Origin of the sequence: Solidesulfovibrio aerotolerans (assembly GCF_009856865.1) — a bacterium.
In the GTDB taxonomy this organism is placed as follows: Bacteria; Desulfobacterota; Desulfovibrionia; order Desulfovibrionales; family Desulfovibrionaceae; genus Solidesulfovibrio; species Solidesulfovibrio aerotolerans.
Window position 1 is genome coordinate 1 of sequence record NZ_WVUD01000009.1, and the last position, 113,957, is coordinate 113,957.

Annotated in this window: 99 protein-coding genes, 1 tRNA gene and 1 pseudogene (1 of these 101 running past the window's edge); 62 read left to right on the top strand and 39 right to left on the bottom strand. The window is 63.7% G+C overall.

Annotation, left to right across the window (positions count from 1 at the left end; genetic code table 11):
* Positions 1-570 precede the first annotated feature (570 nt).
* The gene (locus tag GTA51_RS07090; RefSeq protein ID WP_160959860.1) at positions 571-2,127 is read left to right on the top strand and encodes a flagellar hook protein FlgE; all 1,557 of its coding nucleotides are present in this window, start codon (positions 571-573) and stop codon (positions 2,125-2,127) included.
* A gap of 10 nt (positions 2,128-2,137) precedes the next feature.
* Here GTA51_RS07090 and GTA51_RS07095 read toward each other — a convergent pair whose 3' ends face one another.
* Positions 2,138-3,412, bottom strand: coding sequence for a CgeB family protein (locus GTA51_RS07095; RefSeq protein ID WP_160959861.1), 1,275 nt, complete (start codon positions 3,410-3,412; stop codon positions 2,138-2,140).
* Between the two features lie 3 nt (positions 3,413-3,415).
* Positions 3,416-4,684, bottom strand: a complete 1,269-nt coding sequence (locus GTA51_RS07100) for a glycosyltransferase family 9 protein (protein ID WP_160959862.1) — start codon at positions 4,682-4,684, stop codon at positions 3,416-3,418.
* 91 nt (positions 4,685-4,775) lie between these two features.
* On the opposite strand from GTA51_RS07100, the gene GTA51_RS07105 reads away from it, so the two are divergent.
* The 7 genes and pseudogenes from GTA51_RS07105 (at position 4,776) to GTA51_RS07140 (ending at position 10,959) form a co-directional block, all read left to right on the top strand.
* Complete coding sequence (locus tag GTA51_RS07105; RefSeq protein ID WP_160959863.1) at positions 4,776-5,468, top strand: precorrin-2 dehydrogenase/sirohydrochlorin ferrochelatase family protein; 693 nt, start codon at positions 4,776-4,778, stop codon at positions 5,466-5,468.
* Positions 5,455-6,324: a cytochrome C assembly family protein gene (locus tag GTA51_RS07110; protein ID WP_160959864.1), complete on the top strand. Its 870-nt coding sequence runs from the start codon at positions 5,455-5,457 to the stop codon at positions 6,322-6,324. Before GTA51_RS07105 ends, GTA51_RS07110 begins: the two co-directional genes overlap by 14 nt.
* Entirely contained in the window at positions 6,287-7,648 is a 1,362-nt protein-coding gene (gene hemA, locus GTA51_RS07115; RefSeq protein ID WP_160959865.1) for a glutamyl-tRNA reductase, read from the top strand. Before GTA51_RS07110 ends, hemA begins: the two co-directional genes overlap by 38 nt.
* Before the next feature lie 3 nt (positions 7,649-7,651).
* Positions 7,652-7,987: a hypothetical protein gene (locus GTA51_RS07120; RefSeq protein ID WP_160959866.1), complete on the top strand. Its 336-nt coding sequence runs from the start codon at positions 7,652-7,654 to the stop codon at positions 7,985-7,987.
* Between the two features lie 103 nt (positions 7,988-8,090).
* Positions 8,091-8,786: pseudogene (gene tilS, locus GTA51_RS07125) on the top strand (tRNA lysidine(34) synthetase TilS); the annotation flags it as partial.
* A 570-nt stretch (positions 8,787-9,356) separates the two neighbouring features.
* Positions 9,357-10,028 carry an adenylate kinase gene (locus GTA51_RS07135; RefSeq protein WP_160960032.1) on the top strand — a complete coding sequence of 224 codons (672 nt, stop codon included), beginning with the start codon at positions 9,357-9,359 and terminating at the stop codon, positions 10,026-10,028.
* A 76-nt stretch (positions 10,029-10,104) separates the two neighbouring features.
* Positions 10,105-10,959, top strand: a complete 855-nt coding sequence (locus tag GTA51_RS07140) for a menaquinone biosynthetic enzyme MqnA/MqnD family protein (RefSeq protein ID WP_160959867.1) — start codon at positions 10,105-10,107, stop codon at positions 10,957-10,959.
* Positions 10,960-11,376: 417 nt separating this feature from the next.
* Here GTA51_RS07140 and GTA51_RS07145 read toward each other — a convergent pair whose 3' ends face one another.
* Both GTA51_RS07145 and GTA51_RS07150 read right to left on the bottom strand, forming a co-directional pair.
* Positions 11,377-11,814 (bottom strand): RrF2 family transcriptional regulator, encoded by a 438-nt coding sequence (locus GTA51_RS07145; protein WP_160959869.1) that lies wholly within the window; start codon positions 11,812-11,814, stop codon positions 11,377-11,379.
* A gap of 372 nt (positions 11,815-12,186) precedes the next feature.
* The gene (locus tag GTA51_RS07150; RefSeq protein WP_211922478.1) at positions 12,187-16,332 is read right to left on the bottom strand and encodes a hypothetical protein; all 4,146 of its coding nucleotides are present in this window, start codon (positions 16,330-16,332) and stop codon (positions 12,187-12,189) included.
* A 159-nt stretch (positions 16,333-16,491) separates the two neighbouring features.
* Here GTA51_RS07150 and mutY point away from each other — a divergent pair, with 159 nt between their 5' ends.
* The 5 genes from mutY (at position 16,492) to GTA51_RS07175 (ending at position 21,891) form a co-directional block, all read left to right on the top strand.
* Entirely contained in the window at positions 16,492-17,592 is a 1,101-nt protein-coding gene (mutY, locus tag GTA51_RS07155) for an A/G-specific adenine glycosylase (RefSeq protein ID WP_160959870.1), read from the top strand.
* A gap of 90 nt (positions 17,593-17,682) precedes the next feature.
* Positions 17,683-18,894 (top strand): efflux RND transporter periplasmic adaptor subunit, encoded by a 1,212-nt coding sequence (locus GTA51_RS07160; protein ID WP_160959872.1) that lies wholly within the window; start codon positions 17,683-17,685, stop codon positions 18,892-18,894.
* A 3-nt stretch (positions 18,895-18,897) separates the two neighbouring features.
* Positions 18,898-19,581 carry an ABC transporter ATP-binding protein gene (locus GTA51_RS07165; RefSeq protein ID WP_160959873.1) on the top strand — a complete coding sequence of 228 codons (684 nt, stop codon included), beginning with the start codon at positions 18,898-18,900 and terminating at the stop codon, positions 19,579-19,581.
* A complete protein-coding gene (locus tag GTA51_RS07170; RefSeq protein ID WP_160959875.1) occupies positions 19,568-20,725 on the top strand; it encodes an FtsX-like permease family protein in 1,158 nt (385 codons plus the stop codon). Before GTA51_RS07165 ends, GTA51_RS07170 begins: the two co-directional genes overlap by 14 nt.
* Positions 20,725-21,891 (top strand): ABC transporter permease, encoded by a 1,167-nt coding sequence (locus GTA51_RS07175; RefSeq protein ID WP_160959876.1) that lies wholly within the window; start codon positions 20,725-20,727, stop codon positions 21,889-21,891. Before GTA51_RS07170 ends, GTA51_RS07175 begins: the two co-directional genes overlap by 1 nt.
* A gap of 285 nt (positions 21,892-22,176) precedes the next feature.
* Here GTA51_RS07175 and GTA51_RS07180 read toward each other — a convergent pair whose 3' ends face one another.
* The 3 genes from GTA51_RS07180 to GTA51_RS07190 all read right to left on the bottom strand — a co-directional run bounded on the left by GTA51_RS07180 (position 22,177) and on the right by GTA51_RS07190 (position 25,812).
* Positions 22,177-23,400 carry an ammonium transporter gene (locus tag GTA51_RS07180; RefSeq protein WP_160959878.1) on the bottom strand — a complete coding sequence of 408 codons (1,224 nt, stop codon included), beginning with the start codon at positions 23,398-23,400 and terminating at the stop codon, positions 22,177-22,179.
* A gap of 700 nt (positions 23,401-24,100) precedes the next feature.
* Positions 24,101-25,021, bottom strand: a complete 921-nt coding sequence (locus GTA51_RS07185) for a dihydroorotate dehydrogenase (RefSeq protein ID WP_160959880.1) — start codon at positions 25,019-25,021, stop codon at positions 24,101-24,103.
* Positions 25,018-25,812, bottom strand: a complete 795-nt coding sequence (locus tag GTA51_RS07190) for an iron-sulfur cluster-binding protein (protein ID WP_160959881.1) — start codon at positions 25,810-25,812, stop codon at positions 25,018-25,020. The genes GTA51_RS07185 and GTA51_RS07190 overlap by 4 nt, the downstream gene beginning before the upstream one ends.
* A 168-nt stretch (positions 25,813-25,980) precedes the next feature.
* Here GTA51_RS07190 and GTA51_RS07195 point away from each other — a divergent pair, with 168 nt between their 5' ends.
* From GTA51_RS07195 to GTA51_RS07210, 4 genes are all read left to right on the top strand, one after another.
* On the top strand, positions 25,981-27,183 hold the full coding sequence (locus GTA51_RS07195) for a cyclic nucleotide-binding domain-containing protein (protein WP_160959883.1): 1,203 nt from the start codon (positions 25,981-25,983) through the stop codon (positions 27,181-27,183).
* Complete coding sequence (locus tag GTA51_RS07200; RefSeq protein WP_160959885.1) at positions 27,180-27,977, top strand: MotA/TolQ/ExbB proton channel family protein; 798 nt, start codon at positions 27,180-27,182, stop codon at positions 27,975-27,977. Before GTA51_RS07195 ends, GTA51_RS07200 begins: the two co-directional genes overlap by 4 nt.
* A gap of 198 nt (positions 27,978-28,175) precedes the next feature.
* Positions 28,176-28,697, top strand: coding sequence for a 4Fe-4S dicluster domain-containing protein (locus GTA51_RS07205; RefSeq protein ID WP_160959886.1), 522 nt, complete (start codon positions 28,176-28,178; stop codon positions 28,695-28,697).
* Positions 28,698-28,815: 118 nt separating this feature from the next.
* A complete protein-coding gene (locus GTA51_RS07210) occupies positions 28,816-29,430 on the top strand; it encodes a tetratricopeptide repeat protein (RefSeq protein WP_160959888.1) in 615 nt (204 codons plus the stop codon).
* A gap of 359 nt (positions 29,431-29,789) precedes the next feature.
* Here GTA51_RS07210 and GTA51_RS07215 read toward each other — a convergent pair whose 3' ends face one another.
* The 4 genes from GTA51_RS07215 to GTA51_RS07230 all read right to left on the bottom strand — a co-directional run bounded on the left by GTA51_RS07215 (position 29,790) and on the right by GTA51_RS07230 (position 33,411).
* Entirely contained in the window at positions 29,790-30,530 is a 741-nt protein-coding gene (locus tag GTA51_RS07215; protein WP_160959889.1) for an amino acid ABC transporter ATP-binding protein, read from the bottom strand.
* Positions 30,517-31,326, bottom strand: a complete 810-nt coding sequence (locus tag GTA51_RS07220) for an amino acid ABC transporter permease (protein WP_160959891.1) — start codon at positions 31,324-31,326, stop codon at positions 30,517-30,519. The genes GTA51_RS07215 and GTA51_RS07220 overlap by 14 nt, the downstream gene beginning before the upstream one ends.
* Before the next feature lie 77 nt (positions 31,327-31,403).
* The gene (locus GTA51_RS07225; protein WP_160959892.1) at positions 31,404-32,144 is read right to left on the bottom strand and encodes a basic amino acid ABC transporter substrate-binding protein; all 741 of its coding nucleotides are present in this window, start codon (positions 32,142-32,144) and stop codon (positions 31,404-31,406) included.
* A gap of 127 nt (positions 32,145-32,271) precedes the next feature.
* Entirely contained in the window at positions 32,272-33,411 is a 1,140-nt protein-coding gene (locus tag GTA51_RS07230) for an aminotransferase class I/II-fold pyridoxal phosphate-dependent enzyme (RefSeq protein WP_160959894.1), read from the bottom strand.
* Positions 33,412-33,598: 187 nt separating this feature from the next.
* Here GTA51_RS07230 and GTA51_RS07235 point away from each other — a divergent pair, with 187 nt between their 5' ends.
* A complete protein-coding gene (locus GTA51_RS07235) occupies positions 33,599-34,711 on the top strand; it encodes an AI-2E family transporter (RefSeq protein WP_160959896.1) in 1,113 nt (370 codons plus the stop codon).
* On the top strand, positions 34,704-35,366 hold the full coding sequence (locus GTA51_RS07240) for a tetratricopeptide repeat protein (protein WP_246198035.1): 663 nt from the start codon (positions 34,704-34,706) through the stop codon (positions 35,364-35,366). Before GTA51_RS07235 ends, GTA51_RS07240 begins: the two co-directional genes overlap by 8 nt.
* A 200-nt stretch (positions 35,367-35,566) precedes the next feature.
* Here GTA51_RS07240 and GTA51_RS07245 read toward each other — a convergent pair whose 3' ends face one another.
* Positions 35,567-36,301 (bottom strand): Smr/MutS family protein, encoded by a 735-nt coding sequence (locus GTA51_RS07245; protein ID WP_160959897.1) that lies wholly within the window; start codon positions 36,299-36,301, stop codon positions 35,567-35,569.
* Positions 36,302-36,472: 171 nt separating this feature from the next.
* Positions 36,473-37,426 carry a hypothetical protein gene (locus GTA51_RS07250; protein ID WP_160959899.1) on the bottom strand — a complete coding sequence of 318 codons (954 nt, stop codon included), beginning with the start codon at positions 37,424-37,426 and terminating at the stop codon, positions 36,473-36,475.
* Positions 37,427-37,939: 513 nt separating this feature from the next.
* On the opposite strand from GTA51_RS07250, the gene GTA51_RS07255 reads away from it, so the two are divergent.
* The 3 genes from GTA51_RS07255 (at position 37,940) to clpB (ending at position 42,041) form a co-directional block, all read left to right on the top strand.
* Entirely contained in the window at positions 37,940-38,965 is a 1,026-nt protein-coding gene (locus GTA51_RS07255; RefSeq protein ID WP_160959900.1) for a DnaJ C-terminal domain-containing protein, read from the top strand.
* 17 nt (positions 38,966-38,982) lie between these two features.
* A complete protein-coding gene (locus GTA51_RS07260) occupies positions 38,983-39,300 on the top strand; it encodes a chaperone modulator CbpM (RefSeq protein WP_160959902.1) in 318 nt (105 codons plus the stop codon).
* 140 nt (positions 39,301-39,440) lie between these two features.
* Positions 39,441-42,041 carry an ATP-dependent chaperone ClpB gene (gene clpB / locus GTA51_RS07265; protein ID WP_160959904.1) on the top strand — a complete coding sequence of 867 codons (2,601 nt, stop codon included), beginning with the start codon at positions 39,441-39,443 and terminating at the stop codon, positions 42,039-42,041.
* 97 nt (positions 42,042-42,138) lie between these two features.
* Here the strand turns inward: clpB and GTA51_RS07270 are convergent, their stop codons facing one another.
* Entirely contained in the window at positions 42,139-42,537 is a 399-nt protein-coding gene (locus GTA51_RS07270) for a response regulator (protein ID WP_160959905.1), read from the bottom strand.
* Between the two features lie 196 nt (positions 42,538-42,733).
* Here GTA51_RS07270 and GTA51_RS07275 point away from each other — a divergent pair, with 196 nt between their 5' ends.
* The 3 genes from GTA51_RS07275 to GTA51_RS07285 are packed head-to-tail and all read left to right on the top strand — an operon-like array spanning position 42,734 to position 44,912.
* The gene (locus GTA51_RS07275) at positions 42,734-43,036 is read left to right on the top strand and encodes a hypothetical protein (protein ID WP_160959906.1); all 303 of its coding nucleotides are present in this window, start codon (positions 42,734-42,736) and stop codon (positions 43,034-43,036) included.
* Entirely contained in the window at positions 43,020-43,814 is a 795-nt protein-coding gene (locus GTA51_RS07280) for an HD domain-containing protein (protein WP_160959908.1), read from the top strand. Before GTA51_RS07275 ends, GTA51_RS07280 begins: the two co-directional genes overlap by 17 nt.
* 21 nt (positions 43,815-43,835) lie before the next feature.
* Positions 43,836-44,912: a tetratricopeptide repeat protein gene (locus GTA51_RS07285; protein ID WP_160959909.1), complete on the top strand. Its 1,077-nt coding sequence runs from the start codon at positions 43,836-43,838 to the stop codon at positions 44,910-44,912.
* A gap of 360 nt (positions 44,913-45,272) precedes the next feature.
* On the opposite strand, the gene GTA51_RS07290 is transcribed toward GTA51_RS07285, so the two are convergent.
* Together GTA51_RS07290 and GTA51_RS07295 are read right to left on the bottom strand one after the other, a co-directional pair.
* On the bottom strand, positions 45,273-46,232 hold the full coding sequence (locus tag GTA51_RS07290) for an OmpA family protein (RefSeq protein ID WP_160959911.1): 960 nt from the start codon (positions 46,230-46,232) through the stop codon (positions 45,273-45,275).
* Positions 46,233-46,451: 219 nt separating this feature from the next.
* Complete coding sequence (locus tag GTA51_RS07295) at positions 46,452-47,555, bottom strand: FAD-dependent oxidoreductase (RefSeq protein WP_160959912.1); 1,104 nt, start codon at positions 47,553-47,555, stop codon at positions 46,452-46,454.
* A gap of 119 nt (positions 47,556-47,674) precedes the next feature.
* On the opposite strand from GTA51_RS07295, the gene GTA51_RS07300 reads away from it, so the two are divergent.
* The 11 genes from GTA51_RS07300 to GTA51_RS07350 all read left to right on the top strand — a co-directional run bounded on the left by GTA51_RS07300 (position 47,675) and on the right by GTA51_RS07350 (position 58,552).
* Complete coding sequence (locus GTA51_RS07300; RefSeq protein WP_160959914.1) at positions 47,675-48,583, top strand: DMT family transporter; 909 nt, start codon at positions 47,675-47,677, stop codon at positions 48,581-48,583.
* 69 nt (positions 48,584-48,652) lie between these two features.
* Positions 48,653-49,570 (top strand): diguanylate cyclase, encoded by a 918-nt coding sequence (locus tag GTA51_RS07305; protein WP_160959915.1) that lies wholly within the window; start codon positions 48,653-48,655, stop codon positions 49,568-49,570.
* Between the two features lie 318 nt (positions 49,571-49,888).
* Positions 49,889-50,641 carry an ABC transporter substrate-binding protein gene (locus GTA51_RS07310; protein ID WP_160959917.1) on the top strand — a complete coding sequence of 251 codons (753 nt, stop codon included), beginning with the start codon at positions 49,889-49,891 and terminating at the stop codon, positions 50,639-50,641.
* A gap of 72 nt (positions 50,642-50,713) precedes the next feature.
* A complete protein-coding gene (locus tag GTA51_RS07315; protein WP_160959919.1) occupies positions 50,714-51,427 on the top strand; it encodes an amino acid ABC transporter permease in 714 nt (237 codons plus the stop codon).
* Position 51,428: 1 nt separating this feature from the next.
* Entirely contained in the window at positions 51,429-52,217 is a 789-nt protein-coding gene (locus GTA51_RS07320) for an amino acid ABC transporter ATP-binding protein (protein ID WP_160959920.1), read from the top strand.
* Positions 52,218-52,231: 14 nt separating this feature from the next.
* Entirely contained in the window at positions 52,232-52,924 is a 693-nt protein-coding gene (locus GTA51_RS07325) for an amino acid ABC transporter permease (RefSeq protein WP_160959922.1), read from the top strand.
* Between the two features lie 5 nt (positions 52,925-52,929).
* Positions 52,930-54,297 carry an FAD-binding oxidoreductase gene (locus tag GTA51_RS07330; protein WP_160959923.1) on the top strand — a complete coding sequence of 456 codons (1,368 nt, stop codon included), beginning with the start codon at positions 52,930-52,932 and terminating at the stop codon, positions 54,295-54,297.
* Positions 54,298-54,474: 177 nt separating this feature from the next.
* Positions 54,475-55,704 carry a rhamnosyltransferase WsaF family glycosyltransferase gene (locus GTA51_RS07335; protein WP_160959925.1) on the top strand — a complete coding sequence of 410 codons (1,230 nt, stop codon included), beginning with the start codon at positions 54,475-54,477 and terminating at the stop codon, positions 55,702-55,704.
* Positions 55,705-56,162: 458 nt separating this feature from the next.
* Complete coding sequence (locus GTA51_RS07340; RefSeq protein WP_160959927.1) at positions 56,163-57,533, top strand: tetratricopeptide repeat protein; 1,371 nt, start codon at positions 56,163-56,165, stop codon at positions 57,531-57,533.
* 75 nt (positions 57,534-57,608) lie between these two features.
* Positions 57,609-57,953, top strand: a complete 345-nt coding sequence (locus GTA51_RS07345) for a hypothetical protein (protein ID WP_160959928.1) — start codon at positions 57,609-57,611, stop codon at positions 57,951-57,953.
* Positions 57,950-58,552, top strand: a complete 603-nt coding sequence (locus GTA51_RS07350) for a methyltransferase domain-containing protein (RefSeq protein ID WP_160959930.1) — start codon at positions 57,950-57,952, stop codon at positions 58,550-58,552. The genes GTA51_RS07345 and GTA51_RS07350 overlap by 4 nt, the downstream gene beginning before the upstream one ends.
* A 12-nt stretch (positions 58,553-58,564) precedes the next feature.
* Here the strand turns inward: GTA51_RS07350 and GTA51_RS07355 are convergent, their stop codons facing one another.
* The 5 genes from GTA51_RS07355 to GTA51_RS07375 form a co-directional block, all read right to left on the bottom strand.
* The gene (locus GTA51_RS07355; protein WP_160959931.1) at positions 58,565-60,634 is read right to left on the bottom strand and encodes a glycosyltransferase; all 2,070 of its coding nucleotides are present in this window, start codon (positions 60,632-60,634) and stop codon (positions 58,565-58,567) included.
* Positions 60,635-60,767: 133 nt separating this feature from the next.
* Entirely contained in the window at positions 60,768-61,166 is a 399-nt protein-coding gene (locus GTA51_RS07360) for a 6-pyruvoyl trahydropterin synthase family protein (protein ID WP_160959933.1), read from the bottom strand.
* Between the two features lie 300 nt (positions 61,167-61,466).
* Complete coding sequence (gene dnaE, locus GTA51_RS07365) at positions 61,467-64,922, bottom strand: DNA polymerase III subunit alpha (protein ID WP_160960034.1); 3,456 nt, start codon at positions 64,920-64,922, stop codon at positions 61,467-61,469.
* A gap of 293 nt (positions 64,923-65,215) precedes the next feature.
* Positions 65,216-65,665 (bottom strand): VOC family protein, encoded by a 450-nt coding sequence (locus GTA51_RS07370; protein WP_160959934.1) that lies wholly within the window; start codon positions 65,663-65,665, stop codon positions 65,216-65,218.
* Positions 65,666-65,680: 15 nt separating this feature from the next.
* Entirely contained in the window at positions 65,681-66,082 is a 402-nt protein-coding gene (locus tag GTA51_RS07375) for a DUF309 domain-containing protein (protein WP_160959945.1), read from the bottom strand.
* Between the two features lie 184 nt (positions 66,083-66,266).
* Between GTA51_RS07375 and GTA51_RS07380 the strand changes: the two genes are divergently transcribed.
* Positions 66,267-66,779 (top strand): DinB family protein, encoded by a 513-nt coding sequence (locus GTA51_RS07380; protein WP_160959947.1) that lies wholly within the window; start codon positions 66,267-66,269, stop codon positions 66,777-66,779.
* Between the two features lie 248 nt (positions 66,780-67,027).
* On the opposite strand, the gene GTA51_RS07385 is transcribed toward GTA51_RS07380, so the two are convergent.
* The 4 genes from GTA51_RS07385 to GTA51_RS07400 all read right to left on the bottom strand — a co-directional run bounded on the left by GTA51_RS07385 (position 67,028) and on the right by GTA51_RS07400 (position 72,289).
* Complete coding sequence (locus tag GTA51_RS07385) at positions 67,028-68,260, bottom strand: glycosyltransferase family protein (protein WP_160959949.1); 1,233 nt, start codon at positions 68,258-68,260, stop codon at positions 67,028-67,030.
* Positions 68,261-68,265: 5 nt separating this feature from the next.
* Positions 68,266-69,828 (bottom strand): sigma-54 dependent transcriptional regulator, encoded by a 1,563-nt coding sequence (locus tag GTA51_RS07390; protein ID WP_160959951.1) that lies wholly within the window; start codon positions 69,826-69,828, stop codon positions 68,266-68,268.
* A 93-nt stretch (positions 69,829-69,921) separates the two neighbouring features.
* On the bottom strand, positions 69,922-71,088 hold the full coding sequence (locus tag GTA51_RS07395) for a hypothetical protein (RefSeq protein WP_160959952.1): 1,167 nt from the start codon (positions 71,086-71,088) through the stop codon (positions 69,922-69,924).
* Positions 71,089-71,281: 193 nt separating this feature from the next.
* Positions 71,282-72,289, bottom strand: a complete 1,008-nt coding sequence (locus tag GTA51_RS07400) for a polysaccharide deacetylase family protein (RefSeq protein ID WP_160959954.1) — start codon at positions 72,287-72,289, stop codon at positions 71,282-71,284.
* 346 nt (positions 72,290-72,635) lie between these two features.
* On the opposite strand from GTA51_RS07400, the gene GTA51_RS07405 reads away from it, so the two are divergent.
* Positions 72,636-73,091: a hypothetical protein gene (locus GTA51_RS07405; RefSeq protein ID WP_160959955.1), complete on the top strand. Its 456-nt coding sequence runs from the start codon at positions 72,636-72,638 to the stop codon at positions 73,089-73,091.
* A gap of 140 nt (positions 73,092-73,231) precedes the next feature.
* On the opposite strand, the gene GTA51_RS07410 is transcribed toward GTA51_RS07405, so the two are convergent.
* The 4 genes from GTA51_RS07410 to GTA51_RS07425 are packed head-to-tail and all read right to left on the bottom strand — an operon-like array spanning position 73,232 to position 77,728.
* Positions 73,232-75,226 carry an O-antigen ligase family protein gene (locus GTA51_RS07410; protein WP_160959957.1) on the bottom strand — a complete coding sequence of 665 codons (1,995 nt, stop codon included), beginning with the start codon at positions 75,224-75,226 and terminating at the stop codon, positions 73,232-73,234.
* 20 nt (positions 75,227-75,246) lie between these two features.
* Positions 75,247-76,167 (bottom strand): hypothetical protein, encoded by a 921-nt coding sequence (locus GTA51_RS07415; RefSeq protein WP_160959958.1) that lies wholly within the window; start codon positions 76,165-76,167, stop codon positions 75,247-75,249.
* Positions 76,168-76,171: 4 nt separating this feature from the next.
* Positions 76,172-76,930, bottom strand: coding sequence for an acetolactate decarboxylase (locus tag GTA51_RS07420; protein WP_160959960.1), 759 nt, complete (start codon positions 76,928-76,930; stop codon positions 76,172-76,174).
* Between the two features lie 27 nt (positions 76,931-76,957).
* The gene (locus GTA51_RS07425) at positions 76,958-77,728 is read right to left on the bottom strand and encodes an ABC transporter ATP-binding protein (RefSeq protein WP_160959961.1); all 771 of its coding nucleotides are present in this window, start codon (positions 77,726-77,728) and stop codon (positions 76,958-76,960) included.
* Positions 77,729-77,951: 223 nt separating this feature from the next.
* Here GTA51_RS07425 and GTA51_RS07430 point away from each other — a divergent pair, with 223 nt between their 5' ends.
* The 3 genes from GTA51_RS07430 to GTA51_RS07440 are packed head-to-tail and all read left to right on the top strand — an operon-like array spanning position 77,952 to position 81,131.
* Positions 77,952-79,073: an N-acetylneuraminate synthase family protein gene (locus tag GTA51_RS07430; RefSeq protein WP_160959963.1), complete on the top strand. Its 1,122-nt coding sequence runs from the start codon at positions 77,952-77,954 to the stop codon at positions 79,071-79,073.
* Positions 79,074-79,077: 4 nt separating this feature from the next.
* Positions 79,078-79,890 carry a glycosyltransferase gene (locus tag GTA51_RS07435; RefSeq protein WP_160959964.1) on the top strand — a complete coding sequence of 271 codons (813 nt, stop codon included), beginning with the start codon at positions 79,078-79,080 and terminating at the stop codon, positions 79,888-79,890.
* Positions 79,887-81,131, top strand: a complete 1,245-nt coding sequence (locus GTA51_RS07440; RefSeq protein WP_160959966.1) for a hypothetical protein — start codon at positions 79,887-79,889, stop codon at positions 81,129-81,131. The genes GTA51_RS07435 and GTA51_RS07440 overlap by 4 nt, the downstream gene beginning before the upstream one ends.
* A gap of 85 nt (positions 81,132-81,216) precedes the next feature.
* Here the strand turns inward: GTA51_RS07440 and GTA51_RS07445 are convergent, their stop codons facing one another.
* Positions 81,217-83,586: a GGDEF domain-containing protein gene (locus GTA51_RS07445; protein WP_160959968.1), complete on the bottom strand. Its 2,370-nt coding sequence runs from the start codon at positions 83,584-83,586 to the stop codon at positions 81,217-81,219.
* Positions 83,587-83,902: 316 nt separating this feature from the next.
* On the opposite strand from GTA51_RS07445, the gene GTA51_RS07450 reads away from it, so the two are divergent.
* From GTA51_RS07450 to GTA51_RS07505, 12 genes are all read left to right on the top strand, one after another.
* Complete coding sequence (locus tag GTA51_RS07450; RefSeq protein ID WP_160959969.1) at positions 83,903-84,322, top strand: NADH-quinone oxidoreductase subunit A; 420 nt, start codon at positions 83,903-83,905, stop codon at positions 84,320-84,322.
* Positions 84,319-86,700 (top strand): NADH-quinone oxidoreductase subunit B/C/D, encoded by a 2,382-nt coding sequence (locus GTA51_RS07455; protein WP_160959971.1) that lies wholly within the window; start codon positions 84,319-84,321, stop codon positions 86,698-86,700. The genes GTA51_RS07450 and GTA51_RS07455 overlap by 4 nt, the downstream gene beginning before the upstream one ends.
* Before the next feature lie 112 nt (positions 86,701-86,812).
* Positions 86,813-87,313: an NADH-quinone oxidoreductase subunit NuoE gene (nuoE, locus tag GTA51_RS07460; RefSeq protein ID WP_160959972.1), complete on the top strand. Its 501-nt coding sequence runs from the start codon at positions 86,813-86,815 to the stop codon at positions 87,311-87,313.
* Positions 87,304-88,668, top strand: coding sequence for a complex I 51 kDa subunit family protein (locus tag GTA51_RS07465; RefSeq protein WP_160959974.1), 1,365 nt, complete (start codon positions 87,304-87,306; stop codon positions 88,666-88,668). The genes nuoE and GTA51_RS07465 overlap by 10 nt, the downstream gene beginning before the upstream one ends.
* Complete coding sequence (locus GTA51_RS07470) at positions 88,656-91,043, top strand: NADH-quinone oxidoreductase subunit G (protein ID WP_160959975.1); 2,388 nt, start codon at positions 88,656-88,658, stop codon at positions 91,041-91,043. Before GTA51_RS07465 ends, GTA51_RS07470 begins: the two co-directional genes overlap by 13 nt.
* A 3-nt stretch (positions 91,044-91,046) precedes the next feature.
* Positions 91,047-92,036 (top strand): NADH-quinone oxidoreductase subunit NuoH, encoded by a 990-nt coding sequence (gene nuoH / locus GTA51_RS07475; protein WP_160959977.1) that lies wholly within the window; start codon positions 91,047-91,049, stop codon positions 92,034-92,036.
* A gap of 9 nt (positions 92,037-92,045) precedes the next feature.
* A complete protein-coding gene (nuoI, locus tag GTA51_RS07480) occupies positions 92,046-92,603 on the top strand; it encodes an NADH-quinone oxidoreductase subunit NuoI (protein ID WP_160959978.1) in 558 nt (185 codons plus the stop codon).
* Between the two features lie 9 nt (positions 92,604-92,612).
* Positions 92,613-93,140 carry an NADH-quinone oxidoreductase subunit J family protein gene (locus GTA51_RS07485; protein ID WP_160959980.1) on the top strand — a complete coding sequence of 176 codons (528 nt, stop codon included), beginning with the start codon at positions 92,613-92,615 and terminating at the stop codon, positions 93,138-93,140.
* Positions 93,137-93,448 (top strand): NADH-quinone oxidoreductase subunit NuoK, encoded by a 312-nt coding sequence (locus GTA51_RS07490; protein ID WP_160959981.1) that lies wholly within the window; start codon positions 93,137-93,139, stop codon positions 93,446-93,448. The genes GTA51_RS07485 and GTA51_RS07490 overlap by 4 nt, the downstream gene beginning before the upstream one ends.
* Entirely contained in the window at positions 93,445-95,310 is a 1,866-nt protein-coding gene (locus GTA51_RS07495) for an NADH-quinone oxidoreductase subunit L (RefSeq protein WP_160959983.1), read from the top strand. Before GTA51_RS07490 ends, GTA51_RS07495 begins: the two co-directional genes overlap by 4 nt.
* Before the next feature lie 16 nt (positions 95,311-95,326).
* Entirely contained in the window at positions 95,327-96,820 is a 1,494-nt protein-coding gene (locus GTA51_RS07500; protein WP_160959984.1) for a complex I subunit 4 family protein, read from the top strand.
* Between the two features lie 13 nt (positions 96,821-96,833).
* Positions 96,834-98,222: an NADH-quinone oxidoreductase subunit N gene (locus GTA51_RS07505; RefSeq protein ID WP_160959986.1), complete on the top strand. Its 1,389-nt coding sequence runs from the start codon at positions 96,834-96,836 to the stop codon at positions 98,220-98,222.
* Positions 98,223-98,301: 79 nt separating this feature from the next.
* Here GTA51_RS07505 and GTA51_RS07510 read toward each other — a convergent pair.
* Positions 98,302-98,395: transfer RNA gene (locus GTA51_RS07510), tRNA-Ser, on the bottom strand.
* A 154-nt stretch (positions 98,396-98,549) separates the two neighbouring features.
* Here GTA51_RS07510 and GTA51_RS07515 point away from each other — a divergent pair.
* The 9 genes from GTA51_RS07515 to GTA51_RS07555 all read left to right on the top strand — a co-directional run bounded on the left by GTA51_RS07515 (position 98,550) and on the right by GTA51_RS07555 (position 107,281).
* The gene (locus tag GTA51_RS07515; RefSeq protein WP_160959987.1) at positions 98,550-99,722 is read left to right on the top strand and encodes an aminotransferase class I/II-fold pyridoxal phosphate-dependent enzyme; all 1,173 of its coding nucleotides are present in this window, start codon (positions 98,550-98,552) and stop codon (positions 99,720-99,722) included.
* Complete coding sequence (locus GTA51_RS07520; protein WP_160959989.1) at positions 99,719-101,020, top strand: homoserine dehydrogenase; 1,302 nt, start codon at positions 99,719-99,721, stop codon at positions 101,018-101,020. Before GTA51_RS07515 ends, GTA51_RS07520 begins: the two co-directional genes overlap by 4 nt.
* A 129-nt stretch (positions 101,021-101,149) precedes the next feature.
* Positions 101,150-102,364 carry a cofactor-independent phosphoglycerate mutase gene (locus tag GTA51_RS07525; protein WP_160959990.1) on the top strand — a complete coding sequence of 405 codons (1,215 nt, stop codon included), beginning with the start codon at positions 101,150-101,152 and terminating at the stop codon, positions 102,362-102,364.
* A gap of 6 nt (positions 102,365-102,370) precedes the next feature.
* Complete coding sequence (locus GTA51_RS07530) at positions 102,371-102,805, top strand: acyl-CoA thioesterase (protein WP_160959992.1); 435 nt, start codon at positions 102,371-102,373, stop codon at positions 102,803-102,805.
* 30 nt (positions 102,806-102,835) lie between these two features.
* The gene (locus tag GTA51_RS07535) at positions 102,836-103,621 is read left to right on the top strand and encodes an amidohydrolase family protein (RefSeq protein WP_160959993.1); all 786 of its coding nucleotides are present in this window, start codon (positions 102,836-102,838) and stop codon (positions 103,619-103,621) included.
* Positions 103,622-103,792: 171 nt separating this feature from the next.
* A complete protein-coding gene (locus tag GTA51_RS07540; RefSeq protein WP_246198036.1) occupies positions 103,793-104,773 on the top strand; it encodes an HAD family hydrolase in 981 nt (326 codons plus the stop codon).
* A gap of 387 nt (positions 104,774-105,160) precedes the next feature.
* Entirely contained in the window at positions 105,161-105,757 is a 597-nt protein-coding gene (locus GTA51_RS07545) for a DUF4412 domain-containing protein (RefSeq protein ID WP_160959996.1), read from the top strand.
* A gap of 41 nt (positions 105,758-105,798) precedes the next feature.
* The gene (locus GTA51_RS07550) at positions 105,799-106,515 is read left to right on the top strand and encodes a TerC family protein (RefSeq protein ID WP_160959998.1); all 717 of its coding nucleotides are present in this window, start codon (positions 105,799-105,801) and stop codon (positions 106,513-106,515) included.
* Complete coding sequence (locus tag GTA51_RS07555; protein WP_160960000.1) at positions 106,499-107,281, top strand: tRNA1(Val) (adenine(37)-N6)-methyltransferase; 783 nt, start codon at positions 106,499-106,501, stop codon at positions 107,279-107,281. Before GTA51_RS07550 ends, GTA51_RS07555 begins: the two co-directional genes overlap by 17 nt.
* A gap of 69 nt (positions 107,282-107,350) precedes the next feature.
* Here the strand turns inward: GTA51_RS07555 and GTA51_RS07560 are convergent, their stop codons facing one another.
* The 8 genes from GTA51_RS07560 to GTA51_RS07595 form a co-directional block, all read right to left on the bottom strand.
* Positions 107,351-107,593, bottom strand: a complete 243-nt coding sequence (locus tag GTA51_RS07560) for a hypothetical protein (RefSeq protein WP_160960001.1) — start codon at positions 107,591-107,593, stop codon at positions 107,351-107,353.
* Positions 107,594-107,879: 286 nt separating this feature from the next.
* A complete protein-coding gene (gene amrA, locus GTA51_RS07565) occupies positions 107,880-108,431 on the bottom strand; it encodes an AmmeMemoRadiSam system protein A (protein ID WP_160960003.1) in 552 nt (183 codons plus the stop codon).
* A 195-nt stretch (positions 108,432-108,626) separates the two neighbouring features.
* Positions 108,627-109,472 (bottom strand): alpha/beta fold hydrolase, encoded by an 846-nt coding sequence (locus GTA51_RS07570; RefSeq protein ID WP_343039497.1) that lies wholly within the window; start codon positions 109,470-109,472, stop codon positions 108,627-108,629.
* 328 nt (positions 109,473-109,800) lie between these two features.
* Positions 109,801-110,508: a cytochrome c biogenesis protein CcdA gene (locus tag GTA51_RS07575; RefSeq protein ID WP_160960006.1), complete on the bottom strand. Its 708-nt coding sequence runs from the start codon at positions 110,506-110,508 to the stop codon at positions 109,801-109,803.
* 12 nt (positions 110,509-110,520) lie between these two features.
* Positions 110,521-110,889, bottom strand: coding sequence for a thioredoxin family protein (locus tag GTA51_RS07580; protein WP_160960007.1), 369 nt, complete (start codon positions 110,887-110,889; stop codon positions 110,521-110,523).
* A gap of 58 nt (positions 110,890-110,947) precedes the next feature.
* Entirely contained in the window at positions 110,948-112,036 is a 1,089-nt protein-coding gene (locus tag GTA51_RS07585) for a permease (protein WP_160960009.1), read from the bottom strand.
* Positions 112,037-112,121: 85 nt separating this feature from the next.
* On the bottom strand, positions 112,122-112,505 hold the full coding sequence (locus GTA51_RS07590; RefSeq protein WP_160960010.1) for a putative zinc-binding protein: 384 nt from the start codon (positions 112,503-112,505) through the stop codon (positions 112,122-112,124).
* Between the two features lie 471 nt (positions 112,506-112,976).
* On the bottom strand, positions 112,977-113,957 hold the 3' portion of the coding sequence (locus tag GTA51_RS07595; protein WP_246198037.1) for a radical SAM/SPASM family putative metalloenzyme maturase. 420 nt of this gene lie beyond the right edge of the window; only the last 981 of its 1,401 coding nucleotides appear in the window; its start codon lies off the right edge, out of view; its stop codon occupies positions 112,977-112,979.

Here is a 113,957-nt window from a genome sequence, read left to right on the forward strand (position 1 = left end):
TTCGCTTGCGGAGGTGAGCTTCTACGCTTCCCCGCCAGCACCGTCAACACTTTTTTTCAACTTCGTTTCGCTTTCCAGCGACCCGTCCGTTTCCGGTTTCCCGAAGCGGAGGTGAGCTTCTACGCTCGCCCGCCCGGCCCGTCAACGTTTTTTTTCACTCAACTCGAAGTGCCGTTGCCCTTCGATCCGCGTTGCGGCTTTCCGCAGCGGGCTGAACTAAATAGCCGCACTTGCGTCGCCTGTCAACCGTTTTTTCAATGTCCCTTGCTGCCACTAATCTGTCACACAGATCTGCACAGCGCGGACTTTCAGAAATACCTATTCGGCCTGACCCTGTCAATACACTTTTTGCGTCTGCCCAGCCCCAGCCCTACGCCCTGCTTGGCCCAAGTCCTGCACACCCCTACGGCAAGCGGCAAAGTTTGCCCTGCCCCCACTTCTTCTGGCTTTTGCCCGAACGAGCCGGCGGGCCATCCTGCCGCTGCCGCTCACGACAGGCCGCCCTTTGGGGACAGGCCGAGACGGCTTGGCAGGCAATTCCTGCCGCCCAGGCGACAAGGAAGGTGGAGCATGAGCTCAATATGGACCGGGGTCTCAGGACTCCTCAGCTACAGTCAGGGCATCGCCACGACCGGAAACAACCTGGCCAACGTCAACACCGTTGGCTTCAAGTCGGCCCGAATGCTCTTTGCCGACACCATGAGTGCCATGGCCGGCGGCACATCAGACGGCAGCCAGATTGGCACCGGCGTGCAGGTCGGGTCAACGGCTATGCAGACATCGGTCGGCAGCCTGAATGAGTCCAGTAACGCTACCGATATGGCCATAGATGGTGAGCATGGCTATTTTGTCGTCAAGGACACAGCCAACGACAAGACATATTGTACACGGGCAGGTGATTTTAACTTTGACAAAGGTGGTGATCTTCTTACTTCTACCGGCTTAAACGTACAGGGATGGGCGGTAGATAATGATGCTATTTTAGCAGCCAAGCGCAGCAATACTATTCTTTCACAGGTGCCAACGACTGGCGATGTTACCGATATCAAAATTACAGATTTTACAATTGATCCTCAAGCTACGGGAACAATAGAAGTCGTTACCAACCTTGACAGCCAAGTAACTACGGGAACACTCGACTCCACTGATCCCTACTTTACTATGTTCAAGAGCTACGATGCCAACAGTGATACACCCGTGGCTGATTCTGATTATTCCGCCACAGTAAAGATCTACGACTCCGAAGGCACGGGCCACACTGCCACTGTCTATTATTCCAAGACCAACGACGAATCCGGCAAAGAGTATTGGGAATATATGGTAACCGTCCCCCCCTCCGAGGACGGCAGCGACGTCACCGGCGACACGACCAAGGCCGGCGTCCTCATGATCGGCACGATGACCTTTTCCGCTCAGGGCGTTATGGAAAATCAGACGGCCTTTACGCCCGGCGGCACTGACCCGACAAGCCTCTCCTCCTGGACCCAGGCCAGCCTGACCTCTTCGGGGGTGCCCGAGTTTTCAGCCACCTTCATGTCGGCCTCCAACGGTACTTCCCTAAGCGCCCAGAGCGTCGCCTTCAAGACGGGCCTGTCCACCACGGGAGGCAGCTGGTCCGCCACCAGCGCCGCCACTGCTGCGGATATCGGAACCAGCACCGCAGCCAATGCCGGTTATGACTCCTCTGCGACCAGCAATGCCGTCTCCTGCACCACCAACTACGCCACTTCATCCTATACGCAGGCGACTTCCCAGGACGGGTACGCTGCGGGCGAAATGACTGCCACCAACGTGGACGAAGACGGGGTGCTGTGGGGGACATTCACCAACGGCCAGAGCAAAGCCCTCTATGTCGTGGCCTTGGCCAGCTTCGTCAATCCCACGGACCTGCGCCGCGACGGCAACAACCTGCTCTCAGCCACCACAGAATCCGGCAAAGCCACCGTGGCCCGGGCCAATACCGGCGTTCTCGACGGCATTTCCGGCAGCACCCTGGAATCTTCCAACGTGGACATGGCCAGTGAAATGGTCAACCTTATCGTCAACCAGCGGGCCTTTCAGGCCAACTCCAAGGTGGTGACCACGGCCGAGGACATGATGGCCAAGGCGTTGGAGATCAAAAAGTAGGCTGGCGGCCTTAGCCGCCGTACTGCCGCTGCCATTCATCTAAAAAGAGCAGCGACGTTTCCAGAGGTGTCAGCCGGCCCTGCCGGCCCCGCACGGCCGCGATCAGATCGGGAAAGGTCACATCGGCCGGCAGCGAGAGGTCGCGCAAAAGCTGCGCCGTCTCATCGCGCAGGGGCTGGGGAAGGCCGGCCAGGGCCGCCTGCTCCTCCTCGCGCCCCCCCGGCCACTCCGGGAAACGCTCGGCCACAAAGGCCAACAGCCGCTCCATGCGATGGGCGTAGGTGTGCTCGGCCAAGGCCCGCGCCCGCGCCCGCGCCGCATAGTCGGCCCGCTCCTCGGGATGGGCCAGGAAATAGGCCAGTTTTTCCCGCAACGCCTCCATGCTCCCAAACCGGGCCAGCTCGTCGTCGGCAAAAAGCTCCGGCAGATACGTCCTGTCGCTCACAAGCTGGAACGCCCCGCACATGGCCAGTTCAAAGGTGCGCGGGTTGACGAAATCCCCGGCTGGTACGCACTCCCGGGCCGATATGCTGGAATGCAGATTGAGATTGATGGTGGCGGCATTAAAGATCCTGACCGCTTCTTCGGTGGTGATCCGTCGCCCGCTGAAACGCACCCGGCCGGCCAGGGCCGCGTCGCCGTCCCAGTCGCTGCCGAAAATCCCCAAACCAAAATCCAGCAGTTGGGCAAAGGCCGCCCGCCGGTTGGGATAGCCCGCGCCCATAAACGAGACCTCGGCCCCGTAGGTGCGCCGTTCCACGGCCGACAGTTCCAGGGGCCGGTGGACGGCCGGATCGGCGGCCATGGGCAGATACAGGGCGTTTGGCTGCCCGACGGCCGCCAGCCGGTCCGGGAATGGGTCTTTCTGGATGACGGCAAAGACATCATAATAAGGCGCGAAGGCTTGCCAGTAGGTGAAGAGCCTAAAATCCTCCACAAACCACATGGCCGTTTTCACCCCGTCCCGGCGCAGGCGCTTTAAGGCCTGGCGCGACAACGGGGCCTGGGCCAGGGCCAGAACCAGATCCGGGCCAAAGGTCTCGACCTTGGCGCAAATGGCCTGGGAAATGACTTGCAGGAAGCTGTTCTCCAGATATTCCAGCCGATCCGACGTCACCCGCAGGGTTTTTAAGGCCTCAAAGGCCCCGTAAAACTCCGGCGCTTCAAAGATTTCGACCACATGGCCAAGCTGGGCCAAGGCCGAAGCGCAGTACCGGCCCACCGGCAGCGAGCCGCCGTACATGGGCAACACCACCAACACCCGCAAGGTTGTCTTTCCCGCCATCGTCTAGCCCTCCCCGCGTAGCGGCCGCCCCGGTGGCGGCAAGATCCAGTCGGTTTCCAGATACAGGCGCTCGGCCAGCTCCCGCTCCCGGGCCAGGTCCGTCCCGTCCCCATCCGCGCCGACCAGCCTTCGGGCCGCAAAGGCCCGAAACGCCTGCCGGTCCGGCGCAGAGGCGTCTTCGCCGCCAACCAGTCGGCACGCGGCCCCAAGGGCGTCGCAGTCCGTGGCGAAACGGGCCAGCCCCGGCGGCAGGATCGCCTTGGCCGAGCCGGCCAGAGCGCGCAGAAAGCCGGGATCGGCAAAGGGCAGGCGGCAGACGTGCCCTCGCTCGCAGGGGGCCGATTCCAGGCAGGGAGAGCATGGGAGCGTTGCCTGCCAGACCTCGTGGCCAAGGCCGTAGGGGCCGGTTTCGTGGCACCAGGCCGACGACAGAAAAAACGCCGTGACCGGCACACCATAATAAGCCGCCAGATGCATGGCCCCGGTGTCCGGGGTGAGCAGCCGGTCCAGGCCGGCGACTGCCTCACACAGCCCAAACAGATCGGTCTTGCCGGTGGCATCCACGCAGGAAGCGGCCACGGCCGGGTCGAGCTTTCGTACCAGCGCCCGGGCCTCGCCGGCCTGCCCGGCCGTGCCGAGCAGCACCAGCCGGGTTACTCCGCTGCGGCGAAAGACCGTGCGCACGATGGGGGCCAGGATTTCCGGCGGCAGCGAACGCCGGGCCGCCCGGCCGGCCAGGGCCACGCCCAGGCCCCCGCCGCGCGGTGCGGCCTCGGGATTGACCTGGGCGGGCGCAAGCGGCTCATCGTCGAGATGGGCCCAGATGTCGGCCAGATTGAGCCCGCTGCCGCGACGGTCCCGGGCGATGCGGAACACAAGCCGCAACAGCGTGTCCTTGTCGGTCTGGCCGGCGAACTGGCGGTAGCCGCGCTGGACCTCGGGCGGGAACATGGCCGCAATGGCCATGCCAAGGGGCGAAAAATTGAGCGTATAGACCCGGTCAAAGGCCAGGGCCGCCAGCTCGCCCAAAACGGCCCGGGCCTGGGACGCGGCCGCACCGGCATCAAGCCCGGCCGCGCCGTGGGCCGGCAGGCCGTGGATCTGGGCAAAGGGGTAGAGCCGGGCGGCCAGACCGGCAAGCGAGCAGTCCACGGCCAGATGCACCTCGCCGCCGCCGGCGGCTGCCGCCTTGGCATTAAGGCCGGCGAGCAACCGACGGGTCTGGACCAGATCGCCCAGCCGGGCCAGTTGCAAAACCAGAAATCGAGCCATTGCCGTACCGTCCCGCGGTCAGGAAACCGAATGATTCATGTGAAAAAAAGCCCTTTCCGGCCCAAGCGTTCTTCTGCTATAGGAGGCTTCCATGCGGTATTATCCAATTTACGTCAATCTGCACGGCAAGCGTTGCCTGGTCGTCGGCGCAGGTCAGGTCGGACGTCGCAAGATCGCCACCCTGGCCGATTGCGGCGCCGCCGAGATCCTGGTCATCGACCTGGCCCCGGCCGACGATTCCTGTACCGAGCTGCTCTCGCATCCGGCGGTGGTCTTTGCCTGTCGGCCCTATGAGACCGCCGATCTCGACGGCCGGTTCCTGGTCATCGCCTCCACCGACGACGAGGCGCTTAACTGGCGCATCAGCCGGGAATGCGCCGAGCGCGGCATCCCCTGCAACATCGTGGACCAGCCGGAAAAGTGCAGCTTCATCGTGCCGGCCCTTTTCACCCAGGGCGATTTGACCGTGGCCATCTCCACCGGCGGCGGCTCGCCGGCCCTGGCCCGAAAGATCCGCCAGGGGCTGGGGGAATTTCTCGGTTCGGAATATGGGGCGCTGTTGCTCCTCATGAGCCAGTTGCGGCCCCTGGTGATGGGGCTCGACCTCGGCACGCCGGCCAATTCCGCCCTCTTTCGCGATCTGGTCAATTCGCCCCTGCTCGAAGCCCTGGAGCAAGGCGATGCGGCCCGGGCCGAAGCCATCCTCCGGGACATTTTGCCCGCTTCCCTGCATGGCGAGGCGGCCGGGCTCGTGTCGGGAGCGCTCACCCATGCCGGCGCTTAACATTCTCTTTTTGCTCGTGCTCGCCGGGTATTTCCTGGGAGCGGTCAGCCATTTGCTGGGCGTGGTCACGGGCAAGGCCGGGCTTCGCCGGGCCGGCTGGCTGCTGACCGTTGGCGGCTTTGTCTGCCACACCCTGGATCTGGCCGCCCTGCTGGTCCTGGAAGGCGGCATGGCCTTTTTGTCGGGCGAATTCTATTTCAGCCTGCTGGCCTGGAGCCTGCTGCTGATCTGCCTCTTTTTGTGGTGGCGGCTGCGCCTGGGCATGCTGGGGCTGCTCGCCTCGCCACTGGCCTTGTTCCTGTTTTTGTCTTCTCAGGCCGTGACCGCAGCCCGGATGCCCTTGCCCAAAGCGCTGGGCGGCTTATTTTTCGGTTTGCACATCGGGGCGCTGTTTCTGGCCATCAGCCTCCTGGCCATGGCCTGCGGGGCCGGGGTGGCCTATCTGTACCTGGAACGCAAGATCAAGACCAAGGAGAAGCTCGGCGGTTTCGCCAAGGCCCTGCCCGCCCTGTCCACCTGCGATACGGTCAACCGGTGGGCCGTGGCAGCCGGATTTCCGCTCTATACCCTGGGACTGCTCTCGGGCTTTATCTGGGCCAAGCTCACCTGGAACCGCATCTTTTCCTATGATCCCAAGGAAATTACAGCCATCTGCATCTGGATGCTGTTCGCCTTCCTGTTCCATCAGCGTCTGGTGCTGGGCTGGCAGGGACGCAAACCCGCCCGTATGGCCATCTGGCTGTTCGGGCTGACCCTTGTGTCCATGCTGGTCATCAATTTCTACATGCCCACACACCATAGTTTCGCACGATATATCGATGGAGCATCAGATTTACCTGTTTGGCCTCAACCATAAGACCGCCGGAGTGGAAATTCGGGAAGCGTTCGCCCTGGGCGAGCGTCCGAAACTCGGTGAGCTTTTGGTGCATGGCGACGCCCGTCTGCGTGAAGTCCTGGTCCTTTCCACCTGTAACCGGGTGGAAGTGCTGGTGGCCGATGCCGTGGGGCGCGATCCCAAATCCGCCGTCCTGGCCGCCTGGGCCGAGCAGTGTGGCCAAAATCCAGCCACCCTGGCCCCCCATCTCTATGCCCACCAAGGCCTGGCCGCCGTGGACCACCTTTTTTGCGTGGCCTCGGGACTGGATTCGCTGGTCTTAGGCGAACCGCAGATTCTCGGGCAGCTCAAAGCCGCCTATCGCCATGCCGTGGCCAGCCGTACCGCCGGAGTCATCACCAACCGGCTGTGCCACAAGGCTTTTTCCGTGGCCAAAAAGGTGCGTACGGCGACTGGCATCGGGGCCAGCGCCGTGTCTATCAGCTACGCCGCCGTGGAACTGGCCAAGCGCATCTTCGGCGAGATGGCCGGGAAAAAAGCCATGCTGGTCGGGGCCGGCGAAATGGCCGAGCTGGCCGCCATCCATCTGCTCAATGCCGGCGTGTCGGAAATACTCGTGGCCAACCGCACCTATGCCCGGGCCGAAGAACTGGCCGGACGCTTCAAGGGCCGGGCCGTGGCCTTTGAGGAGTTCCTCACGCGGCTGCACGAGGTGGACATCGTCATCAGCTCCACCGGCGCGCCCCATGTGGTCATAAAAGCCCGGGACGTGCGCGCCGTGCTCAAGGCCAGACGGCACAAACCCATGTTTTTTATCGATATCGCCGTTCCCCGCGACATCGACCCGGATATCAACAGTTTGGACAACGTCTACCTCTACGACATCGACGACCTGCAAGAGGTCGTGGAGGAGAATCTGGCCCAGCGTCGCGAAGAAGCGGCCCGGGCCAAGGACATCATCGGCTTGCAGGTGGAACGCTTTGGCGAGTGGCTCAAATCGCTGGCCGTCAAGCCCACCATCGTGGACATGCTGGAAGCCAGCGAAGCGCTCGCCCGCCGGGAGCTGCAAAAGACCCTGCGCCGCCTTGGTCCCGACATTTCCGAGGAGATCCGCCAGGCTGTCGAGACCCTGTCCCTGTCCATCAGCCGCAAAGCGCTCCACGAACCCATCGCCTTTCTCAAGCGGCGGGCCAAGGAAGACCACGGCGACAGGTTTATCGACCTCACCCGCCGCATGTACAATCTGGACCGCGAAAAAGTCCCCCAGGACGCCCACGCGGACCGTAAACCGCCGAAGGACGAGGCCGAGACAACGGACTTCGACGCGACGGATCCAAGCGAGTAAACCATGCGATCCTATTTGATCGATGAAGTATCCGCCGATAACATGGAGCAGATCGAACGAAACCTGACCGAAAAAGGCTTCAAAGGTCCGCTTGACCATATCTTTTATATTCCGTTCCCCCAGGAAATGCTCAACGACGAGCAACAGCAGCACTACGCCGAGTGCGGCCCGTACATGCTGGTCCTGGAGACCGGGCGCAACTGGCTCAAACTCGAACTGCTGGTGCGCGGCCGCGGCAAACTGCGCTGCTCCTGCATCAGCTACTGTTCACCCGAACAGCGCCAGCAGATGATGGATTTCCTGGACAACTTCATCCGGGAACTGGACATCGCGGTCTAGTGTCGTGGCCCTGGGCACGCCAATGGTGTGCCCAGGGCGTGGCCTTGCCCGAGTCCACACGTTCCGCTCCCGGGCCACACGCCGACCGCCACGGGCAGCGCCTATGCAAACCATCCCGCCCCCCGGTTCCGACCAGCCGCCAGACCGTCGGCTGACCCTGGCTGCGTTGCCGCGCCGGCAGGCCCGACTGTGCCTGGGCGTGGCCGAGTTCCTGACCGACGAATGCGGCCATGACCCGGTCGGCGCAACCTGGATTGTGGGGCTTTCGGGCGGACCGGATTCCGTAACCTTGCTCGCCCTGGCCACCGTCCTGGCACCCCGCCTGGGGGTTGCCCGCCTGGAAGCCGCCCATCTCGACCACGCCCTGCGGCCCGAATCCGGCACCGAAGCCGAGGCTGTGCTTGCCCTGTGCCGCCGGTTGGCCGTGCCCTGCCACACCCGCCGCGTCGATGTGGCCGCCCTGGCCCGGGACGGGAAAACCGGCTGGGAAGACGCCGGACGCCAGGCCCGCTACGCCTTTTTTGCCGAACTGGCCGCCGGACGCCCCGACGCCTGGACCCTGACCGGCCATCAGCTCAATGATTTGGCCGAGGATCAGTTCATGCGCCTGACGCGCGGCGCGGGCTGGCCGGCCCTTGGCGGCATGGCGGCCCTTGATCCCGCCCGCCGCATCCTGCGCCCGCTGCTGCTCACCCCGCGCCATGCCATCGAGGCCTTTATCGCCGCCCTCGATCTGCCGGTCGTTTGCGACCCGTCCAATGCGCAGCCGGTCTGTGTGCGCAACCGTATCCGCCAGACCATGCTGCCGGCGGCCCTGGCCGAAAACCCCCGCTACCTCGACGCGGCCGCCCGGTTGTGGCGGCAAGCCCGGCTGGACACGGACTATTTTGCCGCAGTGGTGCCCGATCTGCCCACCGCCCCCGGCCGCCCCGCTTCGCTCGCCCGGCCGGCACCATCCGGCAACCCCACCGGTCCAGCCCCGGCCACACCGTCGCAACCATCCGCTCTGTGCGGCCAATCCGCTCCAGACAGCCTGCCCGGCGCGCCCGCCGTAGTCCGGCTGTCCCGGGCCGCCCTGGCCGGGACGCATCCAGCCCTGCGCCTGCGCCTCTATCGCCGCGCCCTGGCCGCCCTGGGACCGGGGCAAGCCCTGGCCGACGCCCTTTTTGCCCTGGACCAGGCCGTAACCCGCCGCAACACCGGCCGGGTCTTTCAGTTCCCGGGCGGCAAATCGGCCCGTATCGCGTCCCGGGAAATCGTCTTTGCCCACACACCGGACGGTCGGACAAAACAGGAAACGCCATTGACAGCGCTTGCGGGCGGGGGTAATGAGGCCGATTGTGAAAAATCAAACATGGAGGCAGTCCCGGTGAATATCCTCACTTTTGGTCCCAATGGCAGCGGCAAGGGCACCCAGGGTTCCCTGGTGAAAAAGAAGTACAATCTGGCCCACATCGAGTCCGGGGCTATCTTCCGCGAGCACATCGGCGGCGGCACCGAACTCGGCATGAAGGCCAAGGCCTTTATCGACAAGGGCGAGCTGGTTCCCGACGACATCACCATCCCCATGATCCTTGCGACCCTGAAGGCCAAGGGCGCGAACGGCTGGCTGCTCGACGGCTTCCCCCGCAACATGGTTCAGGCCGAAAAGCTGTGGGAAGCCCTGCAGAAAGAAGGCATGAAGCTCGATTACGTCATCGAGATCCTCCTGCCCCGCGAAATCGCCAAGAACCGCATCATGGGACGTCGTCTGTGCGCCAACGACCCCAACCATCCCAACAACATCTTTATTGACGCCATCAAGCCCAACGGCGATGTCTGCCGGGTGTGCGGCGGCGCGCTGACGGCCCGCTCCGACGACCAGGACGAGGGCGCCATCGGCAAGCGTCACGACATCTACTACGATACCACCACCGGCACCCTGGCCGCCGCCTACTTCTACAAGGATCTGGCTGCCAAAGGCCAGACCAAGTACATTGAACTCAACGGCGAAGGCTCCATCGACTCCATCAAGGAAACCTTGCTGGCCCAGCTCGATTAGTCACCGGGATTTGCCTTGCACCACGGCCCCGGGGGGAATACCCTCGGGGCCGCGTTTTTTCGCCCAAGGAGCCTTCATGGCACACGCCCCCCTGACACTTGGCCGCATCGCCTACTTAAACGTCTGGCCGCTCTACGAGGCCCTGACCCCGGCCTTTCCCCAAGGCCCGGATATCGCCTACGTGCCCGGGCATCCGGCCGAACTCAACGCCGCCCTGATTGCCGGCACCATCGACGCCGCCCCGGCCTCGGCCTTTGCCTATCTGGCCAATCCGGCTGCTTTTTCCCTGCTGCCCGACCTGTGCATCCGGGCGACCGCCGGTCCGATCCAAAGCGTGCTGCTGCTTACGCCCGTGCCCCTGCCCGAACTGCCCGATTATCTGGCCCGCACCGGGGCAGCCGTCCAACTGTCCGGGGCCTCGGCCAGTTCCAATGCCCTCTTGCAAGTGCTGTGGCGCTTTGCCTGGGGTTTTCCCGAGCCGCTGTACGCGACAGTGGCCCCGGGGACCGGTTTTGACCGGGGCATGCCCTTTGTCGAAATCGGCGATCTGGCCCTGCGCCGCCGGCTCGCCCCGCCGCCGGGCTGGCACATAACGGACCTCGGCCAGGCCTGGCAGGATTTCGCCGGCACGCCCTTCGTCTTTGCCCTGTGGCTCGTGCGCGAAGGCCTGGCCGGCCAGCGGTTGGTCACCCTGGACCGGGTGCGCCGCTTTCTGGTGGACGTCAACCGCGCCCTGCCCCAGCGACTGCCCGCCCTGCTGCGTGCGCCGTCCCGGCCGGACTGGCTGTCCGACGCGGCGCTGCTCGATTACTTCTCGGTGGTCAACTACGATTTCGACGCAGCTGCAGCAGCATCGCTGGTGCTGTTTGCCCACCACTGCCGCGAACTGGGACTCATCCCGGCCGTGCCCGGCCTGCGCTATGCCCTGTAAGGGAGAAGAAGAAGAAAAGGCAGAAGATGAAGATGCCTCCGGCGGCCAAAGGGCTGAGCCCTTTGGAATCCCACCTCAAGGCAAGGGGTTAAGGGGGAACGGTGTTGCGCGATGGTGGCAGGGGCAAAGGGACGGAGAAGAAGAGAAGGCAGAAGAGGCCTCCGGCGGCCGGGGGGATGATCCCCCCGGACCCCTGCAACTGGAGAAGTTTATAAGGGGGGTGTGGCACTGGTTGCTACGGTGAGCGGCTCAAGAACGGGACAGCCGCAGGAGGCGCTTGGCGGGAACCACCGTTGCTCCAGGATCGTCAAAGACTGCGACCAGCGGGAACTGCGGTTCTCGTTGTCAGATACGCCTTAAGACCAGAAACAGCGCCGCATCCCCAAAAGAATGGCCCTACCTGGGAGCGGGAAACCGTCAGCAGCAGGGCAGGCCGAGAATCTCTGAACGCCGGGACTGAACCATCAGATCGGCCAGCCGGATGGCGTCGAGTTCGCGAAAAATGCTCTCCGTGGCCCTGGCCCAGATCTGGCGGGTGACGCAGTCCGCGGAAATCAGGCAGACGTCGGGGTTGCCCACGCATTCCGTCAGCTCAGGACGGCTCTCCAGCGCCCGCACCACATCGCCCACCTTGATCTCGTCGGCTCCCACGGCCAGCACATGCCCGCCCTTGGGGCCGCGCTTGCTCGTGATAAACCCGGCCTTCTTGAGCGCCCGGATCAGTTGTTCCAAATATTTTACAGAGATATTGCGCCGCTTGGCGATATCCTGGATGCGGACCGGCCCGTCTTCGCCGTGCAGGGCGATATCCAAAAGCATGCGCAAGCCGTAACGGCTACGCGTGGTGAGCTGCATGGGTCGCTTTCCCCTTGTCCCGATTTTGTGCAAAAACGAACAAGACGGACTCTAGCAAATTCATTTGCGAATGGCAAAACCGGTTTTCCAAAGCGACAAATCAGCCCGCAACCAGCGTAAACCGTGGCCGGACAGGCAGTTCCCGGCAATTGCCACGATGCAGCGTCTCCCGGGAAATCCGCCCGGATACCGGAATTCCCCGGGACAGCACGCACCGGCTGCAGATTTTGCCCTGCGCCCGAACAATATACACATCCAAAACTTCCAGCTCCTGGCTGCAGATGGCGCAATGCCTGCTGTCCATATTCCTGCTCCCCGCGACAATTCTGCCGACGGGGAGCACACTTCAAGAACCATGCCACCATATTGAAACTACTTTCCCCCCTCCTTGCCCGCCGCAGCGGGACCAGCCGCCGGGCGGCTACGACTCGGCAACCGCAGCGCCACCGTCGTCTTGCGCCAGCCGCCGCCAACCGTCAGACTGTCAAAACCCCAGCGCAACCAACGCAACAGCGACCAGGCCAGCCACAAGGCCCACAGCAGCATCAGCCCCCGAAAGACCAGCATCGGCGCAGTGTGCGCCCCGCAAAGAGGCACAGCCCCGGCCACCCGGTCAAAGGTCCAGCGCAGCATGGTCACTGTGGAGCCGTTCCCGGCCACCTGCATGCGCGGCAAGCCGAGAAGCCCCGCCCCCAGGGTCTCGTAGAGGGCCTCGAAACCGGCCAGGGCCAGCAGCACCAGCAGCACCTGGACGATGTTAAAGACCACCGCCCCCTGTTCGATGGGATGGCGTCTGCGCCAGGCCAGGGCGGCAATCCAGGCCACGGCCAGGACGCAATTTGCCGGCGTGGCCTGGCTTAAGCCCAGGGCATAGGCCAGCCAGCCCAGGCGGGTCAGCGGCGTGTCCTTTTGACAGGAGAGTCCAAGCCCCAAGGCCACGACAGCCGCCAGCCAGCCCCAGTAAAGGACCGCCGGCCCAAGGGGCGTGGCTCCGTGGACGGCCAGGAGCCAGCGGTCGGCCGGCAGTTCCAAGGCCACGTCCACATTGGTCCCGGCCAGCCCCAGATCAACGGCCGGGGTCTGGACGCCAAAGCCCAGGGGGATGCGTTCCCGGAAGTTGAGCACCACTTCGGTCACCCCGGGCGGCAGGGCGAAGCCGACCTCGTTTGGTCCGCCGGTGGGCAGGGTTTCGCGCCCGGACACGGCGAGCCGGGTGATTTCCGCCCCGGCCGGGAGGGTGACGACATGGCGGCCGCCCTTGGCCGCCCGAAAGGACATGGTCAGGGTGGTATCGCGGGATTGAAGCCCCTGGCGCACCACCAGCCCGGCCCGCTCCAGGGTGAGGTATTCGCCAGGGGCGATCTCGGGCCGGCTGATGCCGACGATCAGGCGTTCCCCGGGCCAGGGAACGAACCGGGGGGCATAGCGGCCCTGGGCAGACAGCCAGGCCACCGGCGGCGGCCCGTCAAAGGTGATGTCGTAAAGGGCTGCGGCCGAGACGGTCCAGGTTTCGGCCAGGGCCGGATCGTTTGGCGCGGTAAGCGTCAGCTGCGGCGCAGCCGGCAGTTTGGAACGCCAGGACACGCGCTCCTGGCCCGGGGCGAAACTGACCACGGCCTGGCCGCCTGCAACCGAAACCCCGGCCGCGTCGGGCAATTCCCCGGCCAGCAGCGGCACCGTGGCCACCGCCGCAGTCGCAACCGGCGAGCGGCGCACCACTTCGGTTGCCACCTCAAAAGTCAGGCCGAAATCCAGACTGCGCCGGACCGCGAAAAAGGGCGGCACGTCCGCGCCGATGTTCCCCACTTTGGCCGGTCCGGCAGCGGCCGTCTCGGCCCGGGTCAGTTCCAGGGGACCGGTCATCACACCCCGCGCATCCAGCCCCTGTACGCGGTAGCCCGGTGCCGCCACCCGCACCCGACCCGGGGCCAGGGGCGCGGCAATAGTAAAGGAGACACCCTGGGGGGCCGCACCGGACACCACCACGCTGTGGCTGCCGGGTTCGAGCAAAACGGCCAGTTCGCCGCCCTGGCGGACCAGCCCCGCCGCAGGCTTGCCGTCAACCGTGGCCGTTAACGGCCGCCAGCCGTCGGAAACCACCGGCAGCGGCGCAACGGTGCGGGCAGCGGCGTCAAGGGAATAGGCCAGTGTCAGGACATCGCCCTTAAGGCTCACGTCCAGACCCGGGCTGCCCAGGCACTGGGGCAGGCAGCGCGGCGGTTCCACAAGCCGTTCGCGCAGGGCATCGAGCAGTTCCCGAGGCGGGAAATCAGCGGCAACGGCCAGGGCCGGACCGCCGGCCAGGACCAGCAGCAGCGCGCCCACCCCGACCATCGTCGGTCCTGCCCCAGGGCCAGACGAGGCCGTCGGGGGTGCCGGGACCACCGGGGCCGCCAGCCGGCGCACCCGCTCGCGATCAAATAACAGCAACAAGGCCATCCCCAACAGAAGCACCCGGGCAAAGCCCAGGCCCCTCGTGACCAGCGGCGGGACCAGGGTCAGGCGAAAGGTTTCGCCAACAGCCACCGGTCCGCGCCAGGACAACCCCACCGAGGCAAAATTCCAGGTCGGCATGGCCGGTCCGGTCTGCATCAGCGCGTTGGGATCGAATTCCAGGCGCTCGGCATCGGCTGCCGGAGCGGCTGCCAGCATGGGCATGGCGCGCCCGGCGGCCGCGTCCTTGCCCCGGGCCACCGACACTTCCGGGACCGGCATGGCTTCCTTGGCGGCCATGGGCTGCACGAAACCGGCCGACGGGGCCGGTGCCGGCATCCCGATCTGCGGGGCCACGGCCAATCGCAGTTCCCGGGCCACAAAGGGCACGGCCAGCACAGCCAGCGTCGCCAGGGATAGGAAATAGAGCGTCAAAGCCAACCGCCGAAAGGCCGGATGGCCGGCCAGCCGTCCCACATCCCCGGCCGCCCGCAGCAGGCCCAAACCGGCCAGAACAAAAATCCAAATTGTTGTCGGCGCGTCCGGCGCATGCCAGGACAGGAGCAAAAAAAGCCCCAGCCCCGCCCCGGCCAGCGGGCCACGCAAGGAAAAAGCCGCTACGGCCAAAAGAAAAACCAGAAATAAATCCAGCAACGTCCACCGGGACAGCAGACCGCCGGTCACCGTGTCCGGCCCGCTGGCGGAAAAAAGCGACCAGCCCGGCGGCAGATGCAGCGTGGCGTGCACGCGCTCGAATTCCCGGTCAAACCCGCCGGCCGGCAGCGCCGCAGACACCTCGGGATAGCGCGAGCGGGCCACGACATTAAGGTGGGACTGGCGCAGTTCGATGCCGGCCGGCCCATCCTGGCCCAAAAGCACCACCGGCTGGTCCTGGCCCGAAGCCGTCACCCGGCCCAATATCCCCGGGGCCAGCAGGGCCAGCCGCCAACTGCGGCGGTTTTCCCCGGCCAGCGTATCGCGCACGGACAGGCCCTGGCCGGAAAAATCGAGCCAGATTTCCCGGGAAAGGGTCAGGGCGTCACGGCCAGGGGGCGCGCCCCGGCCCAGTTCGGCCAGGGTAAGCGTATTGCCGGCCGTGACCGCAAAGGCCGGCCAACCCTGCCAGGGGGCCGGCACCTCGGAGGTCTTGGGATCGATGCCGGGCACGCCCTCGGGCCGCACCTCGCGCCCCTCCCCGGCCGCAAAGGACCAGATTTCCCGGCCATACGGGCAGGCCGCCGGCCCCACCGAGGCCACCTTGCCCGGATAGCGGGCCACCACCTCGATTTCGTAGCGCCCCGGTCCGGCATCCAAAACCAGGGAACCGTCCGGCCCAAGCCCGGCCGGCACCGGCGCGCGCACGGCCAAGGGCACGCTGCCCGCCGGCACGGCCCCGGCGAGAGTCACCGACCGGGCCAGCCCGGACACCTCCAGACGATACAGCGTGGTCACGGTCAGGGGCACGCCGTCGGTGAGCAATCGAAACACCCGCACCGTCTCGCGGTTTTGCACGGGTTTGGGGGCAACAGGCGGGGCCAGACGCAGTTCGCCGGCCGGGGAGACCTCCACCGGGGCCGCAACGCCCTGCCGGGTCAGGCCCACCAGACCGATATCGGGCGGCAGGGTCAGGCTGGCCGGCGCGGCATTCCAGCCGAGGCGACCGGTCAACACATGCTCCCCGGCCTCCAGCCAGACATGGGGGCCGCCCGGACCGGCCAGCACCGGCACGGCTGTCCCGCCTTGGCGCACCTCCTCAATCCAGACCCCGTTGCCCGACGGCAGGGGCACCGGACCTTCGGTGTAACGGCGGGCTTCCAGGGTAAAACGCGCCCCGGTGTCGGCGATGTCCAGGCCAAGCCGGCTGGGAAACAGGCAAACGCGCACATCGGGCTGGTTGCCCTGGGGCGGGCACAGCTTTTCCCCGGCCCCGTGCAGGACAAAGTCCGTCCAGGGAACCAGGGCGGGCGGCAGGCCCGACGTATCCGGCATCTGGGGCGTTTGCGACACGGCCAGGGCCAAAGGAGCCTGTCCGCAGACAAGGCAGAAAAGGATCAACCGCAGCAGGCGGCGCGACAGACTGGACATCGATTTCCTCCCGGGCGGCAATCCCCGCCAGTCTTTCTGCTATGGGCCAAAACCGGCCCGATGGCAACGCGTCCGCCCTTCCCTCCCGGTGCAATCGGCATTATCTGACGAGTCGCGACAAAGCGCCGGCAGCCAAGGCACCGGCGCAACGAGGTGTGCATGTCCGACAGTTTTGCTTTCGTCCCCCTGCTGCTCGACTGGTTTGCCACGAGCCGCCGCGATCTGCCCTGGCGGCGCGATTACGATCCCTACGCTGTCTGGGTGTCGGAAATCATGGCCCAGCAAACGCAAATGGACCGGGTGGTTCCCTATTTCACCCGTTTCATGGCCCGCTTCCCCACTCTGGCCGCCTTGGCCGCCGCCGAGGAGGACGCCGTCCTCAAGGCCTGGGAGGGGCTGGGCTACTACAGCCGGGCCAGAAATCTCCTGGCCGCCGCCCGCAAAATCGCCGCGCAACATGGCGGCCACCTGCCGGCCGATTACGAGGCCATTCGCGCCCTGCCCGGCATCGGCGACTACACGGCCGGGGCCGTGGCCAGCATCGCGTTTCGCCAGGATACCGTGGCCGTGGACGCCAACGTCATGCGGGTGCTTGCCCGGGTGTGCGACATCGACGCGCCGGTCAAGGAACCGGCCGGCAAGGCCCGGGTGGTGGCGCTTGCCCGGGAGCTTTTGCCACCCGGCCGAGCCAGGGACTACAATCAGGCCCTTATGGAACTGGGGGCGCTTTTGTGCCGCCCGAAAAATCCCGATTGTCCCGGCTGTCCCGTGGCGGCTGTCTGTCAGGCCAGGCATCTCGACATTGTGGCCGACCGGCCGGTTCTCAGCAAAACCCCGGACATAACGCCCCTGCTGGTGGCCACCGGAGTGCTGGTCCATGCCGGCAAGGTGTTTATTCAAAAGCGTCTGCCCAAGGGGGCCTGGGCCAATATGTGGGAGTTTCCGGGCGGGCGCATCGAAGACGGCGAAACCGCCCAAGCGGCCATTGTGCGGGAATTTGCCGAGGAGACCGCCTTTACCGTGGACGTTGCGGCCAAGCTGGCCGTCATCCGCCACGGCTACACCACCTACCGGGTGACGCTGCACTGCCATTTGCTGCGTCTGGCCGGCAGCTACGATCCTTCCATTCTCCCGGCTCCAGAGCTGACCGCTGCCCAGGAAAGCCTGTGGGTCGCGCCCGGGGAACTGGCAAACTATGCATTTCCGGCCGGCCACCGCAAACTCATCGACCAGCTCGCCGGCAGTTTGTGGTCTCTTTAAGGCAAGGGAGTTGCATTTTCCCTTTGTTGCGTCTTGACGCCGGGGCAAAGCCTTGCCATGACCCCAAAACACCTGTCACCCGGGAGCTTCATGAGCGATTCATTACATACTTTGCGGATAGCCAACGACGACAAGGCCGCCTCCGGCGGCCCGCGCCGCCGGAGGCGCCGCTGGCCCTGGATTCTGGCCGTCCTGATCCTTTTGGCCGGGGCCGGCTGGTTTTTTGCGCCGCGCAGCTTTGTGGTCCAAGCGGCCACCGTCTCGCTGGCCTATCCCTCGCGCACCATTACGACCCTGACCGCCAGCGGCTACATCGTGGCCCAGCGCAAGGCGGCCCTGGCCACCAAGGCCACGGCCCAGCTCGTCTGGCTGGGCGTCGAGGAAGGCAGCCGGGTTAAAAAAGGCGACATTCTGGCACGCCTGGAAAGCGCTGATGTGGAAGCGAGCCGCAAGCTGGCCGTCAACGAGCAAACCGCCGCCCGGTTCCAGATCGCAGCGGCCGAGGCCGAACTGGCCGATGCCAAGCTGCTCCATGCCCGCATGAAAAAACTGACCGCCGGCAACTACGTGGCCCGCTCCGACTTCGACACGGCCCAGGCCCGTCTGGATAAGGCCGAAGCCGCCCTGTCCCAGGCCAAGGCCACCCTGGCCGCCCGCAACGAAAGCCTGCACAGAGCCGAGGCCGAGCGCGGCTACACCAACCTCGAAGCCCCCTTCGATGCCGTGGTCCTGACCAAAAACGCCGACATCGGCGACATTATTTCGCCCTTTGGCGCCTCCTCCACCTCCAAGGCCGCCGTGGTCACCATCGCCGACATGGGCTCGCTGGCCGCCGAAGTGGACGTATCCGAATCGAGCATCGAAAAAGTCGCCGTGGGCCAGCCCTGCGAGATCATCCTCGACGCCATCCCCGGCGAACGCTTCCCGGGCGCGGTCCATATGATCGTGCCCACGGCGGATCGCACCAAGGCAACCGTGCTGGTCAAGGTGCGCTTTACGACGCTGGACCCCCGGGTGCTGCCGGAAATGAGCGCAAAAGTGGCCTTCCTGTCCCGCCCCCTGGCCGCTTCCGAGACCACGCCCCGGGTGGCGGTGCCGGCCTCGGCCGTGACCAACCGCGACGGTGGCGACGCGGTCTTTGTCCTAAAAGACGGCAAGGCCGTGCTCGTGCCCGTAACCCTGGGGGAAACCCTTGGCGACATGCGGGCCGCTTCGGCCGGCCTGGACGTGGGCCAAAAGGTCATCGTCTCGCCCCCGGCTACGCTGCAAAACGGCGACGCCGTGGCCCTGGCCGAAGGCTAGCGGATGGAGACGCCGCTTATTGCCATTTCCCACCTGTCCAAAGCCTACCGGCGCGGCGATCAGGTGATCCCGGTTTTAACCGACATCACCTTTGATATCGCTGCCGGGGAATTTCTGGCCCTTATCGGCCCGTCCGGGTCCGGCAAATCCACCCTGCTCAACTGCCTCGCCGGCATCGATAACGTGGACTCGGGCAGCATCGTCGTTGCCGGCACAGACATCGCCACAATGACCGAAAGCGAACTGGCCACCTGGCGCAGCCGGCATGTGGGCTTTATTTTCCAGTTTTACAATTTGATCCCGGTGCTCTCCGCCTTGGAAAACGTGGAGCTGCCGCTGCTTTTGACCACGCTTTCGGCCGGGCAGCGGCGCGAGCACGCCCTGGCCGCCCTTTCCGCCGTGGGCCTGTCCGATCGCACCGACCACAAGCCCTCCCAGCTCTCCGGCGGCCAGCAGCAGCGCGTGGCCATTGCCCGGGCCATCGTCACCGACCCGGATATTATTGTGGCCGATGAACCCACCGGCGACCTGGACCGGCAGTCTGCCGCCGACATCATGGCCCTTTTGGGCCGGCTCAATGGCGAACTTGGCAAGACCATCGTCATGGTCACCCACGACCAGCGGGCCGCCGAGGCCGCCCACCTCGTGCGCGAACTCAACAAGGGCGAACTGCGTGCTGCTCCTTAGGCTTATCCTTAAAAACGCCTTTCGCCACCGCCTGCGTTCGGTCTTAACCATCGTCGGCATCACCGTGGCCCTGCTCGCGTTCGGTCTATTGCGCACGGTCCTCGACGCCTGGCACGCCGGGGTGGAGGCCTCCTCGGCCAACCGGCTGGTCACCCGCAACGCGGTTTCGCTCACCCAACCCCTGCCCTACGCCTACAAAGGCCGCATCCGGCAAGTGACCGGCGTGGACATTGTGGCCGCCGGCAGTTGGTTTGGCGGCGTCTATCTGGATGAAAAAAACTTCTTCGCCAACTTTGCCATCGAGGCCGACGATTTTTTCCGGCTCTACCCGGAACTGCTCGTCAGCCCCGAGGAGCAAAAGGCCTTTATAAGCGATCGCAAAGGGGCGGTCATCGGGCGCAAGCTGGCGGATCGGTTTCATTGGCGCACGGGCGACACCGTCACCCTTCGCGGCACCATTTACCCCGGCCAATGGCCAATGACCATCCGGGCCATCTATAATGGTGCCCGCCCGGACACCGACGAGACCGTCCTGTACCTCCACTGGAGCTATCTCGACGAAACCATGAAAAAACGCGCCCCGGACCGGGCCGGACAAGCCGGATTTTTCATGGTCGGCATCCACGACGCCACCCGGGCAGCGGAAATTTCCAAGGACATCGACGCGCCGTTCGTCAATTCCCAGGCCGAGACGCTGACCGAAACCGAACGCGCCTTCCAGCTCGGCTTCGTGTCCATGAGCGAGGCCATCCTTTTGGCCATTACAGCCGTCTCCTACGTGGTCATCCTGATCATTCTGGCCGTTGCCGCCAACACCATGGCCATGTCGGCCCGGGAGCGGCTGGGGGAATTCGCCGTCTTAAAAACCCTGGGCTTTCGGGGGCCAACCCTGGCCGGCATGCTCCTGGCCGAGTCGCTCATCCTGTCGCTGACCGGCGCGGCCGTGGCCATGGCCCTGCTGCCGCCCCTGGCCAACGGCTTTGCCACCGGGCTGGCCCAGTATTTCCCCATCTTTATTGTCTCGCGCCAGACCGTGGCTATTGGGTTCGGCTTCGGCGTCATGGTTGGCGTCCTGGCCGCCGTCATCCCGGCCCAGCGCATTGCTGCGGTGCGCATCGCCGACGCCTTTCGGAGGATCGGCTGATGGCCGTCCCCCTGTCCTATTCCTGGCGCAATCTCAAAACCCGGCGGCTGACCACAGCACTCACCGCCGGCGGCATGGGGCTGGTCGTCTTTGTCTTTACGGCAACACTCATGTTGGCCGAGGGCCTGCGCCAAACGCTGGTTTCCACCGGCTCGCCCGGCAACGCCATCGTGCTGCGCAAAGGCTCGGAAACCGAGGTGCAAAGCGGCATCGAACGCGTGGCTGCCTCAGCCATGACCACACGGCCCGAAATCGCCGTCGGAGGCGACGGCCAGAGCCTGGCCACCCGGGAATCGGTGGTGCTGATCGGCCTGACCAAAAAATCCACCGGCAAGGCCTCCAACGTGGTCATCCGGGGAACCCAGCCGGCATCCCTGGCCCTGCGGCCGCAAGTGCGTCTGCTGTCCGGCCGCCTGCCCCAGCCGGGAACGCCGGAAATCATGGTGGGCAAAGCCGTGGCCAAGGGTTTTGTGGGAGCGCAAATCGGACAGCACCTGCGCTTTGGCAAGCGGGAATGGCCCATCGTCGGTATTTTCGACGCCGGTGCCACCGGCTTTACCTCGGAGATCTGGGGCGACGCCAACCAGCTCATGCCGGCATTCGGGCGCAACGCCTATTCCATTGTGCTGGTCGGTTTGCGCGAACCCGGCCTTTTTGAGGCCTACAAGGAAGCCATCGAAGCCGACCCCAGGCTGCAGGCCGAAGTCTGGCGGGAAACACGCTACTACGAAAAACAATCGGATATGATGCGCAAGTTTTTAACCGTCCTCGGCGTGTCCCTGACCTTGATCTTTTCCCTTGGGGCCATGATCGGGGCTATGATCACCATGTATTCCTCGGTGGCCGGACGGGTGGCCGAGATCGGAACGCTGCGCGCCATCGGCTTTACGCGCGGGGCCATCCTGACCGCCTTCCTCCTGGAATCGACCCTGCTGGGGCTTCTCGGCGGCCTGGCCGGGGTAGGGCTGGCGGCGGGACTGTCGTTTGTGACCTTTTCCACCACCAATTTTCAGACCTTTTCCGAGCTGTCGTTTCAGTTCGCGCTGACCTCCTGGATCATCGGCCTGTCACTGGGCTTTTCCGTCTTTATGGGCGTGGTCGGCGGCTTCCTGCCCGCCGTGCGGGCAGCGCGCATGAACATCGTCGAGGCCTTGCGCGAAGCGTAGAAAGAGAGGGAGAGAAAAAGAAGAAGATGAAGAGTGCCTCCGGCGGCCGGGGGCCTGAGGCCCCCGGACCCCCCACCGGGAAAAGTTTATCAAGGGGTTTTGGACGTTGGCTGACACACTGGCCGGCTACCGGCCTGGACAGGCAGCGTGTGTGCTTGACGGGAACCACCGTTGCTCCGGCGGCCATAACCCCTTAAAAAACTTCTTCCTTTCAGGGTGTCCGGGGGGGATGATCCCCCCCGGCCGCCGGAGGCTCTTCTGCCTTCTCTTCTCTCTCGCCCCCAGTTATTCGCCGTAGGCGGCTTCGGTGTGTTCGGACAGATCCAGGCCGATGGTTTCGGCTTGCGGCGTCATACGCAGGCCCATGGCCGCTTTGACCGCCGCCAGGAGAAGCCAGCTGCCGGCGAAAGCGAAGACGCCGACCACGGCGATGGCCAAGAGCTGGATGCCGAGTTGGCCCGGATTGCCGGCCATAAGTCCGTCGGCCCCGGCCGGGTTTATGACCTTGCTGGCGAAAACGCCGACCAGGATCGAGCCTAACACGCCGCCCACGCCATGGATGCCGACGACGTCCAGGCTGTCGTCAAAACGCAGCCGCGCTTTGAGCAGCACCGCCCCGTAGCAGATCAATCCTGCCAGAAGGCCGATGGTCACGGCCGAAGCCGGCGAGACAAAGCCCGCCCCCGGGGTGATGGTGGCAAGGCCCGCCACCGCGCCCGAGGCCGCGCCGAGAGTCGTTGGCTTGCCGCGATGCCACCATTCGACCCCGCACCACATGGCCATGCCGGCCATGCCGCCGATATGGGTGGCGGCAAAGGCTCCGGCGGCCACGCCGTCGGCGGCCAGGGCGCTGCCGGCATTAAAGCCGAACCAGCCAAACCACAAAAGGCCCGTGCCAAGCAAGGTCATGGGCAGATTATGCGGCACGATCTGGTGCTTGCCGTGGTCCTTGCGCGGGCCGGTGAGCATGACCGCCGCCAGAGCCGCCGCGCCGCAGGTCAGATGGACCACGATGCCGCCGGCGAAATCCAGCACGCCCATGGCCTTGAGCCAGCCGCCGTTGCCCCAGACCCAGTGGCAGACCGGATTATAAATTAGGATGGTCCAGGCCAGGGAGAAAATCAGAAACGGCCCGAAGCGCATGCGCTCGGCCACGGCTCCGGTAATGAGCGCCGGGGTGATGGCCGCGAACATGCACTGGTACATGGCAAAGGCGATGTGCGGCACCGTCGGAGCGTAGTCGGCATTGGGCGCGGTCCCGACGCCGGCCAGGCCGGCCCAGGCGAGCGAACCTATCCAACCGCCCAGATCCGGGCCAAAGGACATGGAATAGCCGAGATAAATCCACTCGAAGGTGACCAGGGAAATGAGGATAAAGCTTTGCATGATGGTGCCGAGCACGTTTTTCTTGCGCACCATGCCGCCGTAAAAAAGGGCCAGTCCCGGAATCATGAGCAGCACCAGGGCCGCACTTATAAGGACAAAGGCCGTGTCGCCGCTCTGCAGCATATCGCCCCTCCAAAAAAGTTTGGCGGGCACTAACACGGGAATGGGGCCTGGGCAAATGAACGGTATTGTAAATTTGACCGCTCTTTGTACCGCCTGTCGTCCGACACCGGCCGTCCTGCCGGGGTGAGCATCCCCACTGCCCTCGATGGGCCGCCCTACCGGAGGTGCCGCGTAAGCCCGGACGGATGCGGGCTACAATCCCCCCGCCGGGGTGCCTGACAGTTTCGTGGACAGCGGCCCAGGCTGACCACGAGCGGCAGAGAGAACGGTCCTTGCGTGGCATTCGCCGGGTTGGCTGCGGCCAAAAACCTTTCAAGTTTGTAATTTTTCTCAGCCGAATCCGGCCCGACAACCGTAGACAGCGGGTGCCGGACAGGCTCGGGGTGAAAAACCGGCCGCATAGCATCGGGCTGCCCGGCCCGCCCCAAGCCTGTAGGGGGTAGGTCAGGGCAATTTGCCCAAAAATGGAAAATATGCGCTGTATGCCGCAACCGCCCAAAGCCGCTGTGCATCGGAAAACGCCATAGCCACTTGAAATTCTGCAAAAAAGAGGTGGTGGACCCAACTCCGGCCCCCAACTCCGGAATATCGGCTGGCCAAGCTGCAACGCACTCCCCGCCGCCCCAGGCTTAAAATCGAAAGGGCGGCGGGGCTAACCAGCCCCGCCGCCCTGAAAAGCGGTCCCAAAAGCGCCGCCCGGCTAGCCGGCCAGCAGCGTGCCCCGGTACTCGTCCAGATCCTTGATTCCCAACTCGTCCATAAGCTGCGGCAACCGCTCGGCGATGCGAAAGGCCATGTCCGGGCGCATGAAATTGGCTGTGCCGATCTGCACCGCGTGCGCCCCGACCAGAATAAATTCCAGCACGTCCTCGGCCGAACTCACGCCGCCAACTCCTATGACCGGGGCCGAGACCGCCTGACAGACCTGCCAGACGCAGCGCAGGGCCACGGGCTTTATGGCCGGGCCGGACAGGCCGCCGATGACGTTGGCCAGACGCGGCTTTCGCGAGCGGATATCCACCGCCATGCCTGTCAGCGTATTGATGCAGGTCAGGACATCCGCCCCGCCCAGGACCGCCGCCCGGGCAATGCCCACGATGTCCGTGACGTTGGGCGAGAGCTTGACCCACACGGGTTTGTTTCCGGCGCGCTTTTTAACCGCCTCGGTGAGCTTCCCGGCCATGGCCGGGTCTTGTCCAAAGGCGATGCCGCCGGCCTTGACGTTGGGACAGGAAATATTGACCTCAAGGGCGGCCACGCCCTCTTCGGCTGCAAGGACGCCAGCCAGTTCGGCGAATTCATCGGCGTCGCAGGCATAGAGGTTGGCGATAATGGGCGTGTCCTTAAACGGCAGGCGCGGCAGTTTGTCGCGTAAAAACGCCTCCACGCCGCAGTTTTGCAGCCCGATGGCGTTTAACATGCCGCACGGCGTCTCGGCGATGCGCGGCATGGCGTTGCCGGTGCGGGGCTTTAGCGACAGGCCCTTGACCACGATGCCGCCAAGCCTGCGCAAATCGCCGTAGGGGGCGAATTCCATGCCGTAGCCAAAGGTGCCCGAGGCGGTCATGACCGGATTTTTGGCGCGCATGCCCGGCAGGCGCACTGCGGTATCGGCGCTCATGCGTCCTCCGAAAGCGACAGTTCATCAACCCAAAATACCGGCCCCTCGGTGCAGGTCTGGACATACTGGCCCAGGGCGTTTTTTTCCACGCAGCCCAGACACCCGCCCACGCCGCAGGCCATGCGGTTTTCCAGCGACACCTGCGCCCGTGCGCCGTACCGCCGGGCCAGCCGGGCCACGGTGAGCAGCAACGGCCGGGGGCCGCAGGCCAGAATCAACCCGCCGGCAAACTCGGCCACGGTCTTTTCCAGCCGCGAAATAAAGCGCGGCAGATCGTCCGGCGTCTTTTCCTCGAAGGCTTCGGCCCGCACCAGCTGGGACAGCTCGGCAAAAGGATAGCAGGACAGCGGCTGGCGATGCCCAAAGACCAGGGACAAATTGCCCGGCGCGGGATGGGTGGCGGCGTATTCCATAAAGGGCGCGATGCCGACACCCCCGGCCAGCATGACCGTGGGCACAGCCGGTTCCAGGGCAAAGCCCTGGCCCAGCGGCCCCCAGACCGTCACCGGGTCGCCGGGTGCAAGCCGGCACAGGATATCCGTCCCCCGGCCGCAGGCCTGGATAAAAAGTGTCAGCCGATCCGGGGTCAGCCGGCAGATGGAAAACGGACGCGGCCAGACCGGGTCCGAGCCGAAAGCGGCCGGCCGCACCATGACGAACTGTCCGGCCACGGCCGGGTCCAGGCCCGGGTTGTCCATCTCCAGATAATAGCAACCAAACTGTGCGCCCACCGGCCCGGCCGGAGTCACGGACAGGATGGTCAGGTCGCGGCATGCGCCGGAAATACCCACGATCCACCTCGTTTAAGCAGGATGCGGCCGTATACCGCCTTTGCCGTTTCTTGTAAAACGGCCCCACGCGCCCAAAGATGGCTCCAAACGGCCACAGTCCTTGAATTCGGCCGGTCTTGGCCGTAGTGTGGACGCAACCGGCGCAGCGCCGCCACCACGAGGATGTGCATGGCCCAGGATATCGACCGCTTCGACGATGCCGACGACTCCGCCATTCGGACCTTCCCCAAGGGAACCACCATCTTCCGGGAAGGCCAGGTCAGCGATGTGGCCTACATCATTAAGATTGGCCGGGTGTCGATTTATCGCATCCTCAACAACAAACGGGTGCGCCTGGGCGAACGCGGGCCGGGCGAGATGGTCGGGGAAATGGGCGTTATGACCGCCGATCCCCGGGGCAGCAACGCCGAAGCCCTGGAATACACCGAAGCCCTGGTGTGCGATAAGCGCCTGCTTCAGACCATGCTGCTCAAAAGCCCGCGTCCGGTGCAACTGCTCACCGGCTATCTCGTGGACCGCGTCCGGGCTCTGGCAGGCCAGATCACCGACCGCCCTTCGGGCGATCCGTTCCTGTCGGTGTGCCGGGTCACCCTGCTCGCCTGGCAGGGCGTGGCCCGCAGCGAAAATCCGCATCTCGTCTACGCCGACTTGTCGCGCACCATCAAAGACATTTTGCTGTTAAGCCAGATCGAGATCGACGCCATTTTCGAGCGGCTCAAAAACATGCATCTGCTGGCTGTCACCGACATCAAGGGCAGCTTTCCCCGGACCAATATCCTTGGCTCGACCAAACCCGGGCCGGCCTTTGTCAAAGACCGCATCGTGCGCCTGCCCGACCCCGACAAGTTCATGGCCGTGGCCAAGAATCTGGCCCGCGACGACCGGGGCCGCCAGGAGTTCGGCGTGGACCTGGAATTCTGCGATCTTGGCGACTTTGCCCGGGAGGCCGGCTCCACGCCGGAAATCATCACCAAAAAAATCGGCTACGGCGAAATCCCCGAGAAGATCTTTTTCTTCCACAAATCCGCCAGCCGGGAATACATCGACGCCATGGGGCCGGATTTTTTCAAGCAGGCCCGCCGGCCGCGCCTGACCGCCGCCGACCTCGAACACATCGACGACATCACCGCTGTCGATAACGCCACCCTCCAGGAAGTCTTTTCCAACCTGGGCTTTCACAAGGTGGCCGTGCTGGCCGCCATGGCCGGCGACGCCGCCCGCGACAAGATTTATAAAAACCTCTCCAAAAAGATCGCCGGAATCGTGCGCGACGAAGCCACAGCCCTGGCCAACCTTGACGACGACGAGGCCGCCGCCGTGGAACAGGAACTGCTCGAGCGCGTCAAAACCATCAAGGGACTCGTCTCGTGAATATCGCCACCGTCATCGGCATCGTCTTCGGCATCGTCATCCTTGGCCTTGCCACCTACTTCTCCACCGACAGCGCCGGGGTGTTCGTCAACTTCCCGGGATTGGCCATTGTCCTTGGCGGCACGCTGGCTTCCACCTTTATCTGCTTTCCGCTTAAGGAAGTCATGCGGGTGTTTAACACCTTCCTCTTAGCGCTCAAACGCGAAGAGCTTCCCACCGACCACTATATCGAGGAAATCGTCGATATCGCCCGCGAAGCCTCCAGCCGGGGCAAAATCCATCTGGAAAAATCCCTGCCCGGCATCGAAAACGAATTTCTGCAAAGCGCCATCCAGATGCTGGTGGACGGCTATTCGCGCGAAGAAATCAAGGAAATCCTCGAAACCCGCATCGAACAGACCTACCAACAGGAACTCTCCTCGGCCGGCATCTACCGCACCATGGCCAAACTCGCCCCGGCCTACGGCATCATCGGCACGCTGATCGGCCTCATCGGCATGATGCAGTCCATGAGCGTGGGCCTGGGCAACCTCGGGGCGCACATGGCCGTGGCACTGACCACCACCCTCTACGGCATCTTGCTGTCCAACCTCATCTTCCTGCCCATCGCCATCAAAGTCGAAAAACGCATCGAGGAACGCGTCATCCTCATGTGCGTCATCCGCGACGGCACGTTGTTTATCAAAGACAAAACCCCGGCCGCCATCGTGCTCGACAAGCTAAAGGCCTACCTGCCGCCGCGCCGCTGGGCCTCCATCGACCGCCGCGAAGCCCAGGACGCCGACGAGGTTTAGGCGGGAATAAAAACGAGGAAGCCTCCGGCGGCCGGGGGGATGATCCCCCCTGACCCCCCAACGCGAGAAAGTTTAAGGGGAATGAGGTGCAGCGGCCGACGTTGCCCCTATAAACCCCTTGCCTTTCAGGTGGGATTCCAAAGGGGCCACCCCTTTGGCCGCCGGAGGCATTCCTCCATGCGAAGGGAGTACGCGGACATGGATGACGGGAAGACGCTTTATATTGATTATTCCAAGTGCATTGGCTGCGAGACGTGCGAATACGTCTGCCGGTTCGTCAGCGACACGCCGCGCATCCATATGATCCGGGCCGCGTCCGGGTTTATGGCCCCGCTGTATTGCCGCCACTGCGCCGAACCCAACTGCGCCAAGGTTTGCAAGCGCGGGGCCATTGGGCGCGACCGGGACGGGGCCATGGTCCTTGATCCCATGCTATGCCGGGGGTGCGAGTCGCGCCAATGCATGCTGGCCTGCCCGTACATGGCCATTTTCGAGACGGACAAGGGCGTGACGGTCGTGAAGTGCGATTTGTGCGCTTCGCGCCGCCAACGTGGCAAACGGCCGGCCTGCGCCGAGATGTGCCCTTGCGGGGCCATCCACTATGTTTCCCGCGACGAGGCCCAGGCCCTGGTCGATGCCCCGGCCGAAGAGGCCGAGAAGCGCGTGCTCGACTTTCTGCGTCCGCCCAAGGCCAAACCGGAACCGGGCGGGGGCGCGTAAAAAGGCTTGACCGGACAGGGCGCTACGGGTCACCAGAGCGGTCAGCCAAGACAGCAATAAAAAACCCGGCCGGCCGCCCGGCGCGTCAAAGCCGCACCTGACCGGCAAGGAGGATACCTTGAACAGCACCAACGAGAGCCCCGCAATCGACGCAGCCCAGGCCGAGGCCGTGCACCAAAACGCTCTGGAAGCCCTGGAGCGCAAGGAACTGGAGCCGGCCCGTGAAGGATTTATGCAAGCACTTGAGGCTTTTACCGCCCTTGGCGACGATGTCGGCGTGGCCATGGCCTGCCACAACCTGGGGCTGACCAACCAGGAAACCGGCGATCTGACCATGGCCCGGCAGTGGCTGGAACAATCCCTGGCGATCAGCGAGCGGGAAGGCCTGGACGGCGGCATGACCGTGACCAGCCACCAGCTCGGCGTGGTGGCCCAGATGGCCGAGCAATACGAAGTCGCCCGGGACTGGTTTCTGCGGGCGCTGGCCTTGGAAGAAAAAAGCAGCAACAAGATTGGCGAAGCCAAGACCTGCCATCAGCTTGGCATCGTGTGTCATGTGCTGGGCGACCTGGAAGCGGCCAAGGACTGGTACGACCGGGCCATTGCCGGCTTCGAGGAAATCGGCGACGAGCAAAACGCCGGCACCACCAAGAAATTACTGGATTTCTTGACGGATTATGAACGCCAGGGCAGCCACGAAGGGCACGAAGGGCCGTGCAACCGGCAGCAATAAGGCGAGAGCGGCAGGAGGCAAGAAGGCAGAAGAGGCCTCCGGCGGCCAAAGGGGTGGCCCCTTTGGAATCCCTCCTGGAAGGCAAAGGGTTAAGGGGGGGACGGCGTTGCAGTGACGGTGGGTGGGAGCGGGAAAGGCATTTCCGTCGGGCGAGCAATGCCGCAGGGCAAGCTTGACGGGAACCACCGTTGCTCCGGCGGTTGGGAAAGGCGACGGTGACGTCGCCCCCATTGAACCCGCGCCCCACGGCGCGACCCGCCCTGCTTCTCCCCCGAGGCGCAAGCCTCGCTTTCGGAAAATAAAAAAAGCCGCCCGGTTTCTCCCAGGGCGGCTTTTTCACGTCTGGCGCGGGCTGCGGCCTAGAGAATCTGTTCCAGAAACTTTTGCGTGCGCGGGTGCTGGGGGTTGGTATAAAACTGCGCCGGGGTGGCGATTTCGAGAATCTGCCCCTCGTCCATAAAGACGATGCGGTCGGCCACTTCCCGGGCGAAACCCATTTCATGGGTGACGCAAACCATGGTCATGCCTTCCCGAGCCAGCTTGACCATGACATCGAGGACTTCACCGATCATTTCCGGGTCCAGGGCCGAGGTCGGCTCGTCAAAGAGCATGATCTTGGGGCTCATGGCCAAGGCGCGGGCAATGGCCACGCGCTGCTGCTGTCCGCCTGAGAGCTTGGCCGGAAATACGTCGGCCTTTTCCAGAATCCCCACCTTGTCGAGCAGTTGCCGGGCCATGACGTCGGCCTCTTTCTCGGACATGCCCTTAAGCTTAATGGGGGCAAGCGTCAGGTTTTGCAGCACGGTCTTGTGCGGGAAGAGGTTAAAGCTCTGAAAGACCATGCCCACTTCCATGCGCACTTTGTTGATGTCCACGGTCTTGTCGTCGAGGTCGAAACCGTCCACCACAATGCGTCCGGTGCTGATGTCTTCCAGCCGGTTGATGGTGCGCAGCAGCGTCGATTTCCCCGAGCCACTCGGCCCGATGATGACGACTTTTTCTCCCTGCCCAATGTCCAGGCTGACGTGGGTCAGGGCGGCCACAGTATCGAAATACTTGCTGACGTCCGTTATGCGGATGATCGGATTATCGTTTGACATGGTGCGACAACCGTTCCTCCATGATGCTCACAAGCTTGGACAGGACCAGGGTGATGATCAGGTAGACCACAGCCACCATGGTAAACGTCTCGAAATACAGAAACGACTCGGAAGCGAATTCGCGGCCCCGCCGCAGCAGATCGGCCACGCCAAGGATCGAAACCAGGGAGGTGTCTTTGAGCAAGGCAATAAATTCATTGCCGACCGGCGGCAGGATGGTGCGCCAGGCCTGGGGCAGGACGACGTAGTACATGGTCTGGGTGCGGCTAAAGCCCAGGGATCGGGCGGCCTCGGTCTGGCCCGTGGGGATGGCCAGGATGCCGGCCCGAAACACCTCGCCCATATACGCCCCGTAGCACACGCTCATGGACAGGACGGCGGCCAGCAGATCGGGCACGTGCACAATGCGGCCAAGGGCATAGTAGATGTAAAAGAGTTGGACGAGAAGCGGCACGCCGCGCACGATCTCGACATAGGTCGAGGCCACGAGGTTGACGTATTTATTGCGCGAGATGCGGCCAAGGCCGGTAATAAGCCCAAACACCAGGGCCAAAGCGATGGAGCAGACAGTGACCTGAAAGGTGATCAGGATGCCGTCGGGGATGAATTTAAAGATCCGCAGATACGGATCGGGATGGAAAACGAGCAGATAGCCCAGTACCAGGAGCGCGCCGGCAAACGACAACCGCCAGGCCGAGACGAGCCCTTTGTCAGAAGGTTTGGGGATGGCGGCCCCGTCGCCGACATCGATGATGATTTGCGGTTCTTCCACAGCGCACTTGCCTTGGTGTTTCATGAGCCTTGTCCACTCCAGCGCGTGCGCTGGACCGGGATACCCCGGTCCGGCGCACGGTGTTCGGCTTCGCCGGTTTGCTACTCAGCCGTGCCGAGCCACTTGGTGAGGATTTCCTTCTCGATGCCCTTTTTCTTCACGGCTTCGAGGCCCTTGTTGATCAGGGCCAGGGTTTCCTTGTCGCCCTTTTTCACAGCCACGCCGTACATCTCGTCGTCAGCCGGGATGATGCAGGCAATCTTCATGGCGTCTTTGTAGTTATCTTTCTTGAGCGCATAGAGCTTGGCGACCGGATCGTCGCAGACAACGCCGTCAATGCGGCCGTTGAAGAGGTCTTCAAAGGCCAGACCGACTTCGTCATAGGACTTGTCTTTGACACCTTCGGACTTTTTGACGGCAAAGTGACCGGTGGTGCTGATCTGGGCACCCAGCGTCTTGCCCTTCATGTTCTCAATGCACTTGGCGTCGGACTTTTTGGGGATGACCAGCGCCTGCTTGACCTGCATGTAGGGCGTGGAGAAATCCATGGCCGCTTTGCGCTCGTCGGTGATGGTGACCGAGGAGCAGATGGCGTCGTACTTGCCAGAGGCCAGACCGGCGAAGATGCCGTCCCAGGCAACAGCCTTGAATTCCGGGGTAAATCCCGCTTCCTTGCCGGCGGCTTCCATCAGATCAACGGCCAGGCCGGTGATCTTTTTGTCGGGGCCAACGAACTCCATGGGCGGCCAGGTGGCGTCGGTGGCGAAGACGATGGTTTTGGCCAGGGTCGGAGAGGCGGTCATGGCAACAAGCATGAGGGCCAGGACAAAGTTTTTGACCATGGAAGGCTCCTGTGGTTGGAGGTGACAACAAAGAAGGGAACGTCCCCTTTACGCGCAAAAGGTGTCACGCCCTTGTGGCCGAATTGTCAGCAAAATTCAAGATGGAACGCGCTGCAATCCTCGTGTCTCAGGCAGATTGGTTGCCGGGTCCGGGCAGCCAATTTTGGCAAAACACCGCCAGTCGTTCGAGGTTTTCGGCGAAATCGGCTCGGCCAAAGCCGATGCGAAAATGTTTCGCCCAGGTTTCGCCATAAAGGCTTCCCGGCAGGAGCAGCACGCCGGCGGCGGCAAGCAGGGCTTGGCAGAAGTCGTCAGCCGTGCCGTGGCGCAGCCCCGGAAAAGCAGTCAATCCCCCGCGCGGAGCCGCGAAATGGAACAGATCCGAGCGCGCCAGGAAAAAATCAGACAGCAGCCGGCGGTTCTGGGCCAACAGCCGGTTCAAGCGGTCCAAGATGGCCTCCCGGGCGGTAAGCGCGCAGACAGCCAGATATTCCGAGGGAGCCGAACCGCAGATGGACAGATAGTCTTTGACCGAGGCCATGCGCGCCAAGAACTCCCGGTCCCGGCAGCACACCCAGCCCACCCGCAAGCCGGGCAGGCCAAACGATTTGGACAGGACGCCAAGGGATACGGCCCGGGGATCGAGGTCGCAGGCCGCCGGCAGGGTGGCCACACCCTCGGCCTCCGAAAAACGGTAGACCTCGTCGGAAAAAACCCGCACCCCCTGTTCGGCGGCCAGCCCCACCATGGCGGCAAAGGTCTCGGGCGTTGGCAGATAACCGGTCGGATTATGGGGAAAATTGACCGTCAAGGCCTTGGCCGGGCCGGACAGCAGGGCCGGTAGTTCGGCCATGTCCGGGGCAAAGCCCCAGGCCGGATCGCAGCCCCACGGCGACACCCGGCAACCCACGGACCGGGCCACATCGGACAGGGACTGGTAGCACGGCGTGGTGACGACCAGGGTATCGCCCGGGGCCAGGGCGGCGGTCATGAAAGTGAAAATGGCCTCTTCAGCCCCCACATGGACCAGCACGTCCTCGGGTTCGATGGTTGTATAGAGCGAAGCGATGGCTTGGCGCAGGGCCGACGCGCCCTTGGAGTCGGTGTAGCCCAGGTGGACGTGCCCCAGCCCCTCGGCGGCCCCGGGCACGAGGGCGAGCAGTTCGCCCACGGACAGCGATTGGCCGTCGGAGGCGCACAACAAATGCGGGGCGGTGAACTCGTGGCGGGCGAAATAGCGCTCCAGGCGAAACGGAGGGAGTTGCACGATGTTTGCGATCCTTTCTCGTAAGGGATAGCGTCCCGGAAAAAAGGGACAAGGGGACATACCCATGATCGGGACGAGCGGCAAGATGCTTTTGTAGGGATGGTCCGGCCGGCGTCGCCGACTTGGCGCATCCCTGGCAAGAGGCTGCGATTGTCCCTTGATCCGGGTTGTGCTATTGCCTGACGCTATGCCATTCGACATCGCCCAGCTTTTGCGCACCAACAAGACCATGGCCATTTGGGCAGCCTTTTTCGGGTTGGTGTGGCTGACCAGTTATTACGGCCTGTTCGGGCTGGTCTTTATCACCTATATCCTGTGCTTTTTGTTTAACAGCCCCATCGAGCGGCTGGCCGCCAAGACCCGATGGCCCCGGGTGCTCTGGGCCGTGGTCGTCTATGTGGTTTTTCTGGCAGTGGTGCTCACCATCATCTCCTCGGTGGTGCCCCGGATCGGGGCCGAATCCTCGGCGTTTCTCAAAAAACTGCCCGACACCCTGGAAACCCTGCGCAAGCATCTCGACAACTGGGCCTGGCTGGCCCCGGACATGGCCGCGCCCATTGCCAAGGTCAAAGACTATTTGACCCTTGAGGCGTTGGTCGGGGTCAAGACCGAGACGCTTTTCTCCCTGGCTGTCAATTCGCTCAATCAGATCTCCATTTACGTCTCGACCTTTCTGCTCGGCACGCTGTTTAGCTTCCTCATCATGCTTGATTTCCCCAATCTGCGCGCCAAAACCATTGCACTGCGCGACTCCCGGCTGCGCGACATTTACGATGTCACGGCCCGCAGCGTGGTGCGGTTTGCCGTCGTGGTCGGCATGGGGTTTCGGGCGCAGATGCTCATTGCGGCCCTGAACACCCTGCTCACGGCGCTTGGCCTGTATATCCTCGGCATCCAGCCTGTCGGGCTGTTGTCCACGGTGGTCTTTTTTTGCGGTCTTATCCCGGTGCTGGGCACGTTCATTTCTTCCGCGCCCATCGTGTTGGTGGCCGTCAACACCGCCGGCCCCAATCACGCCCTGTGGGCCATCGTCATGATCATCATTGTGCACACCATTGAGACCTATATTTTAAACCCGCGCATCGTGGCCGCCATGTTCAAGATCAGCCCGCTGATCACCTTGATGATCCTCTATGTCGGGCACAAGCTGTTCGGATTGTGGGGCATGGTGCTCGGCGTGCCGGTGACGGTGTTTATTCTGCGCCACGTCATCCTTGGCGTGGATATGGATAGCCCGAAGAGCGAAGCCGCCTCCCCGTATCTTCCCCAAAACGGGGGAAAAGGCGGCGGCAATGGCTAAGGGCTGGCGACGACTGACGGGGTTTTTCGCAATGGCTTTGACGGTTGCGGCGCTGCCGGTCATCACAAGCCGGCCGGCCCGGGCCGGGCTGGAGGAAGGCCGCACCGCCTGGCGCGATGGCGATTTCGCCAAGGCCTTTGAGGAATTCCTGCCCCTGGCTGCAGCCGGGGACATCACGCTGCAAAACCAGATTGCAGCCATGTACTACACCGGCCAGGGCGTGCCCCAGGATTTCGTCAAGGCGGCCGAATGGTTTAAAAAGGCCGCTACCGCCGGCAGTCCCGAGGCCCAGTACTGTCTGGGCAAGTTATATTACTACGGCCAGGGCGTGCCCCAGAACTTCGAGGAAGCCGTCAAATGGCTCACCGATGCAGCCCTTGGCGGCAAAGGCGGGGCGCAATTTCTGCTGGCCACGTTGCAACTGTACGGCAAGGGCACCCAAGCCAACCCGGTCAAAGCCTATTTCTGGACGCTGCTGGCGGTTGCCGCCCCGGATCTGCCGGCCGAAGACAAGACCGGGGCTGTGGCCCTGCGTGATCAGATTGCAGCCAGCCTGTCCAAACGCCAGATGGAATCCATGCAAACCATGGTGCGCAACTGGTCGCCACGAAAGACCACCCCGGCCCCGGCCGCCCCCCGCCGAGGACTCCCGTAAGAGTGCCTCCGGCGGCCGGGGGGGATAATCCCCCCCGGACCCCCTTGCCAGAAGAAATTTTATAAGGGGGACTATGTTGCAGCGGCGGACGTTGCCCCCCTAAACCCCTTGCCTTTCAGGTGGGATTCCAAAGGGCTCAGCCCTTTGGCCGCCGGAGGCCTCTTCCGCCTTCTGCCTTCTGCCTTCCTCTCGCTCCTCACCTACCCGAAATCCGGCCAATCCTTTTCAAAGCGCACTTTCCCTTTGGTTTTCTTGAATTTGCGCAACAGCACGTAGAGCGCACCAGCGCCGCCGTGGCGCGGTTGCGCGGTGCTAAAGGCCAGGACGGCGCGTTTGAGGGGATCGTGGGTGAGCCAGGATTTGAGTTCTTCCTTGAGCACCGGCAGCCCGCCCGGCGAGTTCGACCCCCGGCCGGGTATGACGAGCAGGCAGCGTTTGCCGGCCATATAGTGTTCGCGCACGAAATGAAGCAGGGTCAGCTTGGCTTGGTCGACAGTAAACCCGTGCAGATCGAGGTGGGCTTCGGGTGAGAACTGGCCGGCCCGCAGTTGGCGATAGATTTTGGGATCGAGGTCGGTGATGAACCCCTGCACGTATTCATCGCTGTATTCCAGGGTGAATTCCACCCGCCCTTCCACCAGTTCGCGCAGGGCCTCCAGGGCTTTTTGCTCCTCGTCGGCGGCCGACGGAGCTGTTGGCGGGGGTGGTGTCGGGCGCACGTCGCGGCCGCCGGTTTTGTCCCGGTCAAAGCGGGAGACGCCGTTCATGGCCCGCAGGAAGTCCGATTCGGCGGTTTCGCCGGGCGTATCCGGTTTGGAGGCGGCGCTGAGCGCCTTGGCCACAGCCGGCGGCACGTCTTTTTTCCTGGCCACCTTGACGCCTTTGAGGACGCCGGAAAAGGGCCGAAACGCGGTTGGATCTTCTTTTTTCGCCATGGCCCGGGAAGCTACCGGCAACCACCGGCCTTGGCAAGCCGGGATCAGCCGGGCCGGGCCGGCCTGACAGTTGGTGGAGCCGGCACAGTTTTTGGCCAGCGGCCACCTTCTGTCGGTATGGGCCGTTCCAGGACCGCCTGCGGCGGCCCGGGGCAATGGATCGCTGGCTGCCTACGATTTGAAAAGTTTATCGATCAAACTACTTTTTGAAACTTGGAAAATGGCATGGCTTGCGCCCATGAGAATGAGAAAGGACCCACCGATGTCGGGAAGGCTTGGAAAAAATGCCTGTTTATTAATGGCAACGCTGAACGCAGTTGCATCGATAATGCAGACACGTTGCGAAAGAAACGCCAAATAGCAGGTTGCCAGAACGATGGTCATAAGAACGCACTGCATCCTTGAAATGGTGAGTGACGGCGTACTCCCTGCGGCATCGTCCGAGAACAACTGTGCAAAGCGGGTAAAAAAGCCTTGAATTCCAACCACCTTGGGACAGTTGATCCCGGGCGTGGATTTGGAAATGAAGGTGGCGGCCACGGGACTGGCGGCGACGATGCCAAGCAGGACCAGCAAGTCGGTGTCCAGCCCCGGGTAGAGGTCAATGGGCTTGGCTGCTGCAGCGGCATAATTGACCCCGAAGAACAGATTGAACAGGGTCATGACGGTGTAGCCGCCCATGACAATGGCCGTCCACAAAAAGGCCTGGGCCCGGGACAGGCTGGCGCAGCCGGAGTTCAGATCGAGGACCATGCCAAAGGCGTCGTCGTGCAGGATCAGGCCGACGCCGACACCTAAAAGGAGCAGCGCCGCAACGACGCACAGCAATGGGATGCGAAGGGAAATATGGCTGTCCTGCGTCACGACCAGCCCAAGGGCCGACGTGGCAACCGGCATGGCAAGCGACGGGATGCTGTTGGGGACCGCTGGGTTGGTCTTGGCGCGGGTTGTTGCAATGGCGGTTGCGAAACACGGGTTTGCAGGTTTATCGCTGCACATGCCGGTGGCGTTCAAGGCCAGTTCTGCGGCCGCATTGGTCAGGACCGCACCCGCAGTAAAGAGGATAAAGGTTGCAACAATCAGGATCGAGCCGAAAAACTTTGGGTTTTTAAGCTGTTCGAACACGATTGCCCTCCACGGTTTGCCTTTCCGGTCGGGGGTGACAATGCTCTTTACGATGTGTAGTCCTTTTTTATTATTTTATGATAAATATGCAAGTGCAAGTTGGTCTTTTCTGCCCTGCGAGTGCCTCGCTCGGTCCTTTTCAGAAGGGCTTGCCACATAACAGCATAATGCCCTTATGGTTTTATGTGCAAAAACACAGGGAACGCTTTTGGAAATCCGACACACGGCACTTCCTGTCGGGCGTTAGGAGCCAAATCGTTCCAGCCGTTTGCCGCTGGTGGGTGGCTGGGACTGCGTGGTTTGGGATCGCCTGAATGCGGCGGGCTGGCTGGGAGGAGGAGCATATCCAGCGCCGGGCTCCGGCCGGCTCTGGCCTTTGGGACCGCCCTGTTGTAATGCTGGCAGGGCCGGGGTTTACGCGGAGGATTCACCGGGTGGTTGACGCAATCCGAAGCTGCCTTATTATGTAAACTTGCCGGACAACCAGCCGGAAAACCGGGAGATAAAGCCCATATGAGCGTTGAATACAAGGATTATTACAAAGTCCTGGGGGTGACCAAGGCCGCCAGCCAGGAGGAAATATCCAAGGCGTTTAAGAAAAAGGCCCGTAAGCACCATCCCGACCTCAATCAAAACGATCCCGAGGCCGAGAAAAAGTTCAAGGAATGCAACGAGGCCTATGAAGTCTTAAAAGACCCGGAAAAGCGCAAGCTTTTTGATTCGTTGGGTGCCAACTGGCAGCATGGCCAGAATTTCCAGCGTCCGCCGGGTTTTGAAAACGCACAGTACAATTTCGGCGGCCAGGGCGGCCAGCAGTTTGATGCCGGGGCGTTTTCCGACTTCTTTGAGACCGTCTTTGGCGGCGTCGGCGGCAGTGGCGGCGGCCGGGGGCGGCCGGGGGGCGCTTCGTTTGGCGACTTCGGCGGTTTCGGCGGGGCTGGCGGCTTTGGCGGTGCCGCCGGCTATTCCCGTGGCCCCACGCGCGGTTCCGACGCCAACGCCACCCTGGAACTCACCCTGGAGGAAGCCTACCGGGGCGGAGCCAAGGAAGTGGCCTTCCAGGAGCAGACCATCGGCCCCGACGGCGCGCCGCGCCTGGGGTCCAAGCGCCTCAATGTCTCCATCCCGGCCGGGGTGCGCGACGGGGCGAAAATCCGCCTGTCCGGCCAGGGCAATGCCGGTCGGGCCGGGGGCAAGGCCGGGGATTTGTATTTGAAGGTCAGGATCATGCCCCATGCCCTTTTCAAGCTGGAAGAGAGCAACGTCATCCTCGATTTGCCGCTGGCCCCCTGGGAGGCCGCACTCGGGGCCAAGGTCCGGGTGCCTACCTTGGACGGGGCCGTGGAAATGTCGATTCCGGCCGGCTCGTCGTCGGGGCGCAAGCTGCGTCTGACCGGCAAGGGCCTGGGCGGCCAAGGCAAACGCGGCGACCAGTTGGTGCGGCTTATGGTGCAGGTTCCGGGCAGCCTCACGGATGCGGACCGGGAGTTGTGGGAAAAGTTGGCCGCGTCGTCGGATTTTAACCCCCGGCCGTTTTAGGTCCAAGCGAGGTCGCCATGGAGATCAAGCATATTGTCATTGCCGGCAGCGTCCCGGCCCGGTCCGAACGCTTAAGCTTTTCCCAGGTGCAGGAGCTGACCGGGTTGCACCCTACTGTTGTGGGGGAGCTGATCGAGCTTGGCTGGATCAGCCCGGAACATACGACGGCCGACGCCTACCTGTTTCGCACCCGGGATGTCTACCGGCTGCGTAAACTTGACCGCATCCAGCGGGATTTTGAGCTGCCGCTCTTGGGCGCAAGCATTGTGGTCGATCTGCTGGAACGCATCGAGTACCTGGAAGGCAAGGTTTCCGAGCTGAATCGGCTTTTGTAGCGCACATATTGAGCTTTGAAGCAGCCAGTGCTGCATCAATATTTTTTACACGACATGTTGTTTGCATGATTTCTGATGGGTGGTATTGCCAAATTCGCATACGTTCTTATCTCTGATGCAGCCACGGAGGAGGACATTGTATGGATCTCAATAAATTCACGCAGAAATCCCAGCAGGCCATCGGCGAAGCCCAGACTGTTGCTGTGCGCATGGGCCAGCAGCAAGTGGAAGCCGAACATCTGCTCTATGCGCTTTTGGCCCAGGAGCAAGGGCTGGTGCCGCGCATCCTGGACAAGGCCGGCTACAATACCCAGACCTATCTGGCCGAACTCGAACGCGGCCTTGGCCGGCTCCCCCGGGTCAGCGGACCTGGGGCTGCCCCGGGCAATATCTACGTCACGCCGCGGCTTAACGAAATCCTGGTCAAGGCCCAGGATCTGGCCCGGCATTTAAAGGACGAATACGTCAGCGTCGAACATCTGTTCCTGGCCTTTTGCGACGAGCCGCCTTCGACCCTGGCCGGACAGGTCAATGCCTCCCTTGGCGTCACCAAGGACCGCATCCTGGCCGCCTTGAACGAAATACGGGGCGGCCAGCGCGTCACCTCGGCCGATCCCGAGGCCACCTACGAGGCCCTGTCCAAGTACGGCCGCGATCTGGTCGAGGACGCCAAGAAGGGCCGGCTTGATCCGGTCATCGGGCGCGATGAGGAGATTCGGCGCGTCATCCGTATTCTGTCGCGGCGCACCAAGAACAATCCCGTGGTCATCGGCGAGGCCGGCGTTGGCAAGACAGCCATCGTCGAAGGCCTGGCCATGCGAATCGTCAATAAGGACGTGCCCGAGGGCCTCAAAGACAAGACCATCTTTGCTCTGGACATGGGCGCGCTTATTGCCGGCGCAAAATACCGGGGTGAGTTCGAGGAACGGCTCAAGGCCGTGCTCAAAGATGTCCAGACGTCGGAAGGCCGCATCCTGTTATTTATCGATGAGCTGCACACCATCGTCGGCGCGGGCAAGACCGAAGGCTCCATGGACGCGGGCAATCTGCTCAAGCCCATGCTGGCCCGGGGCGAACTCCACTGCATCGGGGCCACGACTCTGGACGAGTACCGCAAGTACATCGAAAAAGATCCGGCCCTGGAGCGGCGGTTCCAGCCGGTCATGGTGGACGAGCCGACGGTCGAGGACACCATTTCCATCCTGCGCGGGCTGCGCGAGCGTTTCGAGGTGCACCACGGCGTGCGCATCAGCGACTCCTCGCTGGTGGAGGCGGCCGTCCTGTCCCAGCGCTACATCGCCGACCGCCAGTTGCCGGACAAGGCCATCGACCTCATCGACGAGGCCGCGGCCATGATCCGCACCGAAATCGATTCCCTGCCGGCCGAGCTGGATCTGATAAACCGCAAGGTCATGCAGTTGGAAATTGAGCGCGAGGCGCTTCGCCGGGAAACCGACAAGGCCTCGCGGGAACGGCTGGAAAAGCTTGAAGAGGAGTTGGCCAATCTCAAGGAAGACCAGGGCGTGTTTGTGGCCCAGTGGGAGCGCGAGAAGGCCGTGGTGGACGTCCTGCGCCGGCTCAAGGAAGATATCGAAAAGACGCGCCAAGCCATCGAAGTGGCCGAGCGCGACTACGACCTCAACCGGGCGGCCGAATTGCGCTACGGGCGCCTGGCCACCCTGGAGCGCGATCTGGCCGGCCAGGAAGAGGCCATTGCCAAGTCCTCGGGCGGCACGCGCATGATTCGCGAGGAAGTGACCCCGGACGACATCGCCATGGTCATTTCCCGCTGGACCGGCATTCCGGTCACGCGCCTGCTTGAAAGCGAGCGCGAGAAGCTCTTGCGTCTGGGCGATGTGCTCCACGACCGGGTCGTGGGACAGGACGAGGCCGTGACGGCCGTGGCCGATGCCGTGCTGCGCGCCCGGGCCGGGCTCAAAGATCCCGGCCGGCCCATCGGCTCCTTTATTTTCCTGGGACCAACGGGTGTTGGCAAGACCGAACTGTGCAAGACCCTGGCTGCGGCGCTGTTTGACACCGAAGACAACATGGTGCGCCTGGACATGTCGGAATACATGGAACGCCACACCGTGGCCCGGCTCATCGGCGCGCCTCCGGGCTACATCGGCTACGACGAGGGCGGCCAGTTGACCGAAGCCGTGCGCCGCAAGCCCTACAGCGTGGTGCTCTTTGACGAGATCGAAAAGGCGCACAGCGATGTGTTCAATACGCTGTTGCAAATCCTCGACGACGGCCGGCTCACCGACAGCCACGGCCGGACCGTGGATTTTAAAAACACCATCATCATCATGACCTCCAACATCGGTGCCCAGTATCTGCTCGACGGCATCCTGCCCTCCGGGGAATTCAAGGAAGGCGTGTCCGAGGCGGTCATGAACACGTTGCGCGGGCATTTCAGGCCGGAGTTTTTAAACCGCGTGGACGAAACAGTGCTGTTTAAGCCGCTGTTGCGCGCACAAATCGCGTCCATTGTGGAATTGATGCTGGGCGGGCTGCGGGCCAGGCTTGCCGACCGCAAGATCGGGCTGACTCTTAGCGACGCGGCCAAGGCCTTTATCGCCGAGACGGCCTACGATCCGGTCTACGGCGCGCGGCCGCTGCGGCGTTACCTGCAAGCCCATGTGGAGACGCCGCTGGCCAAGGCGCTCATTGGTGGTCAGGTGGTCGATGGCCAGACCGTCACTGTGGACGTGACCGACGGTTCACTGGTTTTCGTCTAAGGAATGACTGCACCGGCAACGCACAACGGGCCGCCTCCCCTCGGGGAAGCGGCCCGTTTGCTGTGGCGCGCGGACTGTTCGGGAAACAACGGCGGCGCTACTCGATAAGTCCGAGGGTCTTTATCAGATGCAGCAGCATGTGCTTGTCAATGGGCTTTGGCACATAGGAGGTGGCACCGCCCTTGTAATAGGCTTCCACCACGTTTTTCGGATCATCCAGGGCTGTGGTCATGATGATCTTGACTTCGTTTGACGGAGCGATGCCCCGGTCCTTTTCCAAAGCCCGAATGCGTTTGAGCGCAGTCTGGCCGTCCATCTCCGGCATCATGATGTCCATGCAGATCAGGTCGTAACAGTGCTCATCGTCCAGGGATTGGGTTACTGCCTCCACTGCTTCAAGACCGTTGACCGCAATATGGACTTCGCCATAGGGGGCGAGAATCTTCTGCAGAATTTTGCGACTGGTAAAGTCGTCTTCCACGACGAGAACACGCATAGGAGCCTCCCGGGCGCAGGGTTGCCGGCGGGTCGGGATTCCCGCTTGGCGGCGGCTGTGAAAACACACCTTTCCCCTATTTCTAAGAGATCGTGTAAAAAAAGGCAATCGCTCCAGGCCCGGCGGTGTCTTGCCTGCGGTTGCAATCCCGAGTAAGCCTTCAAAGGATGCGCGCACCGCGCACATGGAGCAAATGATGGGTTTTTGGAATACGTTGACGTTTTTTGTCGCAACCGCCGTGGAACCGAGCTGGCATAAGACCTGGCCGTTTGGTCCGGGTCTGGATGAAGGTTTTTTGTCCGTTTTTTTAAAGGGCGTTTTCATCGCCGCCATCCTTGGCGGCATGGCCTGGCTGTTGCGCTGGCTCTTTGGGCCGAGCGGGCCGCTGCGGGAGAAGGAGTTTGACGAACCTGATCCGGAAGCTCCGGTTGAGACCGCCCACAAACCCTTGTCCCGTAATGGAGACGCCGACGGCGATGGCCATGACCGAAACCATTGAGACCGCCCAGCACTGGTTCGCAGCCTTTGTCGCGGCCCATCCCGGAGCAACGCCCCTGGACGCCTCCCGGGTGGAACTCAAACGCCGCCACTGCGAACTGGTCAGGGACGAAGCCCTGGCCCTGGCCCAAAGCCTCGACCTGACCCCGCGCCAGATCACCCTGGCCGCCGTGGCCGGGCTGTGCCACGATGTCGGCCGGTTTCCGCAATACCAGCGTTACAAGACCTTTAGCGACCCGCAAAGTGCCAACCACGGCCTGCTTGGGTCGCGCGCCCTGGTCCGTCGCGGCGGTTTCCTGCCTGGTCTCACGGACCGCGAGCGCGCCCTGGTGCGGCTGGCCGTGGTCGTCCATAACCGCCGCAGCCTGCCGCCTGTGCTGGCTGCCGGCCGCGATCTCCAGGCCCTTGTCCTGGCGCAGATCATTCGCGACGCCGACAAGCTCGATATCCTGCGGATCATGATCGAGCACTTTAACGATCCGGCCGACAAGGACGACGTGGTGTTTCTGGGCCTGCCCGATCTGCCCGGGCAGTTCAATCCGGCCATTCTGGACGACATCGAAGCCGGGCGCAGCAGCCGCTACGACTATATGCATTCGGCCACCGATTTCGCCCTGCTCCTTTTGAGCTGGATCAACGATCTGGCCTTTCCCCTAACCCGGGAGTTGTTTTTTTCGCGCGGCCACGTCCAGCAACTTTTTGCCCAGTTGCCTGATGTGCCACGTCTTGCCGCCTTCAAGATCCGCTATTATGAGCGTTTCGCGCCCACGGGGGCGTGACGCGACCGAGGGGCGTCCAACATGGACTTTTCGCCGATCTTATTTGACACCGTTGTCATCGTTGCCAAAAACGAAGACAACGCCCGCCGCGACCGGCGTTCCCTGGCTTCGTTTCGACCACAGCGGGTGGAACACTTCGTTTCCGGGGCCAAAGCCCTGGCCTTTTTGCTGGCCAACCGGGTGGACATGGTGCTGCTCGACAGCCAGCTTGAGGACATGGACGCCACGCAGTTTTTGCGGGCCACCCGGCGGGACATGCGCCTCAAAGATGTGCCCATCGTCATGGTCACGGCCGCAAGCAGCCGCGAGAAAGTCCTGGACGCCATCGCCCAGGGCTGCGCCGGCTATATTCTGCGGCCGTATTCGGAAGATACCTTCGCCAAACACGTCCTGCGCGGCTGTCAGGTGGAACGGGTCACGGAAATCGAACGGCAGCAGATCGAAGACGCCCGGGAAATGATCGCCGCCGGCAATTTCGACGACGCCATCGAAGCCTTTGAAGAGATCATCTCCGAACAGAACATGGCCCAGAAATACTACGACATGGGCTGCCGGTGTCTGGTGCGGCAAAAATTCGGCCAGGCCATCATCGCCTTTAAAAAGGCCATCAAGTTCAACGATCTGTTCGCCGAGGCCTATAAGGGGCTGGCCGACGCCTACAAGGCCAAGGGCGAGATCGACGAATTCAAGCGCTATCTGCAAAAAGCCGCCGAGGTCCATGCCCAGTTCAACCGGCTGGAAGAGACCAAGGAACTGTTTATCGAGATCCTCAAATACGATGCGCTCTCACCCAACCCCTTTAACTCCCTGGGGGTCAAGCTGCGCAAGAGCGGCGATCTGGCCGGGGCGCTGCACGCCTACAGTCAGGCGCTCACGCTGACCCCGGATGACGAAAATATCCACTTCAACATGTCCAAGGCCTACTATTTCATGGGCAATGTCGAAGCGGCCAAAGGCAGCGTGGAAAAAGCCCTGGAAATAACACCCTCCTTTGAGGAAGGGCGCAAACTCTATCGCAAGCTCGCCAACCGCGAGTATCCCCGCCCGGCCACAGCCGGCGAGCATCGCCCGGCCAAAGACATGGCGCGCGACGAATAGGGGAAGCGCAAGAGGCCGGGGAAGGCAGAAGAGGCCTCCGGCGGCCAAAGGGGTGGCCCCTTTGGAATCCCTCCTGGAAGGCAAAGGGTTAAGGGGGATGGCGTTGCCGCGATGGGTGGGTGGGATCAAAATGCACTTGCGTCGGGCGGGCAATGCCGCAAGGCAAGCATGACGGGAACCACCGTTGCTCCCGTCACGCGCTTCTTTCGGCTTTCCTGGCCCCCAGCCGGCCCGTTCGCCAGGAAACGCCCATATCCCCTTGAAAAAACTTCTCCCATTCAGGGGGTCCGGGGGGGATGATCCCCCCCGGCCGCCGGAGGCCTCTTCTGTCTTCTCCTCTCTTGCACTCCCCCACTCCCGCTACGGGCTGACCAAAATCACGACGCGTCGATTTTTCGCCTGGTTTTCCGGGATGCTGCGTCCTGCCGGGTCGGTGTTGGGCGCGACCGGCAGGGTGTCGGCCAGTCCTTCGACGCGCATGTGGTCGCGGGGCACGCCGTTGTCGATGAGAAAGCGGGCCACCCGGCTGGCCCGGGCCGAGGACAGTTCCCAGTTGGAGGGATAGAGCCAGGATTCCATGGGCAGATTGTCGGTGTGGCCTTCCACGGTGATTTTATACGGCGTGCCGGCCAGGGTGGCGGCGATGTCGCGCAACAGCGGCACACCGCCGGGTTTGACCTCGGCGCTGGCCAGATCAAAAAAGGCCGCGCCGCGCAGATTGAGCTCCACGCCGTTTTCCCGAGGCTTCACTTCCACGTTGCCTGACGCAATATCGAGCTTGGCCGAAAGCTCTTTGCGAATGTCGTCGAGGCTCTTTTTGGTCGGCCCGGTGCGTTCATTGGCGGCTTTATCCGCCGGCGTTTCGGGTTTGGCCGGCTGTTGGGCCTCGGCTGGCTGGCCTTCTCCCGGCGTTTTGGCCAACTCGGGCGTTTTGGCCGGCTCGGGCTGGACCGGTTTGGGCGCAGGCGGTTCCAGCGGCGGGGTAGGTTCGCTGGCCAGGGTGGTGTGGGTGACTTTGGAGCGCACCATGGGTTTTTCGACCGGCGGTTGGGCGGGGGCTGGAGCCGGAGCCGGAGCCGGGGCGGTCCTGCCGACAACGGGCGGGGATACCCCGGGGTTTTTGCGGGGCGCGGGCTTGTCCTGGACCATGGCCTGCTGCATGGAATCGGCCACGCGCTCGTAGCGGTTGAGATCCACATGGGACACGGCCACGAGCAGCAGGAAAAAGCACAGCAACAGCGTCATCATGTCGGCCAGGGAAATAGGCCAGAGGTCTTCGTCGTCGTGGTGGCGTTTGCGCAGATCCGACAATTTGAGCACGGCAGTATGGTCCTTTTATTTCTTGCGCGGGGGCACGGAATGCCTCCGGCGGCCAAAGGGGTGACCCCTTTGGAATCCCACCGGGAAGGCAAGGGGTTTATAGGGACAACGTCTGCCGCTGCAACCCAATCCCCCCTTGAAAAACTTCTCCCATTCAGGGGGGCCGGGGGGGATGATCCCCCCCGGCCGCCGGAGGCCTCTTCGCTTTATCTTCTTCGCCTACCTGCTGCGCAGGCGGGGCGCGTCGCGGAACTCGCCGCCGGGGAAGCGGTCGGCTTCGCGGCTGATCAGTTCATCGCCGGCAAATTCCGTCTGGCGGTTCTGGGCTTTGAGATCCAGCCACTGGGCCAGGGATCGGGCAGCGCGCAGCCCGGAATAGATGGCCTTGCCGATCTTGCTTGGGCCGGTGAGTGCATCGCCGGCCACGAACACGTTTTCGATGGCCGTCATATTGAGCCAGCGCACTTCGCCCTTGCGCACGGATTCAAGCCCGAGTTCCTTGGCAAAGGGTGGCGTGGCCACTTCGCCGATGGCGGCCACGATGACCTCGGCGGCCAAGGTTTTTTCGCTGCCGTCCTGGCGGTAGGAAAAGCCGGTGACCGCCTGCTCGCCGCTAACGGCCACGGGCAGACAGCGCTCGTGCCACACGACCCCGGCCGCCTCCAGCCGTTCGATCTCCAGGGCACCGCACGGGGCCTCGGCCCGGGTGCGGCGATAGAGCATGGCCACCGAGGCCGCGCCCAGGGCCACGGCTCCATGGGCCACGTCCACGGCCGCATGGCCGGCGCCGATGACCACGACCCGTTTGCCGGCCACATCCGGCGCTTTGACCCCCGGGGCGCAGTAGTGGGCGGCCCGGATGGGAAAGAGAAATTGCAGCCCGGAGAGCACGCCGGGCAATTCCTCGCCCGGGATGCCCAGCCGGCGGGATTTCCAGGAGCCGGTGGCGATCATGATGGCCTCGTGCTTGGTGATCATGTCGCCAAGGCCCTTGACCTCGTTGCAGAAATGGTCGCCCTCTTCCTCGAAAAGCGGCGCGCTGCAACAGATTTTGGTGTGGGTGTGAAAGTTGACGCCGTAGCGCCGGGCCATGCGCAACGTGCCGGCCTCGATGCGCTCGCGTGGAATGCGGTGGCCGGGGATGCCAAAGAGCATAAGCCCCCCCGGGCGCGGCATCTTGTCGTAGACTTCCACGGCATGGCCCAGGCACGACAGGTAGCCGGCGGCAGCCAGCCCCGACGGCCCGGCACCGATGATGCCGACCGAGACGCCGCTGGCCGGCGGGGGATCGCCGCACAGAAAATTGAAATTCATGGGGTCCATGGCTGCTCCGGGTTTAGGACAGCCTACGCCAAAGCGCCGGCCGGTTCAACGCCGGAAGGTGTGACTTTTACTCGTGAATATGCGAACAAACCCGCCCTGCCGGAAGAGGGAAAGGGGCCATGACACACATCTATTGCAAACTCATCGGCTCTGCCGTGCTCTGGGGCGGCACCTGGGTGGCCGGGCGGCTGCTGGCTGCGTCCATGGGGCCTTTTTCAGCGGCCTTTCTGCGTTTTGCCCTGGCCTCGGTGTTTCTTTTCTTTCTCACCGCCCGCGTCGAGGGGCGCTTTCCCCGGCTGTCCCGCCGGGAGCTGCCCTGGCTGCTCACCCTCGCCGCAACCGGCATCTTCGCTTATAATGCCTTGTTTTTCGCCGGTCTGCGCACGGTCCCGGCCGGGCGGGCGGCGCTGATTGTGGCCTGCATCCCGTCGGTGGTGGCTCTTTTTTCCGGCCTGCTCTTCCGGGAAGCCTTCCCACCGCGCAAACTCGCCGGCATCGCCCTGTCGTTTGGCGGCGTGGGCGTTATCGTCTCGGGCGGCGACGTTGCGGCGCTTTTTGCAAAGGGTCTGTCCACCGGCGATCTGTGCATCTTCGGCTGCGTGGCCGCCTGGGCCGCCTATACCCTGGCCGGCAAAAAGGCCATGGAGCGCATCGCTCCCTACAGCGCCGTGACCTGGTCGTGCATTCTGGGGGCGCTCATGCTGTTGCCGCCGGCCCTGGCCATGGGACTAACCCGCGACGTGGCCGCTGCCCCCCCCACGGCCTGGGGGCTGGTCGCCTTTTTCGGCATCCTGGCCACGGGCTTCGGTTTCTCCTGGTATTACGAAGGAGTCAAAGCCCTTGGGCCGACCAAGGCCGGCGTTTTCATCAACCTCGTGCCGGTGGTGGCCGTATTTCTCGGCTGGCTGCTCCTGGGCGAACCCTTGTCACCGACCCTGGCCCTGGGCGGCGGACTCGTCCTTGCCGGGGTGTGGCTCACCAACCGGCAGGGGCAAAAAGGGCAGCGCGCGGCTTTGAAAACGCGATAACGGCCTTGTGTTCAGACCGGCGAGGCGCTAGTGGAGCCAAATCATACGCTCGCACGGAGTGCCCCTCGAATGGAAATGCAAACCGCCCCGGCCAGGGTTCTCATCGTTGACGACGCCCCGTCCAACCTGGCCATCCTCACCGAGACGCTGCGGGCGCACTACGATATCCGCATTGCCAGCGGTGGCTATGAGGCCTTGCGGCTGGTGGACGAGAGCCCGCCGGACCTGATTCTGCTCGATATCGTCATGCCGGACCTGGACGGTTACGAAGTCTGCCGTCGGCTCAAAGAGCGGGCCGCCACCCGCAACATCCCCATTATCTTTCTCACGTCCAAGGGTGAAGTCGCCGATGAAACCCTCGGGCTGGCTCTTGGAGCCGTGGACTACATCATAAAGCCCATCAGCGTCCCCATCGTTCAGGCCAGGGTGCGCACCCATGTGGAACTCAAGCGCCGGGGCGATCTGCTGGAAACACTCTCCATGCGCGACGGCTTGACCGGCATCCCCAACCGCCGCTTCTTTGACGACTGCCTGGACCGGGCGTGGCGGCAGGGCCTGCGCACCGCCAAACCGCTCAGTCTGCTTATGGCCGACATCGACTATTTCAAGGACTACAACGATACCTACGGCCACATGGCCGGGGACGAGTGCTTAAAGCTGGTGGCCTGCGCCCTGACCGGCGTGCTCAATCGGCCGTGCGATCTGGCGGCGCGCTTTGGCGGGGAAGAATTCACCGTCGTGCTCGAAGACACCGATATTGCCGGCGCGCTGCATGTGGCCGAAACCATGCGTGCCGCCGTACAGGATATGGGCCTGCCCCACACCGGCTCCCATATCGCCCCGATAGTGACCATCTCCCTTGGCGCGGCCTGCACCGTCCCGACCAACGCGTCCACACCCGAGGAACTGCTGTGCCTGGCCGACCGCAAGCTCTATGAAGCCAAACAGGCTGGTCGCAACCGGGCCTTTGGCGTCCAGACCTTGTAGAAGGCCCCGGCGTCTGGCTCCCGGCGCTCGCCGCACGCCAAGCTTTCCCTGGCCGGATAGGCACGCGCGCCCGCACGACCGGCGTCAGGCCGGGGCGCGCGGCGCACCCCGATCTTCGGCGTAAAAGACCGCTTGCGTGCCGTCTGTCCGCGGCCTGGGGGGCAGCCGGCACCGTGCCGCCGCTCTTGATCGTTAAAGCCTTGTCTGTTAGTTCTTTTCGGTTACAAATCGATGCTGCGGTTCTTCGCGCCGGTCCATCCGGCGTCGTCGGATACGGCTTTTGCCCAAACCTGCCACCTTCAACCCCGGGAGCGACCCATGCGCAAACGTTTTGGCCTTCTGCTGGCTGCTCTGGCCGCCTTTGTCCTGTGTTTCGGCGGCTTGGCCCAGGCTGAGGAAAAAGTGTACGTCAATGGCATCGATTTCGGCTTTCCGCCGTTCGGTTTCGTGGACAAGGCCGGCAATCCCACCGGCTTTGACGTCGAATCCCTGGACTGGATCGCCAAGAAGATGGGCTTTAAAGTCAAGCATCAGCCCATGGACTGGGACGGCATCATCCCGGCCCTGCTCGCCAAAAAAATCGACATCATCGCCTCGGGCATGAGCGCCACGGCCGAGCGTGCCCAGAAGGTCGATTTCTCCATCCCCTACTACGAAGTCACCCAGGTGCTCGTGGTCGGCGACAAGGAAAAGGGCACCCTGCCCGAGCTGCTCAAGTCCGGCAAAAAGATCGGCATCCAGCGCGGCACCGTCACGGCCAAGCTGCTGGAAGGTCTGGTCACCCAGCCCGGCTACAAGTTTGAACTGGTGCCCTACGACTCCACCGACCTGTCCATGGAAGACGTGAAGATCGGCCGCATCGCCGGTTCCGGCATGGACAGCACCATTGCCCAGGAGACCATGAAGAACCCGGGCTTCAAAGTCGCCGGCACCTTCGATGCCGCGCCCGAGAAGTACGGCTATGCCATGCGCAAGGAAGACAAGGAATTCCAGGACAAGGTCAATAAGGGCTTGAAGCTGCTGATGGCCGACCCCTACTGGAAAGAGCTTAAGGCCAAGTACGGCCTGTAAACCACTGCCTGATGTTGCCGGGTCCGCAGTGCTGCGCACTGCGGACCCGGGCGACTCCCCCGGACGTTTTTCATGGAAGGATTTCTCAAAGCCGCCCAAGCCAGTTGGGACGCCCTGCCCTATATCCTCGGCGGCCTGTGGTGGACGGCGGGGCTTATCATCGGGGCCATGCTCGTGGGTTTTCTCCTCGGCGTGCCCCTGGCTGTGGCCCATGTCTACGGCCGCCCGCTTTCCCGAAAGCTCGTCGCCGGCTATGTCTGGCTCTTTCGCGGCGTGCCCATCCTGGTCCAGCTCTACCTCTTTTATTTCGGCATCATGGCCTATCTAAGCGAAATCCCGGCCCTGTCCTTTCTGCCCCTGTCTTCCGGGTTCGTCTCGGCCGTCATCGTCCTGGGGCTGACCAGCGCCGCCTATCAGTCGCAAATTTTTCGCGGGGCCATGAACAGCCTGCCCGCCGGCCAGCTCAAGGCTGCCCGGGCGTTGGGCATGAGCGACGCCGTGGCCATCCGCACCATCGTCCTGCCGCAAGCCCTGCGGCTGGCCATACCGGCCTGGTCCAACGAATATTCCATTTTGCTCAAGGACTCGGCCCTGGCCTTTACCATCGGCGTCCTGGAAGTCATGGCCCGCACCCGGGCCGTGGCCGCCACCACCCACCAGCCGCTGCCCCTGTCGCTGCTCGCCGGCGGACTGTTTTTTTTCCTGACCTGGGCCGGCATCAAGGCCCTCAAACGGCTTGAAGCCACGGTGCGCATCCCCGGATACGCGCACCAGGGAAGTCTGTAGCATGGATGATCCGGTCATTTTGCGCGTGGAAAACGTCGTTAAGACCATCGGCGGGCAGCGTATCCTCGACGACGTGTCCCTGTCTGTCAAAAAGGGACGCCTGAAGGTGCTCATTGGCCCCTCCGGCGCAGGCAAGTCCACGCTATTGGCCTGCATCAACTTCCTGTCGCCCCCGGATTCGGGCACGATTTCCCTGGACGGCGTCCCGGTCAACGGCAAGTCGAAAAAAGAGCTGCTGGCCCTTCGCCAGCAGGTCGGCATGATCTTTCAGGATTTTAACCTGTTCGACCACTTGAGCACGCTTGATAACGTCCGGGTGGCGCTTGTCAAAGTCAAGGGCCTGGACAAGCGCGCCGCCACCAACCGGGCCATGGAAGAGCTTGCCCGGGTCGGTCTGGCCGACAAGGCCGCGCTCTATCCGGCCCAGCTTTCCGGCGGCCAGAAACAGCGCGTCTCCGTGGCCCGGGCCTTGGCCATGGACCCCAAGGTGCTGCTCCTGGACGAGCCCACCTCGGCCCTGGACCCGGAACTGATCGGCGAAGTGCTCACCGTCATCCGCGATCTGGCCGATGAAGGCATGACCATGGTCATGGCCACCCACCAGATCAGTTTTTCGGCCTCGCTGGCCGATGAATTCCTGTTTATGGAAAAGGGCCGCATCGTGGAGCGCGGCACGCCGACCACGCTGCTCGCCCGGGATTCCGGCAGCCGCACCCAGTCGTTTTGCGCCAAACTCAGCGAACTGGCCGGAGACGGCCACTGCGAGCTCGCCCCACCTAGCGGGGCGTAAGGACGCGCCGCCCCATGGATGGTTTTTTCTCTTTCGCCCTGGACCGCATCATCCCGGCCCTGGATGCCGGGTTGTGGACGAGCATCCTGCTCATTGTTCCGGCTGCGCTGCTGGGGGTTTTTATCGGTGTCAGCGTCGGTGCCGTGCGGGTCTACGGCCCGCGCCCCCTAGCCCGGTTCTGCGACGGCTATGTTTCGCTGTTTCGCGGCACGCCGCTCGTGGTGCAGCTCTATTTCTGGTATTTCGCCCTGCCAAACATCCAGATCGGTGACGTGGCCCTGGTGCTCTCGCCCATGTGGGCCTCCATCGTGGGCTTTGGCCTGTGCAGCGGGGCGTATCAGTCCGAGTACATCCGGGGCGGGCTGCTCTCGATCAAGCGCGGCCAGTTGCGCGCCGCCCAGGCCCTTGGCCTCACACCACTGCAAACCATCAGTTCCATCGTCATGCCCCAGGCCTTTCGCCGGGCGCTCCCGGGCTGTGGCAACGAAATCATCTATCTCGTCAAATATTCCTCCCTGGCCTCCATCATCACGGTCAACGACCTGACCGGCATGGGCCGCAGCCTGGCCAAATCGTCGTTTCGCAACACCGAAGTCTTTGTGGTGGTCGGGCTGTATTATCTGGCGCTGGTGACCGTTGCCGCCTTTGTCCTGCGCATAGTGGAAAAAAAGCTCGAAATCCCGGGCTTTGAAAGCAAGCGGGACTAGCCGCCATGCCCCTTGATGCCTCCCTGGCTGCCCTGCTTGGGCGCGAACTCGGCCCCGGGTTTACGACCGCGCCCGCAGCCTTAACAGCTGCGGCAACCGACGATTCCGGCCTTGTCCTGCCGCCCGAGGCGGTCTTTTTTCCCAAGAGTGCCGACGAAATCAGCCGGCTGATGGTCCTGGCCGGCCGGCACGGCTTTCCCGTGACCCCGCGCGGGGCCGGTACGGGTCTGGCGGGCGGCGCTCTGGCTGTTTCGGGCGGCGTGGTGCTCGATACCACCGCCATGAACCGTATTGTGGCCGTGGACGCGGCCAACCTGTGCGCCGTGGTCGAACCCGGGGTGGTGACCAAAACCCTGCGCGACGCCGCTGCCGCTGCCGGCCTTTTTTATCCGCCCGATCCGGCCAGCCTTGCCACCTGCACGCTTGGCGGCAACGCCGCCACCAATGCCGGCGGTCCGGCCTGCGTCAAATACGGCGTCACCCGGGATTACGTGCTGGGCCTGACCGTGGTGCTGCCCGACGGCGAAGTGGTCAAAACCGGCACCGCCACCCGCAAGGGCGTGGTCGGCTACGACCTGACCGGGTTGCTCGTGGGCTCGGAAGGCACCCTTGGCGTCATCACCGAACTGACACTCAAGCTCATCCCCCATCCCCGGGAGGTGCGGGCCGTAGCCGCCCTTTTCCCCGATGCGCGCTCCGCCGTGGCCACGGTGGCGGCCATCATGGCCGGCGGCGTATCTCCCTGCGCCCTGGAACTCATGGACCGGGCCTGCCTGGGGATTGTGGAAGAACTGTTGCCCTTTGCCCTGCCCGGCGGCGAGGTGGCGCTTCTGCTCCTTGAAGCCGACGGCGACCCGGATCAGGCCGCCCGGGACATCGGGCGCATGGAAGCCCTGTGCCGCGACCGGGGTGCCCTGGCCGTGCTGCCGGCGGCCGACGCCGCCCGGCGCGAGGCCCTGTGGGACATCCGCCGCCAGATTTCGACGCGCATCCATGAAAGCGCGCCAGTCTATCTTTCCGAAGACGTGGCCGTGCCCATCGCCCGCATCCCGGACCTCATCGCCGCCCTGCCGGCCCTTGGCCGGCGCCACAATCTCTCGCTCTACGCCTTCGGCCACGCCGGCGACGGCAACATCCACGTCAACATCACCGGCGACACCGAGTGCCGCCCGCGCACCCTGGCCCTGGCCCGGGAACTGATTGCCCTGGTCCTGGACCTTGGCGGCACCATGTCCGGCGAACACGGCATCGGCCTGGCCAAACGCTCCTTTATCGACATGGAATTGTCGCCGCGCTCCATCAGTGTGCAACGCAGCCTCAAAGCGGTTTTCGATCCGGCCGGCCTGATGAATCCGGGCAAAGTCCTGCCCTGACCCGCTTGCAGGGAGTGGGGCAATGCGCCGTGTACGCTTGAAACAGCCTCACCCTCCCGCACCCCTTTGGCCGCCCCAGGCCGCAGGCGCGTCAGGCAGCGGACACACCATGACACGTGGCACCGGCGGCCTTGAAGTTCCCGACCGCACCGGCCGCTGCCGGGCACAGGATTCCCCATGACACAGGGCACTGCCTCCTACACCACCGCGAAAGATGATTATCTCCAAGAAAATTATACTCTTGAAATAGACGAAACACAGGTAGGGAAAAGCCGGCTCAACGTTTTCGTACCGCACGTGTTTCGCGAATACGAATTCGGCGGCCTTTCTTCCGTCTTGGAATTGGCGAAATATCTCTCGGCCTTTTACGATGCAGTGCGCTTTGTCTCGCTCTTCCCGATCCCGGCACCCGAAGACTCCGTAGCCATCGCGGACTACACCCGCGGCCCGGCCAAAGAAACCGTCTCGCTGACGTCTTTGGCAGGGAACACACCACTGCCTTGCCACGACGGCGATATTTTTCTGTGCTCCTATTGGCCGAGCGTCTTCGCCTGGGATATTTTTGCGGCCAAACTTCGCGACAAGGGAAGAAAACCAAATCCCTTCTACTATTTTATTCAAGATTGGGAGCCTGGATTTTATCCCATGGGCTACAAGCACATGCTCGCTGAAGCCACGTACACATTCAGGGAAGAATGCGTACCCATATTTAATTCCATTGAACTGGCAAAGTTTTTTAAAATTAAGAATTATAAATTTAACACGGGGTATGCGATACGTCCGGCGCTGAACAATGCCCTTTACAACATCCTCAAGACGATGCACTGGGAATTACCGGCCAAGCCAAGCAATATGACGACTGTTTTAATATACGGACGCCCAAACCAGCCTCGAAACTGCTTTGATTTTATCATAGAAAGCCTTGAACGATACTTTGCATCGCCTGACGCAATTGATCCTGCACATTTGGCTTTGTTAAGTGTCGGCCTGCCCCATGCCAACATACCGTTTGGCAACGGCGCAACGCTCAAATCTCTTGGCAAACTCTCCATCCATGACTATGCCATGCTCTTGCTCAACAGTCATGTCGGCATATCGCTGATGGCTTCCCCGCACCCTTCGTATCCACCACTAGAGATGGCAACCTTTGGCCTGCAGGTTATCACCAACAATTACCTTGGCAAAGATTTAAACGGGACGCATCCGCATATCGTAGCGCTGCCAACCCTGAGCACGTCTCGTATGGCCGAGGCATTGCAAGAGGCTCTGGCCAAAGCGCACCAGATTACAAAATCACCAACAAAAGCAACGCTTCCGACTTCTTTATCCAAAGACCCCTGGCTTAGAAATTTTGAACTGTCGCAAATTCCAATACTGCACGCAAAGATCAACACGCCGATGATCTGAATGAAAACGAATACAACGCGGCCATCTCTCATTTTCGATTTATAGCCATACAGCACCCTGGCAGAGGCTTTCCAGGAAGGCGGCTTTTGCAAGACAACCCACAGGCCTTGTCGAGCTGGCCCAACGTTCGGCTGGGGGAGGCCGTGTTGCGCCCGCGCTTCGCTGCGGTGCCCCCCCGGCGCGTCATCCCGCTTGTATTGTAAGACCGGGTTGCCCGCGCTTCGCTGCGGCCTGCGGTCTGGCATCGCGTCCGGTTCGCACTGGCCGGGCCTGGCGCACAGGGAGCGCTGCCCCTTGCCGTGCCTGCGGCGCGGGGCGCTTTGACGGGGGCAAACCAAAGGATGTACGATACCGGTTCAAGCGCGTTGCGGCCGGAACCTGCCCCCGACCGGGCGGCCCGAAACATGCTCCCCCCCTGGCCGTGCGCCTCCACATCTAACCGCCCAAGGCAAAAACGCATGCCGCAAGATCAAGACGTCCTGAACAGAGAACACGCCCGACCGGGTTTTCCGGTGCTGGCGGATATCCAGCGCGTTGCGAGCGCCACGCAGAATATCCCTTTCACCGCCTTTGGGAGCGATTTCGACGAACCCGTAACGCGCATAACAGCCCAGGGCCGCCTGGAGCCCATGCTGCGCCACCTGCGCCAAGGCGACCAGGAAGGGGCGCTGCGGGCGGTGGAAAGCCTGTGTCGCAAGTTTCCCGGGTACCATTTCTATCTGGTGGAGAAAGGCGTGCAGTTGGCGGCCCTCAACCGGCTTGACGAGGCAACGGAGGCCTTCGACACGGTCTTGCAGCGAAATCCCACACACTTCCAGGCACTCAAGTACAAGGCGCTCGTCGCCTTTCTCCAGGGCGACGCCGGCGGGGCGCTGGAACTTTTCAGCCAAAGCCTGCGCCAACAGCCCGGGGATCTTTTTGCCAACCTCAATTACAGCATGATCAAGCGCGCGATTTTGCCAAGATCCCGCGATCCGCGGCCGGTTATGCCGCGAACCGTGCTCTGCACGAGCCTGCCGCCCCGCAATTTCGAACGCTCGCGCCTGGCTGTCTCCTCCTGGCTCGAGCGCGGCTTCACGGTTTTTTCCGTCAACACCCAGGCGGAAGCGGACATCCTTGCGCCGCATTTTCCCGAGGTTGCCTTTCACCTGTGCGAGACCACGGCGCGCGAGAAATTCGGCAAAGACTTCCAATATTTGTCTACGGCCATGGAGTGTCTGGCGGCAAGCGGCGGCGAGGTGGTGGGCATCGTCAACGCCGACATCGTCATGCGTGGTACACGCGAGGACTGGGCCGCCATTGCCGCGTCCGGGCGTACGGCCTTCACCTACGGCCCGCGCGTCAACATGCACAACCTTTCCGACAACCACGGCTGGGTGCACGAACCCGGGGCCGATATCTTCTTCTTTCCACCGGAATTCGCCCGCCAGGTTCCAGCCTCGGAGTACGCCCTGGGGCTGCCGTGGTGGGACATCTTCCTGCCCAACTGGGCCATGGCGTCCGGCTTCCCCATCGCCTACATCTATTCCCCCGTGGCCATGCACGAGTACCATCCCATCAACTGGGATTTCAATTTGTATTACGACTTTGGACTCTACACCATCCGGCGCTTTTTCGCGCCCATGCTGGGTGAGCTCGTGGCGGCCAATCCGGGCCGCAACCTGTATTTGCGAAAACTTGTGGCCGCCGTCGCCTTTACGGCCAAGCGCACGCCGCGGGGCGTGGCCACGCCGCTGGTATGCACAAGCGACGTCATGCGCCGGGCCAAGGCACCCATCGACCCCATGCAGTGGATACATTTGGAGTACGACACACTGGTCGTGTTTTGACATCGCGGGCAGAGCAGGCGGTAGCAACGAGGCGTATTTTTAAACACTGTAAGCTGTTAAACAAATGATGACACTATGAACCATAAGAAATGCCCCCTGTGCCACAGCGAATCAGGCACACTGAGCGAGCTTATCCCGAGCGATCTTCTTATTCGCCTGTATCAGGACCATTTCAGTATCGACACTGCGAGCCTGTTTGAGGGCAATGCCACCATTCGTTACATGGCCTGCCGGGCATGCAGCTTGCGCTATCTGTCACCCCCCATCACCGGAGACGACGCCTTCTATCAGGCGCTCCAAAAATTTGACTGGTACTACATGCCGGATAAGTGGGAATTTCGCGAAACGTCTCCCCATATCCAGCCCCAGGACCGGGTTCTCGAGGTGGCTGCGGCAAAGGACATTTTTTTGAAGCGTTGACGTGCGCTGCCTATGTCGGCCTGGAGACGAGTGCTACGGCAATCGCCGCCAACGAGCAGACCCAAAAGCGGCTCTCCCATGAAACCGTCGAGGCGCACGCAGAGACACATGCTGCGGGCTACGACATCGTATGCAGTTTTCAAGTCCTTGAACACGTGGCCGATCCTGCCAGCTTCATCACGGCATGCCTGAAAGCGCTGCGTCCGGGCGGGCTGCTTTTTTTCTCCACGCCAAACGCCGACAGCTTTGTCAGCATGGTGGTCAACTACACCCTTGATCTTGCGCCGCACCATGTCACGCATTGGCATGAGTCGACTTGGGAAAATATGCCGCAGTTTTTCCCCATGACGCTTGAATGGATCAAAAATGAGCCTTTCCAGGAATACCACCGCGCCCATTACGCCAACACCATGGCCCTTGCCTTAGCCAGACGCGCCGTGGGCCTGCCGGAAAAACGCGTCGATGCTTCTCCCGGGCACGAGGAGGCGTTGCGCCTCGCCAAGCAGCTCAATGACGCGGCCCTGGCCATCCTGGCCGATCCCCGCGTGCTGCCGGCGCGCGGCCATACGACACTGGCCTGCTTTCGCAAAAACAGCTGACGCCCGCCGCTGTCAGACCTGCAGGCCGCGCGCCCGCAACACGTCCTCATACAGCGTCTTATAAGCCCGGCCCTGGTGCAGCAGGGTAAAGCGCGCCAGGGCGGTCTGGCGGCAGCGCAGGCGCATCTGCTGCATCTCCGGGGCAGGCAGACCGTGCAGTTCGGCCACGGCCGCAGCCAGCGCCGCCGTGTCGCCGGTCGGGGCCAGCCGCCCGACAGCCGCGTCCACCATGTCCACAATGCCCCCGGTGGCAAAAGCAGCCAAAGGCAGGCCGCAGGCCAGCGCTTCCAGGGCGACGTTGGGCAGATTATCCTCAAGAGACGGCAGCACCAGGCAGCTTGCGGCATTATAGGCCAGGGCCACCTCCCCGGGGGTGCGCAGCGGCCCCAGGTGCAGGCAGCGAAACGGCAGGCTGGCCGGCGCGAGCTGGCCGCCGCCGCCAAAGGTCAACAGCAGGATCTCGCCGGAATTGCCGGCGGCCCGCAGCAGCTCCAAGGCCGCAAGCAATTCGTGAAAGCCCTTGCGCCGCGTCTCCAGGGAGTCTGACCCGAACAGCACGACAAAGTCCTTTTCGCCGATGCCAAGGGCCTTGCGGATGGCAGACCGGTTGAGCGGACGGAATACGTCCGTGGGCACGGCATTGGGAATGACGTGGACCGCCGCCTTGCCAAGGAGGGAACTGCGGCGGACCTCGCCAGCCAGCCAGCGGCTCGGACAGACCACCGTGATGTCGAGGGTGCGGTAAGCGGCCTTTTTAAGCGCCCACTGCTCCCGGGAATAGTCCTTTTCCTCGCTGGAGCCCAACTGGGGGCAGCGGCCGCAGTAGCGTTCAAAGCCCCGGCACCCCTCGGCGTAATGACACCCGCCGGTTATGGGATTCATGTCGTGCAGGGTCCAGACGATGGGCCGGCCCTGCAGGAACGCAAGCTCCCGGGTGATATCCACCGTGCCGGGAATCCAATGCAGTTGCAGAATGTGCGCCGCCGCGACACCCGGTATGGCGGCAATGTCCGTGCGCGTCCGGCAGTCGCTGAAAATTTCATAGTGCTGCGGCCGCCCGGGGTAGGCGGCAAGCCGTGTCCGGGTCTCGGCCCAGTAGTCGGGCCAGGCGTTGTGCACCAGTTCCCCGGTTTGCTCGTTGTGCGACAGCCGGGCCGCGCCAGTGGCGGGGATGACGGCCACGCCCGGCGGGACCGGGGCACTGCTTGAGACCACGTACAAAAAGCTAGCGGCGTCCACGGCCTGCAAGCCCTGGTGCAGGCGCAGGGCAGCGGAACCGGCCCCGCCCCCGTGCTGCATGCAAAAACTGACCACCCGGGGCGATTTGGTGAAAGGCGTGTCCGGCCGGCGCGCCTCGATAAACAGCGAATCCGGTTTGCGCACCCCGCCGCCCGGCTCCACGTCCAGGCCATAGCCGGCGAAATCCGGGATGTCCGATTCCCAGGCCGTGACCGGGCGGACCGCTTCAAAGCCCGCCTCCAGAAGCAGCCTCCCAAGCGAATACCGGTCATACATCCACAGATGGCACTCCCCGGACAGCCGGAAGGCCCCGACCGCCTCGGCCGTTGGCTCGGCGGCAGGAGCCTGGGGAGGCACAGCCGGGGCGTCCAGCACGGGACGCGCCTCGCCCCCCACCCGGGAAAGCACGAATTCCCGCGCCGGGACCGGCCGCCTTTGCCAAAACTCCAGCATCTCCCCGCCGCTGCCATGGCGGGTCAACTGGTCGAGCAATTCGACAGTCATCCACTCGTGGCGCTCCCCGGCCCCGGGTGCATCGTGACACGCCTCGTCCAAGGCCTTGAGATAGGCCCGGGCGGCACCCTCCAGGTCTGGAACCGCCACCCGCAGGACGCCGCCAGGGACAAGGGCGCGCAGACATTCCCGTAAAAAAAACGCTGCGCCTTTACGGGAGAAATGCTCCAGCACATGGGAATGGTAGACCGCGTCGAACAGCGCATCGGCAAAGGGCACGCCGCGACGCAGGTTGTATCCAAAAACATGCGGCGGCCGGGGCACCACGTCCACGTTCACCCAATCGGGATGAAAGGCGTTTCCGCAGCCGAGATTGAGCAAACGGGGCATGGACTCCTCCTCGGAGAGCTACAACACCTGGGCGGGCATGCCGATTGGAGCGGCTCCAGGCAGACCCGCCACAGGACCGGAATCGGGTGCGTGTCCTTTTTTCCAAACGCAGGACCAGACGCCGCCCCCCGCCCTAATATTCCAGATACGTCGCCTTGCTGGCGTCTTTTTCCGACACCGACACGCTGACCAACTGCACCGGCTCGTCGGCAATGGCGGCCTCAAGGCGACGGTAAATATGCCGGGCCAGATTCTCCGAGGACGGATTTTCCAACGAAAACGCCGGAAGATCGTTTAAATGGCGATGATCCAGTTCGCCCAGAATCTGGCGCAGCCGGCCGCGCAGCACCTTGAAATCGACCAGATATTCCACTTTTGGATCAAGCCGCTCGCCCTCGACCACCGCCTCAACGCCAAAATTGTGGCCGTGCAGATTCTCACACGGCCCCTCATAACCCCGCAAACAATGCGAGGCGCAAAAGGCCTCCGTCACCGTCAGCCGCCACCGGCCCTTGCGCGTGTCTGTCGTCATTGCGATGTGCCTCCGGCGGCCAGGAGGGACGCTGTCCCTCCTGGACCTCCCTGCCGGGGGGGATCATCCCCCCCGGACCCCCTGGGGGGGGTGGTTAATGATTGCGGCCCATAACCTCATAAATTCGCCCCCTTGGGGCGATGGCCTTGTCGGGGCGGCGATTCTGGGGCGGCGGGCTTTGACGCCGCCCCAGAATCGCCGCCCCACAGATGGGGGGTCCGGGGGCTTCAAGCCCCCGGCGGGGCCTGGGGCAGCGCCCCAGTCTTCGCCTTTGCCTTTGCCTTCAGCCTTGCCGCCCGGCTATCGCCCAGTAGCCCCCTGCTCGAACGCGTCCAATTCGCGGCGCAGTTCGGGGCAGCGTTGCACCTCGTAGTCTGGTCCCAGGCGCAGCCGGCATACGGCTTTGGGGAGACTCAGCACCAGATGCACGGTGCATTGTCCGGGGTAGCGTTTGAGGATTTGGGCCAGCGGATCGAGGGGCACAGGCTGGTCTTCGCGGCAGGCGACAAGCACTTCCACGGGTTCGTCGCTGCCGCCGATGATTTTGGACAAGGGATCGATGCGTACGGCTTGCAGCTTGATGATTTTTTTGCCTTCGCCCTCGGCCTGATCGGAATTGCCGATCTTGGACGTGATGAAAAGCGGCGTGTCGGCGTCGAGCTGCTCGCGGGACAGGGCGTAGACATCGGAAAAAACCACTGCTTCCGCCTCGCCGCCAAGATGATCTTCGAGCTTGCAAAAGGCCATCTTCTGGCCTTTTTTGGTAATGATTTCCTTGGTGGACACACAGATGCAGGCGATTTTTACCTCGACCCCGGGCTCCATGCCGGCGCATTGGGCCAGGGTGGTTAAGCGCATGGCCCGCAGATCGCGCTCAAAGGCCAGGAGCGGATGGCTGGTGAGGTAAAAGCCGAGCGCTTCTTTTTCAAAAGCCATCATCTCTTCGTGGTGCCATTCGGGCAGGGTGGCTTCGGTGCAGGACAAGCCCAGCCCCACGGTCGGTTTGGGCTTTTCGGGCATAAGCGTCATGAGCGAAAGGCGGCCGTCGTTTTTATCCGCCGCCCGCTTCTGGCCCAGGGAGGCGGCCTGATCCAGCCCCGCGACCAGGGCGGCCCGCGAGCAGCCGAAGCTGTCGCAGGCCCCGCATTTGATCAAATACTCGATGACGCGCTTGGTGATCTTTCGCATGTTGACGCGGCTGGTGAAATCAAGCAGCGACGTAAACGGGCCGCCTTCCTCGCGCGCGGCAACGATTTCGGCCACGGCGTCGCGGCCGACGTTTTTAACGGCCGCCAGTCCGTAGAGGATTTTGTTGTCTTTGACGGAAAAGTGCGGATGCCCGGCGTTGACGTCCGGGGGCAGCAGTTCCAGTTCGTTGTCGCGGCAGGCGGCGATGTATTGCAGGAGCTTGTCCTGATTTTCCATATCCGAGGTCATAAGCGCTGCCATGAACGCCACCGGAAAATGGGCCTTTAGATAGGCCGTATGGTAGGAAATAAGGGCGTAGGCGGCGCTGTGGGACTTGTTGAAGCCGTATTCCGCGAACTTTTCCATCAAATCGAAAATTTCATTGGCCTTTTTGGCCTCGATACCGTTTCCGGCGCAGCCATCCACGAAAAAGCTGCGCTGCTTGGCCATCTCCTCGGCGTTTTTCTTGCCCATGGCCCGGCGCAGCAAGTCGCCGGCACCAAGCGAAAAGCTGGCCAGCACCTGGGCGATCTTCATGACCTGTTCCTGATAGACAATGACGCCGTAGGTGGGCCTCAGCGTCTCTTCCAGGAGCGGATGGGGATATTCGACCAGATCTTCGCCGTGTTTGCGCCGGATAAACAGTTCGACCATGCCCGAACCCAGCGGTCCCGGCCGATAGAGGGCCAGCATGGCGATGATGTCTTCAAAGCAGTTGGGTTTGAGCATGCGCAGGTATTTGCGCATACCCTGACTTTCCACCTGGAAGATGCCGTCGGTATCGCCCCGGGCAAACAGTTCGTAGGTGGCCTCGTCGGTAAAGGGCAGCGTGTCCAGGTCAGGTGGCTCGGCCCCCATCTCTTTGATGATTTTCAGGGCATCGTCGATGACCGTCATGGTTTTAAGGCCCAGGAAGTCGAACTTGACCAACCCAGCCTTCTCCACCCGCTTCATGTCCCACTGGGTCACGGTTTCGTTGTTTTTGCCCTTATACAGCGGCACATACTCGGTCATGGCCGTGTCGGACACGACCACGCCGGCGGCGTGGGTGGAGGCATGGCGGGCCAGCCCTTCCAGGCGGCGGGAGACGTCGATGAGCCGGGCCACGCGGGGGTCCTGGGCCATCATGGTCTTTAATTCCGGCTCCTGGGCCAGGGCCTTGTCGATGGTCATCTTCAAATCTTCGGGGATGAGCTTGGCGATGCGGTCCGTTTCGCCAAAGGTCATGCCGAGAGCGCGCCCGACGTCGCGCACCACGCCCTTGGCCTTCATGGTGCCAAAGGTGGTGATCTGGGCCACGGCGTGTTCGCCGTAGTGTTCGGTGACGTAGCGGATGACCTCGTGGCGACGGCGTTCGCAGAAATCCACGTCGATATCGGGCATGCTCACCCGTTCGATATTTAAAAACCGCTCAAAGAGAAGATCATACGGCAAGGGATCGAGGTTGGTGATGCGCAGGGCATAGGCCACCAGCGATCCGGCGGCCGAACCGCGCCCCGGTCCCACCGGGATGCCGTTATTTTTGGCCCAGTTGATAAAGTCCTGGACGATGAGGAAATAGCCCGGAAAGCCCATCTGCTTGATAACGCCCAGTTCCAGTTCCAGGCGGTCCCAGTAGGTTTTCACTTCCACGCCCGGCATCTTGGCCAGCCGTTCGGTCAGGCCCTTGCGGGCCATCTCGGCCATGACGTCGTCGAGGGATTGTTCGGGCGGCGTCTTGTAGACGGGAAAATGGTAGTCGCCAAACTTGAGCTGCAAATTAACGCGCTCGGCGATTTCGCAGGTATTGGCCAGGGCCTGGGGCAGATCCGGGAAGGCGGCGGCCATCTCGTCGGGGGAGCGGTAATAGAGATCCTGGGTGCTAAAGCGCATGCGTTTGACATCGTCCACGCAGGCGGCGGTCTGGATGCACAGGAGGATATCGTGGGCCTCAGCGTCGTCGGCGCGCAGATAATGGCAGTCGTTGGTGGCCACCAGCGGCAGCTTGAGATGATCGGACAGTTCAATCAAAAAATTGTTGCAGGTCGTCTGCTCGGGAATGCCGTTGGCCTGGATCTCCAGATAAAAGCGGTCCGGGAACAGGGCCGCGTATTCCCGGGCCATGGCCACGGCCTGGTCCTTGCCTTCCTTGAGCAGCTTCTGGTTGATCTCGCCTTTGAGGCACGCGGACAGGGCGATAAGCCCCTCGCCGTACTGGCCGAGCAGTTCCTTGTCCACGCGCGGCTTGTAGTACATGCCCTCGGTGTAGCCCTGGGTCACGAGCTTGAGCAGGTTTTTGTAGCCGACCATGTTCTGGGCCAAAAGCACCAGATGGTAGCGCGGGGCGCGGTTGTCCCGGTCGCGTCGGCTGCCCGGGGTCACATAGACTTCGCAGCCGATGATGGGTTTGAGGCCGCCTTTTTTGGCGGCGTCATAAAACGTCAGCGCACCGTGGAGGTTGCCGTGGTCGGTGATGGCAGCGGCCGGCGAACCAAAGGAGGCGGCGGTCTTGACCAGGTCGCTTATGCGTATGGCCCCGTCGAGGAGGCTGTATTCGGTGTGACAATGCAGGTGGACGAAGTCAGGCATGGCGTGCTCACGGGAAAGATAAAAGCTGCGGCGCGCGATATCGCCGCCGGGGACGGTATAGCGCACAACGCCCCCGCTGGAAACGGCCTTGGCATCGTTGTCGTTCCCAGCCCTGTCTACCCGTTGGGGGGTCCGGGGGCCTCAGGCCCCCTCTTCTCACGGGCTCCCACCCACCGTCACGGCAACGCCGTTCCCCTTAACCCCTTGCCTTCAAGTGGGATTCCAAAGGGCTCAGCCCTTTGGCCGCCGGAGGCCTCTTCTGCCTTTTCTTCTCTCTCGCTCTCTCACTCCCCCTAATTCCAGCTTTGCAGCTCGATGATGTTGCCTTCGGGATCGCGCAGATAGCGGAAGACCAGCCGCCCCACGCCCGGCACGTCGCGGCTGGCCAATTCGCCAACGGCCGAGCCGCCGGCGTCGAGGACGGCCTGGGACAGGGCGGCCACGTCATCAACGAGGAAGGCGATATGGGCAAAGCCCGGGGTGTCGGGGTTGGCGTCGGGGTGGTCGGGGCAGGCGTCGTAGGAAAAGATTTCCAGGGTCGGGCCGGTGTCGCCGTGGCCGGGCAGGCGCAGATGGATGCCGGTGAGGTGGGACTTGTCGATGCCGGTTGCGGCGTCGAGCCAGTCGCCGGACAGGTCGCGTTCGGGCGGCACGGGCCGACAATCGAACAGGCGGACGTAAAACGAGGACAAGGCCCGCCAGTCGCGGGCGATCAGATTGGTATGCACGTAGCGGATGGCCATGGGTACTCCTTGCGATCAGTCGGCCGCCAGGGTGATGCGCGGGACGCGGTGCGCCGGCAGGCCCGCGTCCGGGGCGGCCGTGGCGCACCAATCCAGGACGGCCCGGGTCATGGCGACCAGACCGGTGACATCGACGCCCTGGCAGTGCGGGGCGAACCGTTCGGCGTAGCCTGTACCGCGCGTCAGGAGCTTGGCGCAACCCCGGGCATTGCCGTTTTCGCGATGATACAGCCCGGCGGCGATCTGGATGATGCCTTTGTAAAAATCGCGCACAGGCGAAACGTCGGCCAGCCACAAGGCTTCCAGAGTTTCGTGGCACTGAAAATACTGGCCGGCGTTGAATTCGGCCACGGCCTGGAGAAGCGCCGGGGGCGGAGGGAGGGAGCAGGCCGACTTCCAATCCCGGGACACATGCATGTCTTGACCTCCTGTCGCCTGGCCTGACCGTACCACGCAGCAGCGCCCCCTGCCTACCCGTCGCCACCCGCAACCGGCCGGACTGGCTACCGCTGGCCAGTGTAGCGCCCCACGGCAGCACCCTTCAGTGTTGACGCTCCGCGCCGCGGGCGGCATCATCCACCTCGATCAAAGGAGTTGCCCCATGAAAAAGCTCTTTATCACCCAGGCCCTGTATAACCGCTGGGCCAACGCCCGTCTGGCCGCCGACATGGCCGCGCTCGCGCCCGAGCAGCTTGCCGCCGTCTCAGCCGTCAATTTCGGCTCCATTATCGCTATCGCCAACCATCTGGTTCTGGCCGACCGGCTGTGGCTCAATCGCTTCACCGGCCAGGGCGAACCCGTCGCCAGCGTCGATGCCGTGCCCTACCCCGGGCTGTCGGAACTGACCGCCGCCCGCCGCATTGAAGAAGACCGGGCCGAGGCCTATGCCCGCGACCTCGATCCGGCCGCGCTGACCAGCCTGCTCGCCTATACCACCACCGACGGCACACCCATGCGCCTGCCCCTGGCCCTTTGCCTCGGCCATTTTTACAACCACCAGACCCACCACCGGGGCCAGATCCACGGCCTGCTCGGTGCCTACGGCGTCAAAGCCGCCGACATTGATCTGCTGGGCTTTGAGCGCGAAACCGCAACGTTCGCCAACGCGATGTAGCCACGACCAGATCGTGGGGATACCAGGGAGGCTGGGGGGGCGTGGCTGTGGTGCCGGTAGGCTGCAACGGGGGCTGTGTTGCGGCGCGCGGCGAGGGATTGGTTAAGCGGGTGGACGGGCGACAATGGCGCTGGCGCTGACGGCCATACCCTCGGGGGCTGTTCGTGGGTGCAGCGGTGCAGCGGGTGGATCGACAGACTTGGCGCTGGCGGCCGTACCTTCGGGCGACTGGTCGTTGGCGCGTCGGCTCAGCGGGTGGACGGGCAGACGATGGCACCGTCGGCGCGGCAGGCTTCCTGGCGAAAGACGGTCAGACGCTCGGAAATGATTTTAAGCGCCGTAAAGGGAAACCCGGCCATGGCGTCCTTGTAGGGCGCAGGCTCGGCTAGCAGCTTGGTCAGTTTTTCCCGTATGCCGGCCGGGGACAATTCGTCCCAGGGCAGAAATTCGATGAGTCCCTTGGCGCTTAAGGCCTCGGCCCGAATGCGCTGCTCCAGGCGCGGCACCTCCCGGGGCACCACCAACGACGGCTTGCCCTGGGAAATAATCTCGCAGGTGGTGTTGTAGCCACCCATGGTCACCACGGCGTCGGCCAGGCCCATAAGCGTCTCCATGCGGCGGTAGAAATGGTAGAATCGGGCCTTGACCCGGGCCGCCCGCTTGGCCACCAGCTCGCGCTCGGGCCGGGGCATAAACGGGCCGGTGACGAAGATGACCCGATGCTCCGGGCCGCCCCCCTCCTCCAACATGCGCAGATAGGCGTCCATGAGCGGATAGCCGTCGCCGCCGCCGCCTGTCGTCACCACCACGAGCTTTTCCGCCGGCAGCAAACGCTCCTCGCGCCGCAGCGGGGTCATGGCGTTAACCGACGGCACCCGGCGGGGGATGTAGCCGGTGAAAATCATTTTGCGGCTGATGTTGTCCGGGATTTCGTATTCGGTCACCGGATCGTAAAGATCCTGGTTCCCATAGACCCAAATCTCCGAATAATACTGGTCGAGCACCTCGTAAACGCCCTTTTCCCGCCACTCTTTGATGGTGGAGGGGGCGTCGTCCATGATGTCGCGAAGCCCTAAGATGGTGCGGGTGCGCGGCTGGCGGCGCTTAAGCCATTTGAGCGTCGGGATGACCTCGCGCCGCAGGCCCATGGGGGCCTTGTCCACGATAAACAGATGGGGCTGGAAGGCCTTGGCCGTGGCCACAATGATATTACGGCGGATATTTAAGGCGTGGCGGGCGTTGATCTTGATCGACAGCGGCAGGTATTCCTCATTGGTCTTTTTGATCATGCCCGGAATGCGCACGTAGTCGATGCCCTCCGGGATCTCGTAGCGCCCGGCCAGGGGCGACCCGGTGAGGATGAGGATGTTGACCCCCCGGTGGCGCAGATGCTCGGCAATGGCCATGGTCCGGCGCAAATGTCCCAGACCGTAGGTGTCGTGGGAATACATGAGGATATTAAACGTGGTCGGGGCTGCCATGGGGGTCAGGGAACTTCAATGCCGAGCTTGCGGTACTCGTTTAATTTGTTGCGCAGGGTGCGTACCGAGATGCCCAGCAGTTGGGCGGCCTGGGTGCGGTTGCCCTCGGTGCGGTCCAGGCTTTTGATGATCATGTGGCGTTCCATGACATCAAGCGGCAGCACATCCCCACTCTGGCCGCCGGGCATATCGGCCAGGGGATGGAGGGGGGCGGCGGCAGCGTCAAAGGCGTCGAAGCCCTCGGAGCCGGCAGCGGCGTCGCAGGAGGCGTTACCGACGGCGTTGGCGGTGTCGGCCTCGGGCGCGCCGGCCGCGTTGTCCGTACCGGGCGCACCGGGCACGCCGGCCGCGTCAGACTCGTCTGCAACCTCGTCGCTGGGCCAGACATCGGGATCGAGCAGGAAATGCGATTTGCGGATGGGACCGACGCCGGCCAGCAGCACGGCGCGTTCCATGAGGTTTTGCAGTTCGCGCACATTGCCCGGCCAGTCGTAGCCCATGAGCCATTCCTTGGCATCGGCGGAAAAGGCCAGCGGCGGCAGGGCATAGGCTTTGCGAAATTTCTCCACGAAAAAATGGGCCAGCCGGGGAATGTCCGCGCCGCGTTCGCGCAAGGGCGGCAGTTTCAAGGGAATGACGTTTAACCGGTAGAAAAGATCCTGGCGAAACTTCCCTTCGGCCACGGCTTCGTCCATGCGCCGGTTGGTGGTGGCCAGGACGCGCACATCCACATGCACGGTTTCCGTGCCGCCCACCCGGTCAAATTCGCTCTCCTGGAGCACGCGCAGGAGTTTGGCCTGCAGCCCCAGATCCATCTCGGAAATTTCGTCGAGCAGGATGGTGCCGCCGCTGGCCATCTCGAACTTGCCGAGCTTGCGGGCAATCGCCCCGGTAAACGAGCCTTTCTCATGGCCGAACAGTTCGGATTCCAGCAGATGCTCGGGCAAGGCGGCGCAGTTGATGGCCACAAACGGCCCGTCGGCCCGGTCTGAGGCGGCGTGCAGATAGCGGGCGAACATTTCCTTGCCGGTGCCGGATTCGCCGGAAATGAGCACCGTGGCCTTGGACTTGGCCACTTGCCGGGCCAGTCCCAGGACGCGGCGGATGGCCGGATGCTCGCCGACCACATCAAAGCCCTTGCCGGAGGTTTCGGTGGTGGCGGCGCGGACCGGCGCAGCCAGGGGGGCGGCCGGGGCGGCGACGGCTGACGGGGCCGGGGCACCGGGCAGCACGGCCAGGATTTTATCCCAGGACAGCGGTTCGAGCCAGTAGTCCCTGGCCCCGAGTTCCAGACAGCGGCCGGCCTCGGTGGCTGTGCCCCGGTCGGTAAAAACGATAACCGGCGGGAACGCACCCAGTTTGCGCGCCTCGGTCAGCAGGCTTTCGGCGGTGTAGATGCCTATTTTTGCCTGGGAAAAAATCATGCAGGGCGCAGCCTTGCGGATGGCGGACAGGGCATTGGCCAGGGAGTCTGCAATACCGACAGAAATCCCGGCCTCCTTAAAGAAGGGGAAAAATTGGGTCACCGCCTGGGCCGGGGCGACAAAAAGTATTGTCTTTTCCGCCATCGGCGAGGTTCTAGCCCGAAGGCCAACGGGTTTCAACCGGTTGGAGGGCGATTCTCCTGATTATATGCAAATTCCCGGCCGCACCGGCAGGCATCAGGCCAGACCGCACTGGCGCAAAAGCCCGGTCAGCACCTTGTCGCTGTCGAAAAAGTCCTCAGCGATGGCCCGGGCGGCGTTGCCGGCCCGCACCGGATCAGCCTCCACCCGGCCCAGGGCGTCGATGGCGGAGTCCGGTCCTTCAAAGGCGAAAAGCCCTTCCCCCACCGGCAGATAGGCGGCAAAGCCGGTGTCTTCCACCACCGCCGGCCGGCCGGCCGCCAAAAAGGCGGCCGTGCGGTCGGAGAACCAGCCGCTTTTGAGCACCACGTTCTGGTCCTTGGCGATGGTGAATTCCCCCCGGGCGTTGCGGATATAGTCGCGATAGACGTCGGGGTCGCGGGAAATTTCCAGGGCGTCGCAGACATCCCAGCCAGCGGCCCGGTAGCGTGCGGCGTTTTCCTTCATGCCGCTCATGGCCATGCCCAGGGGCACGCCGGGAAGTCGGCCGGGCAGATCAAGGATCGCTTCAAATTTGACGTTTTTACGCCAGGACAGCTTTTTGCCGGCCACTTCCACGTCCCGGTCCTTGGCTTCCCAGGTGCCGATGGTGGTGTAGTTTGTCCCGCGTCCCTCGCCGCGCGGCCACAGGTCAAGGATCACCGGCGGCAGCAGCGGTTTCCAGGCGATATCGGACAAGGGCACGCCGGTCGTACCGGCCGGCAGATTGCAGCCGTAGGTGAAGCAGGTCTGATGGGCCGCAAAATAATCGTGATTCCAGGCCGTGGAATCCACCTTGACCTGGGTAAAGACCGGATCGGTGTCGATAACCGCCCGCACCGGAGCCTGCATGTATTCGTCGCGAAGCGGTATGACGCCCGAGATGTTAAGGAAAAAATCGGCCTGGGCCAGATGCTTGTCCAGGGTGGCCCGATCCATGCCGTACACCCGGTTCTCGATCTGGCTCACGTAGGCCCAGCGCCCGGCCAAGCCATGGGCGCTCAAAAGCCGGTCCACAATGGCCCGCCCCCGAGTGGAGTCGCTGCCGGGATAGCCCAGCACCGGATCAAAGGGGTAGGCCCAGTCGGCCGTATCTTCGAGGAAGATGACGTCATGGCCGAGTCTGGCCAGTCCCGCGGCGAAATGCAGCATCATCCACACCTGGCCGCCCAGCGGGAACCCCACGGCGAAACCGGCCACGATAATCCGAAGCGGTTGTTTCATGCACTCCCCAAAGGTCTCACCCGATTCTGCCGCGCGCTACAGCACGGGCGTTCCATCGCGCCGCTGCCCCGCCCCTCCCGTGTGCCGTACGGGAGCAACACGGGTGGGCCATCGCTCCTCCAGGCCCCCGGCTTCAAGCTCTGGCCCGGTTCCGGGGCGCGCTGCAACGGGTATCGGCCTTGCGCAGACAGCATCAGATGCCGGGCTTGCCCTTGCCCTCGACCCAGATCTTGACGCCCTTGTCGATGGTGACCACGGGCACGGCCTTTTTCTTCAGAAAATCAGCCAACTGCCCCAGCTTGGCGGCGTCCCACGGCTCCCATCCCAGGTCGGAGCCGATGCCGTGCAGGCAAAAAATCACCCACCCGTTTTCGCGGATGGCGTGTTCTTTGATCAACCCGATGATGGCCTCGGCCGTATCGTTGCTGTGGACCACGAACCGCTTGAGCCAGAAGCGGTCGGTCGCCCCCTTGCGGTTGAAATTGTCGCCGCCGTTGGCCACCTGGGCGTAAAACCTCTTGGACAGTTCGCTCATCTCCGGGGTCCAGTAGTTGTGCGGGGTGATGTAGGTGGAGACGGCAAAGCCCCGGTCGGTGAGTTCTTTTTTGGAGGTTTCCAGTTCCCGCTCGTAGGAGATGGCCCGGATTTGCTGTTTTTCGACGCTGTCGGGATCAAAGGGATGGATGAGCACCTCGCCGATGAGATCGTCGAAATAGTAGCTGCCGGGGTCGTTTTTCACCATCTTGTTGCTGGACCGCTCGCGCAGGAGCCGGCCATTTTCCATAAGTCCGGCCAGTTCCTCATACTTGTACTTGGCCTCGAAAAGGGGACGCTGCCCGGCCACGGGCTTGAGCAGCAGACACTTTTCCTCGGCATAAAATTTGGGGATGTCGATGGGCCGCTTGTGGGTGAGGCTGTGGGAAGCGATTTCCCAACCGGCAGCCTCAAGTTCATGCAGCTGCTTTTCGTCCATGAAGTCGGTATCACCGGAATCCACCCGATTGGCGATGACCCCCACCGTGGCCACCAGTCCGTAACGGACCAAAACCGGAAAGGCATATTGGTAAACGCTGGAGAGGCCGTCGTCGAAAACAAGGCTGACCATACCCGCCTGGCACCCTCTTCCGAGGGGAACGGCTGTCACCCCCAGGGCCACAACCACGGCGAGCAGGAAAAGACGAATACCACCAGTCTTTTTCATGGAACTTCCACAAGGCAGTGATGCCATCTGAGGTTGAGGCAACCCAACACGTACAATATTAAAACGAAAAGTCAATGACCGCTGCCAGCCGGGCTGGCTCACAAAAAAGGGCCTCCCGGGACGGCCCTCGGAACGCGACAGGACACCAACGCAACCACAGAGAGGTTTGCTCCACCGCCGGCCCCTGACGGGGTTTTCCACGGCGCTCTGTGGGGATTTGAAAATAAGCACCAAACGGCCGGCGGCAACCCCTGCCCCAGGGCACATTGACGGCCGGGCAAAAAGTGGTATGTGGCCCTTGCCGCCGGGAGATGCTTTTGCCTGGCAGCCATTGAACGGAGATCCCATGTCCAAACGCCACGCCGCCCCGTGCGCCCTGTGCCTGCTCGTCTGCCTCGCCGCAGCCACCCAGACCCTGGCCGCTTCCAAGCACTTCCACGTATCCTGCGAGCATTTCAACGACTACGCCGCCAAAGCCGCTGATCTGTATTTCAAAACCGACGTCGCCATCGAAAAAAACATCCTGTCGCATCTGACCGCCGTGTGCGCCATCTATGCTGAAAAGGCCCGCGCCCTGGAATACATGACCGAAGTGGCCGAACACATGACGGCCAAACGCGACCAAATCTACGTCCTGGAACGCCTGCGGGCGCTTAAAAACACCGCCATGGTCCAGTTGCCCCAGGATGTAAAGCTCCTCACCGACCTCGTCGAAGGGCAGGGAAATGAGCATCTGCGCCAACTCGGCAATCTCGTAATCAACGAACTTCGCGTCTTTGAACGCAACACCGCCAACCTTTAGGGCGTTGCCCCAAGAGGGGTAAGAATGCCTCCGGCAGCCGGGGGTGATCCCCCCGGACCCCCCAACGGGAAAAATTTATTAAGGGGTTCTTGCGCTGGCTGGTCAGTCGGTCGGCAGTGGGCGGAGACAGCCACGCCGCGTCACTGCCCGGCCGCGTTCGTGTCCGCTGCCGCCTCTTCCACCAGCCGGGCCGAAACCGCCACACCCAGGCGGCGCGGGTCTGGCGCGCCGGTCTGGACCATGGGCACAAAGGCGCTGTCGGGCAGGACAAAAATCGTGTGCGCCCGGCCGTCGCCGGCGTCCGGCAGCCGATAGCGCCGGGCCACAGCCTCTCCCCCCAGATGCACGGTCCCAAGGGGCCCGGTGTCGGAAATAAGCGCCACATCCATGGGCTGCGGCGCATACAGCGTCAGTTCAAGCTCGCCCGGGGCAGCCAGAATCACCCCGTCCCCCACGCTCCAGCGCATGGTTTGCCCGGCCAAGGGTTCGGGCGGATAAAATCCCTCAAAGACGACAGGCCCCGACCGCCATTCGACCAGCCCCAGCCGTTCCCCGGTACGCCCGAGGCCGGCGTCGGCGGCAAAAGAAACGATCCCGGCCGCCACCACGGCCCAGGCCGCCAGCGCCGCCACCCTGGCCCGACCGGCACTGCGCCCCATCCCCGTTGTCCCCCCGCTTTCCAACGCCATGGCCCGCGACAGGGGAAGAAACAGCAGGAACAGGATCGACGGCACGTAAAACATTTCCTGAAAAACCGAATAGACATGAAATGCCGCCAGGGACAGCAGCAAGGCCGCATCCACCAGACTCGCCGTCTGCCAGGCCCGCCGCCACAAGACCCACCCCGCCCGGCCGACCATGGCCAGCCACAGCACGACCCCGCACACCCCCAGCCCGGAGACGAGTTGGATGTAGAGGTTGTGCGAGGTCTCATACGCCTCGGCCGTCGGATCGCCGTACCGCCCGAGCCAGGACACGGGTGTGGCCAGGAGCACCGGATAATGCCGGGCGTAGCTTTCATAGCCCAGGCCGAAAACCGGCCGATCAGCGGCAACGAGCAGACCCGAGAGAAACAGCGCCGGCCGGGGTGAATCCATAAAATTGCCGACCCGCTCCTTGAGCGAGGCGTTAATCGGCTGGCTTATATCTGAAAATTCCTTGCCCGAAGCCCAAAAAGCCAGACAGAGCACGAGCAGCCCGGCCCCGGCCAGACCAGGCAAATACAGGTAAAAACTTCGGAATCTGGCAAGGGGGCCGTTTCGCCAATACAGCCAGACGACAAAAACAAAGGTCAGGCTACCGGTAATCCAGCCGCCCCGGGCCAGGGTCAGGACCAGCCCCACGGCGCAAAGGGCCAGAGAGGCCGCGCCGTAGCACCAGGCCAGCCGGCTATGGCGGCCAAGCGGCAACAGCAGATACGGCGCAGCAACGGCCAGATATTCGGCAAACCAGCCCGAATTTGCGTAAATGGAGGTGAAACGCCGATTGAACAGCGGCTGGTCGCCCCGAAAATGTCCCAACAAACCAAAGACAATGGCCGTGACCAGTCCGCCGGCCACGCCCTGCACCAGCGCCACAAAGCGCCCCGGCAGGTCGCAGCGGGCCAGTTCCCGGGCAAAGACGGCCAGGACCGCCAGCCGCCAGATCGCCGCCAGACCATAGGCCGGGGTGTCGGCCGGGGAAAAGACCATGGCCGCGAAAAACCCGGTCGGACCAAGCAGGGACAGGGACAGGCCCAGGCGGTCCCAGGGCAGCAGCAGCATGGACCCCAGGCCCAGACAGACTACGGAGCCAAGGAGCGCCCCGGTCAGCCCGGTCCCTACCTCCTCCCGGCCGACGTTGCGCCACACCAGCGCCAACGTCGCCGCGTCCACCACCAGCCCAAAGGCCACCGCCGGATAGACATAGGCCTGCCAGCCAAACAAACACAGGCTAAAGCCCAGAAAGAACAAGCCCCAGGCCATCCCCCGGCGGGTAAAGGCCATGACAGCACCGCCAAGGGCCACCAGGATCGTGACGAGCAGCGCCGGCCAGCCCAAAGCGCCCAGGGTCGCCGCTGTCAGCAGGAAATGCCCGACCACAAGCACGACGCCGACAACCCCGGCCAGACCGCCGCCAAGGCGCAAGATCCCCATGAGCGCATCCATGCCCGGACCTACCGTGGCTCCGGGCAAAAAGCGTTGGGCACGGTGACCCCGAGGTCGTCGGAGTCACCCAAAATGCCGTTGGCCCCGGCCGAGATAATGCTATCGGGCAGGCAGGGGAAATCCGGATCTTCATGGAGCAAATAGGGCGAACCCCAGGGATCGGAGGCCAGGGTGGCGAGAAGCTCGGGCGAAGCCCCGGCCGCCTGCCCCATGCGCATGCGGGTCGCGTCCCATTTGCGCCGACAGACGTCGTCTTGCGCCAGGGTGCGCAAATCCCGGCCCTCGCAGCCGCAGCGGCTGCAATTTTCGCCGGTTATGGCAAAAAGAGCCTTGTTCTCAGACCGTTTGGCGGCCAGGGCCATTTTGGACAGATCACTCAGTGCGAGGCTGGCCCTGGCCTGTTCGCGCTCAAGGGCATTCATGGCGGCATATTCCCGGCGTTTGCGCGCCATGACATCACCCAACAAAATGGAGGCGGCCAGGAGAACGACGCAGACAACCAGCAGCGCCCGTACCCGCCATAAGGCCCGGGCTTCGAAACGGTCGGCCGGCAACCGCCACGCCCCGGCCTTTTTGGCGGCAAAGGCCTTTTCCAAACGCGTCAGCGTGGCCTCGGCCCGGTGGGCAAAGGTGGCTAACGCCTCCGCTGTGGGCAAAGGCCCAAGGTCGGACCGGTCGGCAACCAGGGAGCGCGCGCCGACCAGCCCCAGTGCGGCGGCTACGGCGTCCAGGTCTTCGGCCAACAGCGAGGACAAAAGGGCCGCATCCCGGGCGTCGTCGGCTCCGAGCAGGGCGAAGAGGCCATCCAGGCGGGCCATGGCCCGGGCCAGCCGTTCGGCAGTGCGCGCCCGGGCGGCCCCGGCAGCGGCGTCGGCGGCCCGGGGGACCGGACGCCGTTCGCCGGGCATAAAATACGAAAGAAAATCCAAGATGTTATTCCGTCCCGGCGGCAGGTTTCGCCACGTCCAGGCGCGGCAGAGGGCCGACCGGATAGAGGACATCCAGGGCGTCAACGGCGTCGCCCCGGGCCTTGGCCGGTCCGGTGGTCAGGGCCAGGACATGGCCGCCGCGGGTGCGGTCGTTGCTTAAAAAATGGAAATGCCAGCCCGGCGGGGACAGGACGGCGAGGCCCGGCGGCGTGTAATAGCCGACCAGGGTTCCCTGCTGGCTGGTCAGCGGATAGGTTCGCTGTCCCTTGACGGCCTCGGCCAGACAAGGCCAAGGCGGCGTCTGGACCGGGACACTGCGCACGGTCAGCGTGGCAAAGGCCCCGTCCACCCGCACGGCGCACATACGCGTCGGATCAGGCAGCCGGGCGGTCAGGGCGGCACCAAGACCCGGCAGGTCCAGGCCGTCCACCCGCCCCAGATCGAGGCTGCCGGCAAAACGCACCACCTGGGCAAAGGGCGTGGTCTGGCCGGGCTTGGCCACATGGACCACACCATCGAGGGTGATCTGGTAGATGACGCCGTTAAGGACCACCATCTCACCGTCAAAGGCGTCAAAGGTGCCCAGACCGAAATCGCCCTGGCGCAGCACGGCAGCGCAGGTGGCCCGTCCGGCATAGTCGCCGGCCGACAGGGCCTCGATGGTTCCGGTCTGGTGCAGGGTGGCGGCGAAAAGGCCGCCGGGAGCGGCCAAAAGCAGGGCAACGGCCAGGACGGCCGAGCGCAGCAACGGGGTACGGGGCATGGGGAGACTCTCCTTGGGAAGTAACGCTTAGAGGGCGACGGCGAACTCGTCGCCCTCTGGCTCGGGTTCGCCGGCCAGAAAGCGCTGCACTACGGGATCGTCACAATGGCCGATGGCTGCGGGCGATCCCTGCCAGACGATGCGCCCGGCGTCGAGCATGGCCACATGGCCGGCCACGCCGAACACGTCCGGGATGTCATGGCTGACCAACACGGCCGTAAAACCGAACTTGCGGCGGGAGGAATCAATAAGGGCCAGCACCGAGGCCTTGCGGATGGGATCAAGGCCCGTAGTCGGCTCATCGAACAAAACCACGTGCGGCTCGGTAACCAAAGCCCGGGCCAGGGCGACACGTTTTTGCATGCCGCCGGAAATCTGGGACGGATATTTCCCCAGGATAGGGGTCAATTCCAGCCGTTCGGCCATGGCAGCGACCTTGGCGGCGGCGGCGGATTCGCTTAAATGTTCCGTCTCACGCAGCGGCAGGGCGATGTTTTCGGCCACGGTCATGGAATCGAACAGGGCCATGTTTTGAAACATGTAGCTGCACCGACGGCGAAAGGCCCGCCGGGCGGCCTTGGGCATGGCCGAAAGCGCCTCGCCCTGGAACAAAATTTCGCCGGCGTCCTGGGTCAGCAGGCCGATGATGTGTTTTAAAAGGACGCTCTTGCCCTCGCCGGACTTGCCGATAACGGCGGTCACCATGCCTTCGGGCACGATCATGTCCACGCCGCGCAGGACCGGCTGTCCCTGAAAGGCCTTGGTCAGGCCCCGAATCTCGATCATAGGCTGGTTCATGGCTGCATCCCGGTGGAAAATTGAGGCCGCGCCACTTTGACCGCAATCCGCGCCGATGGCAAGAACCTGCCGGCCGGAACCTGCTCCTCGGCACATGGCTTGCAATGTGCTGCCCGACCGGCAATTTCCGCCGCACCCCGGCGACCGGCCTTGTACATGCCCCCGATCAGGGCTAAAATGCGACCGGCGGCCTGCCAAGGACCGCCGTGGAGAGTACCGCCCCATGCCCACCGCCCCGATCATCCGCCTGCGTAGCGGCCATGCCGTCGGCCCGGGTTGCCCGGCTTTTCTGGTGGCCGAAATAGGCAACAACCATCAAGGCAGTCTGGCCACCGCCCGGGACATGGTGCGGGCCGCCGCCGCCTGCGGGGCCGATGCCGTCAAATTTCAAAAGCGCGACCTGGGGGCGCTTTTCACCCGCGCGGGCCTCGACGCTCCCTACGGCGGCCCCAACAGCTTCGGCGACACCTACGGCCGCCACCGGGCCGCCCTGGAACTGCCGGGCGAGGCCCTGGCCGAACTCAAAATCCTGGCCGAATCCCTGGGGCTGGCTTTTTTCGCCTCGGCCTGGGACGCCCCGAGTTTGCGGCTGCTGGTTGGACTGGGCATCGAACTTATAAAAATCCCCTCGGCCGATCTGGTCAATCTGCCGCTGTTGCGTCTGGCCGGGGAAACGGGCCTGCCGCTCATCCTCTCCACCGGCATGAGCGGGCTTGCCGACGTGGACGCCGCCGTGGCCGAACTGCGCCGCTATCACGACCGCATCGTGCTGTTGCACTGCAACAGCTCCTACCCCTGCCCCGACGCCCAGGCGGGCTTGCCGGTCATGGACCTGCTGCGCCGGCGCTACGGCCTGCCGGTGGGCTATTCCGGCCATGAGCGCGGCCTGGGGCCGACCATTGCCGCGGTGGCCTTTGCGCCGGTCGTCATCGAGCGCCATTTCACCCTGGATCGCACGCTGCCGGGCACGGACCATCAGGCCTCGCTGACTCCCGACGCCTTTGCCGCCATGGCGGGCATGGTGCGCGAAGCCGAAGCGGCCATGCGTGTCGGGCGCAAACACATTTTCCCGGGTGAGGCAGCCGCCGCGCTTAAGCTGCGAAAATCCCTGGTCTTCGCCCGCGATCTGCCGGCCGGCCACGTCCTTGGCCCCGAAGATCTGGCCTGCAAATGCCCGGGCACGGGCATAACCCCCATGGCCCACGACGCCGTGGCCGGATGCCGGCTTTTGGCCAAGGTGCGCCAGGACGAGCCGGTGGCCTGGGAAATCCTGGCCCCAGCGCTGCCTGCCCCTGGCGCGGCCACGGAAACCGACGCCCCGGCCACGGCCCTGTCCGGTTTTTAGCGCCATGGCCCTGGCCACCCTTGTCATCCCGACGTTTAATCAGGCCGAGTATCTGCCGGCCTGCGTGGACCGCTGTCTGTTCCAGACCCACCCGGAGCTGGAAATCATCATCGTTGACGGCGGCTCCACCGACGCCACCAAGGACTATCTGGCCGCCCTGCCCCGGCGCATCGCCTCGGCCACGGCCGAACCGGTGGTGCGTATGGACGAGGCCGGGGCTGTCGTTCGCGCCTCGGTGCTCACCTATCCGCAAAACCGCCGGCTTGAGATCGTGACCTTCACCGAGGATATCGGCCCCACCCGCACCTACAACGAAGGGCTGGCCCGGGCCACGGGGGAGTATTGCGCCTATGTTCCCGGCGACGACCTCCCCTATCCGCATATGGTTGAAGAACTCATCGCCGCCCTGGAGCGGACCGGAGCCGATTTTGCCTATGCCGACCAGGACGTGCTGGAAGACGACGGCCGCATCTACCGGCGCATGACCTTCCCGGATTTCAATTTCCGGGCCTGTCTGGCCGAGTGGCATCATCTGGGCGTGTGCCGGCTCTACCGCCGCCGCCTCCACGAGACGGTGGGCCTTATGGACGAGGCCTTCGCCAGCGCCAACGACTACGACCACTATCTGCGCTTTGCCATGGCCGGGGCGCAATTCATCCATGTGCCGCGTGTGCTTTATGGCGTTCGCCGCCACGGTCCGGCCCGGCCGACCGGTCAGCATACGCCCGCGCGCTACGCCAATCTGCTGGCCGAATCCTGTCGTCTGGCCAAGCGCGCCAGACAATTTCTCCACGATACGGACGCGGCCCGGCCGTGACCGACGCCGCCCCTTTGGCCGGGCTGGCCCCGGATACGCCCCAGGCCCACGCTGGCCTGAAGGCCGCCCGGGAATTGATCCGGCGCGGCGAATGCGCCGTGGCCCTGGATGTCCTTTCCGGCCCGGATTGCCGGGACACGCCCCTGGCCCAGCTCTTGCGGGCCGATCTGCTCCTGGCCGGAAATCGGCCCGAGCCGGCCCTGGCCCTGGTTGCGGCCGTGCACCAAGCCTACGGCGACACCGGGCAGGGGCTATTGTGCGCCGGCCATGCCGCCCTGGCCCAAGGCGAGCGGGCAAAGGCCGCTGCCGCCTTTGCCCGGGCCGCCGCCGTCGCTCCCGACCGCATTGCCGCCCGGGTCAATGCCGCGGCGTTTTTTCCGCCATCGCCTGTGGCCGCCACCGCCCCGGCCGTGGCCGTCACCAGCCTGCCGCCCGGGGCCGACGCCCGCTGCCGGGCCGCCGTGGCCTCCTGGGGCGCGGCCGGCTTTTCTGCCATTGTCTCGGTCAACACCCCGGCGGAAATCACCGCCCTGGCCAAGCGGTTTCCGCAAGTCGCTTTCGTCCCCGGGGCGACAACGACGCTGGCTGCGTTTGGCCGCCCCTACGCCGGCCTGCCGCAACTGCTGGCTGCCGGCGCGGCCACGGGTGCCGCTGTCGTCGCCGTCATAAACGCCGACCTCGTCCTGGCCGCCGGACCGGATTTCGCCGGCCGTCTGGCAATAGCGGCCACCGGCGGGGCGGTTATCGCCTGCCGGGTGGACGTGGCGGCGCACCGCAGCGCCTCGGCTGCGTCCTCGTATTATGATGTGGGATTTGATCTGTGCGCCGTGGAGGCGCGCCTGGCAGACCGCCTGGAACTCGACGGCTTTTACCTGGGCCTGCCCTGGTGGGATTACGCCCTGCCCCTGGCCGTGGTCCGGGCCGGGGGCCTGCTGCGCTTTTGTCCCGCGCCGCTTGGCCTGCACGCCGTACATGACGCGGTCTGGTCCCACCGGGCCTTTGTAACCCTTGGGCAACGTTTTGTCCGCCGCTTCTGGCCCCGGCTCGCCAGCGAACTGCTCGACGACCGGGCGGTCGATGCCGGCATCGAAACGGTCCTGGCCGGGCTCGGCGGGCGAACGGCAACCGTATTGCGCCGCGCCCCGGACGCCGGCCTGTGGGACCGCACAGGCTTTTGCCCCCACGATCCGGGCTTCGCCGCCGCCCTGCTGCCGCTGACCGTGGTTGCCCTCCCCGACTAATGCGCCGCATCACCCCAACGGCATTGCGCGTCCGTCGTGGCAACGCCCCTCCCCTTTTCCCAGTCAGGGAGGGTCCGGGAGGGGGTTACCCCCTCCCGGCCGCCGGAGGCATTTCTTCACTTATACCCTGGGCCAGCCCCAGGGGCCCACGGCGGTCGCGCACCAGGGAGTTGCCGGGGCGGGATTTGGCGAATTTTTTAACGGCCGCCGCCCGCTGTCCCAGTTCGTCCATGGTCACCGGGGCCGCAAAAGCGCAGTCGATGATGCCCATGGACAGGGTGATCAAATCAAAGCGTCCCACCCGGCCGTCGCGGCTCTGGCCTTCGATATAGCCCCGCGCCCGATCCTCAGAGCCGTACAGGGCCGGCGAGGCGGCGGCAAAGGTCTCAAGGACCGACTGGCAGACCTGCTCCACGGTTTCGCAGCGGCACAACAGCACGAAATCGTCGCCGCCGACATGGCCCAGGAAATCATCCTCGCCGCCCTGGCTGGTGAGCGCTTCGCCCAGGATGCGGGCGGTCATGAGAATGGCCTTGTCGCCGTTTTGAAAGCCGTAGACGTCGTTATAGACCTTGAAATTGTCCAGATCGACATAGACCAGACTGGTGGCCATCCGGGCGGCCGAGCGCCGGCTGATCTCGCGCTCGATGGCCACGTTGCCGGGCAGCCCGGTCAGCGGATTGGCCCCCTTGGCCATCTCCACCTGGACGCAGGCCAGGGCGTCGAGGATTTTTTGCACCGACACAACGCCGGATAGCTTGCCCCGGCAGGTGACCAGGATGGGATCGTAGAGCTTGTCGCGGTCCCGGGCCATGGCTGCCTGGGCCGCCACCTCCACCGGGGTGTCCCATTCCACGGTGAGCGGCTGGGGGTCCATGATGCGGGTGATCTCGCGGCGCAAAAACAGGGCCAGCCCGTACTGCGAGCTGAGCAGCCGGTCGAGGTGATGGCTCATGATGAGCCCCTCGGGGAAGCCGTCGCGCACCACCACCACGGCATGGGCCGCCTCTTCGGCATCAAAAAACTGTTTCACTTCGCCAACCTGGGCCGAGTGCGGCATCTGATTGGCCCGTTCCGCCAGATCGCTTATGGGCGAGGCGCACTTGAGTCCGTCAGCGGCAAGGCTTGATCCGGCGACGATGGCCAGCCGGATGTCGTCGCCAAGGTCTGCCGGCGGCTGGGCCGGGCGGCCGAGATAAAAGCCCTGGCCAAAATGCGCGCCCAGGCGGATCAGGCAGGCCAATTCCGCTTCCGTCTCAATGCCTTCGGCCACGATGCGGCAGCCGACCTTCTCGGCAAAGGTGAGCATGGTTTCCAACAGCGCCCGTTTGACGGGATTGGTGTCGATGCCGCGCACCAGCGACATGTCGATCTTCATGAAATCGGGCTTGATCTCGGCAATGGAGGCCAGCCCGGAATAACCCGTGCCCACATCGTCTATGGCCACGCCGTAGCCGGCATCGCGGTAGTGGTCCAATGTTCTGTGGAACAGGTTGAAATCTTTAACGCTATGGCGTTCGGTAATCTCCAGGACCACGTCCTTGGGCTCCATACCGTACTTGTCCAAAAGCTTTCGCGTCTCGCCCGGGGTAAAGGCCGGATCGAGCATGGTGCGGGGGTGGATGTTGCAAAACAGCTTGGCCCCGTGGGTGTTCGGGGAAAAGCCCCGGATGGCCGCTTCCCGGCAGGCCTTTTCCAGGGCAAAGACCGCCCCGGCCTCTTCGGCAAAGTCAAAAAGCATGGACGGCGAAGCGAACACGCTTTCCGCCGGCCCCCGGGCCAGGGCTTCCCAGGCGAACACCGTGCCGGCGCGCAGATTGACAATGGGCTGATACACCGACCGCACCCGGCCCAGCTCCAGGATTTCCCGGAATTCCCGCAGCATGGGCGATGTTCCCGTGCCGGCTTCGCCCCGGGCCAGACGCGAAGCCTCGCCCAGCGCCGAGGCCAGGGCCATGTCCAGTCCCGCAACCCCCTGGCTGATGACCAGGGCCGCGCCGCAGCGAATTTCCAACTCCTGGCCGGTCAGGCGGATGGCTTCGCAGCGCACGCGTCCCCGCACCTCCAGGCGCAGGGCCGCCCCGGTGCGGTCCAGGGCGTCCAGAGCCGCGCTGTTGCCGCCGAGCACCAGCAGCACCCGCCCGGCATCCAGGCGTTCCACCAGACAGACCGGCAGTCCCGACAAACGGGTGGCCGCCGTTGAACGGACCTCATCTTCCAGGGCCACGCCCACGGCAGCGGCCACTTCAGGGCGAAACAGGCGGCGCAGCAGATAAAAATCCTGTATTTCCAGCAACACCACGCCCAAGACACCCCCCAGCCCCACATGGCCGGCGACCATGGCCCGACGCTGCCCCCGCAACAGTTCCGGCGGCTTTGACGGCGGAGAACCCGCCCCGTCCGGGATGAAACGCTGTTCAATACGCGGTGGAAACTGCATAAACGTCCTCAGCATGCCTTGCCTCATGGTTGTAGTACGGCGTGCCAGCCGAACCGTCCCTGTTTACGCTGCCGGCTCCCAGGCTGCGGCAGCACCGACCAGACATTTCTGTGACGATTGGATGACGCGGCCAGCGGCAGGGGGGCACGCCCCAGTCCCGAAGCTGCCGCGGACGGCACCCCAACCCCGTCGTGCGGCCCGGCTCCCAGGAAAGCAAGTCTGTCCGTCCACTTCGTTGGTTGCAAAAAAATCCGTTACGGGTATGATCCGTTGCAATCAGACGTATCAGGCCGGCTTTGATCCGAAAACGGGTACAGCACCGCGAGGCCCCATGCCGCCGACAGCCGAATTCACCCCGCTTTTGGCCCCGTTTTCCCCCTGGGAACCCGGTGCCCTGCCCCTGGTCGTGTTCGGGGCCATCGTCCTGGTTGTCATGGCCGTCATCCTCTTTCTGTCCGGCTTTCTCGTGCGCCGCCGGCCGACCCCCAGCAAGCAACAGCCCTACGAGTGCGGCATCCGCCCCACCGGCCCGGCCCGGTTTCGCTATCCGGTGCCCTTTTTCCTCATGGCTGTTTTTTTCCTGCTCTTCGATGTGGAAACCGCCTACATCATTTCCTATGCCGTGGCCTGGCCGGAACTGGGCCTGCCCGGGTATCTGCGTCTGGCCGTTTTCGTCATCGTTTTAGGCCTTGGGCTGGTGTACGCTTGGCGCAAGGGCGGCCTGGACTGGGACGAGGAGGAAGGCTTGTGACCGGATTTGGCGAAGGCCTGTTCAATCCCACCGACGCTGTCATCAACTGGGCGCGCAAAAACAGCCTCTGGCCCTTTTTCTTCGGCCTGTCCTGCTGCTTTGTGGAAGAAGCCACGGCCTGGGGACCGCGTTACGACATCGCCCGGTTCGGCTCGGAGGTCTTTCGGGGTTCCCCCAGGCAAGCCGACGTGCTCATCGTCTCGGGCACGATGTTTCAAAAAATCGCCCCCGTAGCCCTTCGCCTCTACGAACAGATGAGCGACCCCAAATGGGTCATTTCCATGGGCTCGTGCAGCAATTCCGGCGGCATGTACGACGTCTATTCCGTGGTCCAGGGCTCGGATCAGATTCTGCCCATCGACGTCTACATCCCGGGCTGCCCGCCCCGGCCCGAGGCGGTCTTTGAGGGGCTCATGCTCCTGCAAAAAAAGATCGCGGCCGGCGAAAAACCCACCCGTCCCGTGCTCCATCTGCCCGGCGGCAGCCAGGGCGGCCGGGAGGATTTCCTGGTGGACGGGGCCACCAAATGCCGCGACACGCGCGGTCCCGGCTACGCCGGCATCCCCATCCGGGGCACGGCCGCAACCGAACCCCGCTTTGCCGGCTCCCGGGCCGAGGTCATGTGGACGCCGCCCGTGCCGGGGTTGGTCTTAACGGCCGGGCAAGAGACCCTGGCTGCCGATCTGGCCGCCGTTTTCGGCGACGACGCGCGCTTAACGGACACGGTGCCCACACCGGGCGATATGCCGACCTACGTCGTGGCCCCGGCCCGGCTGCCCGAGGTGCTGGCCTATCTCAAGGAAAAAGCCCCCACCCGCTTTGAGCGGCTGGAAGATCTGACCGCCCTTGACGAAACCGCCCGGCGCGTGCCGGCCGGCCACGAAGCCACGGTGGTCTACACCCTGACCTCAATGTCCGCTGCGACCATGGTGCGCCTGACCTGCCCGCTGCCCAGCCGCGATTCCAGTCTGCCCACGGCCACGGGTGTGTGGTCCTGCGCCAACTGGTACGAGCGCGAAGCGGCCGAGATGTTTGGCCTGCGCTTTGACGGCCATCCCGATCCCCGACGCCTGCTCACCCACCGCGACTGGATCGGGCATCCGCTACGCAAGGACTACGAAGGCCGGGCCACCAGCCGGCCAGCCTTCACCCGGGCTGATTGTGAACGCCTGGAGCCTGTGGACGCGGCCGAGATTCTCGGCAGGCGGGCCGCTGCGGGCGATTATCTGCTCAATTTCGGCCCCCACCACTACGCCACCCACGGCATCATCCGCTACGTCCTGGCCATGCGCGGCGAACGCGTCAAAGCCATGGGCATCGACATCGGCTACCACCACCGGGGCGTGGAAAAAATCGGCGAACGGCAAACCTGGCACCAGTTCATTCCCTACACCGACCGGGTGGACTATCTCTCCGGCATTGCCAACAATCTTTCCTATGTGACGGCTGTTGAGCAGTTGGCCGGCATCGCCGTGCCGCCCCGGGCGGCTTACGCGCGGGTCATGCTCTCGGAACTGTTCCGCCTGTCCAACCATCTGATGTATTTCGGCACCTTCCTTCAGGATCTGGGCATGATGAGCCCGATTTTTTATGCGCTTCGCGAACGCGAAATGGTGCTGGACATCATCGAAACCATCACCGGCGGTCGCCTGCATCCGGCCTGGCTGCGCCTGGGCGGGCTGGCTGCCGATCTGCCCGAGGGCTGGAAAGAGCAGGTGGACGCCTTCGTCAAAATTTTCCCGGGCCGGCTCAAGGAATACCACGCCGGGGTGACCAGAAATCCCATCGTGCGGGCCAGAACCAAAGGTGTTGGCGGCATTTCCGGCGCTACGGCCATCGACTGGGGCATTACCGGCCCCAATCTGCGCGCCGCCGGCGTGGCCTGGGACCGGCGCAAGGCCATGCCCTACGGGGCGTATGCCGATTTCGACTTCGACGTGCCAACGCGCGAGCATGGCGACTGCTACGACCGCTATCTCGTGCGCATGGACGAGATGGCGCAAAGCCTGCGCATCATCGAACAGGCCGCCGCCCGGATGCCGGGCGGGCGTTATTTGAGCGACGATGCCCGCTACTGCCTGCCCCAAAAGGATGCGACCCTGCGCGACATTGAAAGCCTCATCCACCATTTCGTCAATGTGACCCGTGGCCCGCGCCTGCCGGCCGGCATGGCCTACGCCGCCACGGAAGCCCCGCGCGGTGAGCAAGGCTACTGCGTCGTTTCCGACGGCGGCTGCCACGCCTACCGCATGCGCATCCGTACCCCGGGCTTTGCCAATGTCCAGGCCCTGCCGCTTATGATCGAAGGCCTGTCTATTGCCGACTGCGTGGCCGTTTTGGCCTCTTATGACTATATTTTGCCGGACATCGATCGATGACGCGCTGATACGATGACGCGCCGCAACGCTTTGCCCACGCGAAAGCCCCGGATCGGCCTCCCCGGCCGGGACAACCGCCAGCTGACGCCAACGCCGGAGGCTTGATTTTCCCATGTCGCCCCTGCCCACCGAACTTGAAACCGAGCTGGCCCGCCTTGTGGCCGCCGTGCCCCGCCCCCGCGAGGCCGCCGTGGACGTCATGTACGCCCTGCAACGCCACTACGGGTACCTGTGCGACGAGGCCATGCACTGCGCCGCCCGGGTTCTCGGCATGACCACCCTGGAACTCGAATCCCTGGCCACTTTTTATGACTATCTCTACCGCCGGCCCGTGGGACGCTACGTCATCCATGTCTGCGATTCGGTGGTGTGCTGGATGTTTCACCAGGATTCCATCTTCGATTATCTGTGCCGCACCCTTGGCGTGCCCCCGGGCGGCACCAGCGAGGACGGCCTTTTCACCGTGCTGCCGGCGGCCTGCATCGGCAACTGCCACAACGCCCCCACCATGCTCATAAACGGCCGCTTCTACGACAGGCTGACCCCGGAACGCATCGACGCCGTGCTGGCCGAACTGCGGGCCGGGACCGAGGAGCCGGTGCGATGCAAGTAGATACCCCCCAAGTGCTTTTTAAAAACAGGCATCTCGGCCGCCCGGCCACCCTTGCCGAATACCGGGCCGGCGGCGGCTACGAGGCGCTTGCCGCCACCATCGGCAAGCGCACCCCGGCCGAGGTCTTGCAACTCGTTCTAGACGCCGATCTGCGCGGCCGGGGCGGGGCCGGCTTCCCGGCCGGTCGCAAATGGCAGGGTGTCCCCACCGATCACGTGGGCACGCGCTACGTGGTTGTTAATACCGACGAAATGGAACCGGGCACGTTCAAGGACCGCATCCTGGTCAACGCCGACCCGCATCTGGTCATCGAAGGCATCGTCCTTTGCGCCTATTCCATCGGAGCCAGCGAAGGTGTGTTTTTTATCCGCCCCTCGTATGAAGGCGACGCGGAACTCATCGAACAGGAATGCCGGGTGGCCCGGGAACACGGCTATCTGGGCAACAACATCCTGGGCTCGGACTTTTCCTTTGATCTGCATGTGCACCGCAGCGCCGGCCGCTACATCTGCGGCGAAGCCTCGGCCCAGATCAAAGCCATCTCAGGCCTGCGCCCCAATCCGCGCAAAGGCGGTCCGCGAACGGCCGTCAAAGGCCTGTGGGACTGCCCGACAATCGTTAATAATTTGGAAACCCTGGCCAATCTGCCGGGCATCGTGCGAAACGGGCCGGCCTGGTTTAAAGCCCTGGCCCGCTCGGCCACGGGTTCCGGCACCAAGCTCTACAGCGTCTCCGGGCAGGTGGCCCGCCCGGGTTGCTACGAGCTGCCCATTGGCGTCACCATCCGGGAAATCATTTTTGAGCATGCCGGCGGCATGGCTCCGGGCAAGACGTTTAAGACCGTCATCCCGGGCGGTGCGTCCACGCCCTTTCTGCCCGAGGCCCTGCTCGACCTGGAAATGGATTTCGACCCCATGCGCGCCGCCGGCCAGCGCTTTGGCACCGCCTCGCTCATGGTTTTCGACCAGGGCACCTGTCTGGTCGGGGCCACCTTGTCGCTCATGGAGTTTTTCGCCCGCGAATCCTGCGGCTGGTGCACGCCGTGCCGCGAGGGCATTCCCGCCATCCGGGAACTGTTACGCCGCATCGAAGGCGGCCAAGGGACCGAGGAGCATATCCAGATGCTCACGGACTTGCTGCCGGTCCTCGATAAGGCCTATTGCGCCTTCGCCCCGGGCGCGGCCGAACCCGTTCGCGGCCTGCTGACGCATTTCATGAACGAAGTGAACGCCCACATCGTTCAAAAACGCTGTCCCTTTGGCAACCCGCCGCCGACCCTTCGCGGCAAGGCCTGCGGCACGCGCCCCATCCAGTTCGGCCCGACGCCCTGCCCGGAGGACCAATGCCCGATCTGATCATCGACGGCCGCGCCGTCTCCGTGCCCAAGGGAACCATGGTCATCGAGGCGGCCGAGCGCCTGGGCATCATGATCCCGCGCTTTTGCTGGCATAAGGCCCTGGGTGCCGCCGGTGCCTGCCGGATGTGCGCCGTCATGTTTACGGCCGGTCCGGTCAAGGGCCTGGAAATGAGCTGCATGACCCCGGCCGCCGACGGCATGGTGGTGGAGACGTTTCACCCCGAGGCGGTCGCCTTTCGGCGCAGCATCATCGAACTGCTCATGGTGAACCATCCCCATGACTGTCCGGTGTGCGACGAGGGCGGGCATTGCCTGCTGCAAGACGAAACCATCTCCGGCGGCCACAGCCTGCGCCGTTTTCCCGGGCGCAAGCGCACCTATCTCGACCAGAACCTGGGGCCGTTTATCCAGCACGAGATGAACCGCTGCATCCACTGCTACCGCTGCGCCCGGTTTTATCAAGAATACTGCGGCTACCGCGATTTCGGCCCCATGCAAAACGCCAACCGGGTCTATTTCGGCCGCTTCGACGACGGTGCCCTGGAAAATCCCTTTGCCGGCAATTTGGCCGATCTGTGCCCCACCGGCACGCTCACCGACAAGCCGGCCCGGTTCGTCTCGCGGCGCTGGGATTGCCTGCGCGCCCCGTCGGTGTGCCTGCATTGTTCGCTTGGCTGCAACGTTACGGCCCTGTCCCGCTACCGCCGGGTGGCCCGCATCGAGGCCCGGGAAAACGCCGCTGTAAACGGCTCGTTTATCTGCGACCGGGGCCGGTTTTCCGCCGGCTACGAAGCCATTCCCGAACGGCCGCGCTCGGCCAGACTCGACGGCAACGCCGTCCCGGCCATCGAAGCCGAGACGGCACTGGCCGCCCGGCTGGCAGCGCTCGCCGAAAAGCACGGCCCTGGCAGCATCGCCATCCTCGGCGGGCTGCGCTCCACCATGGAAACCCAGGCCGCCGGTATCGCCCTGGCCCAGGCCGCCGGCTGGCGCGCACCGGCCTTTTTCGCCACCCGGACAGAGCAGGCCGCAACCCAGGCGGCGCTTGCCGTCCTCACCCCGCCTCGGGCGCGTTCCCTGGCCGAGATAGGCAAGGCCGACGCCGTGCTGGTCCTGGGCGTTTCACCCCTTTTCGATGCGCCCATGTTGGCGCTGGCCCTGCGACAGGCCAGCCGGGCCGGGGCAAAAATCATCGTGGCCGATCCCAGGCCCGTGGCCCTGCCGCTGCCCTTTACCCATCTGCCCGTGCCCCCGCGCCAGTTCCCGGCCGTGCTGGCCGTGGCCACCGGCTCCCCGGACGCGGCCGCTGCCGCCGCCCAAAAGCGCCTGCCCTTTGCGCCCGAACTGTGGCCTGGCCTGGAAACCGCCGCCAAAGCCCTGGCCGCGGCCAAGCGCCCGGCCCTGGTGTTCACCCCGGGGCTGGCCGCCGCCCTGCCGGACGACGACCGCTTGGGCCTGTTCCCGGTGCTGGCCCAGGCGAGCAGCGCCGGGGCGGCGCTGCTCGCCCCCACCGACGCCCCTGGTCTGGACGAACTGGCCGCAGACGTGGCCGCCGGCCGCGTCAAAGGCCTTGTCGTGGTCGAGGCCGACCTGTTTGCCGCTGCCCCGGGGCTGGCCGCTGTTCTGGGCAAACTCGACCTGCTGGTGGTGCTCGATTATCTGCCAACGCCGACCGTGGCCGCTGCCCATATTGTTTTGCCCACCACGACCATTTTTGAATCCGGCGGCATCCTGGCCGCCAGCGACGGCCGGCTCCAGGCCGCTTCCCCGGTCCAATCCCCGGGCGACCCCGTGGCCCGCGACGGGGCAGGCAGCCATCCGCCCCGGGCCTTTGACCGGCCGCTGCCCGGCACGGACCCGGCCCCGGCCGCCTTCCTTCTGGACCGTTTGGCCCGGGGGCTGGGCCTGACCCTGCCCCGGGAGCCGCTGGCCGCTCTGGCCGCCGCCATCCCGGCCCTGGCTGGTCTTGATTTGGCCGCCTTGCCCCAGGACGGCTTGCGCCCGGCCTTTGCCGGGTTGGCCGCGCCCCTACCGGCCCCGCTGCCCCTCTCCGCCGAATCCGGACTGGCCGTAATTTATACCGATGCCCTGTTTGCCACGGACGAACCCGGCCGGTATGCGCCCCTGGCCCAAGCCCAGACCCAGGCCGGCCCGCCGGTCCTCCTGCTCCATGCCGACGACGCCGCCGCCCTGGGGCTGGCCGACGGATTGGCTGACGGGCTGGCTGTGTCCCTCGAATGCGGCAACCGCCTCGTGCCGGCCACGCTGCATCTCTCCCGGGCCATGGCCCGGGGCGTGATCGTGGTCCCCCGTGTGCCGGACTTGGCCGGCCTGCCCCCCATCCTTGGCCCGTGCGGCCTGCGTCGGAGATAGGCCATGGACATGCTGCTCGGCGTCGTCGTCATGCTGGTCAAGATGGCCGTGGTCCTGGGAGTCGCCCTGGGGCTGGCCGCCTATATGATTCTTTTGGAGCGAAAGCTCTTAGGCCGCTTCCAGGTCCGCTACGGACCCAACCGGGTGGGCTATTTCGGGCTGCTCCAGCCCCTGGCAGATGGCCTGAAAATGCTTCTCAAAGAAGACATCATCCCCGACGGTGTGGACCGGCGCATTTTTCTCGTGGCTCCGGCCGTGGTGGCCGGCACGGCCCTGGCCGCCTTTGCCGTGGTCCCTTTTGGCGATGGCTTGACGCTTTTCGGCCACCGCGTGCCCCAGGTCGTGGTTGATTCCAACGTGGGTTTGCTACTGGTGTTGGCCCTGTCGTCCCTGGCCGTCTACGGTCTGGCGCTGGGGGCCTGGACCTCGGATAACAAGTATAGCCTCCTTGGCGGCATACGCGGCGCGGCCCAGATGATCAGCTACGAGCTGGCGCTTGGCCTGTCGCTTGTGCCGGTGGTCATGCACGCCCGCTCGCTTTCGCTGTCCGACATCGTGGCCGCCCAGGCCGGGCTGCCCTTTGCCCTCCTTGAACCCGTCGCCTTCGTCATTTTCATCATCGGTTCCCTGGCCGAGACCAAGCGCGTCCCCTTTGATCTGCCCGAGGCCGAAAACGAGCTGCAGGCCGGATTTCACACCGAATATTCCGGCATGCGCTTTGCCCTTTTCTTCGTTGGCGAATACGTCAACATGGTGCTCCTTGGCGCGGTGACGGCGATTTTCTTTCTCGGCGGCTGGCACGGGCCGTTCCTGCCGCCCATCGTCTGGCTGGCACTTAAAGTCCTGGCCGTGCCGGTCTTTCTCATCTGGACCCGGGCCTCGCTGCCGCGTCTGCGCTATGACCAGCTCATGGCCCTTGGCTGGAAGGTGCTCATTCCCCTGGCGCTGCTTAATATTCTCGTCACCGGCGCGCTGCTGGCCGCTGGCGTGTAAGGAAACGGCATGGCAGACAAGAAACAAGGCGTTGTGGGCGCATTCCTGGACGGCGCGGCCGGTCTCGCCGGCTCTTATGCCGCCACCATGACCCATCTATTCCGTAAGCCCGTTACCGAACAGTATCCCGAATACAAACGCCCCCTGCCAGCGCGCACCCGGGGGCGTATCGTGCTCACCCGCTCTCCCGACGGCAAGGAGCGCTGCGTGGCCTGCTACCTGTGTTCCGGGGCCTGCCCGGTCAACTGCATCTCCATGCAGTCGGAAGTTGGCCCGGACGGCCGGCGGCAGGCCGCCTGGTTTCGCATCAATTTCGCCCGCTGCATCTACTGCGGCCTGTGCGAAGAGGCCTGCCCCACGCTCGCCCTGCAGCTCACCCCGGAATTTGCCTTTTGCAAGGACGACATCGCCGATTTCGTCTATGAAAAAGAACAATTGCTGGTGGAGCACGGCGGCAAGCACCCGGACTACGACTTCTACGCCCATGCCGGCGTGGCTGCCGGCGGCCCCAAGGGCAGCCATATCGGCGAAGACGATCCCGTGGACGTCAAAAGCATCTTGCCCTAGGACGCGAATATGACCCCGCTTGGCGCACTTTTTTATCTGCTGGCCGCCGTGCTTCTCGGCGCGGCTGTTTTGGCCGCCACCCGGCGCAACCCGGTCCATGCCGTGTGCTGCGCCGTGGCCGTCTTTTTAAGTGCCGGCGGCCTCATGGCCGTTTTGGGCGCGCCGCTCCCTGGCGTGCTCATGGCCGTGGTCTATGCCGGGGCCATCATGGTGCTCTTTCTCTTTATTATCATGCTCTTGGGCCTGACCGCTGGCGACGGCCCGCTGCCGACCGGCCGGCTTGTCGTGCCGGCCACCCTGGCCGCCGCAACACTGGTGGCCCTTTTCGCCCTGATCGGGGCCGATCCCACCGGTGCGCGTCTCCTGCCGGCGGCAATGGCCGCTCCGGCCGCCGTGGGACGCGTCCTTTTCGACACCTACTGGCTGGCGGTGGAAGCCGTCTCCATCCTGCTCTTTGCCGCCCTGGCCGCCGCCCTGCTCCTGGGCCGGGGCCGGTCCGGCGGCCGGGCGCAACCTACCGGAGGTCCGGCCGCATGAACGTGCCCCTGTCCCATGTGCTGGCCGTGGCCGCCGGGCTGTTCGTCATCGGCGGCGTCATGGCCGCCTCCCGGCGTTCCATCCTTTTAATCCTTATCGGCGTGGAATTTATGCTCACAGCCGGCAGTATTGTCTTTGCCGGCGCGGCCCTGGCCTGGGGCAACATCGACGGCCAGGCCGCCATCATCATCGTCATGGGGCTGGCCGCAGCCGAGGCCGGCCTGGGGCTGGCCCTGCTGGTCCACGGCCGACGCGGCGGCGGCTCCGTCGATGCCGACGGCTACGCCCGGCTGGGAGGCGATGCATGACCACCCTGGTTGCCCTCATGCTGTTTTTCCCCCTGGCCGGAGCCGTGCTCCAGGCCGCCTTTTCCCGCTCGCTCTCCCGCGCGGCCTCGGGCACGCTGGCCGCCTTGGCCATTGCCGCCTCCCTGGCCGCCGCCCTGGCCGCCGTGTGGAACCTGGGTGTCGCCCCCCACGAAATTACCCTTGGCCAATGGCTGGCCTTTGACGGCTTTTCAGCAAACTTCTCCATCCTTTACAACCGCCTGGCGGGCCTTATGACCGTCACGGTCACCTTCGTGGCCCTTTTGATCCACCTCTATTCCGCCATCTACATGCGCGAGGACACATCCTTTGCGCGCTATTTCTGCTATTTGAATTTATTCGTCTTTTTCATGCTCATCATTGCCCTGGCCGACGATCTGGTCTTTCTCTTCATGGGCTGGGAGGGCGTGGGCTTTTGCTCCTTTGCGCTCATCGGCTTTTGGCACGAGGAACTGCCCAACGTGGACGCCGGGCGCAAAGCCTTTCTCATGACCCGGGTGGGTGATCTGGGCTATGTGGCCGCTTTGGCTATCGTGATCGCCGCCTCGGGCAGCGCCTCCATAACCGGGCTTACCGCCCAGATCGACGCCATGCCAACGGCCACGGCAACGCTCATCGGCTTTCTCTTTCTCTTTGCCGCCTGCGGCAAATCCGCCCAATTGCCGTTGTCCTCCTGGCTGCCCGACGCCATGGCCGGCCCGACACCCGTCTCGGCCCTTATTCACGCCGCCACCATGGTAACAGCCGGCGTCTATCTGCTCATGCGCCTGGAACCGCTGCTGGCCATTGCCCCGGACGTCGGGGCCACGGCCGCAGTCATTGGCGCGGCCACGGCCCTTTATGGTGCGGCCTGCGCCATGGGCCAGCGCGACGTCAAACGCATCCTGGCCTATTCCACCATAAGCCAGGTGGGCTATATGTTCCTGGCCGCCGGCTGCGGCGACGTGTCCGGGGCATTTTTCCATCTGCAAGCCCACGCCTTTTTCAAATCCCTGCTCTTTATGGTGGCCGGCATCATGATCCAGGCCGCCCATGAAGAGCATGACATCTTTCGCATGGGCGCGCGCCTGCGCCGGGCCATGCCGGGCCTTTTTCTCCTTTTCGCCTGCGGCGCGGCCGCCCTGTCCGCCCTGCCCCTGACCTCGGGCTATTTCAGCAAAGGCCGCACCCTGGCCGACGCCATCGCCCATCCCGGCCCGGCCTATCTGCTCGCCTTCATCCTCGGGGCCGTGGCCGCGTTTTTAACGGCCGTGTACGTCTTTCGCTTGTGCTTCGTGGCCTTTTTCAGTGATCCGGCCGATCCGGCCCGTCTGCTGTCGGACCCGGAACTGGCCCGCATGGAACGCCCCTTGTGGCCGCTCGCCGCTTTGGCCCTTGGCTACGGCTTCGTCAATCCGCCGGAATTCATGGGCCTTAAACCCTGGCTCGATGTCTATCTGGCCGGTACGGTGACACCCCTTCCGCCAAACGTGGAACACGCTGAATTTTTTGTGGAAATGATCGATGCCGTCCTGGCCGTCAGCGGCCTGCTGCTGGCCTGGCTCCTCTATCGCCCGGCCCGGCACCCGGTCGCCGCCCCGGCCGGGGCGCTCACCGCCGGTCTTGGCCTGGACGCTTTTTATCGCACCTGGATTGCCGCCCCCTACTGCCGCCTGTCGGCCCGGCTGTGGCGCGGCGTGGACGAAGACATGCTCGATGGCGCGGCCATGGGCGCGGCGACGGGCCTTCTGACCCTGTCCCGGGTGGCCGCCCGCCTGGGTTCGGCCCGGCCGTCAACCACCCTGACCACACTCCTTGGCGCAGCCGCAGCGCTGCTCACCTGGCTGGCCCTGCGCCTGACCTAACGCACCCGGAGCACCCATGCGGCAATTGCCCTGGCTCTCTTTACTCATCTTCTGGCCCCTGGTGGCCGCGTGTTGCCTGCCCCTGTCCCGGGGCGACGCCACTGCCTGTCGCCGCTTTGCCTTGCTGGCCGCCCTGGGCGAGCTGGCCCTGGCCGGGCTTATTGCCGTCCTTTTCGCCGGCCCCCAGCCGGATCTGCCCGTCATCGAAGACCTGGCCTGGATACCGAGCCTCGGCATCCGCTACAGCCTGTCCCTGGACGGCCTGAGCCTTATTTTCGTGGTGCTCACAGCGCTTATCGGCGTGTGCTGCATGGTCGCCTCCCGCCACGACGACGCCAAGCGCCCGGCCCTGTACTACGCGCTCATCCTGGCCGCCCTTTCCACGGTCCAGGGCATTTTTTTGGCCTCGGATCTTTTTCTCTTTGCGCTGTTCTGGGAAGCCCAGCTCATCCCGGTCTTTTTCCTCATCGGCATCTTCGGCCACGGCGACCGGATGCGGGTGGCCATCAAATTCTTTCTTTTCTCGGCCACCGGCGGGCTGCTCATGTTTTTAGCCGTCATTGCCCTCGGCATCCTGGCCGCCAACGGCCCCACCGGACCGACCTTTGCCCTTACGGACCTGACCCACGCCGCCGTGCCCGTAACGGTCGGCCGCTGGCTCTTTGCCGCCTTTGTCCTGTCCTTTGCCATCAAAATCCCCCTCGTGCCCGTCCACATGTGGCTCCCCGACGCCCATACCGAAGCGCCCACAGCCGGCAGCCTCATCCTGGCCGGGTTGCTCCTCAAAACCGGCGGCTATGCTCTCATCCGCTTCGCCCTGCCCCTTTTCCCCGAGGCCGCCCACACCTTTGCCCCGCTGCTGACGGCGCTTGGCATCATCGGCCTTTTTTACGCCTCGGCCGTGGCCCTGGCCCAGGAGGACGTCAAGCGGCTGATCGCCTATTCGAGCATCGGCCATATGGGGCTGGCCGTGGCCGCCATTGTCTCGGGCAGCCGGCTGGCGCTGGGCGGAGCCGTGGTCCTCATGGTCAGCCACGCCCTGACCTCGGGGGGCCTTTTTTCCCTGGCCGGCATGATCGGCGAACGGCTTGGCAGCCGACGTTTCGAGATTTTGGGGGGACTGTGGAACAAGGCCCCGCGCTTTGGCGCGGCCTTTCTCTTCTGCATCCTGGCCTCGGCCGCCCTGCCCGGACTGTCGGGCTTTGTGGGCGAAGCCATGATCGTTTTCGGCCTGTTTAAAACGCACATCTGGGTCGGCGTCCTGGCCGTGGCCGGCATGGCCGTGACGTTGGTCTATCTGCTGCGGCTGGCCCGGGACACGCTCTTCGGCCCGGCCCGCTCCCCTTTGCCCTTTGCTGATCTGAACGCCCGGGAAACGGCGCTTTTGTGCGCCCTGGCCGTTTGCATCCTGCTCCTGGGGCTTTTCCCCGGTCCGGTGCTGTCCCTGGCCGCCGGTCCCCTGGATTCCATCGCCGGGCTTGTCTGGCCGGCCGCAACCCCGGGTCTGTGAGCGAGGACCAGCCATGACCGCGCAGCTTGTCTTGTATTTTCCCCACCTGTCCCTGGCCCTCGGGGGGCTGGTCATCCTGCTCGCCGCCTGTTTGCGCCGCACCCCGGCAACCCTTTTTCCGATCCTGGCCGGCGTCTTTGCCGCCCTGCCGGGGCTGTGGTCCCTGGCCGGGCCGACCGGGGCCAGCGGCATCGGCTGCTATTACGCCGGCCTGCTCTCGGTCATCACCCTGGCAACGGTGGCGCTCACCGCCCGCTACGCCGCCCGCCGGGGCTTTGCCGGCGACGCCCTCTACGGGCTCGTCCTGTGGTCGGCGCTTGGTATGCTGCTGCTCGCCGCCTCCGACGACTGGCTCATGCTGATCGTCGGCTTGGAACTGGCATCGCTGTGCCTGTACGCTGTGGTGGCGTCGCGGCTGTCCGATCCGCTGGGGACCGAGGCGGCGCTCAAGTATTTCCTGCCCGGGGCCATGTCCCTGGCCGTACTCGTCTTCGGCGCAGCCCTGGTCTATGCCGGCTCCGGCAGCCTCATCATTGCCGATTCCCTGGCAGCCGGCGGTCCCATCGTGTCGGCCGGGCTGGCCCTGGCCCTCATTGGCATTGGCTTTAAACTGTCGCTGGCCCCGGTCCATCTGTGGACCCCGGATGTCTACCAGGGCGCGCCGGCCCCCATCGCCGCCTTTCTCTCCACCGGCTCCAAGGCGGCCACGGCCGCCGCCCTGCTCCATCTGTGCGCCGAAGCCTCGCCCGAAGCCCGGGAACTGCTCTGGCCGGCCCTGGCCGGCGTGGCCGGGCTGACCATGGCTGCCGGCAACATCGGGGCGCTGTGCCAGAAAAGTGTCAAACGCATCCTGGCCTATTCCTCCATCGCCCAGATGGGCTACATCGCCATGGCCGCCATGGCGGTGAACGACGGGGGCGGCGAAGCGGCGCTTTTTTATCTGGCCGCGTTTGCGCTTATGGATCTGGGGGCGTTTGGCGCCGTGGGACTGCTCTCGGGCGAGATCGGCGACCGCGACGACGTGACCGCCTACCAGGGCCTTGGCTACGTCCACCCCTGGCGGGCCGGGGCCTTGGCCATAAGCCTTTTATCCCTGGCCGGGCTGCCGCCAACGGCAGGCTTTATCGGGAAATTTCTGGTCTTTGGCGCGGCCCTTCGGGCCGGCTATGTGGGCTTGGCCGCCTTTGGCATCGTCACGGCCGTCATCGGCATCTTTTACGCCCTGCGTGTGGTGGCCGCCCTTTATATGCAAAGCGGCGTCGAAGCCCATCCGGCCATCCCAGCCCCGGCCGGACCGGCCGGCGGGCTGGCCTTGGGGGTCATGGCCGCCGGCGTTCTGGCGCTGGGGTTGTTTCCGCAAAGCCTTCTTGGAGCCATTGCCGCGCTTTTTGGCGGTGGCTAGGGTCGCTTGATTCTCGCAAGCCGAAAAAACCGAAAAGCCGCCCATTTCTGGACGGCTTTTCTTTGTGAGTCGAAATATCTGGCGGAGAGGGAGGGATTCGAACCCTCGAACAGGATTTACTCCCGTTACCCGCTTAGCAGGCGAGCGCCTTCGGCCAGCTCGGCCACCTCTCCGCAAAAAGGCGAACTAAACGTTTGCGCGCCCCGGGTCAAGAAAAAAAGCTCGCCCAACTGCCGCTTCCGGTCATTTCCGCTCTTTACACAGGGCCGGCCCCGCGCATATGTTCACCTTTCGCCATAACGAGCCCCCTCAAAAGGAGTCCAGGGCATGAAAAAGTTCGCGCGTATGGAGCGCCTCCCCCCATACGTTTTCGCCACCGTCAACGAGCTGAAAATGCAGATGCGGCGACGAAACGAGGACGTCATTGACCTCGGCATGGGCAACCCCGATCTGCCCACGCCACCCCATATCGTTGAAAAACTGGTCGAGGCCGCCCAAAAGGCCGCAAACCATCGCTACTCGGCTTCCAAGGGCATCAAGGGACTGCGCAACGCCGTCTCCGGCTGGTACAAGCGCCGCTTCGACGTGGACATCGACCCCGAAACCGAGGCCGTCGTCACCATGGGCGCCAAAGAAGGCCTGGCCCACTTGGCCCTGGTCATGCTTTCCCCGGGCGATGTCGTCTTCGCCACCGACCCGGCCTACCCCATACACCCCTACTCCTGCATCATTGCCGGGGCGGATGTGCGGCGCATCCCCATCAGCTCCGACCGCGACTTCTTTGAAGATCTGCTGGCCGCCACCAAACAGACCTGGCCCCAGCCCAAACTCTTGATCATCTCCTACCCGCACAACCCCACCACGGTGACGGCGGATGTTCCATTTTTTGAGCGCATCGTCGAATTCTGCAAAGAACACGACATGATGGTCATCCACGACTTCGCCTACGCCGACTTTGGCTTTGACGGCTACCAGCCGCCGAGCTTTTTGCAGGCCAAGGGTGCCAAGGACGTGGGCGTGGAATTCTTCTCGCTCACCAAAAGCTATTCCATGGCCGGCTGGCGCGTCGGGTTTTGCTGCGGCAACCCCGAGATGGTCCATGCGCTGACCCGCATCAAAAGCTATCTGGACTACGGCATCTTCCAGCCCATCCAGATTGCCGCCACCGTGGCCCTAAACGGCCCCCAGGAGTGCGTGCGCGAGATCATGGACGTGCACCAGGAACGCCGCGACACGCTCATCGAGGGTCTGGCCCGGGCTGGCTGGGACGTGCCCGCGCCCAAGTCCACCATGTTTGTGTGGGCCAAGATTCCCGAGCCGTTTGAGCATCTCAAATCCGTGGAATTCTCCAAGCTCCTGTTGCGCGAAGGCGGCGTGGCCGTGTCGCCGGGCCTGGGGTTCGGGCATTTCGGCGACAACTACGTGCGCTTTGCCCTGGTGGAAAACCGCCACCGCATCAATCAAGCCGTTCGCGGCATAAAAAAGGCGCTGTCCGGATGAACGACGCATCAATCGCCCCCGTTCGTATTGGACTGGCCGGACTCGGCACTGTCGGGTCCGGCCTGGTGGCCGTGTTGCAGCAAAACGCGGACTGGATCGCCGCCCGGCTCGGTCGCGCCGTCACCGTCAAGACGGTGCTCGTGCGCGACCTGACCAAGCCCCGGGCCGTGACCCTTGGTCCCGAGGTCGCGATCACCACCGATGCCGATGCCCTGGTCACCGACCCGGACATCGACATCGTGGTCGAACTGATGGGCGGCATTGATGCAGCCTTTGCGCTCATCCACAAGGCGCTGTGCGCCGGCAAGCATGTGGTCACGGCCAACAAGGCCCTTTTAGCCAAACGCGGCCCGGAGCTTTTTGCCCTGGCCGCCGAAAAGCGCCTGGGCCTGTACTACGAAGCCAGTTGCGCCGGGGCCGTGCCCATTGTGGAGACGCTCAAGTCGTCCCTGGCCGGCAACCGCATCAAAAGCATCATCGGCATCTTAAACGGCACGGCCAACTACATCCTCTCCAGTATGAGCGAGAAAGGCCTGCCCTTTGCCGAGGCGCTTCAAAAGGCCCAGGAGCTGGGCTACGCCGAGGCCGATCCGACGCTGGATATCCAGGGGTATGACGCCGCCCACAAGCTTATCGTGCTCATCCGGCTGGCCTACGGGTGCAATCTTCCCCTGGAGCGGCTCCCGGTCGAGGGCATCACCGGCGTTGGCCCCGACGACATCCGTTTTGCCCGGGAGTTCGGCTACGCCATAAAGCTCATCGGGCAGGTCCGCGATCTGGGAGGACGCCTCGCCGCCGGGGTGTGGCCCATGCTGGTCCACGAGGATTTCCTTTTAGCCAGCGTCAAGGGCGCGTTTAACGCCGTGCGGGTCGAGGGCGACGCCTCCGGGCCGATCATGCTCCATGGCAAGGGAGCCGGCGATCTGCCCACGGCCAGCGCCGTGTTGGCCGATATCCTGGCCCTGGCCCGGCAAGGCATGATCCCCAACAACACCGGCTTTCTCACCGAACCGCTGCCCGAGGCCGAGCTGGTCGATCCCGACGATTTCGTCAGCCCGCATTACATCCATTTTACGGTCAAGGACCAACCCGGGGTCATGGCCGCCATCTCCAAGTCCATGGGCGAACATGGCGTGTCCATAAGCCAGGCTGTGCAAAAAGGTGTGCCCGAGGACGGCTACGTGTCCATCGTGTTTCTCACCCACGAGGCCCCCAACCGGGCCATCACCGCCGTGCTCACCGACACGGACGCCATGCCGTTTATCAAACCCGGCACCGTCCATTTCCGGGTGTTGTAACGGTGTTTGCGCTTCGCCGGCAGATACGATGCGGTTTAAGCCCCAACCCCGTTAAAAGTTTTTGAAGAGAGTCCAGAGAGAAACTTTTTTCAAAAAGTTTCTCTCTGGCCGCCGGAGGCATCTTCCCTCATGTCCAAGTCACTCTCCTCTCCCTCTCCCAAGCTCGTCTTCCTTATTGCCGACGGCATGGGTGATCTGCCGGTTGCGGTCCTGGGCGGCCGCACGCCCATGGAGGCGGCCGAGACGCCGGCGATGGATAAGCTGGCCACCCTTGGCCGGGTGGGCCTGTGCCGCACCGTCCCTCACGGCATGGCCCCCGGGTCGGATGTGGCCAACATGTCGCTGCTCGGTTTTGACCCGGCCAGCCACCACACCGGGCGCGGTCCCATCGAGGCCGCGGCCCTGGGGCTGGCCCTTGAAGCCGACGATGTGGTCTTTCGGCTCAACACCGTGACGGTCAGCGATTTTGCCGCAACCGGGCTTATGCGCGACTACAGCGCCGGGCATATCGACACCGCCGTGTCCACGGAGCTGGTCCGACAGCTTGGGGCGTCGTGCCTGCCGGCCGGCTACGAGCTGCATGCCGGCGTGCAGTACCGCCATCTGCTGGTGGCCAAAGGTGCGGCCGGGCGGGAAGAGGCCACGGTCTTTGTGCGCCCGCCCCACGACATCACCGACCAGCCCATGGCCCCGGATATCGCGGCCCTTCAAAGCGTGCCAGCCTTGTGGCAGTTTGTGACCTGCGCCGCCCGGCTGCTGGCCGGGGACGACAACGCCAGCAAGGCCAATGCCGTATGGCCCTGGGGCCAGGGCCGGGCACTGAGCCTGCCGTCTTTTACCGAGTCCTTCGGGCTGCGCGGGGCGGTGGTGTCGGCCGTGGATCTGGTCAAGGGCCTGGGCCGGGCGGCCGGCATGGCTGTTTTGGACGTGCCCGGTGCCACGGGCCTGCTTGATACCAATTACGAGGGCAAGGTGGCGGCCGCACTGGAATTTCTCAAAGACGGCGACTTTGTCTTCGTCCATGTCGAAGCCCCGGACGAGTGCGGCCACGGCGGCGACGCTGCCGCCAAGACCGAGGCCGTGGCCCGGTTCGACGCCCGGATTGTGGCCCCGATGCTGGGCGCCCTGGGCGAGTCTGCTTCGGTGCTCATCGCCTGCGACCACCCAACGCCCATTGCCGTTCGCACCCACACCACCGATCCCGTGCCGTTTCTCTTCTGGAAGGCCGGCATCGCGGCCAACGGCGCGGCAGCCTTTAGCGAACGGGAAGCCGCCAAAACCGGGCTGCTCATCGAACCCGGCCATACGCTGCTGGCCCAGACGGCCGCCTGGGCCAGGGGCTAGCCCGCCATGGCGCTGATCCTTAAGCAGCAAGATTTTCCCACACCCGACACCCGGCTGCAACTCACCGTGTCCTATGGTGAGACCGACCGCATGGGCTATGCCTATTACGGCCACTATCCCCACTGGTTCGAGCGGGCCAGGGGGCAGTTCATCCGGGATCGGGGCATGAGCTACGCCGAAGTGGAAACGCGCGGCGTCTGGCTGCCCGTGCGCGACATGGCCGTGCGCTATCTGCGCCCGGCCCGCTACGACGAGGTCATAACGGTCCGGGCCGGCATCGCCGCCTGGGGCCGGGCCTCGGTCACCTTTGTGTATCAGGTCTTTGGCCCGCCAGACGCCTCCTGGCTGCTGGCTGCCGGCGAGACCGTGCATGCCTGCACCTCCCCCCAGGGCCGGCCCATTGCCGTCCCGGACTGGCTGCGCGGCCTTTTTTCCGCCTAACCCTTCCCCTCCTTCCTGGTACCCCATCCCATGTTTATTGATATCCATACGCACGCCTATCATCCGAAAATAGCAGACAAAGTCCTGGCCCAGCTTGAGGGCCACTACGGCATCCCCCCGGTCGGCACCGGCCAGATCGATGATCTGCTCGCCCGGGCCAAACGGGCCGGCCTTGACCAGGTGGTGGTCCACAACGCCGCCACCGCCCCGGCCCAGGTCGTCCCGGCCAACAACTGGGCCATTGCCATCAACCGCGAACATGCCCCCATCCGCAGCTTCGGCACGCTCCATCCCGATTTCCCCGACTTCGAGCGCGAACTCGACCGGCTGTGGCGCAATGGCATAAAGGGCATCAAGTTCCACGCCGACTTCCAGGGCTTTCGCCTGGACGACCGCAAACTGTGGCCCATCTTCGAGGCGCTCTCCGGCCGATTCGTGGTCATGCTCCACGTGGGCGACCGGCTGCCGCCGGAGGAAAACAACTCCTGCCCGGCCAAGGTGGCGGCCATCCTGCGCGACTTCCCGGACATGACCGTCATTGCCGCCCACATGGGCGGGTATCTGCACTGGCAGTATGCCCTGGAGCACCTCGTCGGCAAAAACGTGTATATCGATACGTCGAGCACGCTGGCCTTTATTGACGATGACACCTTGCAGCGCATCTTCGACGGCCATCCCCGGGAGCGCATTCTGTTCGGCAGCGATTATCCGCTGTTTGACCCGGGCGAGGAGATCGCACGTCTGCGCAAACGCCTGCGCCTGCGCGACGCCGAACTGGAGCAGATCCTGTCCGCCGGGGCGGCTTTGTTGCGCTAACCGCCAACGAGAGTGTAAAACACTGCAAAGGGAAGTTGCCGCTGCCGGCCGGCTTTCCGAATGCTTGTCAGGTTTTCTGGTTTTCGACAGTCCTAAATCAAAGCGGAGAAAATCATGGGGATTCGCGTGGGTGCTTTGCAGCTGGTTCGTTATTCCCTTCGGAAAAGACGTTTGGCTCCCCTGGTCTTGTGCTTCCTGCTTATCGCCGCCATGGCGGCCCAGGCCCAGCCCGACCCCTTGCCCTCGTGGAACGAGGGACCGGCCAAACAGGCAATTTTGGCCTTCGTGCAAGCGACCACTGACGCGTCGAACCCGGGCTATGTCCCGCCCGAAGCGCGTATTGCCACCTTTGACCAGGATGGTACGACCTGGGTCGAACAGCCTATGTATACGCCGATGCTTTACTGCCTGGCGCGACTGCGGGCGCTGGCCCAGGCGAAACCGGAACTGGCCGACACCGAACCCTTCAAGTCCGTGTTGTCCGGCAGCGTGGAGCACTTGGGGAACGTGCCCATGAGCGACATTGAGAAGGTCTATGCCGCTACAATGACCGGCATGCCCGTGGAGGAATTGGGGGACCAGGTGCGGCAGTGGCTGGGAACGGCCCGGGATGTGCGTTGGCATCGTCCCTACACCGATCTTGTCTACCAGCCCATGCTCGAAGTGATGCAGTTGCTTCGCACCAAGGGCTATAAGACCTATTTCGTCACTGGCGGCGGCCAGGATTTCCTGCGCGCTTACGCCGAAAAGATCTATGGCATCCCACCCGAACAGGTGGTCGGCACTCTCAATGCTACCAAATTCAGCTATGACGCTGACGGCAAGCCTATCCTCACCGAGGAACCGAGACTTTTGCTCAACAACGTCGGACCGGGCAAACCTGAGGGCATCCAGCTCATGATCGGCCGATATCCGCAAGCGGCGTTTGGCAACTCGGACGGGGACAAGGAAATGCTCGAATACACCCAGGCCGGTGGCGGGACGCGCCTTATGATGCTGGTGCACCACGATGACGCCGCCCGAGAATACGCCTACGGCGCGCAGTCCAAGGTTGGAACGTTCCCTGATTCCCTGATGGAGGAAGCCGTGCAAAAAGGCTGGGTCGTTATCAGCATGAAAAAGGATTGGAAACGCATTTTTTTCTGGGAGTAAAACACCTCTACGACTGCTGTGCAAGAGAGGCGAGTCTGGAAGCTTGCGGCAATCCTATCGCGATGTCGCCGGTGTACATGTGTCCTGGTGCCGTTTTACGACGTGCTGCGTTACATCAAAACACAAAACGTGCTGGTCCAGCGGTTGCTTACGTCTGTTGCCCCGCCGACTGCGCCGGCTCTGTACAACCGCCCCCATCCTTGCTAGTGTTGTGTTCGGTAATTTCCGGCCTGGTTGCACCAGGATAACAAACCGGAATTTATCATCTTTATTCACAAAAAGCAGGAATATTTTTTGTAAACGCCACACGCGGGGCGCAGGATGTCTTGTCGTCTGTGCGACTCCCGCCACGGCCCCGTCGCCATGCTTCTTACCGTCGGAGTTTGTATGAAAAAACGCTTTTCCTCCTTCGCTGCCGCCTGCCTCATGGTCCTGGCCTCCCTGGCCCAGGCCGCCGAATTCTCGGCAGACATGGTGCAACTCCACGACCAAGAGCCGGCCATGTCCGGCAAGGTTGCCATCAAGGACTCCCGGATGCGGATGGAAACCACCATGCAGGGCCAAGCCCGTATCAGTATCATAGATCCGGCCGCCAAAAAGGTTATCCTCTTGCTGCCGGCCATGCAGAGTTACATGGAGATGCAGTTCGACGCCTCCAAGGCCGGTCCTGGCGCGGCGCTGCTCGGCAAGCCCGATCCGGAGATCGGCCAGTGGCGCAGCGTGGGCACGGAAACCGTTGATGGCTGGGAATGCGAAAAGCGTGTTATGGATTTTAAGGACACCACCAAGGGCGGGCTGACTGCCTGGTTTGCCGTCAAGCTCGACACACCCATCAAGTTCGTGCAGACAGGCAAGGGTGGGACCTATACCATCGAATATAAAAACATCCAGCCCGGTACCGTGGATGCCGCCCAGTTCGCCATTCCGGCCGGCTACCAGAAGATGGGCATGCCGGCCATGCCCAAGGCGGGCATGGCGCAGTAGCCGCCGCCCGGTCCAACGCCACGACCCCCAGGAGCCGACGCATGGACTTTTTCTCTGTGGAAAATCTCATCGCCTTTCTGACCCTGTCCGCCCTGGAAATCGTCCTTGGCATCGACAACATCGTTTTTATAGCCATTATTTCCAATGCGTTGCCAGCTGAAATCCAATCCAAGGCCCGGCGCATCGGCCTGCTGATGGCCATGGGCACCCGCATCCTGCTGCTGCTTGGCATCACCTGGATCATGGGCCTGACTGCGCCGCTTTTTTCCGTGCTCGGCCATGTCGTCTCCGGCCGCGACATCGTGCTTTTGGCCGGCGGCCTCTTTCTCGTCGCCAAATCGACCTTCGAGATCCACGAGAAAGTGGAAGCGCCCCACAATGCGGATACCACCGTGCGCAAGGTCCGGGGCTTTGCCGCCGCCGTGACCCAGATCGCCATTTTGGACATCGTTTTTTCGCTGGATTCCGTCATCACCGCCGTGGGCATGTCCGGCGAGATCGTGGTGATGGTGGCGGCGGTTGTCGCGGCGGTGCTGGTCATGATGGTTTTCGCCGACGCCATCAGCCATTTCGTCGGCCGCCATCCCACCATCCAAATGCTGGCCCTGTCCTTTCTGATCCTCATCGGCGTTTTCCTGGTGGCCGAGGGTCTGGGCCGGCACATTGATCGGGGCTACATCTACTTCGCCATGGCCTTTTCCCTGCTCGTCGAAGTGCTCAACATGCGGGCGCGCAAGGCCGATGCCGGCGGACAGTAGCGAGAGGGCAGCCCGGAACGCCTTTCCGCGCGGACTGTTCCAGCCAGCAAGCGGCTTTCGCTTTGGCAGCGACGCCCTGCTCCTGGCCGCCCTGGCCGCCGGCCTGCCGGGAACCCGGGCAGTCGATCTCGGCACGGGCTGCGGCGCGGCGGGCCTTGGCTATCTGCTGGCAACCGCCGATCCTGCGGCCACGGTGCTGGGTCTGGACCGGGAAGCGGCCATGGTCGCGGCGGCCGGACAAAACGCCGCCGCCCTGGGGCTGGCCGAGCGCTTTACGGCCCATGTCGCGGACGTGCGCCACATCCGGGAGGCCGACCGGCTTGCCCCGGAATCCTGCGATCTGGTTATGTGCAACCCGCCCTACCGCGATCCGGGTTCGGGCCGACGCCCGGCCGGCGCGGCCCGGGACGCGGCCCGCTTCGAGGTGGATGGCAGTCTGGCCGATTTTGCTGCCGCTGCGGCCTATCTGCTGGTCAACAAAGGCCTTTTCGTCTGCATCCATCTGGCCGAGCGCCTCACCCATGTGGCTGCCGCCCTGGCGGCCCATCGCCTGGAAATCAAACGCCTGCTTCCCGTGGCCCCGCGCGTCGACGCGCCGGCCCGGCAATTGCTCCTTGTCGCCCGCAAAAACGGCGGCCCCGGACTGGTCCTGGAGCCGCCCCTGGTTCTTTATGCCGGGACCGGCCGGGAAACCCGCCTCACCGACGCGGCCCTGGCCTTCTGCCCGTTTCTGGCCAAAGACGTTGCCACCGGCCAACCTCGCTAAACAACAAAGGGGACGCCCAAGCGTCCCCTTTGTTTGGGTCCAGGCCGCGCTGCGGCCTGCACTCCCGCGCTATGGTCGACCGAACAGCGCCTCAGGGCGCGGCCCGGAATAGTCCAGGGTCTGGGGAATCTCCGTGCAGCGCATGATCATGCTCGCCTCGGCCAGTCGGGCCACCATGCTCTGGGCCTCGGCCGACGCCAGGGTCAGTTCCCGGGACGATTGGACCTCTTTGGCCGGCAGACTCGGCGGATCAGCCACATAGAAGCCGGCTCCCAAAGCGGCAATGGCGACGACATACAGCAAGCGCTTCATGATCCTTCCCCCTTCGTTGGCCGCCCCCCGGCGGCGTTCCCCAACACCTATTCTCTCCTATAGCCAGTTTCGTGCCAATTGGCCCGATAGAAAATGCTGTAGTATTCCAGCCGGGAATCCGGGAGCACAAAAAGCGGCCGGGTGATTCCCAAAAAACAGGAATCACCCGGCAGGAAAAGTAGCCATATTTCGAGAATCAAACGGCCGGCCAAGGCCCGCACAGGCAACCGGCAGCAACCCGGTCGTGTGGCGAGCAGACCAACGCGCCTTTGCGGCCACCCGCAGGCTAAAAGACTTCGGCCTCAAACCAGAAAAGGGCTGTCCCGGGAGTCTTCCAGCAGCCCGGCTCCAGACCGGCCTTGTGGCAGGTCTGGTCCAGAAAGGTCTCGCGGTCCCAGCCCCACTCCACCGGCACCTGGGGCAGCAGCAGGCCGGAGCGGCCCTCCCGGCGCAGCAGCAGGCCATGGCGGCCCACAACGACCAGTTGCGGGTCGGGACACGGGGTCAGGGGGCTTAAAATGGAAATCTCAAGGGCCACGTCGGCAAATTCCTGCCGCGTCAGCGGGGCAAAGCGCGGATCGCCAAAGGCTGCGGCCTCGGCCATGGCGGCGATGGTCTCAAAAAGCGGCCGGTCGCCGACGATATGGCCGATGCAGCCGCGCAGGCGACCGTTTCTGGTCAGGGTGACAAAGGCCCCGAAATGGCGGCGCAAAACATCCGTCGGCGGCGGCGGCACGTCCGGTTCGCGACCGTCCAGCCGGGCGACGATGACCTGCCGGGCCAGCGCCTTGAGATAGTCTTTTTCCTGCGCCGTCAGGGCAAAACGAAAGGCGTCCATAGGCACTCCTTGGGGCGGCTGCCCGGGGGGGCGGTGCCCACCCGAATGGGACCGGCGGGCCAACCGGGGCAGGCCCGTCGGGAGCCTGTCCCTCTCGTGTCACGTTCTGGAAACACTGTCATGCATTGTAGCCCGACAATACACCGGAATCATTGTTTTAAAAAACATAAATGTTTTTTACAATGTGGCGGTGTGTCACGATCCGCAGAATTCGCCAAGCATGCTGTAAAACTCGCCGGGCATGGCCTGCATGAGAAAATGGCAGTCCGTGGGAAAGGGGCGGGTCGGAATGTTGTGTTCACCCAGAAAGGCCAGCGTTTCCGGGGCCGCGTCCCGGCCGTAGGCGTAGAGTTTGGGGATGGTCAGGTTGGCCAGGGCCTCGCCGGCGGCATGGCTCCATTTGCCGGGCAGGCTTCTGGACGTGCGGCGAACGGCGGCTACGGTCTGCAAAAAGGCGTCCTCGCGGCAAAAGCGCAACGAGGCGTAGTAGTGGCGGCAAAAGGGAAATCGCCCCAGATAATCCCGAAAAATGGTCTGCTCCCGGAATTCGCCGTACCACTCGCCAAAGCGTCCCGACAGCCGGGCCGCCTCGGCATGAGCCGAGATAAAGGCCCCAAAGCGCGTCACCGAAGCCTCGGCCAAGACCAGCCCGGCAACCGTACCCGGAGGAGCGTCGCGGCAGAAATACACGGCCGGAATGCCGCCCACGGAATGCCCGATGAGATAGAGCCGGCTGGGGCGCAGGCCGTGGTGTTCGCCCAGATAGTCCAGGACATCGCGGATGCGCCGGGTGGCCGCCTCCATGGAATAGTCCAAGGCGGCGGGGCTGCCGCCGTGGCCGGCCATGTCCGGGACGACGAGGCTGGCTTCGGACAGATAGCGGGTGACAAAGGCGTCCTCGAAGGCCAGCCTGGAATCGCCCAGGCCGTGCAACAGCACGACGGCCGGAGCCCGCCCGTCGGCAATGCGGGCTGTGACATGCACCGGCGCGTCAAAGGTCGGAACCATAAGATCAAGCTGCTGCCCGCTGCGACTGCTCACGCAAAGACGTCTCGCCATGGTCGTACCCAAACCCTCTCTTGTCCTGACGCGCAGATTTCAATTTTGAGGCAGGATACGGGTATCCGGCTCCGTTCGGGCCGAACGTGCCGCAACCGCAAACACGCCAGGGCGATTCCCATGCAGCGCTCCATTGCGGCGCGCCTGAGCCTCGGTTGTGGCCTCGTGCTGGCAGCCCTGCCCACCGGGGTCCCTGTCATGACCTTTTCCCTGGCCGGCGTAAAGGACCAGCGCCACAGCGATGCGCGACCAGAGCCTGCCCCTGGCCCATGCGGCCGTCAACGACAGGCACGCCAAACGGTTGGCAAGCTCAAGAAGAGAGAAACGGCATGGCCATGAAGTAGATTCCAAGGAGCGCAATCATGGCCCCGGCGGCTTTCCGAAACCAAACGCCCCCGTGGCGCATGGCTCCATTTTCCAGCCAACGTTGCACGAGCGCCGTTGAACTGCCAGCCACAACGATAGGCAGGCAGTGCCCGATTGCGAAGAGCACAATGAGCACCACGCCGGTGAGGATCTTTTCCTGAATGGTGATGATGGCCAGGATGGGCGCGATAAAACCGAAGGTGCACGAACCGGACAGGACACCGTAGGCCAAACCGAGGAGCAACGCTCCACCAACGCCCTTGACCTTGAGCCTGCCCATAAGGCCCCCGGAGATCGAGCACTTGGCCACCCCCAGCATGTCCAGGGACACCCAAAGCAGCACGGCCCCGACGAGGATTGTCCAGTAGGGGCCGATATCACCGAGCATGCGCCCAAGGAGCGTGCAGAGAATGCCAATGGTGGCTATGGTCACGAACAGGCCGGAGGTAAAGGCGACGGCATATCGCGCCGCCTCCCGGCCGTGGATGATTTTGCCTTGTCCGGCGACATAGCCAACGATCAAGGGAATGGAAGCCAGGTGGCAGGGGCTAAAAAGAACACTCACCAACCCCCAGAGGAAACAGCCCACCGCTGCAACGATGAGACTGCCGGTCATCCAGGTATTGATGGTCAAAAACAGTTGGTCCGGCACGCAATGGTCTCCTTACTGGGCCAGCAATGCATCCAACTTTTCACTGATCGCCGCTTTGTCCATAAAGCCCTCGTGGCGATAGGTTTCTTTTCCAGCCTTATCGTAAAAAATCTGCGTCGGAATAAGCTTCAACCCGAATTTGGCGCCCTGCTCCCTGTGCTCCCAGACATCGATAAAAAGGACCGCCGCTTTTCCTTGGTACTCTTTTTCCAATTCTTCCAGGATAGGAGCCATCATTTTGCACGGGACACAGGCTTTGGCTCCGATATCCACCATGGTTACCATGCCCTTGGCCGGGACTTCAGGAACAGGCGTGGCAGCCAAGCAAACCCCGGCACTGAGCACCATAACGAGAGCGCAACACAGAGCGGCATGTTTCATAGCGTTCCCCTCTTGAAAGTGATTCGTGCAACAAGCAGATATTGCATGCAAAAACTCTTTAGACGACAGCATTAAAAAGATAGCCCACCAGCAAAATACCCAGCCCCACGACTCCCGCAAAAACAAAGATCAACCGGGGCTTGAGCACCTTTCGTAAAATGATCATCTCGGGTAGCGACAGGGCGATGACCGCCATCATAAAGGCCAGGACCGTACCGAGGGCTGCGCCCTTGCCCAGGAGCGCTTCGACCACCGGCACAATACCCGCCGCATTGGAATACATGGGGATGCCGACCAGGACCGCCGCTGGCACCGACCACCAGGCCTCCTTGCCCATGATCGAAGCCATAAAACCTTCCGGCACGTAGCCGTGGATGCCCGCGCCAACGGCAATGCCGAGCACAACGTACAGCCAGACCTTGCCGACGATGTCTTTCACCGCATGAAATCCGGCTTCGATGCGGTCCACCCAGGTCTGGTTGTCCGGGGGAAGCACCGAGGGATCTGTCCTGATTTTCATGACCCAATCTTCGATGTAGGGCTCCAGATTGAGCTTGCCAAGCACCCAGCCCGAGACAATGGCCACGGCCAACCCGGTGCCGAGATACAGGGCGGCCACCTTCCAGCCGAGCAGACCATAAAGCAGGACCAGGGCAATTTCATTGACCATGGGAGCCGAGATCAGAAAGGAGAAGGTCACTCCCATGGGCACGCCCGCTGTGACGAATCCAATAAAAAGCGGCACCGCCGAGCAGGAACAAAACGGTGTGACGATGCCAAGCAAGGCAGCCATGACGTTGCCGGCGGATTCACGCTTGCCGGCCAGGATGCGTCGGGTGCGTTCCGGCGTAAAAAAAGTCCGAATAACGCCCACGCCAAAAACCACCAGGGTCAGCAGCATGAGCACCTTGGGCGTGTCGTAGAGCAGAAATTCGACGGAGTCGCCAAGATGGCTTCCCTGGGCAATCCCCAGGACATCGTAGGTCAGCAGCCGGGAAAACCCGGGCAGCATTCCGTACACCACCCACCAGACGATCAGGGCCGGCGCAAGCAGCACGAGATAGCGGACAAGCTTCCCGTTGCCAGGATGCGAACCTTCGACCACGGCTTCTTTGGTGCAGCAGGTCATTTTTTCAAGAGGTTCCATGCAAACATCTCCTCAATTGCCGCTTGCGCGGCCGGGCCGTCGAGGCGGCCCGCCAGATTTGCGCCGGCCTTTCGTGGGAAAGCGGTCAGGACAGATTGGCGAAGTGCGGGGCCACGGCCATGGCAGCCGCCAGCACACGCTCCTCGGTGGCAGGGCTTTCCCCTTTTTTAAAACCCAGGTCGGCCAACTGCACATGGGCGAAGTTGGTGAATCCGGCCTCTTCCAACGTCTTACGGGCGCAGTTGAGGGGGCAGCCATCGATAGCCATGATCCTGGATGCGGCTTCCGCGGTCTTGAGGATACCGCTGACCCGACCGCCGATGCCGGCCAGACAGAACATCTTGGCCACACCATCTGCCGCGAGCTTCCGGGCCACCTGATCGGCCAAGGCTCCAACGTCAGCACCACCGGAGCAGGCGAAGACGAGTTTGGGAGCGGCGGCACAGCCGCAGCTTTTTTTTTCGGACATGGCTATGTCTCCTGTGTTTTGCCAAGACGACCGCCGGAGAAAGGCCATCGTGACAGTATTTGTGCGTTTTGCCAAATGGCAAAATATTGGCGCAAAAAAAGACCCGGGAAATTGGCTAAGCCCCTGAAGGTACTTTTTTTACAAAACCCTCGCGCGTCCAGCGACGGTTTGTTTCTCGATTGTTTTCTATTTGGCAAAATAGCCAAAAAAGAACCCTTGTCAAGCGCCTGGCCTGAGGTCTCCTTGTCGGGGGAGTCCTTATCGGGGGCCTTGTCGGGGGTGTGGATGGAAGAAGGACGGGGGAAGGCCGGAGTGCGTTGGCCCGCAACCGAAAAGCACGGCTGGCAATTTTGCATCGAAGACACTTTTGGAGCCTTCACCAAACCGGCAAGACTGGCATCCTTGCCGGCATAAGAACAGCCTGGAAGGAATAAAAAAAACAGTACGTCAGTGTCTTTTGGCCAACTATTTTCAGGCAGGCCTTGCAGCTACAGCCGTGTGCAGGCCAGCATATTTGTGCGGATCAACACACTGCGTCACCTTACACGGATCGCTGAATTCTCCCTGTTCGTCTTCTTGTCCCATGCATTGCAGGAGTCCCATGCTCCACAAGCAATCGCCGCAGGGAACTGTTTCGCCGTAGCAGTCATTTTCAAAATCAATGCTGTTGATGTCTTCGCAGGGATACACATTGCAGCCAGGGCAATGCGGGTATCTTTTCCGCATGACATCAGATCGAAAGCCTTTATACTTCTGGCCATTCCATATTTCAAACAACGAATTTTGCGACAAGTCTCCGAATACTTTATGGGCGACCTGCTTCTCTCTCCCATAGAAATAGCAGCTAAAATTGCGCCAGAGAAAATGGCACGGAGACACCTTGCCATCCCACGCAACAAACGCGCCGCCCTGCTTGACCCCCAAACAGGCGCGCCCGCTAAGCGGCCTTACAGACGGCAGGACAAGCTTCAGGCCAACAGCACAGGCAACGGCCTCGGCCTGACGGAAAACAGCCTCCACCGAACCGACATCATCGCCATCGGACAGATTCGCAACATGGAGCGGGATATCATTTTCAAGCGCCTGGGACACCATCAGTTGGACAAAACGCACCAACGCAAGGTCTTGCGATGTTTTGTGATACTTCCAGAGCACAGTGAAGTATTGCGCAATATCCAGTCCCTCCTGGCGCGCCCTGTCAGACCAATCCTTGTAAAAAGACTTGGCCGCAGTCGTATTGACGCCAAAAACCGTCTGATTCGCCGCCGTCGCACTAAAAGGCAAGACATGGGACACGACCAGCCTGCCCACACCTCGTTTGGCAAGCCAGGCGATGATCGCAGGCAGTTCCGCGACATTATCGCGCATGACAACGAATTCCGCGCCAACCTCCAGCGTGTTCCCGGGGTGGTCCTTTTTCGCCTGGGCCAAAGCAGCCAACGCTCGTTCAAC

Excerpts from the sequence above, each read along its gene's own strand:
- GTA51_RS07495 (WP_160959983.1), top strand. The coding sequence starts at position 93,445 with ATGACCACCCTGGTTGCCCTCATGCTGTTTTTCCCCCTGGCCGGAGCC.
- hemA (WP_160959865.1), top strand. The coding sequence starts at position 6,287 with ATGGAGCATCAGATTTACCTGTTTGGCCTCAACCATAAGACCGCCGGA.
- GTA51_RS07450 (WP_160959969.1), top strand. The coding sequence starts at position 83,903 with ATGCCGCCGACAGCCGAATTCACCCCGCTTTTGGCCCCGTTTTCCCCC.
- GTA51_RS07110 (WP_160959864.1), top strand. The coding sequence starts at position 5,455 with ATGCCGGCGCTTAACATTCTCTTTTTGCTCGTGCTCGCCGGGTATTTC.
- GTA51_RS07380 (WP_160959947.1), top strand. The coding sequence starts at position 66,267 with ATGAAAAAGCTCTTTATCACCCAGGCCCTGTATAACCGCTGGGCCAAC.
- GTA51_RS07160 (WP_160959872.1), top strand. The coding sequence starts at position 17,683 with ATGAGCGATTCATTACATACTTTGCGGATAGCCAACGACGACAAGGCC.
- GTA51_RS07590 (WP_160960010.1), bottom strand. The coding sequence starts at position 112,505 with ATGTCCGAAAAAAAAAGCTGCGGCTGTGCCGCCGCTCCCAAACTCGTC.
- GTA51_RS07305 (WP_160959915.1), top strand. The coding sequence starts at position 48,653 with ATGGAAATGCAAACCGCCCCGGCCAGGGTTCTCATCGTTGACGACGCC.
- GTA51_RS07420 (WP_160959960.1), bottom strand. The coding sequence starts at position 76,930 with ATGCCCCGTACCCCGTTGCTGCGCTCGGCCGTCCTGGCCGTTGCCCTG.
- GTA51_RS07220 (WP_160959891.1), bottom strand. The coding sequence starts at position 31,326 with ATGAAACACCAAGGCAAGTGCGCTGTGGAAGAACCGCAAATCATCATC.
- GTA51_RS07485 (WP_160959980.1), top strand. The coding sequence starts at position 92,613 with ATGACCCCGCTTGGCGCACTTTTTTATCTGCTGGCCGCCGTGCTTCTC.
- GTA51_RS07195 (WP_160959883.1), top strand. The coding sequence starts at position 25,981 with ATGGCCCAGGATATCGACCGCTTCGACGATGCCGACGACTCCGCCATT.
- GTA51_RS07425 (WP_160959961.1), bottom strand. The coding sequence starts at position 77,728 with ATGAACCAGCCTATGATCGAGATTCGGGGCCTGACCAAGGCCTTTCAG.
- GTA51_RS07555 (WP_160960000.1), top strand. The coding sequence starts at position 106,499 with ATGCCGGCGGACAGTAGCGAGAGGGCAGCCCGGAACGCCTTTCCGCGC.
- GTA51_RS07145 (WP_160959869.1), bottom strand. The coding sequence starts at position 11,814 with ATGCAGCTCACCACGCGTAGCCGTTACGGCTTGCGCATGCTTTTGGAT.
- GTA51_RS07550 (WP_160959998.1), top strand. The coding sequence starts at position 105,799 with ATGGACTTTTTCTCTGTGGAAAATCTCATCGCCTTTCTGACCCTGTCC.
- GTA51_RS07140 (WP_160959867.1), top strand. The coding sequence starts at position 10,105 with ATGGCACACGCCCCCCTGACACTTGGCCGCATCGCCTACTTAAACGTC.
- GTA51_RS07235 (WP_160959896.1), top strand. The coding sequence starts at position 33,599 with ATGCCATTCGACATCGCCCAGCTTTTGCGCACCAACAAGACCATGGCC.
- GTA51_RS07260 (WP_160959902.1), top strand. The coding sequence starts at position 38,983 with ATGGAGATCAAGCATATTGTCATTGCCGGCAGCGTCCCGGCCCGGTCC.
- GTA51_RS07520 (WP_160959989.1), top strand. The coding sequence starts at position 99,719 with ATGAACGACGCATCAATCGCCCCCGTTCGTATTGGACTGGCCGGACTC.
- clpB (WP_160959904.1), top strand. The coding sequence starts at position 39,441 with ATGGATCTCAATAAATTCACGCAGAAATCCCAGCAGGCCATCGGCGAA.
- GTA51_RS07180 (WP_160959878.1), bottom strand. The coding sequence starts at position 23,400 with ATGCTGCAGAGCGGCGACACGGCCTTTGTCCTTATAAGTGCGGCCCTG.
- GTA51_RS07515 (WP_160959987.1), top strand. The coding sequence starts at position 98,550 with ATGAAAAAGTTCGCGCGTATGGAGCGCCTCCCCCCATACGTTTTCGCC.
- GTA51_RS07100 (WP_160959862.1), bottom strand. The coding sequence starts at position 4,684 with ATGGCTCGATTTCTGGTTTTGCAACTGGCCCGGCTGGGCGATCTGGTC.
- GTA51_RS07215 (WP_160959889.1), bottom strand. The coding sequence starts at position 30,530 with ATGTCAAACGATAATCCGATCATCCGCATAACGGACGTCAGCAAGTAT.
- GTA51_RS07165 (WP_160959873.1), top strand. The coding sequence starts at position 18,898 with ATGGAGACGCCGCTTATTGCCATTTCCCACCTGTCCAAAGCCTACCGG.
- GTA51_RS07185 (WP_160959880.1), bottom strand. The coding sequence starts at position 25,021 with ATGAGCGCCGATACCGCAGTGCGCCTGCCGGGCATGCGCGCCAAAAAT.
- GTA51_RS07330 (WP_160959923.1), top strand. The coding sequence starts at position 52,930 with ATGCCCCTTGATGCCTCCCTGGCTGCCCTGCTTGGGCGCGAACTCGGC.
- GTA51_RS07545 (WP_160959996.1), top strand. The coding sequence starts at position 105,161 with ATGAAAAAACGCTTTTCCTCCTTCGCTGCCGCCTGCCTCATGGTCCTG.
- nuoE (WP_160959972.1), top strand. The coding sequence starts at position 86,813 with ATGTCGCCCCTGCCCACCGAACTTGAAACCGAGCTGGCCCGCCTTGTG.
- GTA51_RS07225 (WP_160959892.1), bottom strand. The coding sequence starts at position 32,144 with ATGGTCAAAAACTTTGTCCTGGCCCTCATGCTTGTTGCCATGACCGCC.
- GTA51_RS07120 (WP_160959866.1), top strand. The coding sequence starts at position 7,652 with ATGCGATCCTATTTGATCGATGAAGTATCCGCCGATAACATGGAGCAG.
- GTA51_RS07285 (WP_160959909.1), top strand. The coding sequence starts at position 43,836 with ATGGACTTTTCGCCGATCTTATTTGACACCGTTGTCATCGTTGCCAAA.
- GTA51_RS07105 (WP_160959863.1), top strand. The coding sequence starts at position 4,776 with ATGCGGTATTATCCAATTTACGTCAATCTGCACGGCAAGCGTTGCCTG.
- GTA51_RS07355 (WP_160959931.1), bottom strand. The coding sequence starts at position 60,634 with ATGCCCCGTTTGCTCAATCTCGGCTGCGGAAACGCCTTTCATCCCGAT.
- GTA51_RS07295 (WP_160959912.1), bottom strand. The coding sequence starts at position 47,555 with ATGGACCCCATGAATTTCAATTTTCTGTGCGGCGATCCCCCGCCGGCC.
- GTA51_RS07585 (WP_160960009.1), bottom strand. The coding sequence starts at position 112,036 with ATGGAACCTCTTGAAAAAATGACCTGCTGCACCAAAGAAGCCGTGGTC.
- GTA51_RS07360 (WP_160959933.1), bottom strand. The coding sequence starts at position 61,166 with ATGACGACAGACACGCGCAAGGGCCGGTGGCGGCTGACGGTGACGGAG.
- GTA51_RS07465 (WP_160959974.1), top strand. The coding sequence starts at position 87,304 with ATGCAAGTAGATACCCCCCAAGTGCTTTTTAAAAACAGGCATCTCGGC.
- GTA51_RS07275 (WP_160959906.1), top strand. The coding sequence starts at position 42,734 with ATGGGTTTTTGGAATACGTTGACGTTTTTTGTCGCAACCGCCGTGGAA.
- GTA51_RS07535 (WP_160959993.1), top strand. The coding sequence starts at position 102,836 with ATGTTTATTGATATCCATACGCACGCCTATCATCCGAAAATAGCAGAC.
- GTA51_RS07370 (WP_160959934.1), bottom strand. The coding sequence starts at position 65,665 with ATGGCCATCCGCTACGTGCATACCAATCTGATCGCCCGCGACTGGCGG.
- GTA51_RS07335 (WP_160959925.1), top strand. The coding sequence starts at position 54,475 with ATGACACAGGGCACTGCCTCCTACACCACCGCGAAAGATGATTATCTC.
- GTA51_RS07445 (WP_160959968.1), bottom strand. The coding sequence starts at position 83,586 with ATGCTGAGGACGTTTATGCAGTTTCCACCGCGTATTGAACAGCGTTTC.
- GTA51_RS07315 (WP_160959919.1), top strand. The coding sequence starts at position 50,714 with ATGGAAGGATTTCTCAAAGCCGCCCAAGCCAGTTGGGACGCCCTGCCC.
- GTA51_RS07560 (WP_160960001.1), bottom strand. The coding sequence starts at position 107,593 with ATGAAGCGCTTGCTGTATGTCGTCGCCATTGCCGCTTTGGGAGCCGGC.
- GTA51_RS07490 (WP_160959981.1), top strand. The coding sequence starts at position 93,137 with ATGAACGTGCCCCTGTCCCATGTGCTGGCCGTGGCCGCCGGGCTGTTC.
- GTA51_RS07345 (WP_160959928.1), top strand. The coding sequence starts at position 57,609 with ATGAACCATAAGAAATGCCCCCTGTGCCACAGCGAATCAGGCACACTG.
- GTA51_RS07505 (WP_160959986.1), top strand. The coding sequence starts at position 96,834 with ATGACCGCGCAGCTTGTCTTGTATTTTCCCCACCTGTCCCTGGCCCTC.
- GTA51_RS07150 (WP_211922478.1), bottom strand. The coding sequence starts at position 16,332 with ATGTCCAGTCTGTCGCGCCGCCTGCTGCGGTTGATCCTTTTCTGCCTT.
- GTA51_RS07525 (WP_160959990.1), top strand. The coding sequence starts at position 101,150 with ATGTCCAAGTCACTCTCCTCTCCCTCTCCCAAGCTCGTCTTCCTTATT.
- GTA51_RS07405 (WP_160959955.1), top strand. The coding sequence starts at position 72,636 with ATGTCCAAACGCCACGCCGCCCCGTGCGCCCTGTGCCTGCTCGTCTGC.
- GTA51_RS07310 (WP_160959917.1), top strand. The coding sequence starts at position 49,889 with ATGCGCAAACGTTTTGGCCTTCTGCTGGCTGCTCTGGCCGCCTTTGTC.
- GTA51_RS07375 (WP_160959945.1), bottom strand. The coding sequence starts at position 66,082 with ATGCATGTGTCCCGGGATTGGAAGTCGGCCTGCTCCCTCCCTCCGCCC.
- GTA51_RS07340 (WP_160959927.1), top strand. The coding sequence starts at position 56,163 with ATGCCGCAAGATCAAGACGTCCTGAACAGAGAACACGCCCGACCGGGT.
- GTA51_RS07320 (WP_160959920.1), top strand. The coding sequence starts at position 51,429 with ATGGATGATCCGGTCATTTTGCGCGTGGAAAACGTCGTTAAGACCATC.
- GTA51_RS07530 (WP_160959992.1), top strand. The coding sequence starts at position 102,371 with ATGGCGCTGATCCTTAAGCAGCAAGATTTTCCCACACCCGACACCCGG.
- GTA51_RS07205 (WP_160959886.1), top strand. The coding sequence starts at position 28,176 with ATGGATGACGGGAAGACGCTTTATATTGATTATTCCAAGTGCATTGGC.
- GTA51_RS07300 (WP_160959914.1), top strand. The coding sequence starts at position 47,675 with ATGACACACATCTATTGCAAACTCATCGGCTCTGCCGTGCTCTGGGGC.
- GTA51_RS07245 (WP_160959897.1), bottom strand. The coding sequence starts at position 36,301 with ATGGCGAAAAAAGAAGATCCAACCGCGTTTCGGCCCTTTTCCGGCGTC.
- GTA51_RS07410 (WP_160959957.1), bottom strand. The coding sequence starts at position 75,226 with ATGGGGATCTTGCGCCTTGGCGGCGGTCTGGCCGGGGTTGTCGGCGTC.
- GTA51_RS07395 (WP_160959952.1), bottom strand. The coding sequence starts at position 71,088 with ATGAAACAACCGCTTCGGATTATCGTGGCCGGTTTCGCCGTGGGGTTC.
- GTA51_RS07430 (WP_160959963.1), top strand. The coding sequence starts at position 77,952 with ATGCCCACCGCCCCGATCATCCGCCTGCGTAGCGGCCATGCCGTCGGC.
- GTA51_RS07240 (WP_246198035.1), top strand. The coding sequence starts at position 34,704 with ATGGCTAAGGGCTGGCGACGACTGACGGGGTTTTTCGCAATGGCTTTG.
- GTA51_RS07095 (WP_160959861.1), bottom strand. The coding sequence starts at position 3,412 with ATGGCGGGAAAGACAACCTTGCGGGTGTTGGTGGTGTTGCCCATGTAC.
- nuoH (WP_160959977.1), top strand. The coding sequence starts at position 91,047 with ATGGACATGCTGCTCGGCGTCGTCGTCATGCTGGTCAAGATGGCCGTG.
- GTA51_RS07385 (WP_160959949.1), bottom strand. The coding sequence starts at position 68,260 with ATGGCAGCCCCGACCACGTTTAATATCCTCATGTATTCCCACGACACC.
- amrA (WP_160960003.1), bottom strand. The coding sequence starts at position 108,431 with ATGGACGCCTTTCGTTTTGCCCTGACGGCGCAGGAAAAAGACTATCTC.
- GTA51_RS07175 (WP_160959876.1), top strand. The coding sequence starts at position 20,725 with ATGGCCGTCCCCCTGTCCTATTCCTGGCGCAATCTCAAAACCCGGCGG.
- GTA51_RS07280 (WP_160959908.1), top strand. The coding sequence starts at position 43,020 with ATGACCGAAACCATTGAGACCGCCCAGCACTGGTTCGCAGCCTTTGTC.
- GTA51_RS07090 (WP_160959860.1), top strand. The coding sequence starts at position 571 with ATGAGCTCAATATGGACCGGGGTCTCAGGACTCCTCAGCTACAGTCAG.
- GTA51_RS07325 (WP_160959922.1), top strand. The coding sequence starts at position 52,232 with ATGGATGGTTTTTTCTCTTTCGCCCTGGACCGCATCATCCCGGCCCTG.
- GTA51_RS07400 (WP_160959954.1), bottom strand. The coding sequence starts at position 72,289 with ATGAAAAAGACTGGTGGTATTCGTCTTTTCCTGCTCGCCGTGGTTGTG.
- dnaE (WP_160960034.1), bottom strand. The coding sequence starts at position 64,922 with ATGCCTGACTTCGTCCACCTGCATTGTCACACCGAATACAGCCTCCTC.
- GTA51_RS07470 (WP_160959975.1), top strand. The coding sequence starts at position 88,656 with ATGCCCGATCTGATCATCGACGGCCGCGCCGTCTCCGTGCCCAAGGGA.
- GTA51_RS07390 (WP_160959951.1), bottom strand. The coding sequence starts at position 69,828 with ATGGCGGAAAAGACAATACTTTTTGTCGCCCCGGCCCAGGCGGTGACC.
- GTA51_RS07435 (WP_160959964.1), top strand. The coding sequence starts at position 79,078 with ATGGCCCTGGCCACCCTTGTCATCCCGACGTTTAATCAGGCCGAGTAT.
- GTA51_RS07580 (WP_160960007.1), bottom strand. The coding sequence starts at position 110,889 with ATGAAACATGCCGCTCTGTGTTGCGCTCTCGTTATGGTGCTCAGTGCC.
- mutY (WP_160959870.1), top strand. The coding sequence starts at position 16,492 with ATGTCCGACAGTTTTGCTTTCGTCCCCCTGCTGCTCGACTGGTTTGCC.
- GTA51_RS07500 (WP_160959984.1), top strand. The coding sequence starts at position 95,327 with ATGCGGCAATTGCCCTGGCTCTCTTTACTCATCTTCTGGCCCCTGGTG.
- nuoI (WP_160959978.1), top strand. The coding sequence starts at position 92,046 with ATGGCAGACAAGAAACAAGGCGTTGTGGGCGCATTCCTGGACGGCGCG.
- GTA51_RS07270 (WP_160959905.1), bottom strand. The coding sequence starts at position 42,537 with ATGCGTGTTCTCGTCGTGGAAGACGACTTTACCAGTCGCAAAATTCTG.
- GTA51_RS07255 (WP_160959900.1), top strand. The coding sequence starts at position 37,940 with ATGAGCGTTGAATACAAGGATTATTACAAAGTCCTGGGGGTGACCAAG.